Consider the following 114021-nt stretch of genomic DNA (forward strand, 5'->3'; position numbering starts at 1 on the left):
TTCCGCCGGCACACAAGGCGCGCAGTGGATCCACCATCAAAGTTTGTTGGGGTTTGGCCGCCATGCTTCGGGCGCTTCGAGCTTCTCAGCTGAGCGTCCCGGCCGCGGCGACTCACATAACTGTACACACACCCAGCCGGGCGTGCAACCCGGAACGGGTGTGACCTCCTGCACGCACCGGCGCCACCAGCCAAAGCGCCCGTGAAAACGCGGAAGGGCAGGCCATCTCTGGCCTGCCCTTCCAAACATTTGCAGTAAGTCAGCTCCCGGAAACAACCGCGGTTGCCAGGGTCCGCTTGCCGCGCCGCAGCAGCAGGTACTTGCCGTGCAGCAGTTCCTCGGTTCCGATCACGGCGTCGATCTCCGTGACCTTGCGGTTGTTCACGTAGGCACCGCCTTCGGTGATGGTCCGCCGCGCATCAGAGTTGGTCTTGCACAGGCCGGTGGCCACCAGCAGGTCAATGATGCCCAGTCCCGCCGCGTCCACCTCGGCCCGGGGCAGTTCTGAGGTAGCCGCAGTGAGAGTCGCTTCGTCCAGGTCCTCAAGCGAGCCCTGGCCGAACAGAGCAGCCGAGGCGGCAATGACCTTGTCCGTGGCGTCCGTGCCGTGCACCAGCGAGGTGACGTCGTAGGCCAGGGCGCGCTGCGCCTCGCGCTTGTGCGGCGCCTCGGCCACGGCGCGCTCGAGTTCTTCGATTTCCGACTTGGTCCGGAAGGTGAAGACCTTGAGCCGGTCAACCACATCGGCGTCGGCCGTGTTGAGCCAGAACTGGTACATGGCGTACGGGGTGGTCATGCTGGGATCCAGCCAGACGGCGTTACCCTCGCTCTTGCCGAACTTGGTGCCGTCGGAGTTGGTGATCAGCGGCGTGCCCAGTGCGTGCACCGTGGCGCCTTCAACCTTGCGCACCAGCTCGGTGCCGGAGGTCAGGTTGCCCCACTGATCCGACCCGCCGGTCTCCAGGACACAGTCGTAGTCGCGGTAGAGCTGCAGGTAATCCATGCCCTGCAGCACCTGGTAGCTGAATTCCGTGTAGCTGATGCCCTCGTCGGAGTTCAGGCGCGAAGCAACGATCTCCTTCTTCACCATGGTTCCGACCCGGAAGTGCTTACCGATTTCGCGCAGGAAATCCAGCGCGCTCATGGGCGCCGTCCAGTCCAGGTTGTTCACCATGCGGGCAGCGTTCTCGCCCTCGAAGCTCAGGAACCGCTGGACCTGGCCCTGCAGGTAGCCGACCCACTCCGCCACCGTTTCCTTGGTGTTCATGGTGCGTTCCGCCGTCGGGCGCGGGTCTCCCACCAAACCGGTGGAGCCGCCCACCAGGGCCAGCGGCTTGTGGCCGGCCAGCTGGAGCCGGCGCATGGTCAGCAGCTGCACCAGGTTGCCCAGGTGCAAGCTCGGCGCAGTGGGGTCAAAACCGCAGTAATACGTGACCGGGTCTCCGCTGAGTAGCTTTTCAAGCTCCGCCTCGTCGGTGGAGAGCTTAATCAGCCCTCTCCACTTCAGTTCCTGCCAGATGTTGGCAAAGGTCGGATCGTTCTGCTGGGCAACAAGGCCCTCGGAGGTCTGGGTATTCTGTGGCACGCCTCTAAATTATCAGGATTCGCCGTCGGCTATCCCCGCCGGGATCCCGTGCTCCGCAATAAGACGCAGGCGCTGGGTTGGACGGGTCATGGCCACGTACAGATCCCCCACCTTCCCGGCGGCTGCGGTGAGCAGCTCCGAGGGCTCCAGGATCACGACGCCGTCGAACTCCAGTCCCTTGGCTTCGCGCGGAGAGATCACCACGATGTCCTGGCCGAGTCCGCCGGCACCGGTGCCTACCCGCTTTCCGTAGACCCCCCTGACGGCCTGCCGGACTTCGGCCAGCCGGTGGTCCTCGGTGATGACGGCGAGCAGGCCGCCTTCCAGCGCGGCCAGATCGGCGGGAAGCGTCTCCAGCAGCCGGGCGATCAGCCCGCCTTCCTCAACTGTGTCCAGGAACGGCGGCCACTGCCCCTCGCGAACGGCCTTCGGCGCGGAGACCACCAGACCGGCGGCGTTGGCCATCCGGACGGCTGCCTCGGCAATCTGCGCCGGCGTGCGGTAGTTCACCGTCAGTTCCTCCAGCGTCCAGCGCTCCCCCACGAACGGGTCGAGTGCCTGCTGCCAGGAGGTGGCCCCGGCTGCGGAGCTGGTCTGAGCGATGTCTCCCACCACGGTGAAGGACTTCAGCGGGCAGCGGCGCATCAGCAGGCGCCATTGCATGGCGGACAGCTCCTGCGCCTCGTCCACCACCACGTGCCCGAACGCCCAGGTGCGGTCGATGGCGGCACGGTCTGCCGCGGTGAGCCGCTCTTCGGCTTCCATGTTGTGGTTGGCCAGGTCCTCGGCGGAAAGGATGCCGTGGGCACCGGAGTCCTCGAGGAAACCTTCGGTGTTTTCGATCGCACGTTCGGCGTTCGCCAGGTCCCGCTTCCGGGCTTCCTCCAGGGCAGCACTGTCCCGGCCGGCCGAGGGATCGAGGTCTCCCAGCAGTTCCGCGGCCTCATCGAGCAGCGGAATATCCGCTTCGGTCCAGGCCGCGTCCGGGGCGCGCATCAGCAGGGCACGCTCGGCATCGGTGAGGTCCGGGGCGGCTGCTTCCAGGTGTCCGGGTTTGCTGAACAGTTCGCTGATGAGCTTTTCCGGTGTCAGCGGCATCCAGCACAGATTCAGTGCAATGCGCACGTCCCGGGCACTGCGCACGTCCTCGGCCAGATACGCGCGGTCGGTGCTGTTCCCGGCGCCGGCCGATTCTTCGAGGACCTCGGTCAGCTGGTCGGTGAGTTCACGCAGCAGGATCTTCACGAAGGTCACGCGTGCTTCGTTGTGCGGTTTGCCGGTCGCGCGTGCCCGGTCCCGGGCCCGCTGCACCTGCTTGGGCGTCAGCGTGATCATGGTTCCGTCGACGTTCAGCCGGCGCGGTTCGGCCAGAATCCGCTCGCGGTTCGCGACGGCGCGGTTGACGACGTCGGCCATCGACAGCCGGCCCTTGATCTCGGCGGCGGCGGCCGAATCCTCGCCCGTGGCCGTGATGCCCGGCATCAGCTGGCCGAGGCTGGACATCACGACGCCGGTCTCGCCGAGGGAGGGCAGCACCCGTTCGATGTAGTGGATGAAGGCATTCGAGGGCCCCACGAGCAGGACGCCGGCGGACTTCAGGCGCTCCCGGTGGGTGTAGAGCAGGTACGCGGCGCGGTGCAGGGCGACGGCGGTTTTACCCGTGCCCGGGCCACCCTGCACCACCAGGGTTCCGGGCAGCGGTGCACGGATAATCCGGTCCTGCTCCGCCTGGATGGTGCCAACGATGTCCGACATCTGGCCGGTGCGCTTGGAATTCAGGGCGGCCAGCAGGGCACCCTCGCCCTGCAGATTGTCTCCCTCTTCAAGCATGGAGTAATCCAGCACGTCGTCCTCCAGGCCCTGGACGTCCCGGCCCTTGAGGATCAGGTGACGGCGGCGGCGCACGCCCTGGCGCTCGAAAGCGGTGGCCTGGTAGAAGGTACCGGCTTCCGGCGCACGCCAGTCCACCATGAGCCGCTGCAGGTCAGCCGTGGAGAGGCCGATCCGGCCGATGTAGCGGGTCTCCCCGTCGTCGAGGTCGAGCCGGCCGAACACCAGCCGGTCGTCGACGGCGTTCAGCTGCGCGAGGCGGTCCTCGTACATGGTGGCAAAGGCATCGCGTTCGGACCGGTTCTGGTGCGAACCGGCGGAATGTGAGCGGCGGACCTGGGCCAGCTGCTCGCTTTTTTCCTCCCGCAGCTCATCGAGCCGGTGGTACAGGCCGGCCACGTAGCGGCGCTCGTGGTCGAGCTCCGTTTGGACCGAAGACGTTTCAGGCATGTTCGCGTTCCCTCTCGCAAAGGCAGACCGTCTATCTTACCGTGCATCGGCACAATTTCCATGCCCTGTCCATAGTGCGGGTGAACGTTGCGTCCCGCGGCCCGTATTCCGTTTGCGGAGGGCCGGTTTAGTAGGTGATCAGCGACCGCACGTTGTGGCCGGCGAGGGCTTTGCGGCCCCCCAGTTCACCGAGTTCGAGTACGACGCCGAAGCCCGCAACGCTGGAGCCGGCGCTTTCGATCAGGCGGGCGGCAGCTGCAAGCGTTCCGCCGGTGGCCAGGACATCGTCCAGGATCAAGACCCGCGAGCCGGCCGGCACGTCCTCGACGTGCAGCTCGAGGCTGTTCTGCCCGTATTCCATGTCATAGGTTTCGGTGTAGGTTGCCCGCGGCAGTTTTCCGGGTTTGCGGATGGTGATCACGCCGCGTTCGGACGCGTAGGCCGCAGCGGCGGCGAGCAGGAATCCGCGGGCTTCCACGCCGGCCACGAAGTCGAACTGTCCCTCGTATCCGGCCAGCAGTGCGTCCACCATGCCGCGCAGCGCCGGTCCATCTGCGAAGACGGGAGTCAGGTCGCGGAACGTGATGCCCGGCTTGGGGTAATCCTGGACGACGGCGCCGAGGCGGTCGATAATTTCGGCAATCGTTTCGGCGGCCTGAGGGGCCGGGGTTGCGGAAGTGTTGAGCGGGTTCGAAGCTGTGTGTTTCACCCATCTACCTTACCGGTCTGCCGCACCCGAAGCCGTGTCCTGCGGCTGCGCTGCTCCTCACAGCCGGCCGCCGCCCAGGCGTGCGGCAGACCGCACAGGCATCCGGAGGCAACCCGGCCCCGGCCCGTTGGTGGCCGGTCAGCCTACGCGCGCTTCGCCGTCGCCCCCGAAGCGCGTACCCGAGCCCGCTGTACCGCCGGCCGGTATTTGGAGACGCTCGGTTCGCCGGTCAGCCAGAACCGCCAGGGGTAGGCTTCTCCACCGCCTTCCCCGCTGACGCCAACCCGGGGACCGCAGGAAATCGCCTCCGCTGCGGCCGGTTCCGGCGGCAGTTCCAGCCGCAGCGGGGACGTGAAAACATCCGCGCCGTCCAGGCTGCGGTCTATGCCCAGTGCCTGGGTCAGCCGGGCCGGCCCGCGGGCCAGGTCCAGGGGTGATTTGGGCTGCTTGCGGCGCACTCCGGCGACGGCGTGGCCCTCAACGATTTCCCCGGCCCGCAGCAGCAGCCCGGTGGCCTGGCCCGGTTCGCCGCAGACGACGTTGGCGCAGTAGTGCATCCCGTAGGTGAAGTAGACGTAAAGGTGTCCGGCCGGGCCAAACATGGTGGAGTTCCGGGCCGACTGTCCACGGAAGGCATGGGACCCGGGGTCCGCTGCTCCGAGGTACGCTTCCACCTCCGTGATCCGGACCGCCACGTCGCCCTCCTCGGATTCCCTGCGGAGGACGGCACCCAGCAGCCAGGGCGCTGCCTCGGTGGCAGGGATGGTCAGCCGGCTGCGTTGTTCTGCGGGATCCAGGCGTATCTGCTCCATCCTTCGACCGTAGCAAGAGCGGCGGCTGCGTAAAAAACCGGTTTGAGCGGCCGCGGGGTGTGTGCCGGCGTGCTGCGGAAGAGGCTAAGCAGAGGCACTGTAGAGCGCTTCGAGCGCCCGGAGGCGGTGGGAGTTCGGATGCGGGGTCTCCCCCAGCAGCCGGACTGCGGCCGAGTCCAGCGCCAGGTGCCAGGCAGCCATCAGGGCGGCGGTGTCCTGCGGATTACCGCCGTCGATCCGCTGCCGGATCCGCAGTTTGCCCACGCCGTCCGTCTCTTCCACCGAAAAGTCTGCACCCTCGCCGAGGCGGAGGTTTCCGCCGGAACTTTCGACGGCGGCGGTAATGTCCTCAGCCGGGGCGTCGTACCAGCGTTCAAAGACCAGTGTGGTGTCCCCGGGGGTTTCTTCCAGGAAACCCATGGTCGGCGAGACATCGAATTCCTTGGAATAGGCATCGCGCAGCGCCCGCCACTGGGCTGGCTGCTCCATGCCCGGCGGCGGAGTCCCAGCAGCCACCGCAGCGAACGCCAGCAGGATGCCCTGCCAGCCGGCGCTGCCCTCGGCGAGGAAATCCGCGGTGTCGGTGCGGGACCGGAACTGCAGCAGCGCACCGCCGTCGGACTCCAGCACCTGCCACTCCAGCACCGATTCCTCGCCGAGTTCATCATCCCAGGTGATTTGCAGACTGCTGCGGGGCGTGAGCTGCAGAACGGTGCCGGATACGCTGCCTCCGCCCATCTCCACGGTGTATTCCTTACCCAGTTCCCAGTCCGGGGTGACGGATCCCATCCACTGCTCGACTTTGCGCGGATTCGTCAGGACATCCCAGATATGCGCGGCGGGGTAGTCGAACTGTTTGTCGAAGGCCAGCGCCCAGCCGTCGCTCAGCTTTTCGATGCGGCCTGCGGGAACCGAGGGGTCCTCCCACCCGGAACGGCTGGACGATGATGCTTCAGACATGGCGGCCCTTCCGTAGATGCCATCTGCTGCACTACCTACCCTAGGGTGGGCGGGTCCGCTCTGGAAGGCGCGCCAAGTCGAAGCGCGGCCAAAGCTCAGCGCCCGTTTCCGGGCGGCAGCCGGTAGCGGATGTGGTTCCGGTCCGCCCGGGCCTGCCAGAATTCGGTTTCCAGCGGCTGCAGCGCGTAGAGCTGCCACACCGGGTTCGGGCTGCCGTCTGCCCCGGGGCGCTCCTCCCAGTCCGCAGCCGACGCTTCTGCTGACAGCCGCACCACGCTGCCGGCGACGCGGACCTGGCGGCCCAGCGGCTGCCAGAAGAAGTTCATGGCCGCACGCGGGTTGGCCTCCAGCTCCCGGCCCTTGCGGGACGTGCGGGAGGTCGCGAACTGCCAGCCGTCGTCGTCGATGTCCTTCAGGATCAGCATGCGGGCCGAGGGCCGGCCGGCGGGATCGGCCGTGGCCAGCGAGAAGGCATGGGGCTGCGGAATGCCGGCGGCCAGCGCTTCCCCGAGCCAGAGCCGGAACAGCACAGCGGGGTCATCCGCTGCGGTGTCAGGATCAAAGTCCGGGAGGGTGGCCGGGAAGTCGGGCAGTGCGCGCAGCAGGCGCCGGAACTCGGGGTTGGGCATGCTCACCACGGTATCGCCCAGGTCCCCGGAAGGGCAGAAACGGCTGCCGGTGAGTGACCGGGCAACCGTTTCCACCCCTGCGGGGTCAGGGATGCTACTGCGCGAAGGCGCGGGCCGCGGCCAGCTGCTTCTTCAGTTCGGCCAGCTGCGCCTCGACGGCGGAGCGGGCGGTGCCGCCCTGCGCGCTGCGGCTGTCCAGCGAACCCTCGGTGGAGAGCACTGTGCGGACCTCCGGGGTCAGGTGTTCCGAGATCCCGGCGTAGTCCGCATCGGTCAGGTCCCAGAGCTCGACGCCGCGGGATTCGGCCAGCTTCACGGCGGCACCGGAAAGCTCGTGCGCCTCCCGGAACGGAACCCCCTGGCGGACCAGCCATTCGGCGATGTCGGTGGCCAGCGCAAAGCCCTGCGGAGCCAGGGACTCCATACGTTCGGTGTTGAAGACCAGGGTGGCGATCATGCCGGACACAGCCGGGAGCAGCAGCTCCAGGGTGTCCGTGGCGTCAAACACCGGTTCCTTGTCTTCCTGCAGGTCCCGGTTGTACGCCAGCGGCAGGCCCTTCAGGGTGGCCAGCAGCCCGGTCAGGTCGCCGATCAGGCGGCCGGCCTTCCCACGGGCCAGCTCAGCCACGTCCGGGTTCTTCTTCTGCGGCATGATCGAGGAGCCGGTGGAGAACGCGTCGTCGAGCGTGACGAAGGAGAATTCCTTGGTGGCCCAGAGAATGATCTCTTCACTGATCCGGGACAGGTCGACGCCGATCATCGCGGCAACCCAGGCGTACTCGGCGTAGACATCACGCGAAGCGGTGCCGTCGATCGAGTTCCAGGCAGCGGAGTCGAAGCCAAGATCCGCGGCGACGGCGTTGGGATCCAGTCCCAGCGAGGACCCGGCCAAGGCTCCGGAGCCGTACGGGGACACCGCTGCGCGCTTGTCCCAGTCGGCCAGCCGCTGCACGTCGCGCAGCAGCGCCCAGGCGTGGGCCAGCAGGTGATGGCTCAGCAGCACCGGCTGCGCGTGCTGCAGATGGGTGCGGCCGGGCATGGCCACCCCGAGGTGCTTCTCCGCCTGCTCCACGAGCGAGTCGACGGTGGCCAGCACGCCGGCGGCAACGATCCGGGCGTGGTCCCGCAGGTACATCCGGCCCAGGGTGGCGATCTGGTCATTCCGGGACCGGCCGGCGCGGAGCTTGCCGCCCAGCTGCGGGCCGGCGCGTTCGATCAGGCCGCGTTCCAGGGAGCCGTGCACGTCCTCGTCGGACTCGGCCGGGAGGTAGGCGCCGGAGCGCACATCGGCGTCGAGCGCTTCCAGTGCTTCCAGCATGCCGGCCAGCTCAGCGTCGTCGAGCAGTCCGGCTTTGTGCAGCACCCGGGCGTGCGCCCGGGAACCGGCGATGTCATAGCCGGCAAGCCGCCAGTCGAAGTGGGTGGACTTGCTCAGGGCGGCCAGTGCGTCGGCCGGACCGCCGGCGAAACGCCCGCCCCACAAGGCACCCTGGACCGTGGAACCGCCGGAGGTATCCGGCGGCCCGGCAGGTGTATCGATTGACGGCTTGCCGTTATGCATGTGCTTACTTTCCTTCGGCGATACGCAGGTCGCGGGCCGAGGCGACCTTGGAGGACATTCCGAACAGCTCGATGAACCCGCGGGCCATGGACTGGTCGAAGGTGTCGCCGGTGTCGTAGGTGGCCAGGTTGAAGTCGTACAGCGAGGACTCGGAGCGGCGGCCGGTGACGGTGGCGCGGCCGGCGTGCAGGTTCATGCGGATGTCGCCGGAGACGTACTGCTGGGTGTCGGCAATGAAGGCGTCCAGGGAGTTCTTCAGCGGGGAGAACCACTGGCCGTCGTAGACCAGTTCGGTCCAGCGCTGGCCGACCGTCTTCTTGAAGCGGGCCTGCTCGCGCTCAACGGTGACGTTCTCGAGTTCGCGGTGCGCGGCCATCAGAGCCATGGCGCCGGGTGCTTCGTAGATTTCGCGGCTCTTGATGCCGACCAGGCGGTCTTCGACGATGTCGATCCGGCCGATGCCCTGGGCGCCGGCGCGGCGGTTCATCTCTTCGATGGCCTGCAGCGGCGTGACGGGCTTGCCGTCGATGGCCACGGGAACGCCTGCCTTGAAGGTGATGACCACTTCATCGGCGGCAATCCCGGAGTCGGGATCGGCGGTGTATTCGTACACGTCCGGGGTGGGCGCGTTCCAGATGTCTTCCAGGAAGCCGGTTTCCACGGCACGTCCCCAGACGTTGGCGTCGATGGAGAAGGGGTTCTTCTTGGTGGTGACGATCGGCAGGTTCTTTTCTTCGGCGAAGGCAATGGCCTTGTCGCGGGTCAGGGCCAGGTCGCGGACCGGTGCGATGCACTTCAGGTCCGGGCCCAGGGTCTGGATGCCGACTTCGAAGCGGACCTGGTCGTTGCCCTTGCCGGTGCAGCCGTGCGAGACGGTCGTGGCGCCGAATTCGCGGGCAGCGGCCACCAGGTGCTTGACGATCACCGGGCGGGACAGCGCGGAGACCAGCGGGTAGGAATCCATGTACAGGGAGTTGGCCTGCAGGGCCGGCATGCAGTACTCGGCGGCGAACTCGTCGCGGGCGTCCGCAACGTAGGCTTCGACGGCGCCGCAGTCGAGCGCGCGCTGGCGGATGGTCTCCAGGGACTCGCCGCCCTGTCCGACGTCGACCGCCACGGCGATGACTTCGGCGCCGGTTGCCTCGGCGATCCAGCCGATGGCCACTGACGTATCCAGGCCACCTGAGTAGGCCAGAACAATACGTTCGCTCACGAATGTGCTCCTCTTGCGATTGGTGCAGCGTTGGTGCTGCGTTGGGTAGGAAAAGTTTGGGAAGCCTGTGGCCGGGCTCACGCCGCGGGGTCAGCTTCTACAGTATGCGATTGTCCGGAGCCTGCCCGCTGGCGGTCGCCTCATCGGCGATGCTCAGGAAGCGGGCGGCCAGTTCGGCGCCGCCGTCCGGGTCCCGGGTGACCAGCAGGACGGTGTCGTCGCCTGCGAGCGTGCCCAGGATGGACGGCATGATGGAGTGGTCGATCGCCAGCGCCAGGAAATTCGCCGCTCCCGGCGGAGTCCGCAGCACCACAATGTTTCCGGAGGCTTCGGCGGTGACCAGCAGTTCCCCGCAGAGCCGCGCCAGACGCGCATCGAGCACCTCGGGACTGACGCCCGACTGCGGTGTGCGTTCTCCGCCCTCGGACGGAACAGCGTAGACCAGCACCCCGTCCTTGCCGCGCATCCGGACGGCGCCCAGTTCCACCAGGTCACGGGAGAGCGTGGCCTGGTTGACCTGCACCCCGTCGTCGGCGAGCAGTGCGGCGAGCTCCGCCTGCGACCGCACCGACAGGCCGGTCAGCAGCGCCCGGATGCGTGCCTGCCGGGCCGTCTTGGTGGTGGGCATGGTCATGCCGGGCCCTCCGGCACTCCGGTGAGTCCGGACTTGGCCATCAGCCAGAGCATCAGGGCTTTTTGGGCGTGCAGCCGGTTCTCTGCCTCGTCCCAGACCAGGGACTGTGGTCCGTCGATCACGTCGGCGGAGATCTCGTAGCCGCGGTAGGCGGGCAGGCAGTGGAGCACGACGGCGTCGTCCGCGGCCTGCGCCATGGCGTTGCCGTCCACGGCGTACTCACGGAACAGCTCCTGGCGGGCGGCCTTTTCGTCCTCCTGGCCCATGGACACCCAGGTGTCGGTGGCAACCACATCGGCGCCGGCCAGTGCTTCGGCCGCGTCGGTGGTGATGAGCACCGATCCCCCGGTTTCCTCGGCGCGGGCCGCGGCGGCGTCGACCACCAGCGGATCCGGCAGGTAGCCCATCGGCCCGGCGACGCGGACGTGCATCCCCGCGGTGACGCCGGCCAGCAGGTAGGAGTTGGCCATGTTGTTGGCGCAATCCCCCATGTAGGTCAGGGTCAGACCGGCCAGCGTGCCTTTGTGCTCCCGGATGGTCATCAGGTCCGCGAGGAGCTGGCAGGGGTGGTAGTCATCGGAGAGCGCGTTGATCACCGGGACGGAGGAATTGGCGGCCATTTCCTCGAGCCCGGACTGTGCGTAGGTGCGCCAGACAATCGTGGACACCATCCGCTCCAGCACCTTTGCGGTGTCCGCCACGGATTCCTTGTGCCCCAGCTGGGACTCGCCGGCACCGATGATCAGCGGTACACCGCCCAGGTCCGCGATCCCGGCAGCGAAGGAAATCCGGGTGCGGGTGGAGGTCTTGTCGAAGATGACCGCTACGGTCTTGCGGCCGGTGGAGTCCCCGGCATACGGCTGGTATTTGTAGCGGTCCTTCTTCAGGGCGTCGGCCAGGTCCAGGACTTCGGCCTGTTCGGCCTGGGTCAGGTCGGTGTCAACCAGGAAATGGCGGGTCATGACTGTCCAATCGTCGTGGCGGCGGCGGCGGCCTGCAGGATGGCGGGTAGTTCGTCGGTGAAGCTCATGGCCTGCTCGACGCCGAGGATCAGCGGCGGTGCCAGGCGCAGGGTCCGGGGACCGGTGGCGTTGATGATGAAGCCGGCTTCGAGGGCGGCGGTGACGGCGGCCGGAGCTGCTCCCTCCAGATCGGGCTCCAGATCGATGCCGATCAGCAGTCCGCGTCCGCGGACCGAACTGACGCCGTCCACCTTTTCCAGAGCCGCACGCAGCTGTTCCCCGGTGGTGTTCACATTGGCGAGCACGTCCTGGGCTTCGATGGCGGCGAGGGTGGCCAGTGCCGCCGCCGTCGCCACCGGATTGCCGCCAAATGTCGTGCCGTGCTGGCCCGCGGTGAGCAGGGAGGAGACGCTGTCGCCGAAGGTGATGAGCCCGCCGATCGGGAAACCGGCCCCCAGCCCCTTGGCCAGGGTCATGGCATCCGGCAGCACACCCTCGGAGGCAAACCAGGTGCCGGTACGGCCGATGCCGGTCTGCACTTCGTCGAAGATGAGCAGCGCGCCGGCTGCCTCGGTGATTTCCCGGGCGGCCTGCAGGTAGCCCTCGGGCGGCAGGTGCACTCCGGCCTCGCCCTGGATCGGTTCCATAAACACGGCGGCGACGGTCTCGTCGACGGCTGCGCGCAGGGCTTCGACGTCGCCGTAGGGGATGTGCTCGACGCCGGCGGGCAGCGGTTCAAACGGCTCCCGGTAAGCGGCCTTGGCGGTCAGTGCCAGCGCACCCATGGTCCGGCCGTGGAAGGCGTGGTCCATGGCGATGATCCGGCTGCGCTCGGGGGTGGAGTTGCGGCGGGCCAGCTTGAACGCTGCCTCGATGGCCTCGGTGCCCGAGTTGGAGAAGAAGACCTTGGAGCCCTCCGGCGCCTGGGCCAGCTGCAGCAGCTTCTCCGCCAGGGCAATCTGGGGCGGGCTGGTGAAGAAGTTCGAGACGTGGCCCAGCGTATTCAGCTGGCTGGCGATGACCGAGGTAACGAACGGGTGGGCGTGGCCCAGCGCGTTGACGGCGATTCCGCCGAGCAGGTCAAGGTAGGCCTTCCCATCGGCGTCCCAGACGTAGCAGCCGTGCCCTCGGACCAGCACCCGCTGGGGCGTGCCGAAGACACCCATCAGGGACTTGCTGTAGCGGGCCAGCCAGTCGCTGCCGGTGCCGGTCAGCTCGGTCAGCTGGGAGAGTTCGGGGCTGGCGGGAACGATGTCCACGCCCGGTGCCTTCGGGACGCTGTTCATGCTGTTTCTCCGTCCGGAACGATCTGGGTGCCGATGCCGGCGGTGGTGAAAACTTCCAGCAGCATGGAATGTGCCATGCGGCCGTCCACGACGGCGGCGCGGTCCACCCCGCCGTCGACCGCTGCGAGGCAGGCTTCCATCTTGGGAATCATGCCGGATTCCAGGCTGGGGAGCATGCTCCGCAGTTCGCCGGCGGTGAGGGAGGAGATCAGCGAGGACTTGTCCGGCCAGTTGGCGTAAAGGCCTTCGACGTCGGTCAGGACCACCAGGCGGGAGGCGCCCAGGGCCACAGCCAGGGAGGCGGCGGCCGTGTCGGCGTTCACGTTCAGCACCTGTCCGGTGGGTGAGCCGGCGCCGTCGATTTCCGGGGCCACGGTGGAGATGACCGGGATCCGGCCGGCCTCGATGAGGTCCAGGATCGCTCCGGGGTTGACGCCGACAACTTCGCCGACGAGGCCCAGGTCCACTTCTTCGCCGTCCACAACCGTTCCGGTGCGCACGGCCTGCAGCAGCCCGCCGTCTTCCCCGGAGAGGCCGACGGCGTAGGGGCCGTGGGAGTTGATCATGCCGACCAGCTCGCGGCCAACCTGGCCGGTGAGCACCATACGCACCGCGTCCATGGCTTCGGGGGTGGTGACGCGCAGGCCGCCCTTGAACTCGGACTTGATGCCCAGCCGGGCCAGCAGCGCACTGATCTGCGGGCCGCCGCCGTGCACCACCACGGGGTGCACACCCACGTGGTGGAGAAAGACGATGTCTTCGGCGAACGCCTGCCGCAGCTCATCGTTGACCATGGCGTTGCCGCCGTATTTGATCACCATGGTGCTGCCGGCGAACCGCTGGATCCAGGGCAGCGCCTCGATCAGCGTGGCCGCCTTGTCCTGGGCGGCCAGCTGTTCGCGGGCTTCGGTGGGGGTGCTCATAGGATCCTCGATCAGCTGCTGTAGGCGGAGTTTTCGTGGACGTAGTCCGTGGTCAGGTCATTGGTCCAGATAGTCGCGGATTCGGTTCCGGCTGCCAGATCGATTTCGACGCTCACCGCCCGGCCGCTGAGGTCCACGTTTTCGCGCGGATCACCGATGCCACCGCCCCGGCAGACCTGGACACCATTGATCGAGACGTTGAGCTGGTCCGGTTCGAAGGCGGCGTCGGTGGTGCCGACGGCAGAGAGGACCCGGCCCCAGTTCGGGTCGTTGCCGAAGATCGCGGTCTTGAAGAGGTTGGAGCGGGCGACGGCGCGGGACGCCGTTTCGGCGTCAGCCACGGTTGCCGCGTTGAATGTCGTGATGGCGATGTCGTGGCTGGCGCCCTCGGCGTCGGTAATCAGCTGCTGGGCCAGGGAATGGCACACCTCGGTCAGGCCGCGGGTGAACTCTTCGGTATCCGGGGTGGTGCCGGAGGCACCGGAGGCCATGAGGACCACAGTGTCGTTGGTGGACATGCAGCCGTCGGAGTCGGTGCGGTCAAAGGTGACCGCGGTCGCCGTGCGCAGTGCGGCGTCGAGCGCCGGTGCATCGAGGAGAGCGTCGGTGGTGAGGACCACCAGCATGGTGGCCAGTCCGGGTGCCAGCATGCCGGCGCCCTTGGCCATCCCGCCGATCCGGTAGCCGGTGCCGGCGAAGCCGGCCTGCTTGGAGACGGAGTCCGTGGTCATGATGGCCTCGGCAGCCAGCGCGCCGCCGTCGTTGGTCAGGGCCTGCACGGCAGTTTCCGCGCCGGGCAGGAGCTTGTCCATCGGCAGCTGCTCACCGATCAGGCCGGTGGAGCAGACCAGGACGTCGCCGGCGGAAACGCCCAGCAGCTCGGCTACCTTTTCCGCCGTGGCGTGGGTGTTCTGGAAGCCCTGCGGGCCGGTGCACGCGTTGGCTCCGCCGGAGTTCAGGAACACGGCGTCGGCCCGCCCGTCGGAGATGACCTGGCGGGACCAGTCCACCGGGGCGGCTGCCACCCGGTTGCTGGTGAAGACCGCGGCCGCGGCTTTGACGGGGCCGTCATTGACCACCAGGGCGACGTCGCGTCCGCCGGAGGCCTTCAGCCCGGCGGTCACGCCTGCGGCGCGGAAGCCGGCGGGTGCGGTGATGCCGGCGGTCTGGGTGCCGGTATGGGTTTCGGTGCTCATTACGGTGCAACTCCCTGCAGGGTGAGGCCGGCGCCCTCGTCGAGGCCGAGGGCGATGTTCATGGACTGGACGGCGCCGCCGGCGGTGCCCTTGGTGAGGTTGTCGATCACGGCGGAGACAATCACGCGGCCGGCGTGCGGATCGTAGGCGAGCTGCAGTGCGGCGTAGTTGGAGCCGACAACCATCTTGGTGGCCGGCCACTGGCCCTCGGGCAGCACCCGAACGAACGGTTCATCGGCGTAGGCGGTTTCCCAGGCCGCGCGCAGGGCGGCGGCGTCGACGCCGGGGCGGACTTTCGCCGTCGCGGTGGTGAGGATGCCGCGGGCCATCGGCGCGAGCGTCGGGGTGAAGGAAATGGAGACCTGCTCCCCCGCCGCGGCGGAGAGGCCCTGCTCGATTTCGGGGGTGTGCCGGTGTCCGCCGCCCACGCCGTAGGGGCTCATCCCACCCATCACTTCGGAGCCGAGCAGGTGCGGCTTGGCGGCCTTGCCCGCTCCGGAGGTGCCGGACGCGGCCACGATGACGACGTCGTCGGGCTCCAGCAGCCCTGCGGCGAAGCCGGGGGTCAGGGCCAGCAGGGACGACGTCGGGTAGCAGCCGGGGACCGCGATCCGCTTGGCGCCGCGGAGTTTTTCGCGGTGGCCGGGCAGTTCCGGCAGGCCGTAGGGCCAGGAGCCGGCGTGCGGGGAGCCGTAGAACTTTTCCCAGGCGGCGGGATCGGTGAGCCGGTGGTCGGCGCCGGCGTCGATCACCAGGGTGTCAGCACTCAGCTGCGCGGCGATTTCCGCGCTGGCGCCGTGCGGAAGGGCCAGGAAGACGACGTCGTGTCCGGCCAGGTTCTCCACCGTGGTGTCCACCAGGATGCGGTCGGCGAGCGCGTGCAGGTGCGGCTGCAGTCCTCCCAGCCGGGAACCGGCATTGCTGTGGGCGGTGATGGCGCCAATTTCGGCGTCGGGGTGTCCGGCGAGCAGGCGCAGGACCTCTCCCCCGGCATAGCCACTGGCTCCTGATACGGCAACGGAAATCGTCATGTGCACCACACTACAACAACTTTATGCAAGACCCTTCATATTTATGCATTTTGACTGCGGGCAGGTCCGCCGGCGGTGACGGGCCTACGATGGTGTCCACATGCTGCCAGGTAAACACACCCCGAGCTGATTGAGGCAACCCATGCACAAAGCCATTGTCGTCCCCCAGGCCGGCGGACCCGGCGTCCTGCGCTATGAAGAGGTGGACCTGCCGGTTCCCGGGCCGAACGAGCTGCTCGTGAAAGTGGCGGCCGCCGGCGTGAACTTTATCGACACCTACCAGCGCAGCGGTGTCTACAAGATGGACTACCCGTTCATTCCCGGTTCGGAGGCGGCCGGAACGGTGGTGTCCGCGGGCCTGGAGGTCGCCGCTTTCCGGGAAGGCGACCACGTGGCCACCGCCGAGGGAGGCGGCGCCTACTCCGAGTACATGCTGCTGGACGCGGACAAGGCCCTGCCGGTACCGCCGGGTGTGGATATCAAGGTGGCGGCCGCGCTTCCGCTGCAGGGGATTACGGCGCACTACCTGTGCAATTCGACGTACCCGGTGCAGTCCGGAGAAACGGTGCTCACCCATGCCGGGGCCGGCGGCGTCGGCCTGCTGCTGATCCAGCTGCTCAAAGCCAAGGGCGCCACGGTGATCACCACGGTCTCCAGCGATGAAAAGGCCGAGCTGGCGGCCGGAGCGGGCGCGGACCACGTGCTGCGCTATGACGGCTTCGCGGACCGGGTGCGGGAGCTGACCAACGGCCGCGGCGTGGATGTGGTGTTCGACGGCGTGGGCAAGGCAACCTTTGACGGTTCCCTGGCCAGCCTCCACCCGCGCGGCATGATGGTGCTCTTCGGCGGCGCGTCCGGCCAGGTACCCCCGTTCGACATCCAGCGGCTGAACGCCCTGGGCTCGCTCTACCTGACCCGGCCGACCATCCGGGATTACCTGCGCAGTGCCGAGGAACGCCAGTGGCGTGCCCGCGAGCTGTTCGAAATGGTGGAGGCCGGGACCCTGGATGTGCGGATCGGTGCGACCTATACCCTGGCCGAGGCTGCGCAGGCGCAGGAGGATCTGGAGGGCCGGAAGACCACCGGCAAGGTGCTGCTGGTTCCGTAGTCCGGAACCCTGACTTTTCCCCGGCCAGGCCCTAGTGGCGTAGGCCTGGTGGGGATCAGACCTGGTGGGGACGGCGCAGGCCTGGTCGGGAGGGCTCAGATAGCGTCGGCTCCCCGACCCGGCAGAGGGCAGCGGCTTCGTAGCTGGTCTCCTTTTTTCACTCGCCCGGTCTGGGAACCCGGCAACGCTGCGACGGGCGACGGCTCTGGGCCGGCGGGGCTTTTTCGTGGTTTCCCTGCACTCTGGGACATCCCTGCCACATTGGGACACCAGCGGGCAGGGTTTCCCTCCCCTTTGGGACATCCCTGCCACCTCGGGACACCAACGAGCAACCATTCCCTGCACTATGGGACACCCCTGCCACCTCGGGAAACCAGCGGGCAGGGTTTCCCTCCCCTTTGGGACATCCCTGCCACCTCGGGACAACAACGAGCAGGGTTTCCCTGCACTATGGGACATCCCTGCCACATTGGGACAATCCTGCGCGGCGCCACGGCAGGAAAGTCCCAAACGGGGAGGAATGTCCCAAATGGCAGAGTTTCCTGGCGCTGGGGTCCTTCCACCGGCCCTCCACTTTGTGCGCCCCATGCCTCAGGTCATCCAGTTTGCAAGCCAACAAAGATGGACAGGCACTGGGCGCCGGCCGACACGCGTTCCCACTGTTAGTTGTGCGGAGTGACTGGTGTGACCCCATCTGCCACAGGAGGCTACATAGAGTGGGAACGCGTGTCGGGGGCCGGCGGTCGGGGCCGGTGGTCGGGGCCGGTGGTCGGGTCCAGGCTGGACGGAGCCCGGCTGGACGGCGTCAAGCTGGCCCTGCCGGACGGGGTCGGGGCGGTGGGCGGGTTGGACAGCGGGCAGGGCGGGTTGGACAGCGGGCAGGGCGGGCCGGCTTCGGTAGAAGGCCACCGGAAGACCTTGCTCAATCCAGAGCATTGCCTTATCGCTCATCAATAAAACTATGAAGCGATAAGGCGGGAATCGTGGGGAGCAGCAGCACGGCCCAGAGGTCCAAATTGACATCGGCCGCACTGGTTGCCGTGTGGCTGGTCGCAGTAGAGGCAGCTGTTGGCAGCGCACTGGAGGTTTATACGATCATTTCAGGGCGCACACACTCCTAGCTTTCAACGGCGCCGATCCACGACTTTCCCTCAGCATGCTCCCCCAAATCAATCATGCTGAACTTCGGCAGGGAACAGCCGTCTGCCTTGTCGATGCTCCTTTCTGGCTACGCCTGTTGAGCGCAGCGCCTGCTTGCCTTTACTTTGCCTTAGCACTGGTGGCGGCCGTACTGGTGACGCGGGTGGTACATGGGATGACCTTGATTGAACTTTCCCGACTGACCGGGATCGCACTGGCAAACCTATCCACTTTGAAAACGAACAAAGCGAAGGACATTCGCTTCACCACCCTGACCGCGGTCTGCGATGCGCTCCGGACTAGACCGGATGAACTCTTGAGGATCGACCCGCCAGAGGCCCCGTAGCGCTGACCCCGCTGGAATGTGCGAGACTCGGCGCCATGATCAGCGCTAAGGCTCCGGATAGCGTCACGATGCTCGACGCCGCGAGCATCGTCCTCGTCGTTGCCGGCGCTCTGTGCGCCACCCTGATTAGCCTGCCGCCAAGATCCCAGCTGGCTCAGGCCACACCGCTCCTCTTCGGATTCGCTCTCACCGTCCGAGTGATCGTGGACCGCCAGGCCGCCGCCCGGCACGAAACCGTGCGAACCGTCAAACCCAAAGGCAAGCGCCTGGGGTCCGCGGCATTCCTGGGAGCGGTCATCGTTCCGGTTCTTTACTTCAGCGCGGTTCCGGGGCACGGTTGGTTAGCCCTCGGCTATCTTTTTGTAGGTATGGGCATAAGCGCCTCGTCGCTGGTGGAGAGCCGGAAAACGGATCAGGAGGATCCTGTCAACAACGATCCTTAGCAGGAGGCAGCAGGACATGCAGACGGACCCGGCACGAGACGCCCTGGCACAGCGCATCCGGCAGAGCCTTGCGTTCCACCCAGACGTCCGGGAGAAAAACATGTTCGGGGGCGTGGCCTTTATGGTGGACGGCCAACTGGCTGTCTCGGCGGGCCGGGACGGAGACCTGCTGGTGCGGGTGGATCCGTCAGGTTACCGGGACCTGCTCACCGCCGGCGGACAGCCTGCTTATATGGGCACGGGCCGGCCGATGGGTGAAGGGTGGGTAACCGTTCCCATGGAAATCATCGTGGACGATGAAGCCCTGAACTGGTGGATCACCGTCGGCCGCACCTCGCGGAGCGGCTAAGCCGGATCGGCCAGCAGGTCCAGCTCCTGCCTCAGGTCGGTGTCCTCCGTGTGCAGGACTACGCGTATACCGAGTGCCTCTGCCGCTTGGATATTCGCCGGATTATCGTCAATGAACACAACGTTCTCGGGTGCTGCCTGCAAATCGGCCAGGACGTGTTTGAAGATTCTCGGGTCGGGCTTCGCCATGCCCAGCCGGCCACTGAAGTACCGTCTGTAAAAGTACCCCGGCCAGGTCTCCGCCGCCTCAAAACGCCGCGACATACCCGCTGGCATGTTCGACAGCAGCGCCAGCTGTGCGCCCTCATTGCTCAGCGAGTGCAAAACGTCCAAGGTTGCTGGATTCATGCGGGCCCACAGCGCGGCGTCGAGGGACTCCAGCAGCTCCACCTCGTTCTCCGCTGCCGGGTGCCCCAGCACACCGGACCAGTACGCTTCGGGACTCAGATCACCGGCGTCGAACCCATGACGTCCCGCCCAATAGGGGCTCGACGGCGGCTGCAGGTCGAGCCCGGTGGCGCGGCACAGGTCGTCCCAGTCTTCTTGAACCGGCGCCGTCGAGATCACCATGCCGTAGTCGAAGAGGTACCAGGTGCCGGGGCGGGAAAGAGTTCTCACCGGACACAAGCTAGCAAATTGCTGCAGGCCCCGCCGGAAAACCGGCGAGGCCTGCTGAAACAACCAAACTACCGCTGCACGGCACCAAACCGCTCACCAGCCAGCGCGACGGCGGCGGCACGGACTCGGAGGCCTCGTCCGCGGTCAGCGTGCGGTCGGCAGCCCGGAAGCGTAGGGCGAAGGCGAGGGACTTGTGCCCCTCGTCGATGCCCTTGCCGGCGTAGACATCAAACAGTGCGATGTCTTCCAGCAGTTCCCCGGCGCCTTCGCGCAGGGTTTCCCTGCACTATGGGACACCCCTGCCAGATCGAGACAACAACGAGCAGGGTTTCCCTCCCCTTTGGGACATCCCTGCCACATTGGGACACCAACGGGCAACGATTCCTTGCGCTAGGGACTTCCCTGCCACCTCGGGACAATCCTGCGCGGCGCCACGGCAGGAAAGTCCCAAACTGGGAGGAATGTCCCAAAGGGCAGGGTTTCCTGGCACTGGGGACATTCTCCCGGCCCTCCGCTTTGTGCGGCCAATGCCTCTGAGGTCATCCAGTTGGCAGGCCAACAAAGATGGACAGGCATGCCGGGCGCCAGCCGACACGCGTTCCCACTGTTAGTTGTGCGGAGTGACTGGTGTGACCCCATCTGCCACAGGAGGCTACATAGAGTGGGAACGCGTGTCGGGGGCCGGTGGTAGGGGCCCGGATGGACGGCGTCGGGCTGGGCGGGACCGCCGCCGGACCCGACGGGGTGAGGCAGTCCGCTGGTTCAACCCGAATCCCAAACTGCTGGCCGGCAGCGGCCTGGCAATCCTTCTGACCGCGGCCCTTGGCACATACACGGCATCCCGGACCGGGTACGCCGGGATTGGTTTGGGCTTCTTCCTCATCGGCCTCGGCTGGGCGGCCCAGTTCCTCGTCACCTGCCGCAAGCCGTAGAGGGCCGGCACCCCCACGCGAAACACTGCAGGCCGCACAAAACACTGCAGGCCCCGCCGGAAAACCCGGCGGGGCCTGCTAAAACAACAAAACTACCGCTGCACGGCACCAAACCGCTCAGCAGCCAGCGCGACGGCGGCGGCACGGGATTCGGAGGCCTCGTCCGCGGTCAGCGTGCGGTCCGCAGCCCGGAAGCGCAGGGCGAAGGCGAGGGACTTGTGCCCCTCGTCGATGCCCTTGCCGGTGTAGACATCAAACAGGGCGATGTCTTCCAGCAGTTCCCCGGCGCCTTCGCGCAGGGTCTCCAGGACGGCTTCTGCCGGGATCTCCTCCGCAACAATCAAGGCCACATCCTGAGTCGTAGCCGGGTAGGCCGAGATCTCGCGGGAGACGATCACGTCCGGTGCAGCCTCGAAGAGGGCATCGGCGTTGATTTCCAGTGCCACCGTGCGGGCCGGCATGTCCCGGGCCGCGAGCAGCTTCGGGTGGAGTTCGCCGGCGTAGCCCACGGTTTCGCCGCTGCGCAGCGAGATCTTCGCGGTGCGTCCCGGGTGGAAAGCCTGGTGTTCGCCCTGGCTGATCACCAGTTCGACGCCGAGCACGTCGCCCATGAGCCGGGCCGTGTCGACGGCGTCGGCCCAGTCCCAGGCGCGAGGGGTGTGACCGGCGCCGGCGGGAGACTCATGCCCGGTGAACAGCGCACCAATGTGCAGCGGCTGATCCGGAATGCCGTTGTACAGCGCGTCCAGAACCTCTTCCGAGGGCCTGACACCCAGCGGCGGAATGGACTCGGTGCCGGTCTCGTCGCCGGGCAGGAAGACCGCCGCGGACTCAAACAGCGCCAGGTCCCGGAACCCCCGGGACAGGTTCCGCTTGGCGACGTCGAACAGGCCCGGCAGCACCGAGGTGCGCAGGTAGCCGAACTCGGCGCTGAGCGGATTGGCCAGCTTCAGCGCCCGGAGCTGCTCGCCGGCAACCGGCGTGCCGAAGGTGTTGTTGTCCTCTTCCGTCACAAACGGGTAGGAGAGCACTTCGGTGAGACCCGACGCCGCCAGGGACTGGAGCAGGCGGCGGCGCTGCTGCTGGACACGGGTCAGGCCGCGCCCGGGAGGCGCGGTCGGCAGCGTGGAAGGAATCTGGTCGTAACCGACCAGGCGGATGATTTCCTCGGTGAGGTCCTCACGCGTCTCCAGGTCCGGCCGCCAGCTCGGCGGCGACACCCGGTAGCCGCCGTCGGCCTTTTCCACGTCGGCGCCCAGATCGGCCAGCGTCCCGGTGATCTGCTCCTCGGTGAAGTTGTAACCGATCAGCTTGGCCGGGAAGTCCGCGGGCAGGAAGATGCTCCGGGTTTCCGGCGCGGTGCCGGCGTCGGTGATGGACGGATCGGCGGTGCCGCCGGCCAGTTCCACCAGCAGGTCGACTGCACGCTGCGCCGCGATGTCCGCCACGTACCAGTCCACTCCCCGTTCGAAGCGCTTGGACGCTTCGGAGGGCAGCTTATGACGGCGGCGGGAACGGCCGATGCTGACGTCGTCGAAGTGCGCTGCCTCGATCAGGACGTTGCGAGTGGTACCGGAGGCCTCGGTGGTGGCTCCGCCCATCACGCCGGCGATGCCGATGGGGCCGGACTCGTCGGTAATCAGCAGGTCCTCGGGATCGAGGGTGCGGACCTTGTCATCCAGGGTCTTGATGGTCTCTCCCGGGGCGGCACGGCGGACGGTGATTTCGCCGGTGAGCTTGTCCAGGTCGTAGAAGTGCAGCGGCTGTCCGAGCTCGAGCATCACGTAGTTGGAGATGTCCACGATCAGGGAGATCGAGCGCATGCCGGCCAAGCGCAGGCGCGAGGACATCCACGTCGGCGTCGGACGGGTCGGATCAACGCCGCGGACGGTGCGGGCAACGAACCGGTCGCAGCCGGGCTCGCCGTAGATCGGGGCGTCGTCTGCCAGGCGCACCGGGTACCCGGCGCCGTCGGCCTCCGGAACCTCCACCGTGGCGGCGGGATCGGTGAACTTGGTGCCGGTGGCGTGGGCGTACTCCCGGGCGGCGCCGCGGATGGAGAAGACATAGCCGCGGTCCGGGGTGACGTTGATTTCGGCTGCCTGGTCGTAGAGACCGAGCAGTTCCAGCGCGTCAGTGCCGATTTCCGGGTCCAGGCCAAGGGTGGAGAGCACCAGGATGCCGTCGTGGTCCTCGCCGATGCCCAGTTCACGGACCGAGGCGATCATGCCGGCGGAAACGTGGCCATAGGTCTTGCGCGGGCTGATCCGGAAGTCTCCGGGCAGCACGGCGCCGGGCAGGGTGACAACCACCTTGTCCCCGACCTCGAAGTTGTGCGCACCGCAGACGATGCCCTGTACGCCGGACGGATCGATCCCGTCACCGCTCAGCGTCTGCTCGGTACCTTCGGGCACTACGCGGACGGTGCACCAGTTGATGGTTTTGCCGTTCTTCTGCGGTTCGGGCTCTTTGGAGAGCACCTGACCCACAACCACCGGGCCCTGCAGCTCGTCGGTGGGACGGTGGACGTCCTCTTCCTCCAAACCAACCTTGACCAGCTCGGCCATCACGTCTTCGGCGGTTGCGTCCGCCGGAACCTGGGCATACTCGCGCAGCCAGGAAAGTGGGATTCTCACTTAGATCTCCATCCCGAAGTGTTCGCTGAAACGTACGTCGCCTTCGATCATGTCCCGCATATCCGATACTTCGTTGCGGAACATCAGGGCACGTTCAATGCCCATGCCAAAGGCAAAACCTGAATAGACCTCGGGGTCAATGCCCGCTGCGCGCAGCACGTTGGGGTTGACCATGCCGCAGCCGCCCCACTCGATCCAGCGTGGCCCGCCCTTGGCGCCGGGGTGCCAGATGTCCAGCTCGGCGCTGGGTTCGGTGAACGGGAAGTAGTTGGGCCGGAGCCGGACCTTCGCCTCGTCGCCGAAGAGCACGCGGGTGAAGTGTTCCAGGGTGCCGACCAGGTCTGCCATGGTCAGGCCCTTGTCGATGGCCAGGCCTTCGAACTGGTGGAACACCGGGGTGTGGGTCGCATCGAGCTCGTCGGTGCGGAACACCTTCCCGGGGCAGAGCACGTAGATCGGCAGGTCACGCTCGAGCATGGAACGGACCTGGACCGGTGAGGTGTGCGTGCGCATGAGCAGGTGCGCTTCGGGAGGCTCCACGAAGAAGGTGTCCTGCATTTCGCGGGCCGGGTGGTCCGGCTCGAAGTTCAGCGCGTCAAAGTTGAACCACTCGGATTCGACCTCGGGGCCTTCGGCGATTTCCCAGCCCATGCCCACAAAAATGTCACTGACGCGGTCCTGCAGGGTGGACAGCGGGTGGCGTCCGCCGATGCGGCGGCGGCGCGGGGCAGCCGTGACGTCAACGGCTTCCTCGACGAGGATCCGGGCGTCGCGCTCAGCTTCCAGCTCAACGGTGCGGGCGGCGAGCGCCTGGTTGATCCGTCCGCGGGCAGGGCCAACGACCTTGCCGGCCGCTGCTTTCTGCTCCTTGGGGAGTCCGCCGATCTGCCGGTTGGCCAGGGCCAGCGGCGACTTCTCACCGGTAACGGCGATGCGGACGTCCTTGAGGGCGTCCAGGTCGGCCGCGGAGCTGATGGCTGCGAGCGCTGCGTCGACGGCGGCTGTGACCGCTGACTCGTCCAGCGGGTTGGGTGCCGCGGTGTCTGGGGAGTCCATCCCCGGTATGGAATTCGACATGTACCGTTCTTACCTGTTTCCGGCCGTGTTGGTTGGTGTTTCCTAAAAGATGCTCGCAGGCAAAGGTACGAAGCCTGCGGCTACCAGTCTAACCAACGAACACCTGGCGGCCGGGCAGTGTGAAGGCGCACCGCTGCCCTACCATTGGCCCATGACTCCGGCCCAGCGAACAGGCAGCGGCAGCCACCGCCTCCGGCTCCCGCATCGGCTTCGCCGCACGGTGAATCTGCTCAACGGAACGACGGCGGCAGGCCTGGTCATGGGGCGGACCGCAGGGCTGCGGCTGCGGCGCGGGCCGGCGGGGATCCTGCTCGCCGGGGGTTGGACGCACAGGCTCCCGCACGCAGCAGCTTTCACCGTCGGCAACGTCGTGATCTACCGTTCGCGGGTTTCGGCTGCCTTCGAGCCTTCCGCGGCGGGGTCAGCTTCTCCCCTGCTGCGGCACGAGGCAAGGCACACCTCCCAGTACGCCGTGCTTGGCTGGGCCTTCCTGCCGCTGTATTTCGCCGCCGCGGGGATATCCCGGCTGCGTTCCGGCGACCCGGCGTCGGCCAACATCTTCGAAATCCTGGCCGGGCTCGACGACGGCGGCTACCGGAGCGCCGGTGCGGGCGCCCAGCGCCCAGCCGGTCCATGCACGGACAGCGCACAAAGAGGCTGACCCCACCGGGGGAATCATTCGAACATATGTTCTAATGGTGGGATGAGGTGGCAGCAGCAGGAACCCAAGGCCGCACCCGCAGCGGAGGTTTTACTGCCCCTGCAGGGACTTGTCAGGTCGGTTCAGACCCCGGCTTTCGCCGGGGTCACCTTCCACGAAGTTCTGGCCAAGTCGGTGCTGAATAAGGTCCCCGCGTCTTCCTCCATGCCGTTTGGCTGGACGGTGAACCCGTACCGCGGCTGCAGCCACGCCTGCGTCTACTGCTTCGCCCGCAAAACGCACAGCTACCTGGACCTGGACTCCGGGGCGGATTTCGACAGCCAGCTGGTGGTGAAGACCAACACGGGCGAGGTACTCCGCCGGGAGCTGGCCCGGCCCTCCTGGAAGCACGAGCATGTGGCGATGGGAACCAACACCGACCCCTATCAGCGCGCTGAAGGCCGCTACAAGCTCATGCCGGAGATCATCCGCGCCCTGGCGGACAGCGGCACACCGTTCTCCATCCTCACCAAGGGGACCCTGCTGGCACGGGACCTTCCGCTGCTGACCGAGGCCGCCCAGCACACTCCAATCAGCATGGGAATCTCCCTGGCCCTGCTGGATCCGGACCTTGCCAAGCGGGTTGAGCCGGGCACCCCGTCCCCGAAGGCACGACTGGAGCTGATCAGCCGGATCCGGGATGCCGGCATGGAATGCAACGTGATGGCCATGCCGATCCTGCCGTGGCTGACCGACGGAGACGAATCGCTGGACGCACTCTTCTCCGCCCTGGCTGCCGCCGGTGCATCGTCCGTCACCGCCGGCGCACTGCACCTCCGCCCCGGTGCACGCGAGTGGTACCGGCAATGGCTGGGCCGGGACTATCCGCAGCTGAGCGCTAAGTACGATGCTCTATTCACCGGCGGGTCCTATGCCTCCAAGGAATACCGGACCTGGCTGGCCGGGCGCATCCGGTTCTTCAAGGCCCGCCACGGCTTCGACGGCAAAAACCAGTTCCTCGCCACCCGCAGCGCCGGGCAGCGGCCTGGGGACCGGGCAGCCGTCCCGGCGTTGCCCGCCAAGCCGGGTCAGGAGCGGCTTCCGGCTGCGGCTGGAACCCTGTTCTGATTCCGGCTACGGCAGGGTTTGCTGCTGGTGGGACGTCCTAGGATGGCTCCCGCGGTGGTCGTTGCAGCTGGAGGGCAGGATTCTGCACGCCGGCTGCCTGCAGCATCGCCGAGACGATCGGCAGGTCAGCGGGGATCCACGGCAGCTCCGCGAGCTCCAGTGAATCGAGCCGGACCCAGCGCAGTTCGTCATGGTCCTCCAGCGGCTGCGGCTCACCGGCGGTGAGCTGGACCAGCCAGACCCGCATCGCCGCAGACTGGTTCAGCGGCCAGCCCTGCGCCAGGGGCCCGGTAATCTCGGCACCCAGAGCAACCTCCACGCCCAGCTCCTCGGCCAGTTCACGGTGCAGGGCGGCTTCACACGTCTCCCCCGGCTCCACCTTCCCGCCAGGGAACTCCCACATTCCGGCATACTGCTCGGGTGCGGACCGGCGGGCAGCCAGGAGGCTGCGTGGACTGCGCAGGTCATCAACGATCGCGGCACCGACCACCTGCTTCAACTCTGGATTCAACACAGCTCGAGTCTACGGTCCCCGCTGCACTACACTGGACGGCGACGGTTCAACGCCGTCCCCGGCCCGGTTTCTCGCAGCAGAGTTCTCGCTGCGGGGTCCTGCCTCTGGTTATCCAGTGCGGCGGAACCGGCAGCCCCTCTCCCGCAGCCTGGCCATCCATGCGCGTCCGTGTGTCCACGGGCCCGCGGCTCACCGCTGATCCGAAAGCACCACATTTTTATGCCTGCACCGAGTACATCGGCTTCCACAACCCGCAACGCCGCCCTGGCGATCACCGCTCTAGCCGCCGGCGGCTTTGCCATCGGCACCACCGAATTCGCCATCATGGGCCTGCTCCAGGAAATGGTGACCGACCTTGGCATCTCGGTCCCCGCGGGCGGACACGTGATCTCCGCCTACGCCCTGGGCGTCGTCGTCGGAGCTCCGCTGCTCGCGGCGCTCGGAGCCAAGATGCCGCGCAAACGGCTAGCGCTGGGCCTGATGGCGTTCTTCGCCGTCGCCAACCTCTCCTCCTTCATCGCCCCGGACTACGGCTGGCTGCTGGTAACCCGGTTCCTCTCGGGCCTTCCGCACGGAGCGTTCTTCGGCGTTGCCGCCGTCATCGCGGCCTCCCTGGTGGCGCCAACCCGGCGTGGCTGGGCGATATCCATGGTGATGCTTGGCCTGAGCGTCGCCAACGTGATCGGTGTTCCGTTCGCGACCTGGCTGGGCCAGCAGGCAGGCTGGCGCTGGATGTTTGTCCTGGTCGGCGCCATTGCCCTGCTCAGCGTTGCCCTGGTGGCACGGTTCGTGCCGTTCCAGGCAGCACACCCTGACGCCAGTATCCGGCGTGAGCTGAGTGCCCTGCGCCGGATTCAGGTCTGGCTGGCGCTGCTGGTGGGCACGGTCGGATTTGGCGGGTTCTTCGCCGTTTACACCTATATCTCCCCCACCATGACCGAAGTTGCCGGGCTCCCACTCTCCGTTCTGCCCCTGATCGTTGGGCTGTACGGTGTGGGCCAGGTCGTCGGCAACGTCGTCGGCGGACGGATCGCGGACCGCTCTGTCATGGGCAGTATCTACGCAGTGCTGGCCGGTACGGCAGTCATCCTGGCCATCTACGCCTGGGCCGTGCAGTACAAGGCGGGCGCCGTCATCCTGGTATTCCTTGTCGGGGCCATTGGCTCCGCGCTGACTCCGGCCCTGCAGACCCGCCTGCTGGATGTGTCCCCGGGGGCTCCGTCCCTTGCCTCCTCGCTGAACCATGCTGCCCTGAACGTTGCTAACGCGCTCGGTGCCATGGTCGGCGGGCTTGTTATTGCCTGGGGATGGGGGTTCCGTTCTCCCGCCGTCGTGGGAGCTGTTCTGGCCCTGCTGGGCCTGGGCATCGCGCTGCTTAGCGGTGAACTGGACCGCCGGCGCGCGAAGCAGGGTCTGGAAGGTTCCGGACAGCCCGCTTCCGGGGCCGGCCCGGTGCCGGATACATCCAGCTCACGGTAGCCGCAGTCTCAGTACGTCAGCGGTTTTGGGCGCGGGCGGAGGCGTACAGGCATACGGTGGCGGCCGTGCCCACGTTGAGGCTTTCAGCCTGCCCGTACACGGGAACGGCTACGCGGCGGTCGGCGGCGTCGAGTTCGGTCTGTGAGAGGCCCTGAGCCTCGTTGCCGAAGAGCCATGCGGTTGGATCCTCCAGCCGCGGACCGGCGCTGTTCCCGGCATCGGCGGCGGGAGCCAGCCGGCGGAGGGCTGAGGCGTCCTGGAGCTCGTCCAGATCCTGGTCCCCGTAGCCGTCGGCGGCAAGTATGGTGATTCCGGCGTCGTGCAGTGCACTGGCCAGCTCTGCGAAGTCCACGCCGGAAACAACCGGCAGATGAAAGAGCGAGCCGGCGGTGGACCGGACGGCTTTGGGGTTATGAATGTCAACGCTGGAAGCCGTCAGGATCACGGCGTCTGCGCCGGCCGAATCAGCGGCCCGCAGGATAGTTCCCGCGTTTCCCGGATCCCGTACCTCGCACATAACGGCCAGCAGTCTGGGCCTCCGCGCCAGCACGTCTTCAAGAGCCGGTGACTGGATGCGGCAGACAGCAATGATTCCCTGTGGAGACACGGTGTCCGCCATGGCGGCCAGGACGTCGTCGGTGGCCAGCCGCAGGGTCAGCCCCCGGCTAAGGTCGGCCAGTTCCGGCACGCGTTCCAGGCAGGCGGGAGTCGCATAGACCTCATGCACGACGGCGGGACGGCCCGCGTCCGCGGCCCTGCGGTGCGAGAGCAGTGCCTCACGTACGGCCTGCGGCCCTTCGGCCAGGAACCTGCCGGTCTTTAAACGCGCCGAACGCCCCGCCAGCTTCGCCGCTTCCTTCACCCGATCGGCTCGGGGATTGGACATCAGCGGCGCTGGGGAGCGTCCGGCGTCAAACATGTTCAGCAGATACCGAACTTAGCCCTGGAACTTCTGGCGGGCTTCGCCGCCAGCAGGCTCCAGGCCAGCAGCCTTAGCTGCTTCCACGGAGTTGAACCAGTACTCGGCCTCAGTCTGCTCGTACCAGGTGGAACCCGGAACGTGGTACTTGCCGGTGGCGGCACCCTTGATGACAAAGCCCTCGGGAGCTTCGCCTTCAGATGCCTTGAAACCGCCGTCAGCAACGGTGGCGGTTGCGGCCGGGGCAGCCTTCGCAGCCGGAGCGGTCTTAGCAGCCTTGGCCGGGGCCTTCTTGGCAACCGGAGCTGCGGCAGCGGCCGGAGCGGAGGTGTCGGACGGGAGAGCATCCTTGGCAACCTGCACCAGGGTGGCGAACGCGTTGGCGTCGTTCACGGCCAGCTCGGCGAGCATGCGGCGGTCAACCTCGATCTCAGCAGCCTTCAGGCCCTGGATGAGGCGGTTGTAGGTGAGGCCGTTGGCGCGGGAAGCAGCGTTGATGCGCTGGATCCAGAGGCGGCGGAAGTCACCCTTGCGCTTGCGGCGGTCACCGTAGCTGTACACATACGAGTGCAGCAGCTGCTCTTTGGCCTTGCGGACCAGGCGCGAACGCTGTCCGCGGTAGCCCTTGGCGCGCTCGAGGATTACCCGACGCTTCTTATGGGCGTTAATCGCCCGCTTCACACGTGCCACGTGCGTACTCCTTAAAAATTATGTCCCGCGCACTTCTTCTGTGTGCGATGGCCTGCAGGAGGCCACGGGAAAGCTAGATGGTTGGTGGAACAGTCCTTTGGCGGACCGCCCGGTTGGAAGGATCGGCTACTTGCCGAGCATCTTCTTGATGACCTTGGCCTCGCCCGGGGTGACAATCTTGTCACCGGCAAGACGGCGGGTCAGGCGGGAGGACTTGTGCTCCAGGTAGTGGCGGCGATTGGCCTGCTGGCGCTTGAGCTTGCCGGTACCGGTGAGCTTGAAGCGCTTCTTGGCGCCACTGTGGGTCTTCATCTTCGGCATGACTACCGATCTCCTTTTGATTTCCGCGGGACAGGCCCGCGGGGCTATGGGCACCTGTAAAAGGTGTCAGGGTTTCCTAGGGACGCCTGGGCGTTCTAAGCGGTGTTGCGCGTGGACTACTCCGCAGCGCCAGGCTTTTTCTGGCCGGCACCCGGGGCGGGTGCCTTGCCAGCGGGCTTGGGTGCAGCGGCCGGCTTGGGCCGGGCGGCAGGCTTCGGCGCGGCCGGCTTGACGGCTGTCGGCTTCGGCACTGCCATCGGCTTCGGGGCTTCGGCGGGCTTTGCCGGCGCAGGAGCTGTCCGGGTGGCAGGCTTCGCGGCCTGGGCCGGCTTGGCTGCTGCTGCCTTGGCGGCTTCCTCAGCACGGCGGGTCTCGGCTGCTGCCTTGTCCGCAGCGGCCTTGGCTGCCTGCTCTGCCTGCTCCTTCTCAGCCTTTTCCTTCTCAGCGCGGGCCTTATCGGCCTCTGCAGCGGAGGAACCGAGGCGCAGACCGTCCGGCAGGAGGTCTGCCAGGCTCTGCGTCATCGGAGCCTTGTCGGCACTGGTGTCGACCCGTTCCGGTGCGCCGCCGTTCTTGGCGGCTTCATTGGCCGCCTTGGACTCGGCGCGCTGGGATGCACGGCGGGCTTCAGCCTTCGCTTCGGCCTTGTTCTTCACCGGACCAATGACCATGACCATGTTTCGTCCGTCGATGCGGGGGCTGGATTCAACAACACCCACCTCGGAGACATCCTCTGCGAACTTCTGCAGCAGGCGGATACCCATCTCGGGGCGCTGCTGCTCACGTCCACGGAACTGGATCATGGCCTTGACCTTGTCACCCGCGGCGAGGAAGCGGAGGGCATGCCCGCGCTTGGTCTCGTAGTCGTGGGTGTCGATCTTGAGACGGAAACGGATTTCCTTCAGGACCGTGTTGGTCTGGTTCTTGCGTGCCTCGCGGGCCTTGACTGCGGCTTCGTACTTGTACTTGCCGAAGTCCATTAGTTTGCACACCGGCGGCTTGGCCTGCGGTGCTACCTCAACAAGATCCAGGTCGGACTCCGCTGCCAGTCGCAGGGCGTCCTCAATCCGGACCACACCTACCTGTTCCCCAGCCGGTCCTACCAACCGCACCTCAGGGACACGGATCCGATCATTGATTCTTGGCTCGCTAATGTTGCAGCTCCTGTTTGACTAAAAACGGCTACCGCCTGCAAATGAAGAAGGCCTCCAATTGCAAGCGCAATCGAAGGCCTCGAGGGGTCAGCCGGCGCCGTTGAACAGCACACTTTCCGCTGGGCGCCATCCAAAGATGGAGCCCGGGAAGGGCCGACCTGAACCCGGCAACTCTGATCCGGCACTAAGCTGGATTAATCAGGCTGACGCGGGTGGGAGAGTCTCCGCTTGCATACCGGTTGTGCACTCAGGAAAGCAGCTCACTGCAGTGTTTCCACTGATGTTTCAGCTTTGCGGTGAGCTGCCGTAAGTAACGCCAACCGGTCGGTCTGTGACAAGCTTACCAGTATGAGTACCCCACAGAGCAATCCGGCTGGCGATTCTGCCCGCCATTCCTTCCCCGGCACCGCCGAAGAAGGCCATTCCCACACTGAAGCACCCCAGGTTTCGGCCCACGTGCGCGATATCGCAGAAGTTGCCGCCGTCGAGGTCATCACAACTGCGGCCGTCCACCTGATGAGCGCCGCGGCCGTCAAGTGCGGCCTGGCTGAAGGCTCCGACGCCGAAGAGCTGAAGGACCTGGACGAGGCCCGCAAGCTGATCACGGCGCTTGCCGGGTTCGTTACCGCCGCCGCGCCTGAAATCGGCAGCCAGCACGCTGGCCCGTTGCGCGACGGCCTGCGCTCCCTGCAGCTCGCGTTCCGCGAAGCGTCCTTGGTTCCGGATGCACCGGGCCAGGGCCCGGGCGAGAAATTCACCGGTCCGGTCAACTAGCAGGTTTCCCCGCCGGCAAAGCCCGAAGAGTCTGTACTCTTCGGGCTTTTTGCTGCGCTTACTGTCTTTTGTCAGACCCTTATCCGCCGGCGGATAACCATTGCCCGGGTGCCCAGCGTCAGCAGGGCCATCATTGCGGCAGCGGCTCCTGCGAATGCGAAGCCGGACCACGGGCCGATGGTGTCGATGGCTGCGCCCGCCAGCGGGGCACCGATAGCGGTTCCGGTTGTGAGCGCGGACCCGTACCAGCCCATGGCTTCACCGCGCCGTTCCTCCGTCACCAGGTCAGCTACCCGTTCCGATGCCGCCGAAAGCACCGGAGCGCAGAGCAGGCCGCCGGGGATGGAGAGCAGAGCGAGGCTGAGGGTGTCTGTGGCGAAGGACATGGGCAGGGTCAGCACCGCCATGGCCAGCAGCAGCAGCATCGGCGAGATCCGCCTGGTCATAGCGCCGTACAGCAGTCCGCCCACCAGGGACGCAGCGCACCAGACGGCGAACACGATGCCGAGTTTCCCCGGATCCCCGGACGATTCAACCAGGGCAACGATCCCGACGTCGGTGCTGGCCAGCAGCAGCCCGGCCCCGGCAGCAACCACGAAGACGACGGCCACGCTGACGGTCATCCAGGAGAAGCCGGCAGCAGCACGGCGCAGGAGCCCCCCGGAGTTCGCGGGATCCGCGGCATCCGCCGCGGCTCCGGCCGCCTGGGTCAGTTCGGCAGCCGGCTCGCGCAGGTGTGCCGGGGCGGCGGTAACGACGGCGGCTGTGGCCGCCTCAACGTCGTGCGGCGGGACGGCGCCGTCCGCTGCGGAGCGGGTGGGCGGGTTGAACCACATCAGGAACACACCGGCGGCCGCCGTCGAGATTCCCACCAGCGTCAAACCCACCACCGTCGAAATGGAGGTGGCCAGGACAGCGCCCACGGCGGGCCCGCCCATGAACACGATTTCCGTGGCGATGGAGTCCAGGGTGAACGCCGTGCGGCGCTTCTCCCCCGCGGCCAGGACGCCCAGCGACTGGCGGACCACACTGAACACCGGCAGGGTGAAGAGCCCGCCGATCAGCGCCAGCACCAGCAGCCATTCGTAGCTGACGTGCGGTGCAACGGACCAGATGACGGCCTCGGAAATAACGGAGGGGATCAGTGCCTTGCGCAGCCCCACGTTGTCCACCCGCCGCCCCCGCCAGGGTGCACCGACCGCAATACCGATGGTCACCACCGCGGCCACTGCCCCGGCTGCCGCGTACCCCTTGTCGAGGGTGAGCACCACGTGAAGTGTCAGCAGCACACCGGCCGCAGCATGGGGGAAACGGGCAAGCATACCGACCAGGAGCACCCGGCGGACGGGGACGATCGCCAGCAGGTCCCGGTAGAGACGAAAGTTCACTGCACTTCTCTTCTGGCCCGCGGGCCTCTCAGCGCGTGATCTTCAGTTCCAGTGAATCCACACGCTCAACAAATTCGGGGTGGGCGGCCAGGCTGCGCTGCAGGGCCGCCGCAACGGTCTGCACATCCTCCTGGGCGAGGCCTGGGACCAGTTGAAGCGTTACCCGCAGCTCCGGCCCGGCGCCTCCGCCGGAAACCAGCGTACCGTCTGCCGTCCGTGATGCGACGCCGCCCGCGGCGGAGAGCTGGACCTGCCGGACCGCCGGCTGCGCGGCGGCCGCATCGGACACGATTGCGGTGAGGGAACCGTCGGTGTAGGACGGCACCCACTCCCTCTGCTGGGCCAGGGCCCAGGTTGCCGGACGCCGGACCACGAAGGTCATGTCACTGCCTGGGTCGATGACGAGCAGCTGCGCCTCTTCGGCCACCGCCGAGAGGGCAGCACGCGGCGCGTAAACCGCAACCGGGCGTGCCTGCGGATGCCAGCGCGAAAGGGAGTCCACGGAGGAAAACACCGGAAGTGCCTTCCGCCCGTCCGGGGCAGTGAGTGTCACCAGGGCCAGGTCGGCTTCTTTGTCGGCGGTCAGCCCATGCTCTGATTCGGCTTCCTCGCCAAGGGTCGCGATGATGGCAACGTAGACCCGGGCTGTGGCCAGGGAGGCTACAACTTCAGCCTCGGTTCCCTTGCCCGCAACGAGGGCTTCGAGCGCGGCCGTGTACCCGGCGTCGGGCTTTCCGTCGTCCTTATCGAACTGGTGGAGCGGATTGCCGTCCCCCTCCAGGCTGCGTCCGGCCCACGGCTGGCCGGCGGAGTCGGTGGCTCCCCCGGCACCGGCCAGGGCGGCGGCGATGTGCCCGGGCAGTTCGCGTTTAGCCATGGCTGCTAGCGCTCCGGGTGGCCTGCGACGTCGAGGGCCTGGGGCAGCGTGAAGGCTCCGGCATACAGTGCCTTGCCAACGATGGTGCCCTCCAGGCCAAGCGGGACCAGCTCGCGCAGCGCGGCGAGGTCATCGAGGCTGGAGATGCCGCCGGAGGCAACAACGGGGCGGTCGGTGCGGGAGAGCACCTCGCGGAGCAGCTCGACGTTCGGTCCGCGCAGCGTCCCGTCCTTGGTGACGTCAGTAACGACATAGCGGGGGCAGCCGGCCTCTTCGAGGCGGGCAAGGACCTCCCAGAGGTCTCCGCCTTCCTTGGTCCAGCCGCGGGCCGCGAGCGTGGTGCCGCGGACATCCAGTCCGACGGCGATCGCGTCGCCGTAACGGGCGATCGCGCTGGCCGTCCATTCCGGGTTCTCCAGGGCAGCAGTTCCCAGGTTCACACGCCGGGCGCCGAGTTCCAGGGCCTTCTCCAGGGATGCGTCGTCACGGATGCCGCCGGAAAGCTCCACCTTGATATCCAGTGCCTTAACCACGCGCTTGAGCAGCGGGAGGTTGCTGCCGCGCCCGAAAGCGGCGTCCAGGTCCACCAGGTGAACCCACTCGGCGCCGTCGTTCTGCCAGGCCATGGCCGCGTCCAGCGGGTCGCCGTAGCTGGTTTCGCTGCCGGCTTCCCCCTGGACCAGGCGGACGGCCTGGCCGTCGGCCACGTCCACGGCGGGCAGGAGTTCAAGGATGGGAGTATCGGTGAGCGTCATGTTCTGCTTTCAGTGATTCCGGCTCAGAGGCCGTAGGTGAGTAGGTAGGCACCCAGCAGGGACATCCCCGCCAGGACCCAGAAACTGATGCTGATAAATCTGGGCAGGCCCTGCCTGCGGAAGGAGATTGCGCCGCCGGCGAGCAGACCGGCGACTCCCATAAGGACTACGCTCCACATGGCTTATCCCAGTCCCTTGAGCCAGTTTTCGAGCAGGGCAGCGCCGGCGTCGCCCGACTTTTCCGGGTGGAACTGCGTGGCAGACAGCGGACCGTTCTCCACAGCCGCGACAAACGGACCGCCGTGGCGGGCCCAGGTCACCAGGGGCGGATTCATGGCAGGCTGCGTGACGTCGAAGTCCCACTTCTGCACGCCGTAGCTGTGGACGAAGTAGAACCGCTCATCCTCAATACCCTTGAACAGGTTGGAGCCGGCGGGCGCCTCGACGGTATTCCAGCCCATGTGCGGAACCACCTCGGCGTCCAGGCGCTCCACAACGCCGGGCCATTCACCCATTCCCTCGGTCCGCACGCCGTGCTCGACACCTTCCTCGAAAAGGACCTGCAGGCCCACGCAGATCCCCAGGACCGGGCGTCCGCCGGCCACGCGCCGGCCGATCATCCGCAGCGCATCTACGTCCTTGAGCCCCTGCATCACGGCCGCAAAGGCGCCGACGCCCGGTACCAGGAGCCCGTCAGCGTTGAGCACATCCGCTGACTTGGAGCTCAGGGTGACTTCGGCACCCACCCGTTCCAGTGCGCGGACGGCTGAGTGGATGTTGCCGGATCCGTAGTCCAGGACGGTGACGCGGCGATTACTCAAAGTGCTCCCTTGGTGGACGGGATTCCCTCAACACGGGGATCCGGTTCGACGGCGGCGCGCAGTGCGCGGGCAAAGGCCTTGAACTGTGCCTCTACGATGTGGTGCGGATCCCTGCCGCCGAGCACGGTCATGTGCAGGCAGATCTGGGCGTGCAGGGTGATCGCTTCAAAGACATGGCGGGTCAGCGAGCCCGTGAAGTGGCCGCCGATCAGGTGGTATTCCTGGCCGGCCGGTTCGCCCGAATGCACCAGGTACGGGCGCCCGGAAATGTCGACGACCGCGTTGGCCAGGGCTTCATCCAGCGGCACGGTTGCTTCACCGAAGCGGCGGATGCCCGCCTTGTTCCCGAGAGCCGTTTTCAGCGCTTCGCCGATGCTGATCGCAACGTCTTCGACGGTGTGGTGGGCATCGATGTGGGTGTCACCGGTCGCCTTGACCGTGAGATCGATCAGGGAGTGCTTTGCCAGCGCGGTAAGCATGTGGTCATAGAAGGGCACCGAAGTGCTGATATCCGAACGGCCGGTGCCGTCCAGGTCCAGTTCCACAAGCACGGAGGATTCGCTGGTGGTCCGCTCCAGGCGGGCGGTGCGGCCGATGGCGGTTTCCACGGTCATTGAAGGTTCCTTTGAAAGAAGGGGTCTCTGGTACCAGTCTAGTGTTTGAATCCGGCCGGACCCGAAGCGCGGGCCAGCTCCTGCATTAGGCGGCGAGCAGGCTCCGGAGGCCGGTGAGGAAGGCCGTGGTCTCAGCCTCGGTCCCCGCCGTCACCCTCAGATGTCCCGGAATGCCGACGTCACGGATCAGGACGCCCGCGTCGAGCAGTCCCTGCCAGATGCGTTCGGGATCCTCGAGGCCGCCAAAAAAGACGAAGTTGGCGTCCGAAGGAGCAGGCTGCAGGCCCATCTCCCTCAGCTCAGTGACGATGCGGTCGCGCTGGGCCTTAATGTCCTCCACGTTGGCCAGCAGCGCACCGGCATGGGCCAGGGCCGCGTTGGCCGTTGCCTGGGTGACCGCGGACAGGTGGTACGGCAGCCGGACCAGGCGCAGGGCATCCGCGATCTCCGGCGCAGCAGCAAGGTAGCCCAGGCGCGCTCCGGCAAGGGCGAATGCTTTGCTCATGGTCCGCGAGACGATGAGCCGTTCGCGGCCGGGCAGCAGCTCCAGGGCGCTCGGCGTGCCGGCGTGGGAGAACTCCGCGTAGGCCTCGTCCACGATGACGATCGCGTTGGATGCTTTCCCGGCTTCGTAGACGGCCTCGATGACATCCAGTCCCAGGGCGGTCCCGGTGGGGTTGTTCGGCGTGCAGAGGAAGACGATGTTTGGAGCTGCGGCCCGGACCTGGGCAGCTGCGGATTCGGCGGACAGGCTGAAGTCTGCCGCGCGTTCGCCGGTGACGTAACGGGTTCCGGCTCCGCTGGAAAGCAGCGGATACATCGAGTAGGTGGGAGGGAAGCTCATGGCTGTTCGGCCGGGTCCGCCGAAGGCCTGGAGCACCTGCTGCAGCACCTCGTTGGAGCCGTTGCCGGCCCAGATGTTCTCAATCCCCAGGCCGTGGCCAAGGTAGGCAGCCAGCCGTTCGCGGAGTTCGGTGAATTCGCGGTCCGGGTAACGGTTCAGCCCCGAGACCGCCCGCTGAACGGAGGCCGTGATTGCCTCCTGCACCTCCTGCGGCAGGCCATGGGTGTTCTCATTGACGTTCAGCAGGATGGGAACTTCCAGCTGCGGCGCGCCGTAGGGGGTGAGGCCCCGAAGATCGTCGCGCAGGGGAAGTCGGTTGAGTTTTTCCAGCTGTTCAGTCACTAGTCCAGCTTAAGCCGCGCCCTCCCCCGCGCAGAATCCGCGGCTCAAGGTGACGCTGCGTAAAGGATGCGGGTTGGAGGGTCAGCCGGAAGGTCAGCTGGAAACCGGAATGTAGAGCTGGGCGCCGGCGGGTACCACGGCGTCGCTGAGGTTGTTCAGCTCCATGATGTCCGCAATCACTTCGCGCGGGTCCCGGTCCGGGGCGTATTCGGCGGCCAGCCCCCAAAGCGAGTCCCCCGTGGAGACGCTGATCTGCTGGGTCCGGGTCTGTTCGCCGGCACTGCCTGCAGCCAGGGCCGGTGCAGTGAAGAAGCCGACGAAGGTCAGGAGTGCCGCGCCGCCGAGCATAATCGGGGCACCAACGAGCAGGAGGCGTCCGCGGCGGGTGAGGCGGAGCGGGGCAGCGGACGAGACCTGGCTCGATGCCGCAGCACGGGAAGGCTGGGCGGTACGGGAGGCCTGGGCGGTGCTGTAAGTCTTGGCGGTGCGGGCAGGGCGGGCAAAGCTCAGTGATGTGCGGGGTGCCGCAAGCTGAACTGTCATGGCAAAACCTTTCCGGTTCGATCCAGATCCTGAGGCCGTGACTTCACGGTTTCGAAACTGACTTCGAACAGTTGGCAACCTCGAATCGAACATGTATTCGATTCCTGCTGTTCCTTTTCTAGCATCTATCTACGAACGATGTCGAGACTCACTCGAACAAATGTTTGAAAATGACCTTGCTCTCACCTAGCGTTGAGACCAGTGGAGACCGTTCGACATCAGCGAACCATCCGCCACTGACATCGCAGTGACCAGCACCAACCGCCCCGGCCCGGCCGGAACGCTCGAAGGGAAGCCGAAGTGCCCCGTAGGACCAACTCCGAAGGCCGTCCGGCTGCGTCCGTCCAGGCCGGTTCCGCCCGCCCCAAGTCACTGACACCCCGGCAGAAGAAGATCCTCGAAACGATTCAGGCGTCTGTCACCGCCAACGGCTACCCGCCCTCGATGCGGGAGATCGGTGACACGGTGGGGCTGGCGAGCCTGTCCAGCGTGACCCATCAACTCAGCCAGCTGGAGAAAATGGGGTACATCCGCCGCGACCCCAAGCGTCCCCGGGCAATGGAGATCCTTGTCCCCCTGCTGATGCATACCGAGCGGACCGCTTCAGGCACGGCGCCTGGACCCCGGACAGAGTCGGCGGACTCCCCCGCGCAGTCGAACGTCACGGAGCTGACGACAGCGGTGGACACCGCCATGGTTCCCCTGGTTGGCCGGATCGCTGCCGGCGGTCCCATCCTCGCCGAACAGGTCGTGGAGGAGATGATTCCCCTGCCGCGCCAGCTGGTGGGCCATGGCGAACTGTTTATGCTCCGGGTTTCCGGCGATTCAATGGTGGACGCCGCGATCTGCGACGGCGACTGGGTTGTGGTCCGCCGCCAGCCGACCGCCGAAAACGGTGACATTGTGGCAGCGCTCCTGGATGACGAGGCCACGGTCAAGACCTTCCGGCAGCGCAACGGCCACACCTGGCTCCTGCCTCAGAACACCAGGTACGAGCCCATCATGGGCGACCACGCCACCATCATGGGCAAGGTCGTTTCCGTTATGCGTTCCCTCTAACCCGCCGGATCACTCCTACGACGCCGCCCGTTGTGCGGTCTTTTGTGCGGTCTTCCGCGAAGCATTGAGCCGCTCCAGGATTCCCAGGGCCACACTGCGGTCCGTCGTGGACCAGAACGGCGGAAGCGCAGCACGCAGGAATCCACCGTAGCGGGCGTTCGCCAGTCTGGAATCAAGCACGGCCACCATGCCGCGGTCTCCTGATGCCCGGATCAGCCGCCCGGCACCCTGGGCAAGCCGGACAGCCGCGTGCGTGGCAGCCACCGTCATAAATCCATTGCCGCCGGCCTTCGCCACGGCCCGGGTCCGTGCCGTCATCAGCGGGTCATCCGGCCGAGGGAAGGGGATGCGGTCGATGACCACCAGGCGGCAGGCCTCGCCCGGAACATCGACTCCCTGCCACAGCGACATGGTTCCGAACAGGCAGGTGGCATCGTCCTCGGCAAACTGCTTCACCAGGGCGGACATGGAAGACTCACCCTGGCACAGGATGGGGAAATCAACCTTGAGCCGCATCGCCGCGGCCGCATCTTCCGCCGCGCGGCGGGACGAGAAGAGTCCCAGCGCCCCGCCCCCGGAAGCCTTGAGCAGCGCCTCGAGTTCCTCAAGCTGCGCCGCGGAGGTTCCCCGCTCCGGTTTGGGCAGGTCGCGGGCTACATAGAGCACACCCTGCCGCGGATAGTCGAAGGGACTACCGACGTCGGTTCCGGTCCACGCGGGTGCGGCTGCGCCCACCAGGCCAAGGCCGCCGGCCACGGGACCGAATTCGGATCCTACCGCCAGCGTGGCAGAAGTCAGCACTACGGTGTGGCCATCGAAAAGTCCGTCTCTGAGGCGCCCGGCCACGGACAGCGGGGCGACGTTCAGGGTGGCCGGTGAGGACTCGTCCGGAGGCGCATAGCCTTCACCGGGCGCAAAGGTGCTGGGCCTGGAGGCCCAGACAACTTCGCCGGCGTCGGGCGCACTGACCAGCCGTTCACACAGTTCCAGCACGGCCATCAGCCGCGAGCGGGCCATCTGCCGTCCGCCGTCGCCGGCGTCCCCGCCCTCCGGCTTTGAATCGGAGAGCGCGGTGCGGCACGCTTCCCGGACCCGGGCCACGGCCAGTTCCTGTTCCTCATTCAGGCCGGAGGGAAGCAGGCCCGCAGGGATACCTTCCACTGACGCGTCGAAGGCGCGGCCCGCCGCTGCGAGTTCCTCCACCGACGCCGACGTGTGCTTGCGCGCGGCGGTGACGGCTGCGCTGATGACTGTCCCGGAAAGCTGTCCGGTGACGGCACCGGTGACACGGTCCTGGAGTTCATGGGCTTCGTCGATGACCACGACGTCGTAGTCCGGAAGGACAGCCAGTCCTTCGAAAGCGCTGATAGCCAGCATGGCGTGGTTGGTGATGACCAGATCCGCCACCGCAGCCTTGGCGCGGGCCCGTTCGCTGAAACAGTATTCGGCAACCGGGCAGCGCTGGGATCCGAGGCATTCCATCGAAGTGACGGAGACCTGCCGCCAGGCGCGGTCGGTGACTCCGGGAACAAGCTCGTCCCGGTCGCCGGTCTCGGTTTCCTCGGCCCACTCGTGCAGGCGGACAACCTCGCGGCCGAGGGCCGACGTCGGACCCGCAGCGGGAGCCGGATGCGCGACACCGTGGTCGTCTCCCAGCGTGAACAGGGCACCTGGCTCCTCATCCTCCGGGAAGCCGCCGCCGGTTTTGTGCACGCAGACGTAGTTGCTCCGGCCCTTCAGCAGTGCCACGTCAATATCCCGGGGCAGCTTCGGCTGCAGCGCCGTCAGCAGCCGTGGCAGGTCCCGGCCGACAATCTGCGCCTGGAGCGCGAGCGTGGCGGTGGAGACCAGCGCCGGTTTGGAGCTCTCCAGGGCGTGATGGATCAGCGGCACCAGGTAGGCCAGTGACTTACCCGTACCGGTACCGGCCTGCACCAGCAGGTGCCTGCCGGTTTCAATCGATTCAGCGACCTGGCGTGCCATTTCATGCTGCCCGGGACGGTTCTGCCCGCCCATGGCCGCGACGGCGGTGTCCAGAAGATCAAGGACCTCCGCGCCTGCATCCTGCTTAGGCATGGTTGACGAACTGCTCCAGCTCCGGGGCCAGGGCGTCGCGCACCAGCACCCGCAGATGGGTACCGTCTTCCTCGTGCTCCAGTGCCAGGATTTCCGCATCCTGGCTGTGCAGGCGGGACACGACGTCGCCGCGCTGGTAAGGGACAAGCAGGTCCAGTTCCACCCCGGGCCGGGGAATTCCCTCGGAGATGGCCTGAAGCAGTTCATCAATGCCCTCGCCGGTGCGCGCCGAGACCACAACGGTCCTCGGCTCGCGCTGGCGCAGCCGTTCGATCACGAACGGGTCAGCGGCGTCGGCCTTGTTCAGGACGATGATCTCCGGGATCCGGCGGGCATCCACGTCGGCGAGGACGGAACGCACCGCGGCAATCTGCCCTTCGGGATCCGGGTGGGAGGCGTCCACCACGTGCAGGATGAGGTCTGCGTCGGCCACCTCTTCCAGCGTGGAGCGGAAGGCTTCCACCAGCTGTGTCGGCAGGGAGCGGACAAACCCTACGGTGTCGGCCAGCGTGTAGCCGATGCCGTCCGGGGTTTCGGCCCGGCGGATGGTCGGATCAAGGGTGGCGAACAGGGCGTTCTCCACCAGTACACCGGCGTCGGTCAGGCGGTTCAGCAGCGAGGACTTTCCGGCGTTGGTGTACCCGGCGATGGCCACGGAGGGCACCTGGTTGCGCTGGCGGTTTGCGCGCTTGGTTTCCCTTGCAGGCTTCATGCCGGCGATTTCGCGGCGCAGCTTGGCCATGCGGGTGCGGATCTTCCGCCGGTCCAGTTCGATCTTGGTTTCACCGGGTCCGCGGGAGCCCATGCCGGCTCCGGCGCTGCCCACCTGGCCACCGGCCTGCCGGGACATGGATTCGCCCCAACCGCGCAGGCGCGGGAGCAGGTATTCCAGCTGCGCCAGTTCCACCTGCGCCTTGCCTTCACGGGACTTTGCATGCTGGGCAAAAATGTCCAGGATCAGCGCGGTCCGGTCGATGACCTTGACCTTCACGATGTCTTCCAGACCGCGGCGCTGGGACGGCGAAAGCTCGCTGTCCACGATCACCGTGTCCGCGCCGGTGGCCATCACGATGTCCTTGAGCTCCTGTGCCTTGCCGGAGCCAAGGAAGGTGCCGGGATCCGGCTTCATGCGGCGCTGGACAATGCCGTCCAGCACCTCTGACCCGGCGGTCTCCGCCAGGGCAGCCAGTTCCTTCAATGAGTTCTCGGCGTCTGCGGCCGTACCCTCTGTCCATAGCCCGGCCAGGACAACCCGTTCCAGCCGAAGCTGCCGGTATTCGACCTCGGTGACGTCCTCGAGTTCCGTTGACAGGCCGGCAACACGCCGCAGGGCCCGGCGGTCCTGCAGGTCCTGCTGATCCCCGTCGGCATCAGAGTGCCCGGCTGTCTGCGCCGACAGTGCCTGGGCCTGCCCGCGGAGTCCGGATGTGGTTCCGACCGGGACGCTGTGCTTGGCAACCGCGGCGTCTTCCTTGGCCAGAATCCGGTCGATGACTCCCTGGATTTCCTCGGGTTTGAGGTCTGTGGGCGTAGATCCGGCGGCGGGACGGGAATTGTTGATGGTCATAATCTCCTTAGAAGCGGTACTAACCATGGTAGGTCAGGGGACCCACATTGTGTCGGCTGCCCTGCGGGTTGTGCAATACGTGCGCGGGTGTCGGTGACGGCGGCGGGCGGACAGGACCATCCGGTCCCCCGGCCCGTCCCGGAACCACTAATCTGGATAGTTATGGGTTCAGAGCATTACTTCAGTTCACAGCCGTCCTCACCGGAGGTCCGCCGGCCGCTGCGCGTTACCTTGGCCGGCCAGGAGCGGACGCTTACCACTTCCGGCGGCATTTTCAGTCCTGATGGCCTTGATAAGGGAACGCAGATCCTGCTCTCCGGTATTCCCGACCCGGCGCCTGCCGGGAATCTGCTGGACATCGGGTGCGGCTGGGGACCGATTGCGCTGACCATGGCGTTGAAGTCCCCCGGCGCCCAGGTGTACGCCGTGGACGTCAACGAACGGTCCCTGGGCCTGACCCGGGACAACGCTGCTGCTCTGGGCCTGGGCAACGTCCACGCCCTGCTCCCGGACGCCGTCGATCCCCAGCTGGAGTTTGAGACCATCTGGTCCAACCCGCCCATCCGTGTCGGCAAGGAGGAACTGCATGCCCTGCTGCTGCAGTGGCTGCCGCGCCTGGCACCGGGCGGGACCGCCTGGCTGGTGGTCCAGAAGAACCTGGGATCGGATTCCCTGCAGCGCTGGCTCGGCGAGAACCTTGGCACGGACTTTGCGGTCAGCCGTTACAGCACCGCCAAGTCCTTCCGGATCCTGCTGGTCAAGCGCAGCGGCGAACCCGACTAGAGCAGTGTTCCGCGGGCAACGAGGACAGCGGGTCCGCTGAGCTCCACGTGTTCCCGGCCATCCGGTCCGGCAAGGAAGCGGACGCCGAGCTCTCCGCCGGGCACCCGGACGTGCCAGGCGTTTGGGGCGCCTGCTCCGGCCCAGAACCGGGTTGCCACGGCTGCCGCGCAGGCACCGGTGCCGCAGGAGCGGGTTTCCCCGACACCGCGCTCGTGGACGCGCATGGTCAGCTGCCCCACGCCGTCGAGCACCAGGGGCTCGGCGGGCACAACGAACTCGACGTTGGTGCCGTTCACCGGCGCAGGTTCCACGGAGGGGGCCTTGATGAGCTCAGTTGCAGCCAGTTCCGACAGTTCGGCCAGCGCGACGACGGTGTGCGGGTTACCCATGCTGACGGACAGTCCGGGGCGCGGCACCTCCAGGCCCCCGGCATTAACTACGGTGTCCATGGCCTTGGCCGCGGCGTGGTCGGGGAAGATGAACTCCCACGGACCCATGTCCACCGCGTAGCCGGTTTCAGTCCGGGTAACAGTCTTCAGCCCGGCGCGCGTGCCAATTGGCAGCACATCGCCCGGTGCCAGCTGCACCAGGCCTTCTTCGAGCAGGAAGTGCACAAAGACCCGCACGCCGTTGCCGCACATTTCGGAGATGCTGCCGTCACCGTTGCGGTAATCCATAAACCAGAGGGCATCCGGGTTGCTCTGCAGAACGGCCTGGCCTTCGGGCAGGTGTTCGGAACGGACGGCTCGAATGAAGCCGTCGGCCCCGATCCCGCTGTGCCGGTCGCAGACCGCCGCAACGTCGGCGGCGCTCAGGTCCCGCAGCCCGTCGGGGTCTGCCACCAGGACGAAGTCGTTGCCGGTGCCGTGGCCCTTGGCAAAGGACAGGCCGGCAACACCGGAGGGCAGGCCGGATGCGGACAGGGCGGTGGGGGAAGTTGTGCTCACCCTTCAAGAATAGCGGCGGCGGCCTTGTTCACCAGTTCAGCATCATCGAAGTCCAGCCAGGTGACGCGGGGGTCGGCTCGGAACCAGGTGATCTGGCGGCGGGCGAACTGGCGGGTGGCCACCACAGTGTCTTCCACGGCCTGCCTGGTGGTCCACTCGCCGTCGAGCACTTTCAGGAACTGGGCGTAGCCCAGGGCACGGCCGGCGGTTTTGCCGGTCCGCAGTCCGGCCGCGTCCAGCCGCCGGACTTCAGCTTCCAGTCCCTGCTCGACCATGAGCTCAACGCGGCGGGCCAGGCGCTGGTGCAGCAGGCTGCGCTCCACCGTCAATCCCACCTGCACTGCCGGCTGGAAGTAGGTGCGGTCCGGCATAAAGGAGCTGAACGGCCGCCCGGTGAGCTCGTGGACTTCAAGGGCCCGGACAATCCGCCGGGCATCGCCCAGGCGTGCCGCCGATGCGGGATCCACCGCCTGCAGCCGGGAACGCAGGGCTTCAAGACCCTCCTGCGCCAGTTCCGATTCCAGGCGGCGGCGCAGCACGGGGTCCGTTCCGGGGAACTCCAGCACGTCCAGGGCTGCGCGCACGTAGAGTCCGGAGCCGCCGACCAGGATGGGATACCGGCCGCGGGACTGGATCTGTGTGATCAGGGCGCGGGCCTGGGCCTGGAACGCCGAGACGCTCGCTTCCTCCGTCACGTCCATGATGTCGAGCAGGTGGTGCGGAACGCCGCCGCGCTCGGCTTCGGGAAGTTTGGCGGTGCCGATGTCCATGCCGCGGTAGAACTGCATGGAGTCCGCGTTGATGATCTCCCCGCCGAGGCGCTGGGCCAGCGCCACACCAAGGTCCGACTTACCGGAGCCGGTGGGGCCGACGACGGCGACGACGGGAGGGACGCTGCGGGTCACCGGCGCGGGGGCAGGACGGGCATACCCAGCGAAACACCGGCCCGGCCGTCCGCGGGAGCGGGAACACCGCAGGAATCAGCCTGTGCCCGGTCCCAGGCGTCTCCGGCGCGGGAACGGCGCAGCGAGTAGTCAGCGGCCGAGGCCGGATCCGACACCAGGTGGAACGCGGCGGCGGAGGTGATGGGAACGGTCACCAGATCTCCGGGGCGGGGAACCGGAGCTCCCTCGGGAACGGAGAAGTGCACCAGCCGCTGATCGCGCGAGCGGCCGGACAGCCGGCCGGTCTCCTCCGATTTACGTCCCGACGCGGCGGTGACCATCACTTCAACCGTTGTGCCGACCTGCTTGGCGTTCTCCTCGGCCGCAATCCTGTCCTGCAGCGCGGTCAGGCGCTCAAAGCGCTCCTGGACCACGGCCTTGGGCAGCTGGTCCGCAAGCTCGGCCGCCGGAGTGCCCGGGCGCTTCGAGTACTGGAAGGTGAAGGCGGTGGCGAACCGGGCCTGTTCGACGACGTCGAGCGTGGCCTGGAAATCCTCTTCCGTCTCCCCCGGGAAGCCCACGATGATGTCCGTGGATATTGCCGCGTGGGGCATCTGCTGCCGGACCCGGTCCAGGATCCCCAGGAACTTCTTGGACCGGTAGGAACGGCGCATGTCCTTGAGGACCTTGTCCGAGCCGGATTGCAGCGGCATGTGCAGCTGCGGCATCACGTTGGGGGTTTGTGCCATCGCGTCGATGACGTCGTCGGTGAAGGCCGCCGGGTGCGGGCTGGTGAACCGGACGCGTTCGAGTCCTTCGATGGACCCGCAGGCGCGCAGCAGTTTCGCGAAGGCTCCGCGGTCGCCGAATTCCACACCGTAGGAGTTGACGTTCTGGCCCAGCAGCGTGACCTCGATGGCGCCGTCGTCGACCAGCGCCTGCACCTCGGCAAGGATCTCTCCCGGGCGGCGGTCGCGTTCCTTGCCGCGCAGTGACGGGACGATGCAGAACGTGCAGGTGTTGTTGCAGCCAACGGAAATGGAGACCCAGCCGGAGTACACCGAATCGCGCTTGGTGGGCAGCGTGGAAGGAAAGACCTCAAGGGATTCCAGAATTTCCAGCTGCGCGGCGTCGTTGTGGCGGGCACGTTCCAGCAGGGCCGGCAGCGCGCCGATGTTGTGCGTGCCAAAAACAGCGTCCACGAACGGAGCCTTGGCCAGGATGGTGTCCCGGTCCTTCTGCGCCAGGCAGCCGCCGACGGCGATCTGCATGCCGGGACGGGTTTCCTTCACGTGCGCCAGCTGGCCCAGGTTGCCGTACAGCTTGTTGTCCGCATTCTCCCGCACGGCGCAGGTATTAAAGACAACGAGGTCGGCGTCCGCGCCGTCGGCCGGCACATAGCCGGCGCCTTCAAGAAGGCCGGAGATCCGCTCCGAGTCATGCACGTTCATCTGGCAGCCGAAGGTACGTACCTGATAGGTGCGCAGAGGCGCCTGGGCGGGTGCGTCGAAGGTCTCAGCGGGTGCGGGGCGGGATACAGACAGGCTCACCGTACTAGGGTACGCCGCGCGGGAGGCACGGCCCCAATTCTCCGGCTTGCCTGCTGTGGCCGGTCCCGGCCGGTCGGGCGGCCGGTCCTTCGTTTCCGGCAGGTCTTCGCTTCCGGGGGTGAGACGTGGCGCTGCCGGGGGTGAGACGCGGCGCGGTAACCGGCTTAGTACCAGTTGTTCGCGTAGTGGAAGTTAAGGGCCGAGCAGGGGCTCCCGTACCGGGACTCAATGTAGGTCAGGCCCCAGTTGATCTGTGTTTTGTAGTTGGTCTGCCAATCGCCCCCGGCGGTGGCCAGCTTGGTGCCGGGAAGTGCCTGCGGAATGCCGTAGGCGCCGCTGCTGGCATTCGTAGCGCTGGTCAGCCACTCGGATTCCTTGTTCCAGAGGGTATCCAGGCAGGTCATCTCCGCGGCACCCCAGCCGTGACCGGCCAGGGCAGTGGCCGCGTAGGCCTTCGCTCCAGCTGGGTCGTTGACCGGAACTGACGCCGCTGCTGCTGCTTTGGCGGCTTCGGCGGCAGCAGCCTCCGCCGCGTCCGCGGCTGCCTGTTCGGCGGCCAGTTGCGCCGCTGCCTGCTCTGCCGCTGCTGCCGCCTGCGCGGCAGCATCCGGAGTGTTCTGAGCTGTCTCCGGCTCTGGTTCGGAAGATTCGGCCGCCGGTGTCTGGCCGGCTGGGGACGGGGCCACGGTCTCCGCCTGCGCTGACTGGGCCGTCGGCTCAGCCGCGGCATCGGTTTCGTCGAAAATGGGGAGGGTCAGGCTGGCGAGCTGGATTCCGGCGGTGGCACGCAGGTCCTTGTCGCTGCTCGCGGCTGCACCGGCGGTGCCGAGCATGACGGCCCCGCCGAGCGTAGCCGCAACTCCCACCTTGATCCGGTGGCGGCGGCGCTGGATTGCGCGCTGCCGCCTCTCTTCACGCCGTCCCTGAACTGCATTACTCATAAGACCGGGACTGTACACACCGTTCCTGAGACAGATCGCGGATTGATAACGCTCAGGTTGCGCTTCTGTAACGGAGCCGCTTTAATACCAGTTATTTTTCTCCGAGTGAGCCCAGGCAGCGCAGGGTGAGCCATACCTTTGCTGGATGTAAAAAAGTCCCCAGTTGATCTGTGTGCGGTAGTTGGTCCGCCAGTCCTCACCGAAGGCGGCCATCTTGTTTCCGGGAAGGGACTGCGGAATCCCGTAGGCCCCGCTGTAGGGGTTTGCGGCGCTGGTCCGCCAGTTGGACTCGCGGTTCCACAGGTTCACAAGGCAGCGGAACTGGCCGCCGTCCCATCCGTACCCGGGCATGCTGGAGAGTGCATAATTCTGGGCGCCGGCGGGGTCATCCACCGGGGCCGCGGGAGCCGGCGGCACGGTCTCCTGGACAGGCGGTGCGGGTGGTGCGGCCGGAGGCGCGGGAGCCGCGACGGGAGGTGTGGGTGTGGCTGGCGGTGTAGATGGTGAGGGCGCGGCCGAAGCCGGCGGGCTACTGGGGCGTGTGGGATTAATCACCGGTCCAGCCTCCGGCCGGCCGGTTTCGGCGGCCGCTTTTTCCGCGGCTTCTGCCTGTTGCCGGACGGATTCTTCGGCGCGGGCCGCCTGCATGCGGGCCAGCTCGGCTTCAGCCGTTGTCTCCCGAAGATCAGCCAGCTGGGCGATCAGCACAGCCGTCCGTTCCTCCTGGGTGCGCACCGCCTTGTCCGCAGCGGTGGTGGCTGCTTCGGCGTCCTTGTACAACGCGTCGGCTTCCTCCGCCAGCACCTTTCGCGCTTCTCGTTCGGCTGCTTCGGCGTCCTCTAGTGCCGCCGCTGATTTTTCCGCCGCGTCAGCCCGGCCGAAAAGCCTGGAGGTCCGCTCTGTGACCAGCTGCAGGGTGGTCATCCGGTCCAGGTGAGCCACACCTTCCTCGGAGTCCAGGAGGAAGAGGACGGTGCTATCCATACCCCCGGTTTTATAGGTCTGGGCGGCGAGGGCTCCCACCTGGCTGCGGAGTTCCGAGGCTTCAGCCGCTGCGGCCGCACGTTCTTCGGCCAGCTCGGCCACCCGCGCGTCACTGGCCAGGACTTCACCGCGCAGGGCATCGTAGCGGCTGGACGCGTCAACGGCGGCGTTGCCGAGGGCCCCGGCCTCATCCTGCAGCTTGGCGAGGTGTTCCTCCAGCTCGCTGATCTGCGCTTCGCGGGCGGACAGATCGGACTTGGCGGCGGCAATCTGGTCCCAGCTCGGGTAGTCATCGGCCGCGGCGGGCGCAGCGGACAGCAGTGCAGCGGCAAGAACCCCGGCGGCTGCTGCGGCTGTCAAAGACGCGCCACGTAACTTCTGTCCCAGAAACCTCACAGTAAACATAGTGAGGATCAGCATACGATACGCCCGGGGTATCCCCTACCGGCGTCTGTGGCCGCTCCTCCGCGGTGCAGCCGCCCCCGGCCGGACCGTTCGGGGCACCAGCCTCACTACCAGGTCTCGTCGTCGGCCGCTTGGCCTTCCGCGGCCTCCCGGTCTTCCAGCACCTCATTGACTACCGCGAAACCGAGTGAGGGTGAGTAGCCCTTCCGCGCCAGCATGGAGACCAGTCTCCGAACCTGCTTATCCCGTTCCTGCCGGTCCTGGGGCACTGCAGCATTGCGCAGTTTCCGGCGCACAAGCTCCAGTGCTGCCGTCCGTTCGTCATCGCTGCTGAGCTGTTCGAGGGCTTCCTCCGCCAGTTCCGGAGCAATCCCCTTCTCCGTGAGCTCCCTGCGGAGCGCCGACCGGGCCAGGGACCGGGTCTGGGATCTGCTTCGGACCCACATCTGGGCGAACTCGGCGTCGTCAATCAGCCGGACTTCCTCGAAACGGTCCAACACTGCCGCCGCGACCTCCTCCGGGACGCCGCGCTCGGCCAGCTTGTCGGCCAGCTGGCGGCGGCTTTTAGCAGAGCTGGTCAGCTGCCGCAGGACTATCGCCCGGGCAACTGCGTAGGGGTCTGCCTCGGCAACGGAGTCGGCAGCCGAACCGGGCGTGGGGCCGTCCTGGGCTCCCCCGCCCGGTTTCCGGGCACGGCGCTGTTGCATCTTTGAGACTAGGCTTCGGCTGCTGCCGTGTTGTCAGCGGCTGCCTTCTTGCCCTTGGGCGCCTGCTCCTCCGGTTCGGCGTCGACTCCCAGCTTGACGCGCAGACGCCGTTCAATCTCGTCCGCGAGCTCAGGGTTGTCCCGCATGAACCGGCGGGAGTTTTCCTTGCCCTGCCCCAGCTGGTCTCCGTCGTAGGTGAACCAGGCACCGGACTTCTTGACGATTCCGTGCTCCACACCCATGTCGATCAGGCTGCCTTCGCGGGAGATGCCCTGACCGTAAATGATGTCGAACTCCGCCTGCTTGAAGGGCGGGGCCATCTTGTTCTTGACGATCTTGGCACGGGTCCGGTTACCAACCGCGTTAGTGCCTTCCTTCAGCGTCTCGATCCGGCGGACGTCGATACGGACCGAGGCGTAGAACTTCAGCGCCTTGCCGCCGGTGGTTGTTTCGGGGCTGCCGAAGAAGACACCAATCTTCTCTCGCAGCTGGTTGATGAAGATGGCCGTGGTCTTGGTCTGGCTCAGGCGGCCGGTGATCTTTCGCAGGGCCTGGCTCATCAGCCGGGCCTGGAGCCCAACGTGACTGTCTCCCATGTCGCCTTCGATTTCCGCGCGCGGAACCAGCGCAGCGACGGAGTCGATGACGACGATGTCCAGCGAGCCGGAGCCCACCAGCATGTCCATGATCTCCAGTGCCTGCTCGCCGGTATCCGGCTGAGAAACCAGAAGCGCGTCAGTGTCGACGCCGAGCTTCTTGGCGTATTCCGGGTCCAGGGCGTGCTCAGCATCGATGAACGCGGCGATTCCGCCGTTCTTTTGGGCGTTGGCAACCGCGTGGAGTGCAACGGTGGTTTTACCCGAGGATTCCGGGCCGTAGATTTCCACGACTCGGCCGCGGGGCAGGCCCCCTATGCCGAGCGCGATGTCCAGGGCAATGGAGCCCGTGGAAATGGTTTCGACGGGCGCGCGCGTGTCATCGCCCAGCCGCATGATGGAGCCCTTACCGAACTGCTTGTCGATCTGGGCCAGTGCTGCTTCAAGTGCTTTGGCGCGGTCTGGAGCGGCCATTCTTCACCTCTGTTGTTGTGGCTGTTGCTGTTGTTCCTGGCCCGTGGGCCTGCTGTCGGTTCCTTACTGAACCGTATGCGACGGCACTGACACTGCCAGCGAACGCATGCCGGGTGTGGACAGCCGGAGCCGGGCGGGCCAGTTGCTGCCCCTGTGTAGGAGCATATCGGCATCCGAACAAATATTCGAACGGATACCGCAGCGTGTCTAGTCCCGTTTTGGCTGGATATCCCGTCCCAGCCGCCGTTCCGGGGGGACTTCCTGCATGTCGCAGACAGCGAGCCACACCCGTTTGGGCTCCACGCCCTTCTCCAGCGCCTGACTGGCAGTTATTCCTCCGAGACCGGTGAGAACCAGGTCCGAAGCCAGAACCCGGGAATATGCCGGCCCGAACTCATCATCCATGAGACGCCAAAAATCGCTGATACGCATCAATAAATCCTCTCACGCCCACTCACGGGGCCGGGATCCGGGAGGCGGCGGGCCTGTGATGACCTGCACTTTCCCGGCCTAGAATGGCACCATGACGGATTATCCGCCGGCAGCTGCCCCCGCCCCGGCCATCGAAAGCCTCGAACAGGAGCTGAGCGTGTTGTGGCGGCGCGCCCGGGCTGCCTCCGCCCGGGTAGCCAAGGCGGTCCACCCCAATCTGGAACCTGCCGCCTACGGGCTGCTGGTTTTGCTGCAGCGCCGGGGTCCACTGCGGCTCACTGACCTGGCCGCTGCCATCGGCGTCGGAAAGCCCTCGGTGAGCCGGCAGGTCGTGATTCTGGAGACGCTGGGGCTCGTGGAAAAGCAGGCCGATCCGGAGGACAGGCGGGCCCAGGCCATTAGCCTGACGCCGCTGGGGCAGGAGCAGCTGCTGCGGACCCAGCGGGCACGGGAGGAACATTTCCGGCTGCTGCTCTCCTCCTGGGATGAGGCGGAGGTCCGGACCCTGAGCACGCTGCTGCACAAACTCAATGTCTCCGAAGTGCCCGGGCACGCAAGCTGACCTGCCGCCCGGGCAGACGAAAGACCCCGCCGGCGGTGCGCAGCGGGGTCCTTCAAGAGCTCTTGGGCGGGAAGCAGAAGCTCCCCGGGGGTTGTTACGGAGTGCGGGCCAGATCCCGGGCCAGGTCCTCGGGGAACTCACGGGCAAACTCCCGGGAGAATTCCGTCGGAACGGTGTCGGGGATGGTTACGCCTTCGGCGCTGGCCACACGGTCACTGACCTCACGAAGCATCAGGGACAAAGGCACATCAAGGGCACTGCAGATTGAAGACAGGAGTTCAGAAGAAGCTTCCTTCTGGCCCCGTTCAACTTCGCTCAGGTATCCAAGGGACACCCTGGCGCTGTGCGAGACTTCACGCAGGGTACGGCCCTGGCGCTGGCGTACATCGCGGAGTACATCACCAATTTCATGGCGTAGAACTACCATCTTGCGCTCCTTAGGCTCCCTGTGTGCATCTTCCGCCAACCCTACATCCCGCCAGCGAATAACGCCGTTCACGGATACGGGTTGCTTCACCATGTGTATCGTCCTGCTCCCTTATCGGTCCCTCCGCGGCGAATACCGCGGATTGTCTAGATCGTAATCCGGGAACCTTAGCGGTTCCTGATACTAACAACTGACACGGTTTCGGATTTGTTCCCGGCCCCAGCGCCGTTTGTGCCGAGCCTCTAACCCTGGCTCTCCTGCGCCGGTTCCCCGGATAGCAGTTCCAGAGCCAGCAGCTCCAAAGCCGCAGTGCAGGCCTGCCGCCGGATGGCGGCGCGGTCGCCCTCGAACCGGAAACCTTCGGCCCTGACTGCAGACGCCGTCGCGATACCAATAAACACAGTACCCACCGGTTTGCCGTCATGGGGCTCCGGACCCGCCACACCGGTGGTGGAAATCCCAATATCGGCGTTCAGCACCTTCCGGACGCCCCCGGCCATCTGTTCGGCCACCGCCGGGTCAACGGAGCCGGCTTTCCGGAGCAGGTCCTCCGGGACGCCCAGAACCTGTGCCTTGACCGAGTTCTGGTACGCAACAACGCCGCCCTGCAGTACCGCGGAGGCTCCAGGTACGGTGGCCAGTTCCGCAGCGAGCATCCCTGCGGTCAGCGACTCGGCAGCTGCCACACGCAATCCGCGGGCGGCCGCGGCAGCCACAATGTCGGGTGCCCGGCCGGTCATGCGCTTCGGCCGCTCTCGCCGCGGGCACCGGCGCGCAGCCGGATGGCCTGCAGGACGTAGTCGATGCCGGTCACCACGGTGATGACGACGGCGGCTGCCATCACGGTGGCGCTGATCCACCAGGCCCAGTCCCCCAGCCAGGAGGTCAGGGGCAGCAGGAACAGGAAGATTGCCAGAGTCTGGATAACGGTCTTGAGCTTGCCGCCGCGGGAAGCAGCCATCACGCCATACCGGATCACCACGAACCGCATGATGGTGATTCCGATTTCGCGGACCAGGATGACGATCGTGACCCACCACCACAGCTCGCCGAGGATCGAGAGCATCACCAAGGCGGAGCCGATCAGCAGTTTGTCGGCAATGGGATCGGCGATCTTGCCGAAGTCGGTGATCAGCCCGCGGCTGCGCGCCAGATCGCCGTCGAGCTTGTCCGTATAGATGGCGACGGCGAAGGTTGCCACCGCCAGCCACCGGAACAGGCCGTCGCGGCCATCGTCTGCCACGAGGAACCAGATAAACAGCGGCACCATAACGATGCGGATGACGGTCAGGACGTTGGCGATGTTCAGCGTCGGAACCCGCTCGGCTGGGGAGTTGCTCACAGTTCCAGACTAACCGGGTTCAGCGTCCGGTGAGATTCCATGCGTCCTCTGTTCCGTCCTCGTCGCCGCTGGTCCCGTCGGCGCCGTCGTAATATTCCGTGGCCTGCGGGCGGGAGTCGAGGTCCTGGCCCACCAGGTCCACCGGGCCGTCGGGCTCGAAGCCGTGGTTCGCGTTGGCGTTATCCGCCAGTGCGGCAGCTTCCGCGGCGTCCGGACCGCCCAGCGGTTCCCCGCCCTGGATGGCGGCCAGTGTGGCGGCGAGGTCATCGGGTTTGACCAGCACGTCGCGGGCCTTGGAGCCTTCGGACGGGCCAACCACGCCCCGGGATTCGAGCAGGTCCATCAGGCGGCCGGCCTTGGCGAAACCGACCCGGAGCTTGCGCTGGAGCATGGAGGTGGAGCCGAACTGCGTGGTGACCACCAGCTCGGTGGCCTGCAGCAGGACATCGAGGTCGTCTCCGATGTCGTCGTCGATCTGCTTCTTGGGCGCGGTAACGGCCACGTCTTCGCGGTAGACGGCCTGCAGCTGGGTTTTGACGTGCTCCACCACGCGGTGGATTTCAGACTCCGTTACCCAGGCGCCCTGCACACGGATCGGCTTGTTGGAGCCCATCGGCAGGAACAGTGCATCGCCCTGGCCCAGGAGCTTTTCCGCGCCCGGCTGGTCCAGGACCACGCGGGAGTCGGTGACCGAGGAGGTGGCGAAGGCCATGCGGGAGGGAACGTTGGCCTTGATCAGACCGGTGACGACGTCGACAGAGGGGCGCTGGGTGGCCAGCACCAGGTGGATGCCGGCGGCACGGGCCAGCTGGGTGATGCGCACGATCGAGTCTTCGACGTCCCGCGGGGCAACCATCATCAGGTCAGCGAGCTCGTCCACGATCACCAGCAGGTACGGGTAAGCGCGGATAACCCGCTTGGAACCGGCCGGCGGAACTACCTTGCCGTTGCGCACGGCCTTGTTGAAATCGTCGATGTGCTTGAAACCGAAGTTGGCCAGGTCGTCGTAGCGGGTGTCCATTTCCCGGACCACCCACTGCAGCGCCTCGGCGGCCTTCTTGGGGTTGGTGATGATCGGGGTAATCAGGTGCGGCACACCTTCATAAGCGGTGAGTTCCACGCGCTTGGGGTCCACCATGACCATCCGGACCTCATCCGGGGTGGAGCGCATCAGGATCGAGGTGATCATCGAGTTCACAAAGGATGACTTACCGGCACCGGTGGCGCCGGCCACCAGAAGGTGCGGCATCTTGGCCAGGTTGGCGACGACGAAGCCGCCTTCAACATCCTTGCCCACACCCATCACCATGGGGTGCTCGGTCTTGCGCGCGGCGTTGGAGCGCAGCACGTCGCCCAGGGCCACGACTTCCTTGTCCGCGTTCGGAATCTCGATGCCGATAGCGGACTTGCCGGGGATCGGCGAGAGGATGCGCACGTCGGAACTGGCGACGGCGTAGGAGATGTTCTTGGACAGCGCGGTGACCCGCTCCACCTTGGTGCCCTCGCCCAGCTCGATCTCATACCGGGTGACCGTGGGACCGCGGGAGAATCCGGTGACCTTCGCGTCAACGTTGAACTGCTCCAGGGTGTGCGTCAGGGCAGCGACCACCGCGTCGTTGGCCTCTGAGCGTTCCTTGGCCGGCGGACCGGACGGCAGGAAGTCCGACGGCGGGAGGGTGTAGGTGACGTCGCCGGAGAGCTGCAGCTGCTCGGTGCGCTGCGGAATGGGGGCCGACGGCGGCACATTCGCCACCGGGCGCGAGGGCACCGGAGGCACGGGCGGAACCGCGGCAAGGGACGCAGCCGCCTCGGGGACCATGGAGATCGCTTCCGTGGGCGGCTCTGCGTCCTCCTCGAGACCCTGCTGGCGGCGCAGTTTCTGAGTGGCAAGTTCGGCCTTGGTGGGGCGGCGGACTCCCGGCGGGACCGCGGGTTCGGCCAGGGCAGCTTCCTGCCGTTCCTCTTCGTCCCGCAGCAGGGCGGCTTCGAAGGCCTCGTCTCCGGCAAAGCCGTCAGAGTGCTCCGCCTCTTCGTCCTTGCGCGTGCGTGCGAACCGGCTGGGCTTCCGGGCTTTCTTCGGTTTGGCCGGGCGGTCGGAGGCATAGAGGTAGCTCTGGTCGTGAGCCTCGGGATCGTCCGGGCTCAGGTCCTGCCCCATCAGGTGCTCATACAGGGCGCGCAGGCGCAGCGGAATGTGCCGGAACGGCGTGGCCGTGACGATCAGGATGGAGATGAAGACCAGAAGCGAAAGCAGAAGGATGACCGGCCACTTGGTGATGGCGGCGGACAGCGGGCCAGCCACCAGGAAACCGACAATACCGCCGGAGGCCCAGAGCTTATCGAAGCCGTCGGACAGGGCCGGAGCACCGCCGATCAGGTGGGTGATGCCCGCCCCGGAGCAGATCATCAGGGTCAGGCCAATGCTGATCCGGCCGTTGGCGCGGTGCCGTTCCGGATAGCGGAACAGGCGGACCGAGGCGGTCAGGAGCATAAAGGGCAGGACGACGGCCATCCACCCGAAGGTGCCGGCCGCACCGGCGTGAATGACGTCGGCTACCGGACCGCGCAGGGCCCACCATTCAACCATGGCAACCAGCAGGGCGGTGAGAATCAGGAAGAAACCGGTGCCGTCCCGGCGGATCTCGCGGTCCGGAACGACGTCGGTGCCCAGTTTGCGGACACCGGCACCTACGATCCGGGCGACTCCCATCCACGCCCTCTGAATGGCCCGCAGGGGCAGCGGGAGCGTCTCTTCTGGCTGGGCCTTGGACTGCCGGCCGGTGGACTTCCCCCGTGCGCCCGCTTTTCCCCCGGAACTCCCGCCGGCATTGCGGGCAGGTGTCCGGCTGGAGGAACTGCCGCGCGCGGCAGGGGAAGTACGAGTCGCCATATCTGCCACGCTACCGGACGACGGCGGCAAATCACCGAATATACGCGCCAATCCAGGCGCTGTTCCTCCCCGCCGGGAACCCCGGCCGGGGAGGAATCAGAGACCTGCGGACAGGCCGGGCTAGGCTTCCAGGACCACCGGAACGATCATCGGGCGGCGGCGCAGGCGGCGGTTGACCCAGGTGCCGACGACACGGCGGACAACCTGCTGCAGCTGGTAGGCGGTGTGGTCCCGGTTCGACATCACCGCTTCCTCCAGCGCCTTGCTGATCTTGGGCTTGATCTCGTCGAACACGGTGTCGTCTTCGGCGAAGCCGCGGGCATGGATTTCCGGCCCGGACACGATGGTTCCGGTGGTGCGGTTCACCACGGTGATAACGGAGATGAAGCCTTCTTCGCCCAGGATGCGGCGGTCCTTGAGGTCCGTGTCGGTGATTTCCCCGACGCTGGATCCGTCAACGTAGACCAGGCCGCACTCAACATTGCCGACCACGCGGGCCTTGCCGTTGACCAGGTCCACCACGGTGCCGTCGTCGGCCAGGATGATGTTCTCTTCCGGAACACCGGTCTGCGCCGCCAGCTTGCCGTTAGCGATCAGGTGGCGGGTTTCGCCGTGCACGGGCATGGCGTTCTTCGGCTTCAGGATGTTGTACGTGTAGAGCAGCTCTCCGGCCGAGGCGTGTCCGGAGACGTGGATCTTGGCCGTGCCCTTGTGGACGACGTCCGCACCCAGCTTCATGAGCCCGTTGATCACGCGGAAGACGGCGTTCTCGTTGCCCGGGATCAGCGAGGAGGCCAGGATGACCGTGTCACCGCGGCCGACGCTGATCCGGTGGTCGCCGTTGGCCATGCGCGACAGCGCGGCCATGGGCTCGCCCTGCGAACCGGTGGACATCAGCACCAGCTTGTGGTCGGGCATGTTGTCCACGTTCTTCAGGTCCACCAGGATGCCGTCGGGAACGTTCAGGTAGCCCAGCTTCTCCGCGATGGCCATGTTCCGGACCATGGAGCGGCCTACGAAACAGACCTTGCGGCCGTGCGCGGCAGCGGCGTCGAGCACCTGCTGGACACGGTGGATGTGCGAGGAGAAGGACGCGACGATGATCCGCTTCTTGACCTTGCCGAAGAGCTCTTCGAGCACCGGGCCAATGTTGCGTTCCGGTGAGGTGAAGCCGGGGACGTCGGCGTTGGTGGAGTCCGCCATGTAGAGGTCCACGCCCTCTTCACCCAGCCGGGCGAAAGCGCGCAGGTCGGTAATGCGGCCGTCCAGCGGGAGCTGGTCCATCTTGAAGTCGCCGGTGTGCAGGACCGTGCCGGCACGGGTACGGATGAAGACCGCCAGCGCGTCCGGAATGGAGTGGTTGACCGCCACGAACTCGCACTCGAAGGGGCCGAACTGCTCAACCTGGCCCTCCTTCACGGTGAGCGTGAAGGGCTTGATCCGGTGTTCCTGCAGCTTCGCCTCGATCAGTGCCAGCGTCAGCTGGGAGCCGATCAGCGGGATGTCCTTCTTCAGGCGCAGCAGGTACGGCACTGCGCCGATGTGGTCTTCATGTCCGTGGGTGAGTACCACGCCCACCACGTCGTCCAGCCGGTCTTCGATGTAGGAGAAGTCCGGGAGGATCAGGTCAACGCCGGGCTGCGTCTCTTCCGGGAAGAGCACACCGCAGTCCACGATGAGCAGCTTGCCGTCGATTTCGAAGACGGCCATGTTGCGGCCGATTTCTCCGAGCCCGCCCAGGGCCACGATGCGCAGCGTCCCGGGCTTGAGACGGGGAGGGGTCCTCAGTGCGGTATCCGCAGTTTCAATCATGTTGTATTACGCCTTGTCCTGGGAAAAGTCCCATCCTGCTTCGGCCAGGTCCGCCAGGACAGCTTCCATTTCAATGGCGTCGGGAGCCACCAGCGGCAGCCGTACAGCGGCGTTGGGGATCACTCCCTGCATCTTGAGGATCTGCTTGGCGGAAATGGCACCTGGTATGTGTGTCATTACTGCGCGCACTACGGGATCCAGGTCGAAGTGGATCCGGCGCGCCTTATCGAAATCTCCTGCTGCGGCTGCGTCGACCAGGGCCCGGAACTCCCGGGTGGCCACGTGGGCACTGACGCTGACGACGCCGACGGCTCCGGCCACCATCCACGGCAGCGTCAGTCCGTCGTCGCCGGCGTAGACGTCCAGGGTGGTGTTGGCCATGACCCGGGTGACGGCAGCGAAGTCGGCCTTGGCATCCTTGAGGGCCAGGACCTTGGGGTTTTCTGCGAGACGGAACATCGTCTCGGTGGTGATCGGGATCCCGGCGCGGCCCGGGATGTCATAGATCATGATGGGCAGCTCGCTCGCCTGCGAAACGGCGTCGAAGTGTGCCAGCACACCGGCCTGGGTGGGCTTGTTGTAATACGGGGTGACGACCAGCTGGCCGTCGGCTCCGGCGCGCTCGGCCCGCTTGGCCATTTCCACGGAGTGCGAGGTGTGGTTGGTTCCGGTCCCGGCAATGACCTTGGCCCGGCCCCCGACGGTCTCCGCGACGACGCGGAAAAGGTCTTCTTTTTCGCTGTCCTCCAGGGTGGAGGTTTCGCCGGTGGTTCCGGAGATGACAAGACCGTCGCAGCCGTCCTCGACCAGCTTGTTGGCCAGGAACGCGGTGGCCTCAAAGTCCACCTGACCGTCGGCTGTAAACGGGGTGACCATCGCCGTCACCAGGGTTCCAAACGGGCGGGAACGAATATCAGAGTCTGCCATGGGTAAAACGTTACCTGTTGCACCTGCGATTGGGACAACGGAGACGCCCGGTGCGCCCGGGCGCGTCAGGCCCGGGGAACGCCGCACAGGGATGCCAAGGCTGCTGTGAGACGATTCTGGAATGAGCAGAACACGGCTGACGGGCATCGACGCTGCCCGGGGTGTGGCGCTGCTGGGCATGATGTCGACTCACATCTTCCCGCTGTACAACCCTGAGACGGGAGCGCCCACTTTGGTTGCGCTGCTCTTTTCCGGACGTGCTTCCGCCCTTTTCGCCGTGGTGGCGGGCATTGGAATCGCCTTACTGACCGGCGGCGCCGATCCGGGTTCCGCGCGTTCCCCTGCCCGGAACCGGCGTGGCATCGCCGCGCGCGCCGGGGTCATCGCACTGATCGGCCTGCTGCTCGGCGGGCTGGAGACCTCGATTGCCATCATCTTGTTCCATTACGCCGTCCTGTTCCTGATGGTGCTGCCGTTCACGAACATGCGGCTGCCGCGGCTTGCGGTCTGGGCCGGTGCCTGGGTATGCCTCTCCCCCGTCCTGGCCTACCTGATGCGCCCCTGGATCAACGCGAACCTGGTTCCCCCCGGCGTGGACGGCAACATCACCTGGGAGCATTTCCTGGAACCGGTCCCGCTGCTGGCAGATGTCCTGTTCACCGGCGTGTACCCCACAGTGCAGTGGATGAGCTACCTGCTGATTGGCATGGTGATTGGACGGCTGCAGCTGACCAGTCTGCCGGTGCAGGCGGGCCTGGTCTTCGTGGGAATTTTTACAGCTGTGGGTGCAAAGTTCCTCAGCTGGTACCTGCTCATCGATGCCGGCGGTTTCGCCGAACTTCTGAAGACCGAGTCCGGGCAGACGTGGCCGATCGGCCGGATGCTGGAGGTGAACCTCACCGGGGTGGACCAGTCGGGCTCGTGGTGGTGGCTCACGGTCAGTGCGCCGCATTCCGGAACCACCTTCGACCTGCTGCACACCGCCGGGACGGCTGCCGCCGTCGTCGGCATCTGTCTGCTGCTCACCTGGGCGCGGCCCAACCTGCTGCTGCCGCTCTCCGCCGCCGGTGCCATCACGCTGACGCTCTACAGCGTGCACATCTGGGTCATGGCGATGGTGCAGGCGCAGGAACCGGCGCTGGATCCCGGCTGGGTGTTCTGGCCCCAGGCCGCGGCCGCAGTGCTGATCGGCATCGCGTTCGTCCGCCTCGGTTCGCGCGGACCGCTGGAGACCATTGCGTCAGGTGCGTCGCGGCTGGCCCGGGACGGCACCCTGGCAGAAAACCGGCGGTAGGCGCCGCTCCTTCAGGCGTCAGGCAGAGAAGAGCTTGCCGGCTTGCCGCATTGCGGAGCGGGCACGCTTGCGGTCACCGGCGGCGTCGTAAGCGCAGGACAGCCGGAACCAGGCCCGCCACTCCTCCGGGGCGGCTTCAACCTCGGCCTGGTAGGCCGGGAACTGGGCGTCGGCGGCTTCCCGGACGATCCTGCCGCCCGGGGTCCGCGGCAGGTCATCGACCGGCAGTCCGCCCTCATCAGCGAGGATAGTGGCCATTTTCTCGGTCTGCACACCGAACAGCAGCTCGCGCACCAGGGCCCACACACCAACGAGCGGCAGCACGAAGTACGCCAGGCCCATCGCCTTCGCGGTGAGCCCGTCGGAGGTCAGCAGGAGCCAGCCCCGCTGGGCGACAATGACGAGGTAGAAAGCCAGGAGCAGGGTGACCAGGAGGACACCGATTTTCGCCCGGTTATGGAACAGTCCGGAGAAGAAAGTGGACAACGAAGGTTTCCTTAGGCGTTCAGGTTGAGGTAGCCGTCAAGTCCGACGGTCAGGCCCGGGTGCTCCGCGACCTGACGCAGCCCGAGCAGGACTCCGGGCATAAAGGACGCCCGGTCATAGGAATCGTGGCGGATGGTGAGCTGCTCCCCTTCGCCGCCCAGCAGGACCTCCTGGTGGGCCACCAGTCCGCGCAGGCGGACGGAGTGGACGCGGATGCCGTCGACGTCGGCTCCGCGGGCACCCGGGAGTTCCTTGACGGTGGCGTCCGGTGAGGGTGCGGTGCCGGCTTCGGCGCGGGAGGCTGCCATCAGTTCAGCCGTGCGGGCGGCGGTTCCCGAGGGGGCGTCCACCTTTTGCGGATGATGCAGTTCCACGATTTCCACGGATTCGAAGTACGGTGCGGCCTTGGCGGCAAAAGCGGTGGCCAGCACGGACCCGAGGGCGAAGTTCGGGGCAATGAGGACGCCGGTCTCAGGGTGCTCCGCAAGCAGTTCCGTCAGGCGCTCCAGGCGTCCCGCGTCCCAGCCGGTGGTTCCCACCACGGCGTGCATTCCGTGTTCGACGGCGAAGCGGACGTTTGCTTCGGTGCTGTCCGGAACGGTCAGGTCCACCACGTACCGGGCCCCCGCGGACACCAGGGTTTCCAGCGGATCGTTACGGCCCAGGGCGGCCACCAGCTCCATGTCCGGAGCCGCTTCCACGGCTTTGACGGCTTCGGATCCCATGCGTCCGGTGGCTCCGAGCACCGCGACAGGCAGTTTATTCCTCATGGTTTTAGGTTACCGGTCAGGCCGGGGCATCGCTGACGCCGACCCACTCCACGGACCCGTCCGCAAATACCTGCTCTTTCCAGATCGGCACCTGGGCCTTCACCGTGTCCACAAGCTCCGAGCAGGCGGCGAAGGCGGTGCCGCGGTGGGCGGAGGCGACGGCGGCAACCAGTGCCGCGTCCCCGATCTGAAGCGGCCCGGTGCGGTGGCCCACCCAGATGCGGACGCCGTCGTACTTCTCCGCGATGGCCCCGGCAACGTCCGCGATGACCGTCTGCGCGGTGGGGTGCGCACTGTAGCTCAGAGAGGCCACCTCTTGCCCGCCGTCGTGATTACGCACAATGCCGCTGAAGCTCACGACGGCGCCGGCCTGCGGGGTCCACACGGCGGTGCATGCGGATTCAGATTCCAGCACGGTGGTGCCGACCGTGGCAGCCACAACTTCGCTAGTGCTCATTTCTACCTTCCAGCAGGCTGCAGATGTGCCCCACGAGGGGCTCGAGGACGGCGAGTCCGTCCGCGACGGCGGACGGCGAGCCGGGCAGGTTGACGACGAAGGTCCGTCCGGCAGTACCGGCATATCCGCGGCTCAGCGCCGCCATCGGGGTTTTGGCCAGCCCGTCGGCACGCAGTGCTTCCATAATCCCGGGCACCTGGCGCTGAAGCAGCGGGAGGGTCTGCTCCGGCGTGACGTCGGTGGGGCTGATCCCGGTGCCTCCGCTGGTGATAATAAGGGACGGTTCCAGCGCCAGCATACGGGCCAGCGCCTGTCCCACCGGGTCACCGTCCGGCACGACTTCCGCCAGGACGACGTCGTAGCCCAGGGCATAGAACCAGTCCTGCAGCAGCGGCCCGGTTTCATCCTCGTACACCCCGGCCGCTGCCCGGGTGGAGGCAACCAGGATCGCCGCGGTGCGGCGGGCGGGTGCCGTTGGGCCGGTGCTCACAGTGTCCAGTCTCCGCTTTTGCCGCCCGATTTGGCCAGCACCATAATGTCCGAGACCACCGCGTGCTTATCCACGGCCTTGATCATGTCGTAGAGCGTCAGCGCGGTGACGGAGACGGCGGTCAGCGCTTCCATTTCGACGCCGGTGAGCGCCTTGGTCTTGACGGTGGCCCGCATGACAACCGTGTCCTCCCGGGGCTCGAAGTCCACGGTGACCTTGGTCAGCGGCAGGGGGTGGCAGAGCGGAATCAGGTTGGAGGTCTGTTTGGCAGCCATGATTCCGGCGACGCGGGAGACGGCGAACGCATCACCCTTGGGCAGCCCGCCCTCGGTGAGCAGCCGGATAACGTCGGCCGTGGTTTTCAGGACAGCCTGGGCCGTGGCTTCACGGGCGGTCTCGGGCTTGGCGGAGACATCGACCATATGGGCGGTGCCGTCTGCGCGGACATGGGTAAGCGCCGGTGCGGCCTGCTCTTCTCCGGTGGTGCCTGATCGGGGCTGGTCTGAGGGCATCGGCGGGTCCTTTCGGTGGTGCTGTGCTGCACGCTGGGTTAGTCCAACAGCCATACTGTCACTTCCGACCCGGCAGCCGCGTGTTCAGTGTCTTCCGGCAGCTCGACAAGGGCGTTGGATGAGGCCAGGGCGTGGATCAGGTGGGACCCCGGTCCCCCAATGAGCTCCACCTGCCCGTCCTTCCAGCGTCCCCTGCGGAGCTGCAGTTTGCCCGGCGGGCTGGCCGCGGCCTCGGTGAGCCGCGCCTGGACTTTCCGGCGCGGGACGGGCAGCCCGGTCAGCGCGGTCAGTGCCGGGCGCAGGAACATTTCAAAAGACACCAGACAGCTCACCGGATTCCCTGGAAAGGCGAGGAACGGAATCCCGTCCACTGTGCCGATTCCCTGGGGGCCGCCGGGCTGCATTGCCACCGAAAGGAACTGGACGCCGCCGGCGCCCAGTGCCTGCCGGACCACTTCGTAGGCGCCCTTGCTGATGCCGCCTGAGGTCAGGACCAGGTCAGCGGGATGACGCCGGAGATCGTGCCGGAGCTGTTCCAGGAAACCCTCCGGACGGTCCGCGGCAATCCGGGAATGAGCCACCTCGGCACCGGCTTCACGCAGGCTGACCGCCAGCAGTGTGGTGTTGGCGTCGTGAATCTGTCCCGGCGCGAGCGGCTGACCGGGTTCCACCACCTCATCTCCCGTGCTCAGCAGCAGGACCGGGAAGCGTGCCCGGACCGTCACGGAATCCACCCCCAGGCCCGCCAGCAGCCCCAGCTGGGCAGCACCGAGCCGGGTTCCGGCAGCCAGTGCGGCTGTTCCCTCGGCGATGTCGCTGCCGGCCGAACGGACGAACTGTCCGGCCGGAACTCCGCTGGGAAGGCCAACAGTGGCACCCTCGGGTTCCGTCGCCGGATAGAAGGAGTCCGGCACGGCCCGCTCAATGGGAACGACGGCGTCTGCCCCGGCGGGCAGCATGGCACCGGTCATGATCGGGGCCGCGGTTCCGGGGGCCAGCGCTGGGGCCGCCGTGCCGGCGGGGATGGGTGCCGCAACCCGCAGCTGGACGGTGCTGGACGGGGTTGCCGCTGGCTGGGATGTGGCCGGTGGAGCTGCGGCGAGGTCCGACGCGCGGACCGCATAACCGTCCATCTGCGAGTTAGCGAACGGCGGCAGACTGCGCGGAGCCGCGACGTTCCCGGCGAGGACACGCCCGGCTGCCTGTTCCAGTCCCAGGCGCTCGGTGCGGGCCGCATGCCCGTGCAGCCGCCCGGCCAGCAGGGCCTGCACCTGCTGCTGATGCTCGCCCACCGTCCGGGTGCGGGTCTGTGTGCTGCTCACGTTCCTCCTCGGCCGGGTGCGCCTTCCGCGGGCACACTGCAACGAATTGTATGCACTACTGCGGCTGAGAGTCCGTCCGCACACTGCCGGGCGGCCTAGTGCGGGTCAGGGTCCTGTCCGCGCAGCCGCTGCTGCAGCTGTTTTAGTTCCGTTGCGGACAGGCCTGCGGCCCGGAGGTAGCCCGCTGCCCCGCCGTGGTTCGCCGTGACCCAGTCGAGGGCAGTGACGATGGCATCGGCGGGCGAACGCGTGACCAGCGTAATGACCGCTTCGGTGAGGGGCACCCCCATCCCCGCGATCATCCCCAGCATCCGGTCCGACCATTCCCCTGCCAGGTTGCGTTCGCTGAGCTGGTAGTCGGCAACCACCGCGTTCCGTTCCACCCCCGCCGCTTCGAGCAGGAGCGCGGCGGCAACCCCGGTGCGGTCTTTACCTGCCGTGCAGTGCAGCACTGCCGCGGAACCGTTGCCCGCGGCGACCGTCCGGGCCGCCGCAGCGAACACCGGTGCACCGTCCTCCAGCATTCCGGTGTAGAGCTCTCCCAGGGTCGGCAGCTGGGCGATCGCTGCCTGTATCGCGCGGGCCGCCGACGCCGGATCACCGGCAAGGTTCGCACGCTGCATTTCCGCCTGCGCGGCGCCGGTGAACGCACCTTCGAAAAGCGGCAGCTCGAGGATGCGCAGCGGACGGCCGGCGGGGAGCCGGTTCGGGGCCATCTGCCGTTCGGCTGGAGTGCGGAAGTCGGCAAGGACGTCGACGCCGGAGCCGGCGAGGGTTTCCAGTCCGCGGGGTGTCAGGGAGCTGAGCGCATCGGAGCGGTACAGGACACCGGAAGCCACACTGCCGCCTCCCGCCAGCGGCAGTCCGCCGACATCCCGGAAGTTTACTGTGCCTTCAAGAGTGGTGATCTTCACCCATCGACCCTAGCCTATCCACCGGATCTGCTCCCGCGGCGAATGAGCCCGGCACCGGCTCGGCCGCAGCTCACTTGGCGTTGACGGTAACCGAGTGCAGCCCGGTTGCTCCGTCCGGAACGACCGGACGCTTTGTCTCATCCTGCAGGTTTCCGTTGGCGTCGACGGCCCGCACCGTGATCGTGTGCTCCCCGGGTGAAAGCTCCACCTGTGCGGAATACTGCCGCCAGGTGTCCGCCGAGATTCCGGCCGCCAGCGTGGCGTCCTGCCAGCCGCCGTCGTCGACCATCACCTGCACCGCGCTGATGCCGGTGTGCTGCGCCCACGCGACGCCGGCGACTGTGACCATGCCCGCTGGGACGGCAGCGTTCCGGGACGGCGTGTCGATCCGGGAAGAGAGCTTGATGGGCCCGCGTTCGGACCAGCCGCGGTTGGTCCAGTAGGCGGCCTCGTCCTGGAACCGCGAGACCTTCAGTTCGGTCACCCATTTGGTCGCGGAGACGTAACCATAGAGTCCGGGGACAACCAGACGTACCGGGAATCCGTGCTCGGGCGGCAGCGGTTCGCCGTTCATCCCAACGGCAAGGAGCGCATCCCGGGCATCGGTGAGCGCTTCCAGCGGGGTGGTCGCCGTCCACCCGTCCTCGCTGGTGGACAGAACCGTATCGGCGCCTTCCTGGATTCCTGCGGCGGCCAGGAGGTGCCGCACCGGCCAGCCGAGCCAGCGGGCGTTGCCGATCAGGGATCCGCCGACCTCATTGGAGACGCATGCGAGCGTTATCCAGCTTTCCTGCAGCGGCTTAGCCAGCAGCTCGGCGTAGCTGATCTCGATTTCCTTCTCCACCATGCCCGTTACCCGCAGCCGCCAGGAACGCGGATCTACCAGCGGGACCCGCAGGGCGGTGTCGATCCGGTAGAAGTCGGTATTCGGGGTTATCAGCGGATCCACTCCGGAAACCCCAAGGTCCGCTCCGGCCGGGATCTCCATGGCAGGCTGAACCGGCGCGGGCAGCTGCACGCCTGTCCGCAGGTCCTCCACCGCCACCTGGGAACTCCGGGACATCCCGGCAAGCCCGCCGGCAACCGCGGCTACCGCAGCCCCGCCGCCGACGCCCACGAGCACCTCGCGGCGCCGTGCGCCCGTTTCCCCGGCGGGGGCCGCGCCGTAGCTGCGGATCCGGACGGCCAGCGCCCGCAGGACCATTACTCCCAGGACACCGGCGAGCAGCGGTGAAACCAGCGCCAGCGGCGAAAACTGCGCCCGCGTGAGCGTGGCAGCCACTCCCGCTGCTCCGAAGGCACCGATGACCCATGAGCCCAAGGGCGGCCGCTTCGTTTCCAGCACACCGCAAACCGCTCCAACCGCGGCGATAATCAGGATCATTCCAGCCAGCAGGGCGAGCTTGTCCCCGGTGCCGAACGAGGCAATGGCCCAGTCCTTCACGGGAGCCGGAACGGCGTCCACCACGACGGAGCCAACGGCCGTCAGCGGCGACAGGGACGGGCTGAGCACGGCCGCAGCCAGTTCCCCGCCAGCTACGGCGATACCTGCGGCGACTACGCCCGCTGCTGCGGCCCACGGCCACGTTCTTGACATCACAGGGTTTCCTTCGGCTGCAACGGGTATCCGCACGGCTCCGGGGAGTTCCGGGGGTTTCATGGCGAAAAGACCCCTTCAAGTATGACAGCCGGGCTGCGGCCCGGTCCTGGGCACCGGTTCCTAGAGCCTGGTTGTGAAACGGCCTACACTCGAGGCATGGGAATTTCGCTGGGTATGCCCGCCGTTTCGCCGCCGCGGCCGCTCCCGGGGAGCCCGGATACAGCGGCTCCCGCTGCAGCAGCCCCGGAAAACCTGAACGGGCTGGTGGACCGCTTTGGCCGCCGGGCCACGGACATGCGGCTCTCGCTGACGGATAAATGCAACCTCCGCTGCACGTACTGCATGCCGGCATCCGGACTGGACTGGCTGCCCAAGGACAAGGTCCTCACGGCCGCCGAGATCGTCCGCCTGGTGGGCATTGGTGTGAACGGCCTGGGTGTCCGCGAGCTCCGTCTCACCGGCGGCGAGCCGCTGGTGCGGGCCGACCTGGTGGAGATTGTGGCGGGGATCCGTACCAATCATCCGGACCTTCCGGTCTCGCTGACCACCAACGGACTGGGCCTGGATAAAAAAGCCCAGCGGTTGAAGGACGCCGGGCTTACCCGGATCAACGTCTCCCTGGATTCGCTGCACCCCGGTACGTTTGCACAGCTCACCCGCCGTCCCTTCCTGGACCGGGTGCTGGCAGGTGTGGAGGAAGCCGCCCGCGTAGGCCTCGGGCTCATTAAGATCAATGCCGTGCTGATGCGCGGGGTCAACGACGCCGAGGCGCCCCGCCTGCTCGGGTGGGCGGTGGAGCGCGGCTTCGAACTGCGTTTTATTGAACAAATGCCCCTCGACGCCGACCACGGCTGGACCCGGGACGGGATGATCACCGCTGCCGAGATCCGCACGCTGCTCGAGGAATCGTTTGTCCTGACCCCCGATCCCCGCAACCGCGACGGCGCCCCGGCAGAGCGCTGGGAAGTTCGGCACCGCAGCAGTCCCGGCGAGGTGGCCGGCGTCGTCGGCATCATTGCCTCCGTCACCGAACCATTCTGTGCTGACTGCCGCCGCACCCGGATCACCGCCGAAGGGAAGGTGCGCAGCTGCCTGTTCTCCCACGAGGAGACCGACCTGCTGGAGCTGCTGCGCAGCAGCACCGATGACGCCGTTGTTGCCCGCCGCTGGCAGGAAGCCATGTGGGGCAAACCCAAGGCCCACGGAATGGACCACGCCGGGCTCGGCGCTCCGGACTATGTGCAGCCCGACAGAACTATGAGTGCGATAGGTGGCTAAGTGCTGATCCGCTATTTTGGCGCCGCGAAAGCGGCAGCCGGGATTGAAGAGGAATCCCTGGACCTGGGGCCGCTGGAGCTCGGTGAGCTGCTGGAGAAGCTTGCTGCCAGGCATCCGGATGCCCCCGAGGGCACGCCGGTGCTGCAAACCGTGATCGGGCGCAGCACGTTCCTGGTCAATGAGATCGCGGCACGCAGCCGCTCGGCGCTGCTGGAACCCGGCGACACCGTGGACATCCTGCCGCCCTTCGCCGGCGGCTAAGGACGCTCAGGCGCCCGGGACTTCCGCCGCCTGTCCGGGCACAGCCAAGGGGCGGCCTTCCCCGAAGGAAAGGCCGCCCCTTGGCGTTTTGCGGTGGTACCTGGAATTCGTCTTGTACCTGGAATCCGCGTTGTGTCTAGAAACCAAGCTCCGCAGCCGACTCAAACGGGCCGACGACGGTGATGGTCCGCGGCGCTGCTGCCAGTTCGACGGCGAGGGCCTGGACCTCCTCCGCGGTCACCGACCGGATCCGGGCCAGGGATTCCTCAATATCGATGAACTCGCCGCTGACCAGTTCGGCGCGGCCGAGCCGGGACATGCGTGAACCGGAGTCCTCCATGCCCAGCACCATGCCGCCGGAGATCTGGCCCTTGGCCCGCTCCAGCTCCCCGGGCTCCAGTCCGGCGGATGCCAGGCGGTCCAGCTCTGACTCCAGCAGGTCAATGACCTGCCGTGTCTTGGCCGGTGAGCATCCGGCGTACATCCCGAAGTACCCGGCATCGGCGTAGGAGGCCGAGAACGAGTAGGTGGAGTACACCAGCCCGCGCTTTTCGCGGATTTCCTGGAACAGCCGGGAGGACATGCCCCCGCCCAGGACCGTGTTGAGCACGCTCATCGCGAAGCGGCGGCTGTCCGTGGCAACCAGCGACGGGCAGCCCATCACAATGTTGGCCTGCTCCACCGGACGGTTGTACACGTGGACGCCTCCGGTGCCGGTAATGGCCGCTGGGGTGGTGTCCCGGCGCTGAACCGGTTCGGCGGCCTCGTCCAGCTCCCAGCCGGCGCGCTTGAGCGCCTCCAGGACCAGCGAGACCACAATCTCGTGCTCCAGTCCGCCGGCGGCCGTGACCACGAGCGTCTCGGGACGGTAATGGCGCCGGTAGTGCTCCAGCACAGCCTCGCGGGGTACGGCCTTGATGGCTTCCGGGGTGCCTCCGATCGGACGGCCCAGCGGATGGTCGCCCAGGACCGCTTCGGCGAACTTCTCGTGGCACAGGTCCGCGGGATCGTCCGCGTCCATCGCGATTTCCTCGAGGATGACGTCGCGTTCCTGCTCGAGTTCCTCGGGATCCAGAACGGCGGATGTCACCATGTCAGCAATTACGTCAATGGCCATCGGCAGGTCAGTGTCCAGCACGCGTGCGTAGTAGCAGGTGCTTTCCTTCGCCGTCGCAGCATTGGATTCGCCGCCAACTTCGTCAAAAGCCGAGGCAATGTCCATGGCGCTGCGGCGTTCCGTGCCTTTGAACAGCAGGTGCTCCAGGAAGTGCGTTGACCCGTGCTGGCCTTCGGCCTCGTCACGGGAGCCGACGCCGACCCAGAAACCGATGGTGGTGCTGCGCTGGCCGGGCATCGCCTCAGTCAGCACCCGGACGCCGCCGGGCAGGACGGAGCGCCGCACGATGGCACCGGCCGGGTCGCCGATCTCAATGGCCGGATCGCCCGGCCGGGTTGTCAGGGGAAACGGGACAACCGTCCCGGTGCCGGCAAAGCCGGCGCCGGAACGGTTGTCCTTGGTGTTTTCAGGCATCTACTCTGCTGTCGCCGCTTCGTCTTCAGCGTCGTCGTCAGCAACAACCGGCGAAAGCGACAGCTTGCCGCGGTCGTCAATCTTGGTGATTTCAACCTGGATCTTCTGGCCGACGGAAACAACGTCATCAACGTTGTCCACGCGCTTGCCGCCCGAGAGCTTGCGCAGCTCGGAGATGTGCAGCAGGCCGTCCTTGCCCGGGGTCAGCGAGATGAAGGCACCAAAGGTGGTGGTCTTCACAACGGTGCCCAGGTAACGCTCGCCCAGTTCGGGAACCATCGGGTTGGCGATCGCGTTGACCGCAGCCCGGGCAGCCTCGGCGGACGTGCCGTCCGTGGCGCCGATCAGGACCGTGCCGTCATCTTCGATGGAGATGTCAGCGCCGGTGTCTTCCTGGATCTGGTTGATCATCTTGCCCTTCGGGCCAATGACCTCGCCGATCTTGTCCACGGGGATCTTCACCGAGATGATCCGCGGAGCGAACTCGGAGAGCTCATCCGGGGTATCGATCGCAGCGTCCATCACACCGAGGATGTGCAGGCGGGCTTCGCGGGCCTGCTTCAGGGCGGCGGCCAGGACCGAGGCGGGGATGCCGTCGAGCTTGGTGTCCAGCTGGATCGCCGTGACGAACTCGGAGGTACCGGCAACCTTGAAGTCCATGTCGCCGAAGGCATCTTCGGCGCCGAGGATATCGGTCAAGGCAGCGTACCGGGTTTCGCCGTCGACCTGGTCGGAAACCAGGCCCATGGCGATACCGGCAACCGGAGCCTTCAGCGGCACACCGGCGTTGAGCATGGACAGCGTCGAGGCGCAGACCGAACCCATGGAGGTGGAGCCGTTGGAGCTCAGGGCTTCGGAGACCTGGCGGATGGCGTACGGGAATTCTTCACGCGAGGGCAGCACCGGCACGAGCGCGCGCTCTGCCAGGGCGCCGTGGCCGATTTCGCGGCGCTTGGGCGAACCCACGCGGCCGGTTTCACCGGTGGAGTACGGCGGGAAGTTGTAGTTGTGCATGTAACGCTTGCGCGTGACCGGGGACAGCGAGTCAATCTGCTGTTCCATCTTCAGCATGTTCAGCGTGGTAACACCCAGGATCTGGGTCTCGCCGCGCTCGAAGATGGCCGAACCGTGCACGCGGGGCAGAACCTCGACCTCGGCGGTGAGCTGACGGATGTCCGTCAGGCCGCGGCCGTCGATGCGGACCTGCTCCTTGAGGATGCGCTGGCGCACAACCTGCTTGGTGACTGCGCGGAAAGCTGCGGAGATTTCGTTCTCGCGGCCTTCGAAGCGGCCGGCCAGTTCAGCCTTGACTTCGTCCTTCAGTGCGTCCGAAGCGGCGTCGCGCTCCTGCTTGTCAGCGATGGAGAAGATCTGGGCCAGCTTGTCCGCTGCTGCGGCTTCCACTGCCTCGTAGGCGTCGTCCTGGTAATCCAGGAAGACCGGGAACTCAACGGTCGGCTTGGCAGCGCGGGCTGCCAGGTCGGCCTGGGCGTCACACAGCGCCTTGATAAACGGCTTGGAAGCTTCCAGGCCCTCGGCTACAACCTCTTCGGTCGGGGCGGTGGCGCCCTCTTCCTTGATCAGGTTCCAGGCGTTGTCGGTGGCTTCGGCTTCAACCATCATGATGGCGACGTCGTCACCGGCGATACGGCCGGCAACCACCATGGAGAAGACTGCGCGCTCCAGCTCGGAGTGCTTCGGGAAGGCAACCCACTGGTTGTCGACCAGGGCAACGCGGACGCCGCCGATCGGGCCGGAGAACGGCAGGCCGGAGAGCTGCGTGGACATGGAGGAGGCGTTGATGGCCACCACGTCGTAGAGCACGTCGGGGTTGATCGCCAGGACGGTGACCACGATCTGGACTTCGTTGCGCAGGCCCTTGACGAAGGCGGGGCGCAGCGGGCGGTCCATCAGGCGGCAGGCCAGGATGGCTTCGGTGGACGGACGGCCTTCGCGGCGGAAGAACGAACCCGGGATGCGGCCGGCAGCGTACATACGCTCTTCGACGTCCACGGTCAGCGGGAAGAAGTCGAAACCTTCACGCGGGGACTTGCCGGCGCTGGTTGCCGAGAGCAGCGCGGTGTCTTCGTCGATGTAGACCATCGCTGCGCCGGCGGCCTGGGCGGCCAGGCGGCCGGTTTCGAAGCGGATGACCCGCTTGCCGAATGCGCCGTTGTCAATAATGGCTTCTGAATACTGAATTTCGGGACCCTCCATAGAGAGCCACCTCCGTTTCTTCGTGTTCGGAGGCACCCAGCATCGTCCCATGATTCCTCCGCGCCCCTGAGGTGCGGGAGGTTCAACACCCGGTCTTCGATCGAGGTCCACGGGCACATTCTCCCGTAGGCCACTACCGAGGACCGCGAATGCTGCGATGCTGGCTGACTCCTGTATTTGTCTTGTTTACTGCTGTACTGCTGTTTCTGCGTCAGTTCCTCTGCTGCTGTGCTGCGGGTGGCAGGTGCGCTTCCGGGGGAAATTCCCGGTGTCCATGTCTGCCGGTACTGCCGTACTGCCAAGGGCGGCCCTGCCCGTGGGCAGGTGCCGCCCTCAAAACAGAACTATCGACGCAGGCCGAGACGCTCGATGAGCGCACGGTAGCGGGTGATGTCGGTCTCGCGCAGGTAACCCAGCATGCGGCGACGGCGACCAACCAGGGCCATCAGGCCGCGGCGGGTGTGGTGGTCGTGCTTGTGGGTCTTCAGGTGCTCGGTCAGGTCCGAAATACGACGGGACAGAACGGCAACCTGGACCTCGGGGGAACCGGTGTCACCTTCTGCGAGTGCGAATTCCTTGATGATCGCCTGCTTGACGGCGGGATCGAGTGCCACTGTAACTCCTAGAGTTGTGCCGTGAGGCCCGAGTCAGCACTTCGCTGCCGGGAACCCTGCACCCCGCGCGGTGAACCACGCCGGGCACAAAGAAATTCAGCCGCCACGGACCGCAGCCGAATTTTCTTCAGTTTACCCGGCGGCGGGGCTTTCTGTCGAAAGGACGTCCCTGGTCCGGGCCACGTCAAGACGCATCTGCTCAATCAGGGCCTCGGGTCCGGTGTACGCCACCATGCCGCGCAGCCGCTCCACGAATTCCACTCCAACGCACTGTCCGTAGAGATCGAAGTCCTCCACGGCCTCCGCCGGACGGTCGATGACGTGGGCTTCCACCTGACGGCTCACCCCAATGAAGGTGGGGTTGGAACCCACGGAGATGGCAGCGGGCCAGCGTGTCCCATCCGCTCCCACCAGCCAGCCGGCATACACGCCGTCGGCCGGAATCAGCCCCGTTGACTCGGGTGCCAGGTTCGCCGTCGGGAACCCCAGCTCACGGCCGCGGGCCGCACCGTGGACCACAACACCGCGCATGCGGTGCGTCCGTCCGAGCAGCCTCGCCGCGGTGCGCACATCCCCGGCAGCAAGTGCCTCTCGGATCCAGGTGGAGGAGCAGCGGCGCCCGCGGCTGTCCTCGGGGCCTTCAGGGAGCGCATCGAAGTCGTCCACGGCAATAACCTCGAAGCCGAGTGCGGCGCCGAGTTCGCGCATAGTGTCGAGGTCGCCGGTGTTCCCGCGCCCAAAGCGGGCGTCATGCCCCAGCACCACAGCCACGGCATGCAGCCCGTCCGTGAGGTATTTCCGGACGAATTCCTCCGCGGAGAGGGAGGCCAGTTCCAGGTCATAGTGCACCATCAGCAGGCCGTCGAGGCCGGTCGCAGCGAGGGCTTCAGTGCGGTCCGCCGGTCCCATGATCATCACCGGGGCATTCCCGGGCCGGTGCACCGCTGCCGGATGCGGGTCAAAGGACACGGCCACGGCTGCGGCGTCGTGCTCCCGTGCCGCTTTCACCAACCGGGAAAGCACGTGCTGGTGGCCGAGGTGAACGCCGTCGAAATTGCCGATCGTGACTACTGTCGGACCAATGTCGGACGGCACCTCCGCAAGGTCATTCCAGTAATACACCCGAGCTCCTTACCAGCGGAAAGTCCATCCATGAATTTGCCCGCGTCACAGCGCCGGCTGCGAGCAATGGCATTTATCCATTATGGCGGAAATGAAAAGTCCTTACGCACCGTTCGCTGCCGGGGTATCCCCGCTGCCGCTCCCGTGGTGGATTTCGCGCCGCAGTTCGCTGGTTTTCAGAATGAAGCGGTGCCAGACCAGCAGGGCCGGCGGGAAGGCCAGCTCCAGGATCATCAGGATAATCAGGGTGAAGTGCGGCGTGCCGGAAAAAGCCCAGGACAGCACCCGGCCGATTCCGCCCAGGAACACCATCAGGCACACCAGCCAGAGCATGTTCGCCCACTGGAATTTGACGGCGATGGCTACGAAGGCGGCCCCCACGCCCACCATCATTGCGGAGAAGAACCTGAACTGGCTCTCCAGCGAGGCGTTGACTGCTCCGCCGCTGGTCTGTGCCACTCCCCCTGTACCCGTCACCAGGTAATAGATGCCGATGCCGGCGATTAGGACACCGACGGCGATGACGACCGTCCGGAACACTCCCCAGTCATCCGTGCTCTTGAAGGGCTTCGCACCGGTGGTCCCGCGGGACTGTTCGGCCACGGCGCTGCGGCCGCGCTGGCGGCGGGCGGCCCTGCCGATGCGTGCTTCGGAGTTCCCGGCGGGCGGAAGCTGTTCAGTCTCGTGTGCTTTGTCCGCCGCTCCCGGCGATGGAATGGTCATGGTGTCTGCCCCCTGATGGGATTCGTGGACCTTTTCCACATCGTCTCACGGTGCGGACGGGACCAGAACCCGCCGCCGCGGCTGGATGGACAGCTAAGCGGACTGGCTGTCCCGGTGCCGGTAAAGCCACCACAGCCCGATCATCGGCAGCAGCAGCGGAACAAAACCATACCCCTGGCCGAAGTTCGACCAGACGGTGTCATCGGGCAGCGCAGCGGGGTCCAGCAGGCCAAAGAGGCCGACGGCGAGCACCCCTGCCATCTCAACACTTACGGCCGCCACGGAGACCTTGTAGGAAGTCCTGCCGGAACGGGCCAGGGAAACAGTCGCCACGATGTAGACGACGGCGGCGAAGGCCGAGAGCAGGTAGGCCAGCGGCGCTTCCTCGAACTTAGTCGCGATCTGGAAGGCAGCCCGCGCTGATGCCGCCAGGGCAAAAACGCCGTAGACGGCCACGATCAGCCTGCCGGGACCGGCGTTGCGTGCTCCCGGAGCCGCGGCCTCGGCGGCAGGTTTCGGTTTGATCAGTTTCTTCATGCCAGCGGCACTCCGTCCCAAATCTGTTCCATCCGGAACAGCATGACAAATACGGTGACCCCGACTGCGCCGAGAACCAGGTTGCTCCACCGCGAGCGGTCCATCAGGGACCACCAAACAGCTCCGATGGGAATAACGACGGCGGTCAGCAGGTAGCCCCAGAACTCCCAGGCCGGACCGTGAAGGCTCTCGCCGCCGGACTGGCGGATAATGGCCGCCACGGCGTAGACGAGGAGAAACAACTCGACGGCCGCAGCCGAAAGAATGGTCAGGTCGTTAGGTCCGTGCTTCCGGATCGCTGCACCCACGCAGAGCACAGTGGAGACCAGGCAGACGATGGTGCCAACGACGTACAGCGGGTCGACGACCACTTAGGCCCTTTCGTTTCCGGGTGCGAAGACCAGCAGGGCCCGGGCGGTGTCCGCCTTGTCGGCCAGCAGCCCGATGAGTTCACCGTCCGGCGCGAAGGCAGCAACCGGTACCGGCTCACCGTCCGCGGAGGGAACGCCGGAGGCGCTGATCCGGCGGCCGTGGGAAATGTTCTCCGCCTCTTCTTCACTCAGTTCCCGCACCGGGAAGAGTGCCCTGGCGGCATCGTTGAGTTCCAGCAGGGCAAGGTCTTCGGCCAGCTGCTCCAGGGTGGAGGCCTGCTCCACCGCGTAGGGGCCCACCGAGGTGCGGCGCAGGGCGGTCAGGTGGCCGCCGACGCCGAGTGCAGCTCCAAGGTCCCGGGCCAGCGCCCGGATGTAGGTTCCGGACGAGCACTCAACGGTCACATCGACGTCGCGCAGTTTGCCGCCGTGTTCCCGGCGGATGTCATGGATTTCGAAGCGGGAGACGGTGACGGGGCGGGCGGGCAGGTTGACTTCCCCTCCGGCCCGCACCCGGGCATAGGAACGTTCACCGGCCACCTTGATGGCGCTGACGCTGCTGGGCACCTGGAGGATATCGCCGGTGAGGGCCGCCACCGCGGTTCTGATCTCTTCATCTGTGACCGCAGCGGCGATGGTTTCCGACGTCACGTCGCCTTCGGCGTCGTCCGTGATCGTGGACTGTCCCAGGCGGATCGTGGCGTCATAGGTTTTGGACGTGCCCACAATGTAGGTCAGCAACCGGGTGGCCTTATTGATGCCCACCACCAGGACACCGGTGGCCATGGGGTCAAGGGTGCCGGCATGGCCGACTTTTCGGGTGCCAGCCAGCTTGCGCAGGCGGCCCACCACATCGTGGCTGGTCCAGCCCTGCGGTTTGTCCACAATTATCAGTCCTGAACGGACCTGCCCGGAATTCACGCCTTTCAGTATATCCGCCGGTCAGGTGCCGTTCGTGCCGCGGCCCTGGAGCGGGGGAACGCTCCGGCGGTGTCTGGAGCCGGGACCGGGCATACCGCCGGTAGCATGCGGGTATGCCCAGCCTTGCCGCTCACGTACGCACCGTTGACCCTAATCAGATCCGCGAAATCACCCAGGCTGCCTGGGCCGTGCCCAACGCGGTGGTCCTCAGCATCGGGGAACCGGGCTTCCCAACGCCCGCCCATATTCTCGCGGCCGCGGAGGCGACACTGGCACGGGACGAGACCGGGTACACACCGAACGCCGGCATCGCTCCCCTGCGCGGGGCGTTTGCCGAGCGGGTGTCACGGCTCAGCGGCAACCCCGTTGATCCGTCCCGCGTTTTTGTCACCGCCGGAGCCCAGCAGGGCCTGCACCTGGCCATGAGCCTGCTGCTCGATGCCGGCAATGAGATTCTGGTGCCGAACCCGGGATATCCCACCTTCGCCATGACCGCCCGGCTGCTGCACGCTGTGCCGGTGGACTACCCGCTGCACCCCGCGAATGGTTTCCAGCCCCGGATCGAGGACATTGACGCCAGGATCACGGGCCGCACCCGGGTCCTGCTGCTGAACTCCCCGTCCAATCCCCTCGGATCCGTCTTCAGCGCCGACCTCACCCGCGGACTCGTCGAACTGGCCCGGCGCCGGGGTCTGTGGATCCTTTCCGACGAGTGCTATGAGGCGTTTACCTATGATGTGCCGCATGTGAGTCCGCTGGAGTTCGACGGCGCCGGGGAGCTGGTGGTGGCTTCCCATACCCTGTCCAAGACCTACGGCCTGACCGGGCTGCGGATCGGCGCCCTGGTCACTCCCCCGGGGATGGAGGCGCGCATGAGCACGATAATGGAGTCGATTGTCTCCTGTGTGGCTTCGCCGTCGCAGTATGCGGCACTGGCGGCGCTTACCGGGCCGCAGGACTACGTGCAGACGGCAGCTGCGCATTACCGCGCCAACCGGGATGCGGCTTCCGCAGTGCTGGCGGAGAAAGGACTTCCGTTCCTGGCTGCACAGGGCGCCTTCTATCTGTGGGCGGACCTCTCCTCAGTTTCCGGCGGCAACATCCGCGAGTGGACCCGGCGGTTCCTCGCGGAGTCCCAGGTGGCCCTGGCGCCCGGGACTGCCTTTGGATCCATTGGAGAAGGCTGGGTCCGCATCGCCCTGTGCGGCGGGAGGGAAGAGCTGGTGGAAGGGCTCAGCCGGCTGCCGGCCCAAGTATAGAAACCCCGGGGATGTTTGAGCTGCGCCGCCGAAAGTAAGCGGTTCACAGGTGATTCACGGGGCCGCCCCAGATTCTTCCCAACTTCGCGTTTACACGCCGCTTGCGCCTGCCTAGTCTGTGGACTGCTTTCGGCATCGGGGGAACCGGTTGGGGTTCCGGGCCGGCAGAGTCTCGCATTGCGCCAGTTCCAATGCCAAGGAGACGCTTCGTGAAACGACCAGCACCCCCGCCAGCAGGCCTGACGGCCCTCTTCCACAAAAACGGCAGGCGGACGGATTCCGCCGAAAATTCACGGCCCAAGACACCAGGAACATCACCGCGACGGCGGCCACGCGCCCGGATCGTCGCAGCCGTGGTCTGCGCCTTGGCTTTGGTGGCCCCCACCACCGCCAGCGCCCACCGCAACAATCAGCCACAGCCGCAGGTTTCCTACTGGGATACCGACCAGTCAGCCACAGCGCGGGCCACTGCGCTTCTGGAGCAAATGACGCTCGATGAGAAAGTGGACATGCTCCACGGCGAGCTCAACAATGACTACGGCTTCTACAATGCGCCGATCGAACGGCTGGGCATACCCGCCCTGACCATGACGGACGGCCGCAACGGCGTGCGGCTGGGCTCACCTCAATTCAACGGCGGACGCTCAACCCTGCTGCCCTCGGCGATCAGCGCGGCAGCCTCCTGGGACGCAGATGTGGCGGACCTCCACGCTGGGATCACCGCCGACGAGGCCTTCCGGACCGGAATGAACACCGTCCTCTCCCCCTCGATCAACATTGCCCGCGTTCCGCAGAACGGCCGCAACTTCGAGTCCTTTGGCGAAGACCCGCTGCTGATGTCCGCGATGGGAAATGCCTGGAACGGTACGGTCCAGGAGTACGGCGGGCTGCTGGGCAACATCCAGGACTGGGCGGTGTACACCCAGGAATACAACCGGCTGCAGGACATCAACATGGTGGTTGATGAACGGACCCTGCAGGAAATCTACAACCGGCCCTTTGCCGAGGTGGTCAACGGAACCCACCCGGGATCCGTTATGTGCGGCTTCAACAAGGTCAACGGCGAGTATTCCTGCGGTAACGACTACCTGATCAACCAGGTGCTGAAGGAGCAGTACGGTTTCCAGGGATTCGTGGTGAGCGACTACAACGCCGCGCATGAGACCCAGGACATCAATGCGGGCCTGGACCAGGACCAGCCGGGCAACTACACGCCGGGCCAAGTGGGTAACTGCCTGTTCTGCCAGCCGCTGATTGATGCGGTCAATGCCGGAACGGTGTCGATCGAGCGGATTGATGACGCCGTGCTGCGCATCCTGCGCCCCATGATCGGGCTGGGACTCTTCGACCGGAACCTTGATCAGCTGCCCATTGATGAAGCACTGCACAACACGCAGTCCGCCGAAGCGGCAGCCCAGGGCATGGTGCTGCTGAAAAATGACGATGTCCTTCCGCTGTCCGAGGATCTCGGTTCGATAGCGGTGATCGGGACGGATGCCGACGAAGTGGTTCAGGGCGGCGGAAGCTCCCACATCGCCAACCCCACGTCTGCAACCTCGCCGCTGGCGGGCATCCAGGAGAGGCTGGCCGGCACCGGCACGGAAGTCACCTATGTGCCGGGCACCGACCCTGTGACCTCCGCCGCCCTGCTGCCCGGCGCCGCGCCCATTCCATCCTCCTTTATGACCCCCGCCGGAGGCGGTGGAGGCACCGGACTCTCGGCTCAGTATTACCTGAACCAGGATTTCTCCGGCGATCCGTACCTGGACCGGGTTGAACCGTATGTCGGCCTGAATACCGGTTTCTACGCCTTCTCCGGCCTGAACGCCAACTCCCCCCATTTCCCGGACATCCCCCAGGATCTGAACGCCAACATCTCAGCACGGTGGAGCGCCACCCTCACCGCGCCGGTAACGGGAACCTATGAGCTTCAGGTCGTCACCAACGGCAAGACGACTCTGACGGTCGACGGCACCGAGGTAGTCAACGTTGCCGACTTCTTCACACCGACGGCGGCCCAGCAGAACCAGATCGTCTCCGTTCCGCTGGACTTCACCGCGGGTTCGACCCACTCGGTGGAGCTGACCTACGTCTACGACACCAGCTCTGCATGGAACCAGGTTGAGTCGCAGCTCAAGCTCGGCTGGGTGCCGCCGGAAGGCGTCGTCCTGCCGCAGGCTGCCAGCGCAGCCGAACAGGCCGCGGGTTCCGATGCCGCCGTCGTACTGGTTCGGGACTACTCCACCGAAGGCGGGGACCTCAGCACCCTTGAGCTGCCGAACTGGCAGGCGGACCTTATCCGCACCGTCGGCGCTGCCAATCCGAACACCGTGGTGGTTATGACGGTGGGCGGTGTGGTTGAGGTGGTTGATTGGCAGGACGCCGTTGGGGGCGTCATCCACGGCTGGTACCCCGGCCAGAACCAGGGAACGGCGATCGCCAATGTGCTGTTCGGCGATGTTAACCCTTCCGGAAAACTGCCGGTAACACTGCCGGTCAGCGCGGAACAGACCCCGGTCAGCACCCCGGCACAGTACCCGGGCGTGGATGGGCTCAATGCCGAATACGCCGAAGGGATCTTTGTCGGTTACCGCGGCTACCAGCAGTTCGGCATCGAACCGGCCTACCCCTTCGGTTACGGACTCTCCTACACCAGCTTCGACTACTCGGACCTGCGCATCACCTGCAAGGTTTACAACACCGGCGGGAAGAGCGGCACGTTCGACGCCTTGGAGGGTGAAGCGGAAACTCCGGGGGCCGACGCTGATCCCGGCGACAGCAGCACCGGAACCCCGCTGCACGGAGGCAACCGGGGCTGGGACAAGGGCAACGGCCACCACCACGGCTGGGACAAAGGCAAGTCCTGCAGGAACAAGCCCCTGCAGGCCTCGGTGCGGATCACCAACACCGGCGACACCGCCGGCAGCGAAGTGGTCCAGGCCTACGCCACTGCTAACCCGAATGCCCCCGTCCAGATGGCACCGAAGTCCCTCGCCGGCTGGAACAAGGTGGATCTCGAGCCAGGCGAGAGCACCCGGGTCCGGATCCCGCTGGATATTGAGGCTTTCTCCTACTGGGACGTCGACACCGACCGCTGGGTCACCCCAGCCGGAACAGTTCAGGTCCAGGTTGGCCCCAACTCGGCGGATACTCCGCTGACCGCTGACCTGCGGATCCGCTCACACCGCTGATCCGCAGCAAAACCGAAGGCGGGGGATGCGGACTGTTCCCCCACGGTCCCCGCTCCCCCGCCTTCGGCACCAACTTTCGTCGTCATCCCCTCCTATCCGACCCACCTTCCAGGAGAACATCATGAAAAAACGCGCATCATCCCTGCTGCCGCTGGCAGCAGCCGGAGCCCTGATAGCAGGGCTTGCGGGTGCGCCGCCGGCGGCAGCGCACAACCGGCACCACCCACACCAGCCCAAACCGCTGCCGGTGGCAGGTGAAGTAACCACGCTGGCAACCGGTCTGGTTACCCCGCTGCGGATTGCCCTTGGCAGCTACCGGTCCGTCGACGTCGCTCAGACGTTTGCCGGCACTGTGAACCGCATCGGCAACGATGGCGCCCTGACCACGTTGGATCCCGGGATTCCCGGTTACATTTCCGACGCCGTGTCCAGAGTTGGCGGCACCACGTACTACTCCCTGACAACCGGTGAGGGTCTGGGGGTTCCGGAGAACAACGTCGCGCTGCTGCGGTCAGTGGACCGGCGCGGCAGCATCCGCACCATCACGGATCTGGCTGTCTATGAAAGGAGCGCAAATCCGGACCAGGTCAACACCTACGGATTCCGGGACCTGGACGCGGCGTGCCTCAGCCAGCTCCCGCCGGAGATTCCTGCCAGCTACACCGGCATGATGGACTCGCATCCCTACGACACCATGCGGGTCAGGGGCAGCATCCTGGTTGCCGATGCCGGCGCGAACGCCATCCTTCGGGTGTCGGAGCGCACCGGGGAGACCTCCACGGTTGCCGTGCTGCCGCCGGTGCCGACTGCCATTACCCCCGAATCCGCCCAGGAACTCATGCTGCCCGCCTGCACCGTGGGTCACGACTACTACTCTGAGCCGGTTCCCACGGATATGGCCATGGGACGCGACGGCCAGCTGTACGTCACCTCGCTCCCCGGCGGCGCTCCGGGCGGGGTCGGGTCGGTCTTCCGGATCAACCCCCGCAGCGGATCCGTGGAACAGGTGGCTACCGGACTCGTCACGCCCACCGGCATTGCGGTCAGCAGCCGCGGAGACATCTTCGTCGCCGAGCTGTTCGCGAACCGGATCTCGGTGATTCCGCGCGGAACGTCAACCCCGCAGCCGTGGTACGAGGTCACCGGGCCGGCAGACGTGGAGCTCCGCGGCTCCGGGCTTTATGCCAGCGTTGACGCGCTCCCGCCGGGCGGTATACCCGAACCCGGTGCCCCGGTTGATCCGAACGCTCCGCCGCCGGTCTTCGACGGTAAGGTCATCCGGATCCAGCTCAACGCAGGCGGGGATCCACACGGACTCGCCCAGCCGGACGGTGAACCTGCCGAACCAAACAACGACTGACCGGTGCCCTTCCGGGCCACCCCAGACTCCCGTACCTGCGGTTTGGATTCCGGAGCGTTGCTGAATCCCGCCCCGTTGGCAGCTGGGCGGCTTGCAGTACCGGCACCATAAGTCACGCCCTGCGCCCGGTTGGAGTTTCCAGCCGGGCGTTTGGTGTGGTCACCGGTATGCCGCCCGCGGGTGCGTTTCAGTGATTCGGTCCCTTGGGCGGAGGGTCTCTGACTGCTGGGACGTGGGGCGGTTTGCCTTGGCGCCGGGGCTACGCCCTGCTGGTGTTCCTGGTGGGACACTGTGCCGCCCGGCTACCCTTCGCTTTGGGACATCCCTGCCAGTTTGGGACACCGCGCCGCCCGGCTCCCCTCCGTTTGGGGACATTCCTGCCAGTCTGGGACACATCGCCGCCCGGATACCCTCCGGTCTGGGACATCCCCTCCAGTCTGGGACATCGGGGAGCCCGGTTTCCCTCCGCTTTGGGGCTTTCCTGCCAGTTAGGGACACCGCACGGCCCGGCTTCCCTCCGATTTGGGACATCCCTGCCAGTTAGGGCCCCAGCGAGCCCGGCTATCCTCCGGTCTGGGACTTTCCTGCCAGTTAGGGACTTTCCTGCGCGGCGCCACGGCAGGAATGTCTCCCGGCGGTCGATTTGTCCCAAAACGGAGCCAAACCCACAAACAAACAGCCCGGCACCAGGCGGCCGCTGGAATGGGACATCCACTGGGACATCCCTGCCACTTTGGGACACCGCGGAGCCCGGCTACCCTCCGGTCTGGGACATCCCTGCCAGTCTGGGACACATCGCCGCCCGGATACCCTCCGGTCTGGGACATCCCCTCCAGTCTGGGACATCGGGGAGCCCGGCTACCGTCCGCTCTGGGACATTCCTGCCAGTTAGGGACACCGCGCCGCCCGGCTATCCTCCGCTTTGGGACATCCCTGCCAGTTAGGGACTTTCCTGCGCGGCGCCACGGCAGGAATGTCCCCCGGCGGTCGATTTGTCCCAAAACGGAGCCAAACCCACAAACAAACAGCCCGGCACCAGGCGGCATCCAGGCACGGGACGGCATCCCGCCCCAGGGACGAACCACGGGGGCGGGACACTCCCCGAGAACCGGACCCTGGAACCTACCCCCGCCAGCCGCTTGTCTTCCGTGCCCATTGCACCACGGTGCTTAAACGCGAAAAGGCCGTTGCCCACCCAAAAGTCTGGGTGGGCAACGGCCGCGAACGCAGCGATTACGGCGCAGCGGGTTCACGCTGCCAGCAGGCTGTCGAGCCTGCCAGCGGCAGGATTAGCTGCGGGCGTCCGAATCTTCAGCCGGAGCGTCCTGCAGGTCCTCTTCGTCGTCTTCTTCGTCCCGGCGGTACGGGTCAGCGTCGCCGGCGTAGGCAGCACCCTGCTTCAGTGCCGCCAGTTCCTCGTCACGCTTCTTGGCTTCCCGGATAAGTTCTTCCAGGTGGCTGGCGTTGACCGGGATTTCGTCTGCAACGAACTCCAGGGTGGGAGTAAGCCGGACGGTGATGTTCTTCCCGACCTCGGAGCGCAGGATCCCGCGGGCGGAATCCAGGGCTGCCTTGGTGTCGGCCTGCTGCGCCTCATCACCGAAGACGGTGTAGTAAACGGTGGCATGCTGCAGGTCATTCGTGACGCGGGCGTCAGTGATAGTCACAAACCCCAGCCGCGGATCCTTGATCCGGCGTTCGAGTGCCTGGGCAACCACTACCTTGATACGGTCAGCGAGTTTCGCAGCGCGTGCTGGATCTGCCATTGCCTCTCCTTCAATAAAGTCTGGGGTGCCGCTACGACGGCGGCCGGGCTGGCCGGCGGCGCCGTCGTGCGTTGGGGGCTGCCTGGGCAGCCGGAGCGGGGCTGCCGGAAGTCCGGCAGCCCCAGCCGGGAATTAGACCCGCGGCTTCTCGCGCATCTCGAAGGTCTCGATGATGTCGCCTTCCTTGACGTCGTTGAACGAGCCCAGGCCGATACCACATTCGAAGTCCGTGCGGACCTCGGTGGCGTCGTCCTTGAACCGCTTGAGCGAGTCGACGGTGAGGTTGTCACCGATGATCTTGCCGTCGCGGGTGACCCGTGCCTTGGCGTTTCGGCGGATAACACCGGAGCGCACGATCGAGCCGGCAATGTTGCCGAACTTGGAGGAGCGGAAGACTTCGCGGACCTCGGCGGTGCCGAGCTGCACTTCCTCGTACTCCGGCTTGAGCATGCCCTTGAGGGCCAGCTCAATGTCATCAATTGCTGCGTAGATGACGGAGTAGAAGCGCATGTCCACGCCTTCGCGCTCGGCCAGGTCGGCCACACGCTCGGCAGGCTTGACGTTGAAGCCGATGATGATCGCGTTGTCCACGGTCGCTAGGTTGACGTCGTTCTGCGTGATGGCACCAACGCCGCGGTGGATAACGCGCAGCTGCACGCCGTCCCCGACGTCGATCTTGAGCAGGGAGTCTTCCAGGGCTTCCACGGCACCGGACACGTCACCCTTGAGGATGAGGTTGAGGGTGTCAACCTTGCCATCGGCCACAGCCTGGTCGAAGTCCTCCAGGCTGATGCGCTTGCGGCGCTTGGCCAGGGCGGCGTTGCGGTCCGCAGCTTCACGCTTCTCAGCGATCTGGCGGGCGGTGCGCTCGTCGTCGGTCACGAAGAAGGTGTCGCCTGCACGCGGAACGTTGGACAGGCCCAGTACCTGGACCGGACGCGACGGTCCGGCTTCGGTCAGGTTGTCGCCGTTCTCGTCGAACATGGCGCGGACGCGGCCGTGGGCCGTTCCAGCCACGATCGTGTCGCCGACCTTCAGCGTTCCGGACTGGACCAGGACGGTCGCGACGGCGCCGCGGCCCTTGTCCAGGTTGGCTTCGATCGCGATGCCGCGAGCGTCCTTGTCCGGGTTGGCACGCATGTCCAGGGCAGCATCCGCGGTGAGCAGGACTGCCTCGAGCAGGGCGTCGATGTTCAGGTGCTGGCGGGCCGAGACCTCAACGAACATGGTGTCGCCACCGTATTCTTCGGGAACCAGGCCATATTCGGTCAGCTGGCCGCGGACCTTGTCCGGGTTGGCGCTTTCCTTATCGATCTTGTTCACGGCGACCACGATCGGCACGTTGGCTGCCTGTGCGTGGTTGAGCGCTTCAACGGTCTGCGGCATAACGCCGTCGTCCGCTGCGACAACCAGGACCGCGATGTCGGTGACCTTGGCACCACGGGCACGCATGGCGGTGAACGCCTCGTGGCCCGGGGTATCGATGAACGTGATGGCACGGTCGGTGCCTTCATGCTCGAATTCGATCTGGTAGGCACCGATGTGCTGGGTAATGCCGCCGGCTTCGCCTTCAACAACCTTGGTGTTGCGGATGGCGTCGAGCAGGCGGGTCTTACCGTGGTCAACGTGACCCATAACGGTGACTACCGGAGGACGTGCTTCCAGCTCGTCGTCGCCTTCGGCTTCCAGCTCGGCCTCGAAGTCGATGTCGAAGCTGGAAAGCAGCTCGCGCTCTTCGTCTTCCGGCGAGACGACCTGGATCTTGTAGCCCAGTTCCTCACCGAGAACGCCGAACGTTTCTTCATCGAGCGACTGCGTGGCAGTTGCCATTTCGCCGAGGTGGAACAGCACGGTGACCAGTGCTGCCGGGTTTGCCTCAATCTTGTCAGCGAAGTCCGTGATGGACGCGCCGCGCCGCAGTCGGACAACGGTGTTGCCGTCGCCGCGGGGCACCGAAACGCCGCCCAGCGACGGAGCTGACATCTGCTCCAGTTCCTGCCGCTTTGCCCGCTTCGACTTGCGCTGCTTGCCGCGTCCTGCGCCGCCCTTGCCGAAGGCACCGGCTGTGCCGCCGCGTCCGCGGCCGCCCTTGCCGAAGCCGCCGCCAACGGGAGCGCCGCCGCCGGTGCCGGGGGCACCGCCGGGACCGCGGCGGGGTCCGCCTGCGCCCGGACGTGCCGGAGCTGCGGGCCGCTCAGTGCGGTTGGGCATCATGCCCGGCGTGGGCCGGGGTCCGGAGGTACCGCCGGGGCGGGGTGCGCCGGGACGGGGAGCTCCGGGTCGCGGTGCGCCGGGACGCGGGGCGCCTGGACGGGGACCGCCTGCACCGGGTGCCGGACGCGGGCCTGCGGCACCGGGTGTGCCGGTCCGCTCGGTCTCGTCACGGCGCTGGCCCGGGCGGGGCATGCCCTGCGAGGTTGCGAAGGGGTTGTTGCCGGGACGGGGACCGCCCTGGCCACGATCGCCTTCGCCGCGTCCGCGGGGACGCGGCATGCCCTGTGAGGTTGCGAAGGGGTTGTTGCCGGGGCGCGGGCCGGAGGCTCCGGGCCGCGGCGCACCCGGACGGGGTGCAGAGGATTCCGCCGCAGGAGCAGCGGGCTTCTCGGCGGGTGCCGGAGCTGCCGGCTTGGAAGCTGCCGGGGCAGCTTCAGCAGGCTTCGGGGCTGCAGGCGCGGCCGGAGCGGGTGCTGCCGGTGCGGGTGCAGCGGGAGCCGGTGCTGCCGGAGCAGCGGGAGCCGGAGCTGCGGGCTTGGTGGCTGCCGGAGCAGCTTCCGCAGCGGGCTTTGCCGGTGCCGCCGGAGCGGGTGCTGCCGGACGCGGTGCGGACTTCTCTGCGCCGGAGTTACCGGCTGCAGGCTTGCCTGCAGCGTCGGGGAATGCCCCGCGAAGTTTCTTGACTACGGGTGCTTCGATTGTCGAGGATGCCGACCGGACGAATTCGCCCAGTTCCTGCAGTTTTGCAACCGCATCCTTCGAAGTGATGCCGAGCTCTTTGGCGAGCTCGTGTACGCGGACCTTGGCCACATTTCTCCTGTCTCAGTCCGCACCGAGCCAGGCACGAACCGTCTATTTACTGCGGGCTTCCGCTGCAGGTGCAGGGTTGCCCTTCACAGAGCACAACAAAGTACTCATCGTCGGGTACTCATCGCTGGGTACTCATCGGGTTTCCATCAGATTTCAGACCCGCTTTCAGGTTGGACGGTTTCGAGGTGGTCCCGGGCGGGACCCGCCTCTTGAGCTTCGAACCACCGATCCACCGCCGAGGAATCGACCTGCGCCCGGAAGGCACGGCCGAAAGCCCGGCGTTTCACAGCGGTTGCGAGGCATGCTGCCTCGGGGTGCAACCAGGCACCCCGGCCAGACATGCGGCGGTTTTCATCGACGAGGACCGCTTGGGAGCCGTCCCTCGAATCCAGCGCGAGCCGCATCAGAGCAGCCTGGTCATCCTTCTTCCTGCAGCCAATGCACGTCCGTTGCGGAACGTGCCTGGTTCCTGCCGCAGGCCGCACCGATTCCACGGGCTCCTGCGGTTGCTGGAAGGCGGACGGTGACCCGGCCATGAACATTCTACCGCTTTTCTTTTCTCTTGCCCTCATCCGGCCTTCCGGAAGGGGAACCTAGGCCGACTTCGCGTCGGAAACGATGTCAATCCGCCACCCGGTCAGCTTCGCGGCCAGACGGGCGTTCTGCCCTTCCTTGCCGATCGCCAGGGAAAGCTGGTAATCCGGCACCACCACGCGGGCGGAGCGGGCGTCCTCATCGGTGATGGTGACGGAGTTGACGCGCGACGGCGAGAGGGCGTTGGCGATGAACGTCGCCGGGTCCTCGCTGAAGTCCACGATGTCGATCTTCTCATCATGCAGCTCAGTCATCACCGCGCGGACACGGGAACCCATTTCACCGATGCAGGCACCCTTGGCATTGATGCCGGGGGTATTTGCCTTTACCGCAATTTTAGTCCGGTGGCCTGCCTCGCGGGCAAGTGCCACAATCTCCACCGAACCGTCGGCGATCTCAGGGACCTCCAGTTCGAAAAGCTTGCGCACCAGTCCCGGGTGGGAGCGGGAGAGCGTGATGGACGGGCCCTTGAAGCCGCGTCGGACGTCGACGACGAAGGCACGCACACGGGAACCGTGGAGGTACTTCTCCCCCGGAACCTGCTCGGTCGGCGGCAGCAGTGCTTCGACGGACCCCAGGTTCACCTGGATCATGTGCGGGTTGTTGCCCTGCTGGATCTGCCCGGAGACGAGTTCGCCCTCACGGCCCTTGAACTCACCGATGATGTTGTCATCCTCGACGTCGCGCAGACGCTGCAGGATAATCTGCCGGGCGGTGCTGGCAGCAATGCGGCCGAAGCCGGCGGGGGTGTCGTCGAACTCGCCGACGGCCTCGCCGTCGTCGTCGAGCTCTGTTGCCCAGATCGTAACGTGGCCGCTCTTGCGGTCCAGTTCGGCGCGGGCCTTATCCTGCGAGCCGGTGGTTTTGTGGTAGGCAACCAGCAGCGCCTGTTCGATCGTGGGGATCAGCTTGTCCAGCGGGATTTCCCGCTCCGCCTCAAGCAGCCGCAGCGCACTCATATCAATATCCATTTAGGCCTCCTCGGCTGTGCTTTCAAATCCGTTGGCGTCCTCGCCTGCCGGGTCGTCCTCAAGATGGGCGAATTCAACTTCCACGCGGCCCTTGGCGATACCGTCAAAGGGCAGGTGGATTTTCTCGCCTTGTTTGGGCTTCATGCCTTTTTTGACGGGCAGTTCGGGAACCAGGGTGATTCCCTCTGCGTCCGCGTCAATCAGGCGCCCGGTGACCGCATCACCGCTCACCGGTGTTACCAACACCATCCGGCCGATGTTCCTGCGCCAGTGGCGGGGCTCGGTCAGCGGCCGCGACACGCCGGGGGACGAGACCTCCAGGCTGTAGGGACGTCCGTCGTCGTGCGGGTCCTGATCCATCGCGTCCGAGAGGACACGGGAAATGTCCGCTATCCGGTCAAGGCTGACGCCGCCGGTTTCGGTTTCGGGAAGGTCCACGGTGACGTGGACGGTGCGGTGAACGCCCGCCGTCCGGATTTCAAGGTCCTCCAGAAAGAGGCCTTCCCCGGCGACAGTGGGGGCAAGATAGTCTTTCAGCCGCTGCGTCTGTGCCGCGGTCTCGGCTCGCTGCGCGTTCTTGCGGTAGTCCGACGAAGTGTCTTTTTTGGGGCTGGGCCGAACCGCCATTATTGCCTCCCACTAGATGATGTTGTACCTCCTAGCCTACCGACTTTCCGGGGTGCCCGGGTCACGGCCCGAACCGGAGCGGCGTTCGTGACATCATCGAGTGTTGTGAACACGCGCCCCTCCCCTCCGAAGCCTCCTGCCGCGCGCCCGTCCCGGGCTGCTGCTGCAGCCGGCGTTCTGCGGCGTACCCTGGCGCTGGGGGTCCTGGCGTGCGTCATCGCCAGCTTTGGGCTTACGGTGGGCACCCGCACGGAGGCTGACCCGCCGCGGACATTCTCGGAAAAAGCACTGAATGAGGCGTTCGCCACTGTTCGGATCCTGGTTGCGGATGCTGATGCCCTGGCAGCTTCCGGAACCGGTGCTGCCGCCGGTGAACTGCAGCTCCAATCCGAGGTGCTGAAAGAGCAGGCATTGCTCTTGACCAGCCCCGGAGGTGCAGCCGCATTCGAGGCCGCCCTGCAGGCTCCCGGCAGCCGGGAAGACTCCTATCCGGCAGCGGTGGAGAGTGCGGCGCGTGCCAATCTTGAAGCCGCCGGCCGCGCCGACTACGGCACTGCACGTCTGCTGGCCTCGGTGGGGACCGCTCAGCTGCTGCTGGCCGAGCGGGCCGGGAAAGCTCTGGGAGTTCCGGTGGAGACTGCCGGAGAGACAGGCTGGACACCGGTTCTGGACGAGGACGCCACGGCCCGCTGCAGCGAGGACAGTGATGCTGCCGCCGGCCCGGATGCCGGCAGCGGTTCCGGTGCCGCCGAATCCCTTCAGTCAGCACTGGATGGGGAGTATGGGGCCGTCTACGCGTATGAAGTGGCGCAGGCCCAATCCAGCGGCTGGGAAACGGTGCTGGGGCTGGGACTCGCCGAGCGCCGGAACGCGCATCTGGAGGCGGGCCGTGACGGGGTCGCGCTCCTGCCGGCCGTGTGCCTCCCGCCGGTCAGCCCTGTCCCGGCGTATTCCCTGTCGACAGGCTTCTTCGCGGATCCCGCGGCGGCATTGACTGAAATGGAAGCCGCGTTCCCGGGCGTGTACGCCGATCTGGTGGGATCCAGCGACGGCGCCGTGCGCTCCTGGGCGATCAGCCGGCTCGTGGAGTCATCCCGCCTGCTCTACACCGGAGCAGCTTCTGTCCCTGCCTCACCCGGTCTTGATGCCGAACCCGCCGCCTTGCCGTGGGCCGACAACTAACGCGGGTATCTGAAGACGGCCGGGTATCGCAGGACAACTGGTGCTGGCAGGTCAGCCGGTGCGCAGGTACCCGTCCGCCGCACTGGCTGGACCGCTTCTGCCCCCTTTAGGCTGGTCAGGTGATCCAAGCGGGCCCACCCGCTCGACCAGCCGTCCGGGTGGCCGATCCGCATCCCGTCCCTCTCCCGCCTTCACGGGCAGGGAACCCGTCCAGGAGGAACCACATGACTCCCGCCGTCGTCGTACCCGAGGCGCTGCGCCAGCGCTATCTGCGGACGAGGGACGGCCGGGCCTGGCTGGAGGGCCTGCCGGCTCTGGTGCAGGAGAGTCTTCAGCAGTTCCGGATGCGCCCGGATCCGGCGGCTGGGGCCGCGGCCTGGCACGGGTACGGCGCCCTGGTGCTGCCGGTCCTCGCAGCCGGCGGAAGCACGCCGGCGGTGCTGAAGTTCCCGTATCCGCACCCTGAGGCGGTGACGGAGCCGGCGGCACTGCAGCTGTGGGACGGCAGCGGGGCTGTGCGCCTGCTCGGGCGGAACGCCACCGGGTCTGCCCTGCTGCTGGAGCGGCTGGACCCGGGCAGCACGCTGCTGGACGTTCCACTGCGCGACGCCGTCGAGGTGTGGGGCGGGCTGGTCCGCCGGCTGGCCGTGAAGGAAACCGATGATCCGCTGTGGGCGGCCATCCCGTCCGTCGCTGAGCGGGCCGAACAGTTCTCCGACGAGCTGCCGGCCGATTGGGAGGCATTGGGCCAGCCCTTCGAGCGCTGGCTGCTGGAGGCCGCGTTGGAAGTCTGCCAGACGCGCGGAGCAGTAGGGCGCCGGTCCAGCCGGGATGTCCTGGTCCACGCGGACCTGCACTACGGCAATATTCTCCGCCGGTTGGACGGTTCCGGAGAATACGCCGCCATCGATCCGCAGGCAGTGTACGGAGAAGCTGAGTACGCCGTCGCCCCCATGCTCTGGAACCGGCTGGACGATCTGGCGACGACGGCGCCGCACCAGTCGCTGGAAGCCCGTTTGTCGGCGCTTTGCACTGCCGCGGGCCTTGATCTGCAGGCAGCGCGTGAATGGAGCATCCTGCGTGAAGTGGAGAATGCCCTGGACTATCTTCGGGACGGGCTGCGCGGAGATGCCCAGCGTTCGGTGTGGGTTGCTGCGGCGCTGGCCGGGCGCAGCCACCCCGGACTTCCGCCGGTGCGGGATCTGCCGGCCGCGTAGGCAGGTTTCAACGCCCGGGTGCCGGCGTTAGAAATTCTCCATCCAGACATCGGTTCCCAGTTTGATGATCAGCGCACCGACCACCACCAGGAACACGATCCGGATGAACTTGCTGCCCTGTTTGACAGCCATCCGCGCCCCGATATAACCGCCGGCCATGTTGGCGATGCCCAGGATCAGGCCTACACCCCACAGCAGGGAGCCATGCGGCAGGAAGAACGCCAGGGCGCCGATGTTGGTGGCCATGTTGACGATCTTGGCCTTGGCGCTGGCGGCCAGGAAGTTGTAGCCAAGCAGGGTCACCATCGCGATGATCAGGAAGGAACCGGTGCCAGGACCGATCAGCCCGTCGTAAAAACCAATGGCGGCGCCGATCGCCCCGGCGGTCCAGTAGTGCCGGGTGCCGGTGTAACGCAGCCTGGTCAGTTCACCCACGGTGGGTTTGGTGGCGGTAAAGACCGCGACGACGATCAGGGCCACCACAATGATCGGCTTAAAGACAGACGCCGGCAGCGACGCCGCGAGGACCGCTCCGCCAAAGCTGGCGGCCAGCGCAACCCCGGCCATCGGCAGGGCCGTTTTCAGGTCCGGATGGGCGCGGCGGTAGTAGGTGACGGCGCTGGTGGTGGTTCCGAAGATCGAGCCCATCTTGTTGGTGGCCAGGGCTTCGACAGGCGCAATTCCGGGCACGAGGAGAAGCGCCGGCAACTGAAGCAGGCCGCCGCCGCCAACAACGGCGTCGACCCAGCCGGCCGCCAGCCCTGCCACCACAATCAAGGCGATGGTGGCGAACGTTATCTCCTCGAGCCCGGAAACCACCTAGCGGCTCAGGCCCGGGCGGCGCGGAGGACGTACTCCACGGCCTCGGCAACCGGCACGTTCTCGGCCTCGCCCGTGGCGCGGTCCTTGATTTCGACGACGCCGTCGGCGAGCCCGCGCCCGACCACCAGGATGGTGGGAACGCCGATCAGCTCCGCGTCTCCGAACTTCACGCCCGGGGACACCTTGGGGCGGTCATCGTAAATGACTTCCAGTCCGGCGGCCTCGAGCTCTTCGGAGAGCGCGGCAGCGGCTTCGAAGATTTCCTCGCCGCGGCCGGTGGCCACCACGTGCACATCCGCCGGCGCAACCGAGCGCGGCCAGATAATGCCCTTGTCATCACGGTTGGATTCAGCCAGGGCCGCAACCGCGCGGGTGACACCCACGCCGTAGGAACCCATGGTGACCGTGGCCAGTTTGCCGTTCTTATCCAGGACCTTCAGGCCCAGGGCTTCGGCGTATTTGCGGCCGAGCTGGAAGATGTGGCCCATTTCGATGCCGCGGGCCGCTTCGAGGGGCCCGGATCCGTCCGGAGCCTCATCGCCTTCGCGGACCTCAACGGCCTCGATGACGCCGTCCCAGGTGAAGTCGCGGCCGGCAACCAGACCGATCACGTGCTTGCCCGGCGCGTTGGCACCAGTGATCCAGCTGGTGCCGGAGACCACGCGCGGGTCCACCAGGTACAGCAGGCCGGTGGCGGCTTCGCTGCCGAGCACGGCGTCGTCCAGGCTCAGGCCCGGGCCGATGTAGCCCTTGACCAGCCCGGTGTGCTTCTTCAGGTCATCCTCGGTGGCGGCTTCGACGCCCAGTTCGCCGGAGATTTCCAGGTGCGAACCGATGTTGGCTTCGATGCGCTTGAGGTCCACCGCCCGGTCCCCCGGAACGCCGACGACGACGATCTGCCGCTCACCGGTGGGCAGCGTCACGGCGAGGACCACGTTCTTGAGCGTGTCAGCGGCAGTCCACTCCCCGGAGTCCTTGGGGAAGCGGGCGTTGACGTCGGCCACCAGGGTCTCGATGGTGGGCGTATCCGGGGTGTCCACCACCTGGGCTGCCGGGGCGTTGGAGAAGTCGACCGGGGCAGGCGGAACACTGGTGACCGCCTCGACATTGGCCGCGTACCCGCCGGCGGAGCGAACGAACGTGTCCTCGCCGACCGGGGTCGGGTGCAGGAACTCCTCGCTCTTGGACCCGCCCATGGCGCCGGAGACTGCTGAGACCACAACGACGTCGAGCCCCAGGCGCTCGAAGATGCGCAGGTAGGCGCCGCGGTGTGCCTGGTAGCTGGCTTCCAGGCCTTCGTCGTCGATGTCGAAGGAGTAGGAATCCTTCATGATGAACTCGCGGCCGCGGAGGAGGCCGGCACGCGGGCGGGCTTCATCGCGGTACTTGTTCTGGATCTGGAAGAGCGAAACCGGCAGGTCCTTGTAGGAGCTGTAGAGGTCCTTGACCAGAAGGGTGAACATTTCCTCGTGGGTCGGGGCGAGCAGGTAGTCGGCGCCCTTGCGGTCCTGGAGGCGGAAGAGGTTATCTCCGTACTCGGTCCAGCGGTTGGAGGCTTCGTACGGTTCGCGCGGCAGCAGGGCCGGGAAGTGGACCTCCTGGGCGCCGATTGCGGCCATTTCCTCGCGGATGATGGTCTCTACCTTGCCCAGCACGCGCAGGCCCAGCGGAAGCCAGGAGTAAATGCCCGGAGCCGCGCGGCGGATGTAGCCGGCACGGACCAGCAAACGGTGGCTGGCGACGTCGGCGTCGGCCGGATCTTCGCGCAGAGTGCGCAGGAAAAGTGTGGAAAGTCGAAGGACCACGCGTCGAATCCGTTTCTGCAGCGGTGCTGCACGCTAAGGAAGTAATTTCTCCCTACTAATCTAGCCGCTTGCTCAGGGGTTCCCGGACACGGCCTGCGTGTGGCGGATTCGGCGGTACTCGGGTCGGTGGCTGTGCAGGTATGGCGGCTTTTTTCGCGGCAGGCCGCCATACCTGCACATCGGGCATCGGGTGAGCGCCGGAAAGCCGCCCCTTCTGCCGGTGGAGCTGGACTGGCCTAGGAGTCGCCCATGAGATCGCCGCGGGCATGGAGATCGGCGGCAGCGCCGTCATGATCCCGGATCGCCTCCACGATGCCCTCGTGGGGCCGGCGGGTTCCGGGCCGCATGGCGCCGATGCGCCTGCGCAGGATGCCGCGCCAGACTTCGTCGAGATCCGCGTACAGACTGATCAGCGAGGCGTTGTGACTCGCCGCAACCACCGCCCGGTGGAATTGTGCGTCGGCTTCCAGATAGTGCTCCAGATCGCCCTCTTCCCAGGCGCGGTCCCGCTGTTCCAGCAGCACGCCGAGGCGCTCCAGGTCGGCGCCGGTGCGGCGCTGTGCGGCCAGCCGGGCGCCGCTCGCGGCAAGCTCACGCAGCAGTTCGGTGACATCCGCCGTTGAATCCTGCGCAAAACGCCGCTGCATTACGCCCGCCAATTCGCTGGTGGCAATGACATAGGTTCCGGAGCCCTGGCGGATATCCAGCAGTCCGTTGTTCGCCAGCGCACGCACCGCCTCCCGCACGGTGTTTCTGGCGACCCCGAGCTGATCCACGAGGGCTTGTTCGGTGGGTATCCGCAGTCCCACGGGCCAGTCACCCTGGGTGATCCGGCTGCGGAACTGCTCTATGACCTGTTCAACCAAGGACTCCCGCCGCGGCTGCGGCAGCGGACCGGGCGAATCTGGGGAGGGATTCATCCCATCATTATATGATCAGTTGAATGCGCAAGAATCTTAGTCCGGCTCCATGGCTGCCAGCTGTCCTGTTGACGGGAATCCTGCTGGCATCGTTGAACCTGAGGCCGGCAATTTCGTCCCTGGGTCCCTTGCTGGACAGCGTCATTGAGGATTTGCAGCTGGGCGGGCTGGTCGCAGGCCTGCTGACTGCCGCCCCGGCCGTTTGTTTTGCCGTGTTCGGTTCCCTGGCACCGAAGCTTGCGGTGAAACGCGGCCCCGAAGTCATAGTGCTCGGAGCAATGGCGGCCATCGGCCTGGGACTTCTCCTGCGTGCCGCAGCACCGAATACATCCTTCTTCCTGTTCTTCAGCGCCGTGGCACTGAGCGGAATTGCTGTGGGTAACGTGCTGATGCCGGTACTGGTCAAGCAGTGGTTTCCGGACCGCATTGGCAGGGTCACCGGACTCTATACGACGACCCTGTCCCTGGGGACAGCGGTTGTTGCGGCGGTGGCCGTTCCGGTCAATGAGGCGTTCGGCGGCAACTGGCGGTTCGGACTTGGAGTCTGGGCCGTTCCGGCCCTGGTGGCGTTCGGTGTCTGGGTGACCGTCTCCGTGGGCGTGCACCGGCAGCAGCGCTCCGCCCGCCCGGCCCGGCCGCCACTCCCGGCACCCCAGGAACGCTCCGCGCGCCCGGCAGAAACAACGGCCCGCACAGCAGCCGCCGTCAATCCCTGGCGAAGTCCGACGTCGTGGTGGCTGGCGGTGTTCTTTGGCCTGCAGGCCAGTGCTGCCTATATCTGCATGGGCTGGCTGGCAAAGATCTTCAGTGACAATGGGCTCAGCGAAGCGACGGCCGGTCTGCTCCTGGCCATCGTTATGGGGGTTTCCATCCCACTGGCCTTTGTTATCCCTAACCTGGCAGCGCGCCGTCCGAACCAAGGCCCCATCGTCATTGTGCTGGGCTTTTGTGGCTTGCTGGGCCACGTCGGACTGTGGTTTTCACCGGCCTCGGGGTCTTTTGTGTGGGCGGTGCTGTTGGGAATTTCGTCCTGCACGTTCTCCCTGGCGCTGACCATGATCGGGATCAAGTCGCGCAGCAGCGACGGCGTCATCAAGCTTTCGGCATTCACGCAAAGCATCGGATACCTGATCTCCATTCCCGGCCCTCTGATCGTTGGCATCCTGCATGAAGTCACCGGAGGGTGGCAGGCCTCGATCGGCTTTATGACGGCACAGCTGCTGGTGCAGATTTTCGCGGGATACATGGCTGGGCGCTCCGGGCCGATCGAGGGCCCGGCTCCCGAGCCGCAGGCCAAACCTGTTCCACAGCGGCTGCAGGGCACCTAGAGCAGCTTATTCCCTGACCCGGCGTCGCCAATGCCCGGCGGGCAACGATACCGGGGCCGGCCCTGCCGGTGCAGGTCCGGCCCCGCCCGTGACTGTCAGGGCTTACTTTTTCGCGAGTTCGGCCAGTGCGACGTTGATTGTTTCCTCGGCAACATCAACGGCGGCCGCCGCATCTTCCGGATCGAACATGCTGACACTCAGGCTCACGGTGCCGGAGTACGCCTGGACCTGAACGATTTCGGCTTTCCCTCCGGGTTGGGTGATCGTGGTCCGGTACGCCTGTGTGTTCGGCGCTTCTGTGGAGACTTCAAGGGCTTCCACCGCACCGGAAATGGTCATTCCTTTGTTTTCCAGCTCGAATTCTGCACAATCACTGGCCAGCTGCTCACCGATCTCGGCCCGCTCATCCGGAACACTGGCGTCCTCGTAGCTCACCAGCAACAGTGCGTCCGTGCCTTCCATTTCCATGGCCGCCGAATTTCCCGTGGTGATGGTCTTATCAAACAGGGACGAGCCCAGAGTGGCGCACTGCGCGGGTGTGGCCGTGACCGACAAAAAACCAGCCATTTCGAGCATGGCCCGCACGGAGGCGTCGTTATCGACAATCCCGCTGAATCCCATGGCTTGCTGGGCTGCGGTGAGCGCCGCTTCGAGCTCTTCAGCGGTGTATTGGTCCTGACCAACCGCCAGGGCAGCCGTGGGCGAGGACTCCCCCGAACCGGAATCCGCGGCCTCACTCGAGCTGCCGCATCCCGAGAGTGCAAAGACTCCGGCAACGAGCAGTGCACCGGTTTTTATGGACTTGTTCATAGTTCTTCCCCCATTGAATCGACTGCGCGGGCCAGGCCCGGCAGCAGTGAAAAAGCTGAGACCGCCGCGGCTACTTCTTCAGTTCCGCCAGCAGCGCGTTGATGAGGTCCTCGGCAGTGGCGAGGGCGCCCTGCGCATCGGCCGGATTAGTCATACTGGCCGTGATGTTCGTGGTGCCGGAGAAGGCACTGACCTGGACCGTCGTCGCCTCCTGCCCGGCCGCGGCCACCGTGACCCGGTACGCCTGGGTGGTCACGGCGTCGGTGGAGGCGCTGACCTCTTCCGCGGCGGCGGAAATGATCTGACCGGAGACCTCCATCTGGAACTCGGTGCAGTCCACCATCTGCTGCGCATTGGTTTCAACCTGCCGGTCGATGAAGGACGCATCGTCGTAACTGAAAACCGTCAGGGTGTCCGTTGCGTTGAACTGCATGATGGCGACATTAGCGCTGTCAATCTTCTCGGCAATGTTGTCCGAGGCCAGGTCACTGCACACTTCGGGTGTGATCGTGAGGTCTTCGAGGGTACTTTCGACCTGTGCCAGCCCGGGACGCAGAGTCGCATCGTTGATGATCTGCCCCGTCGTGCCCTCAGCGTCGCGAACGGCGGTGAGTGCGGCCTCCAGCTCATCCGCCGTGTACTGGTCCTGGCCAACTGCCAGGCTGGGCGAGGGTGCCGGCGTGCCCGCGGCAGATTCGAGCCGCCCTGACTCCGGGGCACTGTCCGCCACGTCTGCACTGTCCGCCCCCGCGCAGCCCGAGAGAGCAAAAACGCCGGCCACCAGAAGTGCACCGGCCTTCATGGACTTCTTCATTGGTCATCCCCCAGTTGTGTTCTTCCCCGGTAGTGCCGGGTCAGCTGATGCTGATGTGTCGCTTGTCATAAACAAGCACACTGAGCATCCTAGGAGGTGAGAAGGAGCATGCGGAAATCAGAAGAGGATCGTGGCGAACGTTCCAACCTGGGTGAAGCCCACGCTCTCGTACGTTGCCCGCGCCGGAGCGTTGTAGTGGTTCACGTACAGGCTTGTTACGGGCGCCAGTTTCTGGGCGAAGTCCACCACGGCAGACATGTAGGCGGCGGAGAGGCCGCGGCCGCGGTAGGCAGGGTTCATCCACACACCCTGTACTTGGACGGCGCTGGAGGAGACAGTTCCCAGCTCGGCCTTGAAGATCACCTGGCCGGCGTCATCGAATTCAACCAGCGAGTGGCCGTTTTTGATCAGAGACAACACCCGCTGACGGTAGTGCCTGCTCCCCCCGGACACCGGCGAGTAACCGACTTCTTCCTCGAACATGGCCGTGCAGGCCGGCAGCAGGCGATCAAGGTCCTCCGGACGGGATCTGCGCAGGCCTGGGGCCGCAGGCACGGCGGAAGGTCCGGTAATTTCCAGCAGCGGCTGATCGCTGCGGATGTCGAAGGGACGGGGCGAGGAGTGCCGGAGTTCGGACCACAGGGAGAGGACAGCCTCGGCAGGACCGAACAGGGAGGAGAACCTGCGCCCGGTCCGGGCCAGATACGCACCGATCTCCGGTCCGGTATCCGCGTTCACGCCGGTGGGCACCACGTTAACGCCGGCCCAGCAGGCAGCCAGCAGATTCTCGCCGTCGAAAACCCCCAGAATCTGGCCTCCGGCAGCTGTTGGTGCGGCCGTGCCCGTGATTTCCAGGTGGGAGAGCAGGAAGGTGTTCGCCACGGGATCCGACGCCGCGAGTTGCGTTAAGGCGGCGGTGTCCGCGGCACCCAGAATCCGCAGCGTGCCCGATGCATGCCCGCTGCGGATTTCCGGGCCGGCCTTAGCCGACTGTAACCATGGGGCCACCCGTGCCAGCATTCTCGCCATCGGTCTCCCCCATATCTTCCGCGATCCTCATCGCTTCTTCGATAAGGGTTTCCACAATCTGGTCTTCGGGAACAGTCTTAATGACTTCCCCCTTGACAAAAATCTGGCCTTTGCCGTTACCGGAGGCTACACCCAGATCGGCTTCCCGTGCTTCGCCGGGGCCGTTGACGACGCAGCCCATCACGGCGACGCGCAGCGGAACCTCCATGCCTTCGAGTCCGGCGGTGACCTGCTCGGCCAGCGTGTAGACGTCCACCTGGGCGCGGCCGCAGGAGGGGCAGGAAACAATCTCCAGCTTGCGTGGGCGCAGATTCAGTGACTGCAGAATCTGGTTGCCCACCTTGATTTCCTCCACCGGCGGAGCGGAGAGCGAAACCCGGATGGTGTCGCCGATGCCCTTGGAGAGCAGCGCTCCGAAGGCGGTGGCGGACTTGATCGTCCCCTGGAAGGCAGGTCCGGCTTCGGTGACGCCCAGGTGCAGGGGCCAGTCGCCGCGTTCGGCCAGAAGCTCGTAGGCCCGGACCATCACCACCGGGTCATTGTGCTTGACGGAGATCTTGAAGTCGTGGAAATCATGCTCTTCGAACAAAGAGGCTTCCCACACGGCGGATTCCACCAGGGCTTCCGGCGTGGCTTTGCCGTACTTCGCCATCAGGCGCGGATCCAGGGATCCGGCGTTGACGCCGATGCGGATGGAAACGCCCGCGGCCTTGGCTTCGTTGGCGATCTGCTTGACCTGGTCATCAAACTTGCGGATGTTTCCAGGGTTTACCCGCACTGCGGCACAGCCGGCCTCGATCGCAGCGTAAACATACTTGGGCTGGAAGTGAATGTCGGCGATCACCGGGATCTGCGACTTCTTCGCGATGATCGGCAGCGCCGCGGCGTCGTCTGCGCTGGGGCACGCCACGCGGACAATGTCACAGCCCGACGCCGTCAGCTCGGCGATCTGCTGCAGGGTCGCGTTGATGTCGGTGGTCGGCGTGGTGGTCATCGACTGAACGCTGATCGGGAAGTCCGACCCGACGCCGACGGAGCCCACCTTGATCTGGCGGGTCTTTCGCCTCGGAGCGAGGACGGGCGGCGGTGCTGCTGGCATTCCAAGGTTGACCGAGGTCAAAACTTCCTCCATGTGCCCGGGGGCAAATATGTGGTCTGTGAACGGCGCGGGTTAGCGCGCCGTTCCTATTATCCACCCCGGGCACACACCGTGCGTTGCCCGGAGACGGAATATCACTCTGGGCTTAGGCGGCCAGATGCGCGAAAGCGCCGGTGACAGGCTTCCACTCGGTGGTCTTCAGTCCGGAGATTCCGCCGCCCACGGCGAGGGGATCCTGCTTGAGCAGGTTGTTCAGCTCTTCTTCGTCCTCGGCCGTGAAGATGAGCAGGGCGCCGGCACCATCGCTGAACGGTCCGCTGGCCAGGACCCGGCCGTCCTCAACCAGTGCGGCGAGCCACTCGCGGTGGGCGGGGCGGTGCTGGTCCCGCAGGTCGGCTGATTCGGCGTCGTACACGTATTCAACGGCAAAGATACTCATGGCTTCCACCCTAAGGTATTTCAGCCCTGCAGCAGCGCTGCCCGTACCGCCACCGCGGCGCCCACGGCCCACAGCATGGACGTGAGGGTGCCGATAATGAACCTCTCGGCCGCTGCCGGGGTTTCCTTGAGCTCGGCGTACCGGCCCAGCCCTTTGATGGCCACCACGTAGGCGATCGCCACGGGTTCATCGGCCAGGACGGCGGTGGCGACGGCCAGGCGCTCCAGGAACCCGATGACCAGCCCGCCGCGCAGGATCACCGGCGGGGCCGGCGCCGGCGGCCGGGCGGGCAGGGGCGGCACCGCAGGCTGCTGCTGCCCCACAACACCGGTCAGCTCGTGCACCTGATCGGCGGCGGGATCGTACCGGGGGTCCCTGCCGGGACGGGCGGCCTCCACTGCGCGCGCCACTTTGAGGACGGCCGCGGTCACCGGCCAGCCGCCGACGGCAGCTACGGCGAGCCCGAGCACAATCCACAAAACGTCCATAAGCCGCTCTCCCCTTCTTTCCCCCAGCACCGCCGGGACCACCGGATCCGGCAGACCGGACCGGAACGCAGGCCTAGTGCTCCTGCCCGGCCAGCACCCGCTCCACCCGCTCCAGCAGGGCCGCTGCCGCAGGCCGGGCCGCCCATTCCTCGTTCCAGCCGGCGCGCTGGACGGCGCTGCTGACTGCCTGGGAACTGATCCCGAGCTTACGTGCTGCCGCTGTCTGCGCTCCCCATTTGAGGGGTTCGACGTGTTCCAGAATGCGCCACTCGGCTTCCGTGCGGTCACGGACCAGCCGGGCGATCAGCACCAGGACCGCCTCGGCATCGGCGGCCGCCGCGGCTGCCCCGGCCCCCGGGGACGGGTCCGCCACGGCAACGGCAAGCGGCGGCCGGTCTCCGGTTTTCTTGGCGCGTTCGACGGCGGTGCGCGCGGCAATGAACGCCTCTCCCCCGGCTTCCCTGGAGGAGGCAGGCAGGGGCAGGTCCACGGTTCCGGCACCGATCCCAACCGACCAGCCCCCGAGGCGCAGGACGTGCAGGACGGTATGGACCACCACCGCGGCAGAGGAGGCCGCGGCCTGCACCTCATCCCCCACCGTCCGTTCGAACGGCAGCTCAAGGTCCAGGCCGCGAAGCTCCCGGAGGAGCCCGGGCACCCGGTCCGCGGTTTTGCGGCTGCCCTTCTGGTCAATCGTCAGCACGAACATAGTGAAACCATATTCAGTTGCAAATTAAATTACAACCTTAATAGGCTTCAAGCTGATTTGAAACCGGTTAGAACAGGCTGACCGGCTTCACGATGTCGGCATAGATCAGCAGAGCGCTCATACCCATCAGCAGCACGGCTACGGCGTAGGTCACCGGCAGCAGTTTGGCCATATCGAAGGGCCCGGGATCCGGCCGCTTGAACAGCTTGGCGATCCGGCGCCGCAGGCCTTCCCACAGCGCCCCGGCCACATGACCGCCGTCGAGCGGCAGCAGCGGAATCAGGTTGAAGACGAACAACGCCAGGTTCACGCTGCCCACCAGGCCGATTAGCGTGGCGATCCGGTTCTGGACCGGAGCTTCCTCCATCGAGGAGATCTCGCCGGCGATCCGGCCCACCCCCACCACGCTCATGGGACCGTTCGGGTCGCGCTCCTCGGTCGAGAACGCGGCCTGCGCCACATCCACCAGCCGCTGGGGCAGATTGATAACGACGCCGGCAATCCCCTGCAGGTTCTCCCCCACCATGGGCAGGACTTCGCTGGCGGGCTGACGGACCAGGGCGGTCTGCGAGCCGACGCCGATGAAGCCGACTTCCTGCGTGACCGGATTGCCGTTCTGATCCAGCACCACTGTGCCGTCGTCGGTGGTCACAGGACGCTCGGTGAGCAGCGGGGTAATGGTGGCTTCAGCCTCCACACCGCCGCGCTCATAGGTCACGGTCACGCTGCGGCCAGCCGCCTCGCGGATCTGCTCCGACAGGTCAGCCCACCCTGTGACCGGCTTCGCGTCGAAACCCGTAATCGTGTCGCCGGGCAGCAGCCCGGCTTCGTGTGCCGGAGCCGCCGGATCGGAGTCCGTGCACTCCGCCTGTCCCGCTGCTGCCTGGCTGCCGGTGACCACGCATTCGCTGACCGAGGCCAGGGTGGTGGTGCTTTGGGCCGTACCGAAGCCCATCAGCAGGACGGCAAAAAGGACGACGCCGATCAGCAGGTTCATCAACGGGCCGCCGAGCATGATGATGATCCGCTTCCACACCGGCAGCTTGTAGAAAACGCGGTCCTCATCCCCGGGCTCGAGCCGGTCGGTTTCCGCCTGCCGGGCGTCGAGGGCCAGCTGCTGGAACATGCCTGTACTGGAGCGGCGGACACCGCCGTCGGCCGTCTCCTGGTTGGGCGGGAACATTCCAACCATCGAAACGTAGCCGCCCAGCGGCAGTGCCTTGAAACCGTACTCCGTCTCACCGCGGCGCCGGGAGAAGACCGTGGGGCCGAACCCGATCATGTACTGGGTGACGCGCACCTTGAAGGCCTTCGCTGGGACAAGGTGGCCTACCTCGTGCAGCGCGATCGAGACCGCAATGCCAGCGGCCACGAACAGCACACCCAGAATAAAGAGTAAAACGCTCAACGGACTTCCTTTGGATCAGAGCGGACTTCGCTTACCTGCCGCAACGGGCGCGGGCGGCGGAGCGTGCCCATTTTTCGGCCGCCAGCACCGATTCCAGGGTCAGCGGACCGGAATCGGTGTGCTCTGACAATACGGCCGAGATGGTATCAACTATGTCTGTGAATCCGATGAGACCGTCGTGGAAGGCATCCACGGCTTCCTCGTTGGCAGCGTTGTAGACGGCCATCCCGGTTCCGCCGGAGGCTGCTGCCTGCTTAGCCAGCTGCACTGCCGGGAAGGCGTCCTCGTCAAGGGGTTCAAACGTCCATTCCGCGGCCTTGGTCCAGTCACAGGGCGTTGCGGCGCCCGGAACCCGGTGCGGCCAGCCCATTCCCAGGGCGATGGGCAGCCGCATGTCCGGGGGCGAGGCCTGGGCGATGGTGGAGCCGTCAATGAACTGCACCATGGAGTGCACCACGGACTGGGGGTGGACCACAACGTCGATCTTCTCCAGCGGCACATCGAACAGCAGGTGCGCCTCGATCACCTCGAGGGCTTTGTTGACCATGCTCGCCGAGTTGGTGGTGACCATCCGGCCCATCTTCCAGGTGGGGTGGGCCAGCGCCTGTTCGGGAGTGACGTCCGCCAGTTCGCTGCGCGCCCGGCCGCGGAACGGTCCGCCGGAGGCCGTGACCACCAGCCGATCCACCTCCTCCGGGGTCCCGGAGCGCAGTGCCTGGGCCAGGGCGGAGTGTTCGGAGTCCACCGGGACCAGCTGGCCGGGCTGCGCAGCCTGCTTGACCAGTGCGCCGCCCACGATCAGGGATTCCTTGTTTGCCAGGGCCAGCAGGTGTCCGGCGGCCAGTGCCGCGAGGGTCGGCTCCAGGCCGATCGATCCGGTCATGCCGTTGAGCACAACGTCGGCCTCGGGCCAGGCGGCGACGGCGGTGGCGGCACCGGCGCCCACGAACAGTTCAGGATCATAGCCAGTAACGGATGCCTCGGCCGCGGCCCGGGCAATCGCTGCCTTCAGGGTGGGAAGGTCAACCGCGGCGCACCCCACGGCGTCCGCCCGGGTGTGGACTGCCTGCCGGGCCAGCAGCTCCAGGTTGCCGCCTCCCGCGGCAACAGCCACGATGTCGAAGCGGTCCGGAGCGCCGTCGGCGACGTCGATGGCCTGGGTACCGATCGAACCGGTGGATCCGAGCAGAACCACGCGGCGCGGCGCAGTCTCGGGTCCGCCGTCGCCCGCACCCCAGATCGGGGATGCCGCGGGAACACCGCTGCGGCGGGCAGTGGCGCTGGAGGTTTCTGCACGGGACAGGGAGGCATCGGAATTCTGCATGGTCCAAGTATCCCGCACGCGGTCCGGCACTACGCCTGGAGGTGCGGCTTACAACGCAACCGGCAGTGACGCAACGGCATCGGGAATAGACTCCGTGCCGGTCACCAGCTCCAGCACCTGCCCGCCGCCGCGCCTGCTGCTGATCAGCTCCGCCAGCACCGCCGCCACGTCACGCCGGGGAATGGTGTTCTGCGGGACATCAACCGCCAGCTCCACCAGGCCCACGGGGTCGCCGTTGGTGAGCATTCCGGGCCGCACGATGGTCCAGTCCAGGGCGGCACGTGCCTCAAGGTCCTCCTCCGCTGCCAGTTTTGCCACCAGATAGGCGTACATGGCGTCGGCGAGCCCCTCCGGACGCTGCCCGCCGCGGACTGTGTCCGTTCCCATGGAGGAAATCTGGATCAGCCGCCCCACCCCCGCCTGCTCCGCTGCCTCGGCGAACAGGACGGCTCCCGCGCGGTCCACGCTGTCCTTGCGCGCCACGCTGCTGCCCGGGCCGGCGCCGGCGGCAAAGACGGCCAGGTCCGCTCCGGTGAGGACCTGGGTGACGTCCTCCGTGGTGCTGTTCTCCAGATCCAGGACCACCGGGGCCACTGAGTCCATCTCCAGGTCCGGTGCCTGATCGGGGTTGCGGATCAGGCCGGCTACATCATTGTCCGCGGCCACCAGGAGGCGGCCGAGTTCGCGTGCAATCTGCCCGTGGGCTCCAGCTATCACTATGCGCATAACGTATGTAACGGACGTCACACAGTGAAGATTCCCGGTTTTGAAACCCTGCTGAAGGGCCTTAGCTCACGATGCCGGCCCGGCGCAGGGTCTGTTCTGCCTGGCGGAGGAGCGGGCCGTCGATCATTTCGCCGCGGAAGCTGAAGACCCCGCCCTGCCCCCGGGCCGCGGCAAGCAGGTCGCGGGCATACGCCTTCTCCTCCTCCGAGGGAGCGAAGGCGGCACGGACGGCGGCAACCTGACCCGGGTGGATACAGGCCTTCGCAGCGAAACCCGATGCGGCGCCGTCGCGCGCTTCCGCTTCCAAGCCGGCGGTGTCCGCGATGTTCCCGTAGATGGCGTCGATGGCGCCCTTGCCGTAAGCACCCGCTGCCAGCAGCACCGTGGAACGGGCGTGGACGGCGACCCCGCGGTAACTGCCCTGCGTAGTCCGGCTGGATTCACCGCCCAGGGAAGCCAGCAGGTCTTCGGCACCCCACATCAGTGCCGCAACGTTCTTGGCCTGGGCGATTTCCGGGGCGCGGATCACGCCGAGCGCGGTTTCCAGCAGTGCAATGACCTGGTAGTGACGCAGAGCGTGGGCAATTTCCCCGGGGTCCTCGGCTTTGGCCGCCATCACGTGGCGGTATCCGGTGACTGCGAGCGCTTCCAGATCGGCCCGGAAGGAGGTGCTGTGCACCGGGTTGACACGGACGATGGTGCGCTCCGGATCAAGGTCGGACGCGGCCAGGTTTTCGCGGGCCTTTTCCTTGTCCTCCGGCGCGACGGCGTCTTCCAGGTCCAGGATCACGGCATCGGCCCGCTCGGCGGCCTTGGCAAACCGGTCCGGCCGGTCCGCAGGGCAGAACAGCAGGGCGGGTCCCATGGGGAAGGTGGTCATTTCGGGGTGCTCCTTACGCGGCTTCGACTTCCAAGGCTTCTCCAACTTACCGGTGCCTGCACCAGGGAAGTTAGCGGTGGATCCGGTTCAGCGTGTGTTCCGGGATTGTTGGCCGCCGGATTCCGTCCACATCAGCGCTGTCCGGGTAAAGGTGGCCACCACCGTTCCATCCTGGTTGTGCCCGGTGTGCTCCAGGGTCACAATCCCCTGTCCCGGGCGGGAGCCGGACATCCGTTTGGCGGCCACCCGGGTCTGCGAGTACAGGGTGTCCCCGTGGAAGAGCGGGTGGGGAAAGACGACGTCCGTCAGTCCCAGCTGGGCCACGAGGGTGCCCTGGGTGAGCTGCCCCACGGATTGGCCGACCATCACGGCGAGAGTGAGCATCGAGTTCACCAGGCGCTGGCCGAAGGGCTGCCCGGCACTGTAGGCCGCGTCCAGGTGCAGGGGCTGGGAATTCATGGTCAGGGTGCTGAACAGGACGTTGTCCGCTTCGGTGAGGGTCCGGCCGGGCCGGTGCGCGTACACCGTTCCGGTTTCGAGTTCCTCGTACCAGAGGCCGCGCTGGAGAACCACGCGCTCCTCCCCTTCGGGCTGGGCTGCCGGACCGGGATCCCCTGCCTGCCGCGCCGGCTCAGACACCGAGAGCCACTTCCAGGGGCGCCCCGGTGGCGGCCACCACGTCCTCCACGGTGACTCCGGGTGCGGTTTCCAGCAGCACCAGCGACTCCGGTCCCACTTCAAGCACGGCAAGGTCGGTGATGATCAGGTCCACGCAGCCCCGGCCGGTCAGCGGCAGGGAGCATTCGGAGACGATTTTCGGGGCGCCGCTGCGGTCCACGTGCTCCATCATGACGATCACGCGTTTGGCGCCAAAGACCAGGTCCATGGCCCCGCCCATCCCCTTGACCATTTTTCCCGGGACCATCCAGTTGGCGAGGTCCCCGTTGGCAGCAACCTCCATCGCGCCGAGCACGGCGACGTCCACGTGCCCGCCGCGGATCATGCCGAAGGACGCCGCGGAATCGAAGAAGGCCGCGCCCCGGTTGACGGTCACCGTTTCCTTTCCGGCGTTAATCAGGTCCGGGTCCAGTGCGGACTCCTCCGGATACGGGCCGACGCCAAGAATCCCGTTTTCGGAATGCAGCACCACTTCCACCCCCTCGGGGATGTAGTTGGGAATCAGCGTGGGCATGCCGATGCCCAGGTTCACGTACTGCCCGTTCCGAAGTTCCTGTGCCACCCGGGCTGCGAGTTCGTTGCGTGTCAGTGCCATTACAGGCCTTTCCCGGCCGCGCCGCGTGAAGTGTCTGCTGTACGGGGTGCCGAAACCGTCTTCTTCTCGACCCGTTTCTCCCCCGGTCCCGTGTGGACCACGCGCTGGACGAAGATGCCCGGCACGTGGATCTCTCCGGGATCCAGCTCGCCTGCTTCGACCAGTTCCTCCACCTCGGCGATCGTGACTTTGCCGGCCATCGCACAGAGCGGGTTGAAGTTCATGGCAGAGGCATGGAACACCAGGTTTCCGTGCCGGTCACCCTTCCAGGCATGTACCAGGGCAAAGTCCGGGGTCAGGGACTCTTCCAGCACGTAGTCCCGGCCGTGGAAGGCGCGGACCTCCTTGGGTTCCGAGGCCAGCGCTACCCCGCCCTCGGCGTCGTACTTCTGCGGCAGTCCGCCTTCACTGACCTGGGTCCCGACGCCGGCGCTCGTGTAGAACGCCGGAATCCCGGCACCGCCGGCCCGCAGTTTCTCGGCCAGGGTCCCCTGCGGGGTGAGGACCACCTCCAGTTCGCCGGCCAGGTACTGCCGGGCGAATTCCTTGTTCTCACCCACGTAGGAGCTGACCGTGCGGCGGATCCGGTGATCGGCCAGCAGCAGGCCGAGCCCCCAGTCGTCCACGCCGCAGTTGTTGGACACCGTTTCCAGCCGGTCCGCGCCCTGGTCGTACAGGGCCTCAATCAGGGCCGCGGGAATGCCGCAGAGCCCGAATCCCCCCACGGCCAGGGACACGCCGCTGGGAATGTCGGCTACGGCCTCCGCCGGCGTCGCCACTGTCTTGTCAATCATGGAACCGTCCGTTCGTTAATCGCCGTTGACCAACTTCTCCGCTTCAGAGCCCCAACTCGCGGGCAATAAGCATCAACTGAACCTCGGAAGTGCCTTCGCCGATCTCGAGGATCTTCGAGTCGCGGTAATGCCGTGCCACCGGGAACTCGTTGATGAAACCGTAGCCGCCAAAGACCTGGGTGGCATCCCGTGCGTTGTCCATCGCAGCCTCTCCCGCGACCAGCTTAGCCATGGCCGCCTGCGACTTAAACGGTTTGCCGGCCAGCATCCGGGCCGCGGCGTCGTAGTAGGCAAGCCGGGCAGTGTGGGCCCGGGTCTGCATCCGCGCGATCTTGAAGGCGATCGACTGATTGCTCCCGATGGGTGCGCCGAAAGCGTGGCGTTCCGACGCGTAGCGCAGCGCCTCGTCCACGCAGCCCTGTGCGGCACCGGTGGCCAGCGCCGCGATTGCGATCCGGCCCTCGTCCAGGATCTGCAGGAAGTTGGCGAATCCGCGGCCCTCGGCTCCCAGCAGGTTCTCCTGCGGCACCCGCACATTCTCGAGGGTGAGGGGATGCGTGTCCGAGGCGTTCCAGCCCACCTTGTTGTACGCCTTCTCCACCGTGAAGCCGGGAGTTCCGGACGGGACGATGATCGTGGAGATCTGCTTGCGCACGGTTCCGTCCGGCCCTTCGGAGGTTCCGGTGACGGCGGTGACGGTGACCAGGGAGGTGATGTCCGTGCCGGAGTTGGTGATGAACTCCTTGCTGCCGTTGATCACCCACTCCCCGTCCTCGAGGCGGGCCGTGGTCTTGGTGCCGCCGGCGTCGGAGCCTGCCTCCCGTTCGGTGAGTCCGAAGCCTGCGAGCGCGGTGCCCTCAGCCAGCGCCGGCAGCCACTGCTGCTTTTGCTCCTCGGTGCCAAAGCGGTAGATCGGCATGGCGCCGAGGGAGACACCGGCTTCCAGGGTGATGGCCACGGACTGGTCCACCCGGGCCAGCTGTTCCAGGGCCAGGGCCAGGGCAAAGTAGTCGCCGCCCATACCGCCGTATTCTTCGGGGAACGGGAGGCCGAACAGGCCCATCTCCCCCATCTGCGCCACCACCTTGTAGGGGAAGCTGTGTTCCTCGTCGTGCCTGGCGGAAACCGGGGCAACCACCTCGTCGGCAAATTCCCGGACCGTGTCCGATAGAGCCTGGTGTTCCTCACTGAGTTCAAAGTCCGGCATGCCCTGCTCCTTCGGTTAGGTGTGCGGTTCCGCGGCCGGGTCCAGGCCCACCGGGGCTGGGGGCTGGGGTGGTGCAGCAGCGGGGGAAACCGTGGCCAGTACCTGCCCGGCTTTGACCAGGTCCCCGGGACGCAGGGTCATGGCCACGGTGCCGGCCACAGGCGCGGTGAGCTGATGTTCCATCTTCATGGCTTCCACGCTGAGCAGCGCCTGGCCTGCCTCAACGGTGTCCCCGTTCCCGACGGCGACGCTCACAACGGTGCCGGGCATCGGCGAGCGCAGGACGGGATCAGCGGCTCCTGCGGCCCGTTCGGCCGAAGCCAGGGACGCGCGCAGGCGTTCCCTGCGGTCCGGCAGCTCCAGGACCGCGGTAAAGCCGTTCCTGGAGGTCCAGAGCGCCTGACCGGGCCCGGACTGCGGGCCCGAGCCGGGGTTCGCTGCGGCACTGAACCGGAGGGAATGGACGACGCCGTCCAGCACCAGCCGTGCCCGGCTCCCGTCCACGTGCAGGGCGGCGCCGCGTGCCCCTGTCCCGTCGATGCGCACTTCCGCTGCGTCAGGGGTGCCGGTGAGCTCCACCGTGTGCAGGGTGCCGCCCGCGGTCACGGCGACAGTCAGCGGCCGTGCTCCGCCGATGCGCCAGCCATCGGCCCGCTGCCACGGAGAACCGGCTGGCTGCCCGTGGTTCTGCAGCGCAGCGAGCCGGAACAGGGCGGCGGCAGCCAGTTCGACGTCGTCCGGTGCCTGGAAGTGCAGGTCCGGAAGCCGGCGCTCGATCAGCGTGGTGTCCAGGTTCCCCGCTTGGACATCCGGATCGGCGAGCAGCAGCCGCAGGTATTCGATGTTGGTGCCGATGCCCAGGATCACCGTTTCGGCGAGCGCCGCGTCCAGCCGGGCCAGCGCCTGCCGCCGGTCCGGCCCCCAGGCGATGACCTTGGCCAGCATCGGGTCGTAGCTGGCGGACACCCGCTGGCCTTCGATCAGCCCGGAGTCGGTGCGCACCCCGTCCCCGGCAGCTTCGTGCAGGAGCTGCACCGTCCCGGCGGTGGGGAGGAATCCCTGGGCCGGGTCTTCGGCATACACGCGGGCTTCCACGGCGTGGCCGGTCAGCCGGACATCCTCCTGGGTCAAACCGAGCTGCTCTCCGGCGGCGATGCGGACCTGCCATTCGACCAGGTCGATACCGGTGACCATTTCGGTGACCGGGTGTTCCACCTGCAGCCGGGTGTTCATCTCCATAAAGAAGAACTCATCCGGGGTCTCTCCGGAGACCAGGAACTCCACGGTGCCAGCCCCGGTGTATTCCACCGAGCGGGCAGCCTCGCAGGCGGCCGCTCCGATCCGGCCGCGGGTGGCCTCATCGAGCAGGACCGACGGTGCTTCCTCAATGACCTTCTGGTGCCGCCGCTGCAGCGAACACTCGCGTTCGCCCAGATGGATCACGTTGCCGTGGGTGTCCGCGAGGACCTGCACCTCGATGTGGCGCGGGGTGGGCACCAGCCGTTCCAGGAAGAGGGTGTCATCGCCGAAGGCCGAGGCTGCTATCCGGCGGGCGGAGGCCAGGGCAGCCGGGAGCCCGCCGGGTGTGTTCACCGCCTGCATGCCCTTCCCGCCGCCGCCGGCCGAAGGTTTGATCAGCAGCGGATAGCCGACCCGCCCGGCGGCCGCGGTCAGGTCCGCGTCGGTGAGTCCGGGTTCGGCAATCCCGGGGATCACCGGGACACCGTAGCCGGCGACGTGGTTCTTGGACCGGATCTTGTCCCCCATCAGCTCCAGTGCTTTCACGCCTGGTCCGATGAAGGTGATGCCGTTCTCCTGCAGCAGGCGGGCAAAAGCGGCGTTTTCGCTCAGGAAGCCGTAGCCCGGGTGCACGGCCTCCGCGCCGGAGAGCCGGCAGGCGGCCAGCACGGCGCCGGCGTCAAGGTAGCTCCGCCGCGGATCGGCCGGACCCAGCCGGATGGCTGTGTCAGCTTCGCGCACGTGCCGGGCATCGGCGTCGTCGTCGCTGTAGACGGCAACGGTCCGCAGCCCCAGCCGCTTCAGCGTGCGGAGAATGCGGCAGGCGATTTCGCCGCGGTTGGCCACCAGTACGGTTTCGAAAGTCATGGGGTCACATCCGGAAGAGGCCGAAGGAGGTTGCGGGCAGCGGAGCATTGGCGCAGACATCCAGGGCCAGGCCTAGGACGGTGCGGGTGTCCTGCGGGTCGATGATCCCGTCGTCCCAGAGCCGTGCCGTGGAGTAGTAGGGGCTGCCCTGGGCCTCATAGTCCTGCCGGATCGGTTCGCGGAAGGCTTCCTCCTCCTCCGCGCTCCATTCTCCGCCCCGGGATTCCACCGAGTCCCGGCGCACCGTCGCCAGCACGGCGGAGGCCTGGTTTCCGCCCATCACGGAGATCCGGGCGGCCGGCCACATCCACAGGAACCGCGGTGAATAGGCCCGCCCGCACATCGAATAGTTCCCCGCACCGAAGGACCCGCCGACAACCACCGTGAGTTTGGGAACCCGGCAGGTAGCGACGGCGGTGACCATCTTGGCGCCGTGGCGGGCGATTCCCCCGGCCTCGTAGTCCCGGCCGACCATAAAGCCGGAAATGTTCTGCAGGAAGATCAGCGGGATGCCGCGCTGGTCGCAGAGCTCGATGAAGTGCGCGCCTTTCTGCGCGGATTCACTGAACAGGACACCGTTGTTGGCGACGATTCCCACCCGGTGCCCGTGCAGCCGGGCGAAGCCAGTCACCAGGGTAGTGCCGTATTCCTTTTTGAACTCGTGGAATTCGCTCCCGTCCGTGAGGCGGGCAATGATCTCCCGCACGTCGTAGGGAGTCTGCAGGTCAGCGGGCACGGCGCCGTAGAGGCCTGTCGGGTCGACGGCGGGTTCCACCGCGGACTCCGGGTTCCACGCCCGCTCCGGGGCCGGGAAGGTCTCGGCGATGTCCCGGACGATTTCCAAGGCGTGGGCGTCGCTTTCGGCCAGGTGGTCGGTGACGCCGGAAACCCGGGAATGCAGTTCCCCGCCGCCGAGCTCCTCCGCGGTGACAACTTCCCCGATCGCGGCCTTCACCAGCGGCGGGCCGCCCAGGAAAATGGTGCCCTGGTTCCGGACGATGACCGTCTCGTCGCTCATCGCCGGCACGTAGGCTCCGCCGGCGGTGCAGGAGCCCAGCACGGCGGCAATCTGCGGGATCTTCGCAGCGGACATCCGGGCCTGGTTGTAGAAAATCCGGCCGAAGTGCTCCCGGTCCGGGAACACCTCATCCTGCAGCGGCAGGAAGGCGCCGCCGGAATCCACCAGGTAAATACACGGCAGCCGGTTCTCCAGGGCGATCTCCTGGGCCCGGAGGTGCTTCTTCACCGTCATCGGGTAGTACGTGCCACCCTTGACCGTCGCATCGTTGGACAGGACCATCACGTGTCTGCCGTGGATCAGGCCGATTCCGGCGATCAGCCCAGCGCCCGGGCATTCGTCCCCGTACATGCCGTTGGCTGCCAGCGGTGCGATCTCCAGGAACGGGCTGCCGTCGTCGAGCAGTTGCTCCACCCGGTCCCGGGGAAGCAGCTTCCCGCGCTGAAGGTGACGCTCGCGGGACGGGACGGGACCGCCCTGGGCGGTTTCGGCGAGGCGTTTGCGCAGTTCCCCGGCGAGGACCCGCTGGGCCGCATCATTGGCTGCGTAGGACGCCGAGGCGGCATCCACACCGGTAACAAGGGTCTCCATCGACTTCCTCAGGTTTCACCGCGTGGGACCTGCGCCGGTACCGGCGCCGGTTAATGACCACTAACCCAAATCAGGTTAGTGGCTATTAACTGACCTGTCCACCACAATGGAAGAGTTGCCCATACAGGACCGCGGAAAGGCAGGCATGGAAGTCACCAAGAGCACCCCGCGCAGCACAACAGGCCGCAGCGAGGCCAAGGCGTCGCGCCGTGCCGCCATGCTC

At 66.5% G+C, this 114021-nt stretch carries 108 protein-coding genes and 1 pseudogene (1 of these 109 only partly in view); 21 read left to right on the plus strand and 88 right to left on the minus strand.

Features of this window, described 5'->3' with window-relative positions; translation table 11 throughout:
- Positions 1-259: 259 nt before the first annotated feature.
- The 14 genes from tyrS to argC form a co-directional block, all read right to left on the minus strand.
- On the minus strand, positions 260-1585 hold the full coding sequence (tyrS, locus tag H9639_RS11130; protein ID WP_191808158.1) for a tyrosine--tRNA ligase: 1326 nt from the start codon (positions 1583-1585) through the stop codon (positions 260-262).
- Between the two features lie 12 nt (positions 1586-1597).
- On the minus strand, positions 1598-3865 hold the full coding sequence (locus H9639_RS11135; RefSeq protein ID WP_191808159.1) for a HelD family protein: 2268 nt from the start codon (positions 3863-3865) through the stop codon (positions 1598-1600).
- Positions 3866-3992: 127 nt separating this feature from the next.
- Positions 3993-4499, minus strand: coding sequence for an adenine phosphoribosyltransferase (locus tag H9639_RS11140; protein ID WP_191808409.1), 507 nt, complete (start codon positions 4497-4499; stop codon positions 3993-3995).
- Positions 4500-4717: 218 nt separating this feature from the next.
- A complete protein-coding gene (locus tag H9639_RS11145; RefSeq protein WP_191808160.1) occupies positions 4718-5386 on the minus strand; it encodes a DNA-3-methyladenine glycosylase in 669 nt (222 codons plus the stop codon).
- Between the two features lie 84 nt (positions 5387-5470).
- Positions 5471-6346: an SRPBCC domain-containing protein gene (locus H9639_RS11150; protein ID WP_191808161.1), complete on the minus strand. Its 876-nt coding sequence runs from the start codon at positions 6344-6346 to the stop codon at positions 5471-5473.
- Positions 6347-6441: 95 nt separating this feature from the next.
- Positions 6442-6975: a pyridoxine/pyridoxamine 5'-phosphate oxidase gene (locus H9639_RS11155; protein WP_191808162.1), complete on the minus strand. Its 534-nt coding sequence runs from the start codon at positions 6973-6975 to the stop codon at positions 6442-6444.
- Between the two features lie 94 nt (positions 6976-7069).
- Positions 7070-8536: an argininosuccinate lyase gene (argH, locus tag H9639_RS11160; RefSeq protein ID WP_191808163.1), complete on the minus strand. Its 1467-nt coding sequence runs from the start codon at positions 8534-8536 to the stop codon at positions 7070-7072.
- A 4-nt stretch (positions 8537-8540) separates the two neighbouring features.
- A complete protein-coding gene (locus H9639_RS11165; protein WP_191808164.1) occupies positions 8541-9749 on the minus strand; it encodes an argininosuccinate synthase in 1209 nt (402 codons plus the stop codon).
- Positions 9750-9846: 97 nt separating this feature from the next.
- Complete coding sequence (locus H9639_RS11170) at positions 9847-10383, minus strand: arginine repressor (protein WP_191745829.1); 537 nt, start codon at positions 10381-10383, stop codon at positions 9847-9849.
- Positions 10380-11345, minus strand: a complete 966-nt coding sequence (argF, locus tag H9639_RS11175; RefSeq protein ID WP_191808165.1) for an ornithine carbamoyltransferase — start codon at positions 11343-11345, stop codon at positions 10380-10382. The genes H9639_RS11170 and argF overlap by 4 nt, the downstream gene beginning before the upstream one ends.
- Entirely contained in the window at positions 11342-12631 is a 1290-nt protein-coding gene (locus H9639_RS11180) for an acetylornithine transaminase (RefSeq protein ID WP_191808166.1), read from the minus strand. The genes argF and H9639_RS11180 overlap by 4 nt, the downstream gene beginning before the upstream one ends.
- The gene (gene argB, locus H9639_RS11185) at positions 12628-13554 is read right to left on the minus strand and encodes an acetylglutamate kinase (RefSeq protein WP_191808167.1); all 927 of its coding nucleotides are present in this window, start codon (positions 13552-13554) and stop codon (positions 12628-12630) included. The genes H9639_RS11180 and argB overlap by 4 nt, the downstream gene beginning before the upstream one ends.
- 11 nt (positions 13555-13565) lie before the next feature.
- The gene (gene argJ / locus H9639_RS11190; protein ID WP_191808168.1) at positions 13566-14750 is read right to left on the minus strand and encodes a bifunctional glutamate N-acetyltransferase/amino-acid acetyltransferase ArgJ; all 1185 of its coding nucleotides are present in this window, start codon (positions 14748-14750) and stop codon (positions 13566-13568) included.
- Positions 14750-15781: an N-acetyl-gamma-glutamyl-phosphate reductase gene (argC, locus tag H9639_RS11195; protein ID WP_191808169.1), complete on the minus strand. Its 1032-nt coding sequence runs from the start codon at positions 15779-15781 to the stop codon at positions 14750-14752. Before argC ends, argJ begins: the two co-directional genes overlap by 1 nt.
- Positions 15782-15923: 142 nt before the next feature.
- On the opposite strand from argC, the gene H9639_RS11200 reads away from it, so the two are divergent.
- The 4 genes from H9639_RS11200 (at position 15924) to H9639_RS11215 (ending at position 19167) form a co-directional block, all read left to right on the plus strand.
- Positions 15924-16889: a quinone oxidoreductase family protein gene (locus H9639_RS11200; protein WP_191808170.1), complete on the plus strand. Its 966-nt coding sequence runs from the start codon at positions 15924-15926 to the stop codon at positions 16887-16889.
- Between the two features lie 1315 nt (positions 16890-18204).
- Positions 18205-18375 (plus strand): helix-turn-helix domain-containing protein, encoded by a 171-nt coding sequence (locus H9639_RS16875; RefSeq protein ID WP_225219527.1) that lies wholly within the window; start codon positions 18205-18207, stop codon positions 18373-18375.
- A 35-nt stretch (positions 18376-18410) separates the two neighbouring features.
- Positions 18411-18818 (plus strand): hypothetical protein, encoded by a 408-nt coding sequence (locus tag H9639_RS11210; protein ID WP_191808172.1) that lies wholly within the window; start codon positions 18411-18413, stop codon positions 18816-18818.
- A 16-nt stretch (positions 18819-18834) separates the two neighbouring features.
- A complete protein-coding gene (locus tag H9639_RS11215; RefSeq protein ID WP_191808173.1) occupies positions 18835-19167 on the plus strand; it encodes a TfoX/Sxy family protein in 333 nt (110 codons plus the stop codon).
- On the opposite strand, the gene H9639_RS11220 is transcribed toward H9639_RS11215, so the two are convergent.
- The 4 genes and pseudogenes from H9639_RS11220 to pheS form a co-directional block, all read right to left on the minus strand.
- On the minus strand, positions 19164-19784 hold the full coding sequence (locus tag H9639_RS11220) for an HAD family hydrolase (protein WP_318242064.1): 621 nt from the start codon (positions 19782-19784) through the stop codon (positions 19164-19166). The two genes, H9639_RS11215 and H9639_RS11220, sit on opposite strands and share 4 nt — an antisense overlap.
- 68 nt (positions 19785-19852) lie before the next feature.
- Positions 19853-20058: pseudogene (locus tag H9639_RS17285) on the minus strand (phenylalanine--tRNA ligase subunit beta-related protein); the annotation flags it as partial.
- 750 nt (positions 20059-20808) lie between these two features.
- Entirely contained in the window at positions 20809-23352 is a 2544-nt protein-coding gene (gene pheT / locus H9639_RS11230; RefSeq protein WP_191808174.1) for a phenylalanine--tRNA ligase subunit beta, read from the minus strand.
- On the minus strand, positions 23353-24429 hold the full coding sequence (gene pheS / locus H9639_RS11235) for a phenylalanine--tRNA ligase subunit alpha (RefSeq protein WP_191808175.1): 1077 nt from the start codon (positions 24427-24429) through the stop codon (positions 23353-23355).
- A 151-nt stretch (positions 24430-24580) separates the two neighbouring features.
- On the opposite strand from pheS, the gene H9639_RS11240 reads away from it, so the two are divergent.
- The gene (locus H9639_RS11240; protein WP_191808176.1) at positions 24581-25090 is read left to right on the plus strand and encodes a hypothetical protein; all 510 of its coding nucleotides are present in this window, start codon (positions 24581-24583) and stop codon (positions 25088-25090) included.
- A 42-nt stretch (positions 25091-25132) separates the two neighbouring features.
- Positions 25133-26197 carry an Rv2578c family radical SAM protein gene (locus H9639_RS11245; protein WP_191808177.1) on the plus strand — a complete coding sequence of 355 codons (1065 nt, stop codon included), beginning with the start codon at positions 25133-25135 and terminating at the stop codon, positions 26195-26197.
- A gap of 37 nt (positions 26198-26234) precedes the next feature.
- On the opposite strand, the gene H9639_RS11250 is transcribed toward H9639_RS11245, so the two are convergent.
- Positions 26235-26708: a (deoxy)nucleoside triphosphate pyrophosphohydrolase gene (locus H9639_RS11250; protein ID WP_191808412.1), complete on the minus strand. Its 474-nt coding sequence runs from the start codon at positions 26706-26708 to the stop codon at positions 26235-26237.
- 222 nt (positions 26709-26930) lie between these two features.
- Between H9639_RS11250 and H9639_RS11255 the strand changes: the two genes are divergently transcribed.
- Positions 26931-28190 carry an MFS transporter gene (locus H9639_RS11255; protein ID WP_191808178.1) on the plus strand — a complete coding sequence of 420 codons (1260 nt, stop codon included), beginning with the start codon at positions 26931-26933 and terminating at the stop codon, positions 28188-28190.
- Positions 28191-28206: 16 nt separating this feature from the next.
- Here the strand turns inward: H9639_RS11255 and H9639_RS11260 are convergent, their stop codons facing one another.
- The 4 genes from H9639_RS11260 to infC all read right to left on the minus strand — a co-directional run bounded on the left by H9639_RS11260 (position 28207) and on the right by infC (position 31232).
- Positions 28207-29109, minus strand: a complete 903-nt coding sequence (locus H9639_RS11260) for a TrmH family RNA methyltransferase (protein ID WP_191808179.1) — start codon at positions 29107-29109, stop codon at positions 28207-28209.
- Positions 29110-29127: 18 nt separating this feature from the next.
- Positions 29128-29799, minus strand: a complete 672-nt coding sequence (gene rplT / locus H9639_RS11265) for a 50S ribosomal protein L20, sunset domain variant (RefSeq protein WP_191808180.1) — start codon at positions 29797-29799, stop codon at positions 29128-29130.
- A 126-nt stretch (positions 29800-29925) separates the two neighbouring features.
- Positions 29926-30120, minus strand: coding sequence for a 50S ribosomal protein L35 (rpmI, locus tag H9639_RS11270; RefSeq protein ID WP_055240480.1), 195 nt, complete (start codon positions 30118-30120; stop codon positions 29926-29928).
- 116 nt (positions 30121-30236) lie between these two features.
- Positions 30237-31232 (minus strand): translation initiation factor IF-3, encoded by a 996-nt coding sequence (gene infC, locus H9639_RS11275; RefSeq protein WP_404799752.1) that lies wholly within the window; start codon positions 31230-31232, stop codon positions 30237-30239.
- A 390-nt stretch (positions 31233-31622) separates the two neighbouring features.
- Here infC and H9639_RS11280 point away from each other — a divergent pair, with 390 nt between their 5' ends.
- Positions 31623-32048, plus strand: coding sequence for a DUF1844 domain-containing protein (locus tag H9639_RS11280; RefSeq protein ID WP_191808181.1), 426 nt, complete (start codon positions 31623-31625; stop codon positions 32046-32048).
- 71 nt (positions 32049-32119) lie between these two features.
- On the opposite strand, the gene H9639_RS11285 is transcribed toward H9639_RS11280, so the two are convergent.
- The 8 genes from H9639_RS11285 to H9639_RS11320 form a co-directional block, all read right to left on the minus strand.
- Complete coding sequence (locus tag H9639_RS11285) at positions 32120-33436, minus strand: MFS transporter (RefSeq protein ID WP_191808182.1); 1317 nt, start codon at positions 33434-33436, stop codon at positions 32120-32122.
- 28 nt (positions 33437-33464) lie between these two features.
- Complete coding sequence (locus H9639_RS11290) at positions 33465-34313, minus strand: SseB family protein (RefSeq protein WP_191808183.1); 849 nt, start codon at positions 34311-34313, stop codon at positions 33465-33467.
- A 5-nt stretch (positions 34314-34318) separates the two neighbouring features.
- On the minus strand, positions 34319-35068 hold the full coding sequence (priA, locus tag H9639_RS11295; RefSeq protein WP_191808184.1) for a bifunctional 1-(5-phosphoribosyl)-5-((5-phosphoribosylamino)methylideneamino)imidazole-4-carboxamide isomerase/phosphoribosylanthranilate isomerase PriA: 750 nt from the start codon (positions 35066-35068) through the stop codon (positions 34319-34321).
- A 23-nt stretch (positions 35069-35091) separates the two neighbouring features.
- The gene (locus H9639_RS11300) at positions 35092-35247 is read right to left on the minus strand and encodes a hypothetical protein (protein ID WP_191808185.1); all 156 of its coding nucleotides are present in this window, start codon (positions 35245-35247) and stop codon (positions 35092-35094) included.
- A gap of 3 nt (positions 35248-35250) precedes the next feature.
- The gene (gene hisH, locus H9639_RS11305; protein ID WP_191808186.1) at positions 35251-35889 is read right to left on the minus strand and encodes an imidazole glycerol phosphate synthase subunit HisH; all 639 of its coding nucleotides are present in this window, start codon (positions 35887-35889) and stop codon (positions 35251-35253) included.
- Entirely contained in the window at positions 35886-36503 is a 618-nt protein-coding gene (hisB, locus tag H9639_RS11310; RefSeq protein ID WP_066302893.1) for an imidazoleglycerol-phosphate dehydratase HisB, read from the minus strand. Before hisB ends, hisH begins: the two co-directional genes overlap by 4 nt.
- 85 nt (positions 36504-36588) lie before the next feature.
- Positions 36589-37689: a histidinol-phosphate transaminase gene (locus H9639_RS11315; RefSeq protein WP_191808187.1), complete on the minus strand. Its 1101-nt coding sequence runs from the start codon at positions 37687-37689 to the stop codon at positions 36589-36591.
- A gap of 93 nt (positions 37690-37782) precedes the next feature.
- Positions 37783-38232, minus strand: coding sequence for a LysM peptidoglycan-binding domain-containing protein (locus H9639_RS11320; protein ID WP_191808188.1), 450 nt, complete (start codon positions 38230-38232; stop codon positions 37783-37785).
- Positions 38233-38604: 372 nt separating this feature from the next.
- Between H9639_RS11320 and lexA the strand changes: the two genes are divergently transcribed.
- On the plus strand, positions 38605-39291 hold the full coding sequence (gene lexA, locus H9639_RS11325) for a transcriptional repressor LexA (RefSeq protein WP_225219531.1): 687 nt from the start codon (positions 38605-38607) through the stop codon (positions 39289-39291).
- A gap of 15 nt (positions 39292-39306) precedes the next feature.
- On the opposite strand, the gene H9639_RS11330 is transcribed toward lexA, so the two are convergent.
- Positions 39307-41367: an ATP-dependent DNA helicase gene (locus H9639_RS11330; protein ID WP_191808190.1), complete on the minus strand. Its 2061-nt coding sequence runs from the start codon at positions 41365-41367 to the stop codon at positions 39307-39309.
- On the minus strand, positions 41360-42934 hold the full coding sequence (gene hflX / locus H9639_RS11335; protein ID WP_191808191.1) for a GTPase HflX: 1575 nt from the start codon (positions 42932-42934) through the stop codon (positions 41360-41362). The genes H9639_RS11330 and hflX overlap by 8 nt, the downstream gene beginning before the upstream one ends.
- Before the next feature lie 162 nt (positions 42935-43096).
- Here hflX and H9639_RS11340 point away from each other — a divergent pair, with 162 nt between their 5' ends.
- Complete coding sequence (locus H9639_RS11340) at positions 43097-43717, plus strand: class I SAM-dependent methyltransferase (protein ID WP_191808192.1); 621 nt, start codon at positions 43097-43099, stop codon at positions 43715-43717.
- Here H9639_RS11340 and dapF read toward each other — a convergent pair.
- From dapF to H9639_RS11380, 8 genes are all read right to left on the minus strand, one after another.
- Positions 43714-44664, minus strand: coding sequence for a diaminopimelate epimerase (dapF, locus tag H9639_RS11345; RefSeq protein ID WP_191808193.1), 951 nt, complete (start codon positions 44662-44664; stop codon positions 43714-43716). The genes H9639_RS11340 and dapF overlap by 4 nt on opposite strands.
- A complete protein-coding gene (gene miaA / locus H9639_RS11350) occupies positions 44661-45569 on the minus strand; it encodes a tRNA (adenosine(37)-N6)-dimethylallyltransferase MiaA (RefSeq protein ID WP_191808194.1) in 909 nt (302 codons plus the stop codon). The genes dapF and miaA overlap by 4 nt, the downstream gene beginning before the upstream one ends.
- Entirely contained in the window at positions 45566-47092 is a 1527-nt protein-coding gene (miaB, locus tag H9639_RS11355; RefSeq protein ID WP_225219534.1) for a tRNA (N6-isopentenyl adenosine(37)-C2)-methylthiotransferase MiaB, read from the minus strand. The genes miaA and miaB overlap by 4 nt, the downstream gene beginning before the upstream one ends.
- A 170-nt stretch (positions 47093-47262) precedes the next feature.
- Positions 47263-48039 carry an aggregation-promoting factor C-terminal-like domain-containing protein gene (locus H9639_RS11360; RefSeq protein WP_191808196.1) on the minus strand — a complete coding sequence of 259 codons (777 nt, stop codon included), beginning with the start codon at positions 48037-48039 and terminating at the stop codon, positions 47263-47265.
- Between the two features lie 81 nt (positions 48040-48120).
- A complete protein-coding gene (locus H9639_RS11365) occupies positions 48121-49383 on the minus strand; it encodes a coiled-coil domain-containing protein (protein ID WP_191808197.1) in 1263 nt (420 codons plus the stop codon).
- A gap of 152 nt (positions 49384-49535) precedes the next feature.
- Positions 49536-50135 carry a regulatory protein RecX gene (locus H9639_RS11370; RefSeq protein ID WP_191808198.1) on the minus strand — a complete coding sequence of 200 codons (600 nt, stop codon included), beginning with the start codon at positions 50133-50135 and terminating at the stop codon, positions 49536-49538.
- Positions 50136-50143: 8 nt separating this feature from the next.
- On the minus strand, positions 50144-51205 hold the full coding sequence (recA, locus tag H9639_RS11375; protein ID WP_191808199.1) for a recombinase RecA: 1062 nt from the start codon (positions 51203-51205) through the stop codon (positions 50144-50146).
- 207 nt (positions 51206-51412) lie between these two features.
- Positions 51413-51637, minus strand: a complete 225-nt coding sequence (locus tag H9639_RS11380) for a DUF3046 domain-containing protein (protein WP_191808200.1) — start codon at positions 51635-51637, stop codon at positions 51413-51415.
- A gap of 91 nt (positions 51638-51728) precedes the next feature.
- On the opposite strand from H9639_RS11380, the gene H9639_RS11385 reads away from it, so the two are divergent.
- On the plus strand, positions 51729-52199 hold the full coding sequence (locus H9639_RS11385; protein WP_191808201.1) for a MarR family winged helix-turn-helix transcriptional regulator: 471 nt from the start codon (positions 51729-51731) through the stop codon (positions 52197-52199).
- A gap of 94 nt (positions 52200-52293) precedes the next feature.
- On the opposite strand, the gene H9639_RS11390 is transcribed toward H9639_RS11385, so the two are convergent.
- The 6 genes from H9639_RS11390 to dapA all read right to left on the minus strand — a co-directional run bounded on the left by H9639_RS11390 (position 52294) and on the right by dapA (position 59597).
- Positions 52294-52719, minus strand: coding sequence for a helix-turn-helix domain-containing protein (locus tag H9639_RS11390; protein WP_066302864.1), 426 nt, complete (start codon positions 52717-52719; stop codon positions 52294-52296).
- Between the two features lie 149 nt (positions 52720-52868).
- Positions 52869-53366: a CinA family protein gene (locus tag H9639_RS11395; protein WP_191808202.1), complete on the minus strand. Its 498-nt coding sequence runs from the start codon at positions 53364-53366 to the stop codon at positions 52869-52871.
- Positions 53363-53968 (minus strand): CDP-diacylglycerol--glycerol-3-phosphate 3-phosphatidyltransferase, encoded by a 606-nt coding sequence (gene pgsA / locus H9639_RS11400; RefSeq protein WP_191808203.1) that lies wholly within the window; start codon positions 53966-53968, stop codon positions 53363-53365. Before pgsA ends, H9639_RS11395 begins: the two co-directional genes overlap by 4 nt.
- 19 nt (positions 53969-53987) lie before the next feature.
- A complete protein-coding gene (locus H9639_RS11405; protein ID WP_191808204.1) occupies positions 53988-56858 on the minus strand; it encodes an FtsK/SpoIIIE family DNA translocase in 2871 nt (956 codons plus the stop codon).
- A 120-nt stretch (positions 56859-56978) separates the two neighbouring features.
- On the minus strand, positions 56979-58670 hold the full coding sequence (locus H9639_RS11410; protein WP_191808205.1) for a ribonuclease J: 1692 nt from the start codon (positions 58668-58670) through the stop codon (positions 56979-56981).
- Positions 58671-58676: 6 nt separating this feature from the next.
- Complete coding sequence (gene dapA, locus H9639_RS11415) at positions 58677-59597, minus strand: 4-hydroxy-tetrahydrodipicolinate synthase (RefSeq protein WP_191808206.1); 921 nt, start codon at positions 59595-59597, stop codon at positions 58677-58679.
- Positions 59598-59718: 121 nt separating this feature from the next.
- On the opposite strand from dapA, the gene H9639_RS11420 reads away from it, so the two are divergent.
- Positions 59719-60891, plus strand: coding sequence for a heparan-alpha-glucosaminide N-acetyltransferase domain-containing protein (locus tag H9639_RS11420; RefSeq protein ID WP_191808207.1), 1173 nt, complete (start codon positions 59719-59721; stop codon positions 60889-60891).
- Between the two features lie 18 nt (positions 60892-60909).
- On the opposite strand, the gene H9639_RS11425 is transcribed toward H9639_RS11420, so the two are convergent.
- From H9639_RS11425 to H9639_RS11460, 8 genes are all read right to left on the minus strand, one after another.
- Positions 60910-61377: a hypothetical protein gene (locus H9639_RS11425; protein ID WP_191808208.1), complete on the minus strand. Its 468-nt coding sequence runs from the start codon at positions 61375-61377 to the stop codon at positions 60910-60912.
- An 11-nt stretch (positions 61378-61388) separates the two neighbouring features.
- Positions 61389-62147, minus strand: a complete 759-nt coding sequence (gene dapB, locus H9639_RS11430; protein WP_191808209.1) for a 4-hydroxy-tetrahydrodipicolinate reductase — start codon at positions 62145-62147, stop codon at positions 61389-61391.
- 16 nt (positions 62148-62163) lie between these two features.
- A complete protein-coding gene (locus H9639_RS11435) occupies positions 62164-62604 on the minus strand; it encodes a molybdenum cofactor biosynthesis protein MoaE (protein ID WP_191808210.1) in 441 nt (146 codons plus the stop codon).
- Entirely contained in the window at positions 62594-63094 is a 501-nt protein-coding gene (locus H9639_RS11440) for a MogA/MoaB family molybdenum cofactor biosynthesis protein (RefSeq protein ID WP_191808211.1), read from the minus strand. The genes H9639_RS11435 and H9639_RS11440 overlap by 11 nt, the downstream gene beginning before the upstream one ends.
- Entirely contained in the window at positions 63091-63606 is a 516-nt protein-coding gene (gene moaC, locus H9639_RS11445) for a cyclic pyranopterin monophosphate synthase MoaC (RefSeq protein ID WP_191808212.1), read from the minus strand. Before moaC ends, H9639_RS11440 begins: the two co-directional genes overlap by 4 nt.
- A gap of 38 nt (positions 63607-63644) precedes the next feature.
- The gene (locus H9639_RS11450; protein WP_191808213.1) at positions 63645-64928 is read right to left on the minus strand and encodes a molybdopterin molybdotransferase MoeA; all 1284 of its coding nucleotides are present in this window, start codon (positions 64926-64928) and stop codon (positions 63645-63647) included.
- A gap of 95 nt (positions 64929-65023) precedes the next feature.
- Complete coding sequence (locus H9639_RS11455; protein ID WP_191808214.1) at positions 65024-65842, minus strand: tyrosine-protein phosphatase; 819 nt, start codon at positions 65840-65842, stop codon at positions 65024-65026.
- A 70-nt stretch (positions 65843-65912) separates the two neighbouring features.
- The gene (locus H9639_RS11460) at positions 65913-67439 is read right to left on the minus strand and encodes a molybdopterin-dependent oxidoreductase (protein ID WP_191808215.1); all 1527 of its coding nucleotides are present in this window, start codon (positions 67437-67439) and stop codon (positions 65913-65915) included.
- A gap of 159 nt (positions 67440-67598) precedes the next feature.
- Between H9639_RS11460 and moaA the strand changes: the two genes are divergently transcribed.
- A complete protein-coding gene (gene moaA, locus H9639_RS11465; RefSeq protein ID WP_191808216.1) occupies positions 67599-68720 on the plus strand; it encodes a GTP 3',8-cyclase MoaA in 1122 nt (373 codons plus the stop codon).
- The gene (locus H9639_RS11470) at positions 68721-68981 is read left to right on the plus strand and encodes a MoaD/ThiS family protein (protein WP_191808217.1); all 261 of its coding nucleotides are present in this window, start codon (positions 68721-68723) and stop codon (positions 68979-68981) included.
- Between the two features lie 136 nt (positions 68982-69117).
- On the opposite strand, the gene H9639_RS11475 is transcribed toward H9639_RS11470, so the two are convergent.
- From H9639_RS11475 to truB, 8 genes are all read right to left on the minus strand, one after another.
- Positions 69118-70512 carry a M16 family metallopeptidase gene (locus H9639_RS11475; protein ID WP_191808218.1) on the minus strand — a complete coding sequence of 465 codons (1395 nt, stop codon included), beginning with the start codon at positions 70510-70512 and terminating at the stop codon, positions 69118-69120.
- Complete coding sequence (locus tag H9639_RS11480; RefSeq protein WP_191808219.1) at positions 70513-72729, minus strand: polyribonucleotide nucleotidyltransferase; 2217 nt, start codon at positions 72727-72729, stop codon at positions 70513-70515.
- 344 nt (positions 72730-73073) lie between these two features.
- Entirely contained in the window at positions 73074-73343 is a 270-nt protein-coding gene (gene rpsO, locus H9639_RS11485; protein WP_066302831.1) for a 30S ribosomal protein S15, read from the minus strand.
- A gap of 132 nt (positions 73344-73475) precedes the next feature.
- Positions 73476-74465 (minus strand): bifunctional riboflavin kinase/FAD synthetase, encoded by a 990-nt coding sequence (locus tag H9639_RS11490; RefSeq protein ID WP_191808220.1) that lies wholly within the window; start codon positions 74463-74465, stop codon positions 73476-73478.
- 102 nt (positions 74466-74567) lie between these two features.
- The gene (locus tag H9639_RS11495) at positions 74568-75188 is read right to left on the minus strand and encodes a DUF4345 domain-containing protein (protein ID WP_191808221.1); all 621 of its coding nucleotides are present in this window, start codon (positions 75186-75188) and stop codon (positions 74568-74570) included.
- 93 nt (positions 75189-75281) lie between these two features.
- Complete coding sequence (locus H9639_RS11500; RefSeq protein WP_191808222.1) at positions 75282-75725, minus strand: hypothetical protein; 444 nt, start codon at positions 75723-75725, stop codon at positions 75282-75284.
- A complete protein-coding gene (locus tag H9639_RS11505; RefSeq protein WP_191808223.1) occupies positions 75722-76096 on the minus strand; it encodes a hypothetical protein in 375 nt (124 codons plus the stop codon). The genes H9639_RS11500 and H9639_RS11505 overlap by 4 nt, the downstream gene beginning before the upstream one ends.
- Positions 76097-77017, minus strand: coding sequence for a tRNA pseudouridine(55) synthase TruB (truB, locus tag H9639_RS11510; protein ID WP_318242065.1), 921 nt, complete (start codon positions 77015-77017; stop codon positions 76097-76099).
- 113 nt (positions 77018-77130) lie between these two features.
- Here truB and H9639_RS11515 point away from each other — a divergent pair, with 113 nt between their 5' ends.
- From H9639_RS11515 to H9639_RS11525, 3 genes are all read left to right on the plus strand, one after another.
- A complete protein-coding gene (locus H9639_RS11515) occupies positions 77131-78276 on the plus strand; it encodes a pyridoxal phosphate-dependent aminotransferase (RefSeq protein ID WP_191808224.1) in 1146 nt (381 codons plus the stop codon).
- 209 nt (positions 78277-78485) lie between these two features.
- Positions 78486-81467, plus strand: coding sequence for a glycoside hydrolase family 3 C-terminal domain-containing protein (locus tag H9639_RS11520; RefSeq protein ID WP_191808225.1), 2982 nt, complete (start codon positions 78486-78488; stop codon positions 81465-81467).
- Between the two features lie 121 nt (positions 81468-81588).
- Positions 81589-82827 carry a ScyD/ScyE family protein gene (locus H9639_RS11525; RefSeq protein ID WP_191808226.1) on the plus strand — a complete coding sequence of 413 codons (1239 nt, stop codon included), beginning with the start codon at positions 81589-81591 and terminating at the stop codon, positions 82825-82827.
- A 1289-nt stretch (positions 82828-84116) separates the two neighbouring features.
- Here H9639_RS11525 and rbfA read toward each other — a convergent pair.
- The 5 genes from rbfA to H9639_RS11550 form a co-directional block, all read right to left on the minus strand.
- Positions 84117-84593 (minus strand): 30S ribosome-binding factor RbfA, encoded by a 477-nt coding sequence (rbfA, locus tag H9639_RS11530; protein ID WP_191808227.1) that lies wholly within the window; start codon positions 84591-84593, stop codon positions 84117-84119.
- Between the two features lie 132 nt (positions 84594-84725).
- Positions 84726-87617 carry a translation initiation factor IF-2 gene (gene infB / locus H9639_RS11535; RefSeq protein ID WP_191808228.1) on the minus strand — a complete coding sequence of 964 codons (2892 nt, stop codon included), beginning with the start codon at positions 87615-87617 and terminating at the stop codon, positions 84726-84728.
- Positions 87618-87763: 146 nt separating this feature from the next.
- The gene (locus H9639_RS11540; protein ID WP_318242066.1) at positions 87764-88189 is read right to left on the minus strand and encodes a YlxR family protein; all 426 of its coding nucleotides are present in this window, start codon (positions 88187-88189) and stop codon (positions 87764-87766) included.
- Positions 88190-88210: 21 nt separating this feature from the next.
- Complete coding sequence (nusA, locus tag H9639_RS11545; RefSeq protein WP_191808230.1) at positions 88211-89182, minus strand: transcription termination factor NusA; 972 nt, start codon at positions 89180-89182, stop codon at positions 88211-88213.
- Positions 89183-89809, minus strand: coding sequence for a ribosome maturation factor RimP (locus H9639_RS11550; protein ID WP_191808231.1), 627 nt, complete (start codon positions 89807-89809; stop codon positions 89183-89185).
- A gap of 105 nt (positions 89810-89914) precedes the next feature.
- Between H9639_RS11550 and H9639_RS11555 the strand changes: the two genes are divergently transcribed.
- Together H9639_RS11555 and H9639_RS11560 are read left to right on the plus strand one after the other, a co-directional pair.
- Complete coding sequence (locus H9639_RS11555) at positions 89915-90991, plus strand: DUF4439 domain-containing protein (protein ID WP_191808232.1); 1077 nt, start codon at positions 89915-89917, stop codon at positions 90989-90991.
- Between the two features lie 224 nt (positions 90992-91215).
- Positions 91216-92208, plus strand: a complete 993-nt coding sequence (locus tag H9639_RS11560; RefSeq protein ID WP_191808233.1) for an aminoglycoside phosphotransferase family protein — start codon at positions 91216-91218, stop codon at positions 92206-92208.
- A 27-nt stretch (positions 92209-92235) separates the two neighbouring features.
- Here H9639_RS11560 and H9639_RS11565 read toward each other — a convergent pair whose 3' ends face one another.
- From H9639_RS11565 to H9639_RS11575, 3 genes are all read right to left on the minus strand, one after another.
- Positions 92236-93027 (minus strand): sulfite exporter TauE/SafE family protein, encoded by a 792-nt coding sequence (locus H9639_RS11565; protein ID WP_191808234.1) that lies wholly within the window; start codon positions 93025-93027, stop codon positions 92236-92238.
- Between the two features lie 8 nt (positions 93028-93035).
- Positions 93036-94835 carry a proline--tRNA ligase gene (locus tag H9639_RS11570; RefSeq protein ID WP_191808235.1) on the minus strand — a complete coding sequence of 600 codons (1800 nt, stop codon included), beginning with the start codon at positions 94833-94835 and terminating at the stop codon, positions 93036-93038.
- Positions 94836-95071: 236 nt separating this feature from the next.
- Positions 95072-95755 (minus strand): FadR/GntR family transcriptional regulator, encoded by a 684-nt coding sequence (locus H9639_RS11575; protein ID WP_191808236.1) that lies wholly within the window; start codon positions 95753-95755, stop codon positions 95072-95074.
- Between the two features lie 23 nt (positions 95756-95778).
- On the opposite strand from H9639_RS11575, the gene H9639_RS11580 reads away from it, so the two are divergent.
- Positions 95779-97083: a CynX/NimT family MFS transporter gene (locus H9639_RS11580; RefSeq protein ID WP_191808237.1), complete on the plus strand. Its 1305-nt coding sequence runs from the start codon at positions 95779-95781 to the stop codon at positions 97081-97083.
- A gap of 102 nt (positions 97084-97185) precedes the next feature.
- Here H9639_RS11580 and H9639_RS11585 read toward each other — a convergent pair whose 3' ends face one another.
- The 17 genes from H9639_RS11585 to H9639_RS11665 form a co-directional block, all read right to left on the minus strand.
- On the minus strand, positions 97186-97893 hold the full coding sequence (locus tag H9639_RS11585; protein WP_191808238.1) for a hypothetical protein: 708 nt from the start codon (positions 97891-97893) through the stop codon (positions 97186-97188).
- A 70-nt stretch (positions 97894-97963) separates the two neighbouring features.
- Positions 97964-98707: a hypothetical protein gene (locus tag H9639_RS11590; protein ID WP_191808239.1), complete on the minus strand. Its 744-nt coding sequence runs from the start codon at positions 98705-98707 to the stop codon at positions 97964-97966.
- A gap of 117 nt (positions 98708-98824) precedes the next feature.
- Positions 98825-99727, minus strand: coding sequence for a GNAT family N-acetyltransferase (locus H9639_RS11595; protein ID WP_191808415.1), 903 nt, complete (start codon positions 99725-99727; stop codon positions 98825-98827).
- Positions 99690-100856, minus strand: a complete 1167-nt coding sequence (ispG, locus tag H9639_RS11600) for a flavodoxin-dependent (E)-4-hydroxy-3-methylbut-2-enyl-diphosphate synthase (protein WP_191808240.1) — start codon at positions 100854-100856, stop codon at positions 99690-99692. Before ispG ends, H9639_RS11595 begins: the two co-directional genes overlap by 38 nt.
- A 124-nt stretch (positions 100857-100980) precedes the next feature.
- Positions 100981-101274: a YciI family protein gene (locus H9639_RS11605; protein ID WP_191808241.1), complete on the minus strand. Its 294-nt coding sequence runs from the start codon at positions 101272-101274 to the stop codon at positions 100981-100983.
- Positions 101275-101294: 20 nt separating this feature from the next.
- On the minus strand, positions 101295-101762 hold the full coding sequence (locus H9639_RS11610) for a hypothetical protein (RefSeq protein ID WP_191808242.1): 468 nt from the start codon (positions 101760-101762) through the stop codon (positions 101295-101297).
- A gap of 73 nt (positions 101763-101835) precedes the next feature.
- Positions 101836-102471, minus strand: a complete 636-nt coding sequence (locus H9639_RS11615) for a MarR family transcriptional regulator (RefSeq protein ID WP_191808243.1) — start codon at positions 102469-102471, stop codon at positions 101836-101838.
- Positions 102472-102538: 67 nt separating this feature from the next.
- Entirely contained in the window at positions 102539-103879 is a 1341-nt protein-coding gene (locus H9639_RS11620) for a M50 family metallopeptidase (RefSeq protein WP_191808244.1), read from the minus strand.
- A 31-nt stretch (positions 103880-103910) separates the two neighbouring features.
- Positions 103911-105203 carry a 1-deoxy-D-xylulose-5-phosphate reductoisomerase gene (dxr, locus tag H9639_RS11625; protein ID WP_191808245.1) on the minus strand — a complete coding sequence of 431 codons (1293 nt, stop codon included), beginning with the start codon at positions 105201-105203 and terminating at the stop codon, positions 103911-103913.
- A gap of 48 nt (positions 105204-105251) precedes the next feature.
- Positions 105252-105950 (minus strand): NAD(P)-binding oxidoreductase, encoded by a 699-nt coding sequence (locus H9639_RS11630; protein ID WP_318242067.1) that lies wholly within the window; start codon positions 105948-105950, stop codon positions 105252-105254.
- Between the two features lie 40 nt (positions 105951-105990).
- Positions 105991-106809 carry an HpcH/HpaI aldolase/citrate lyase family protein gene (locus tag H9639_RS11635; protein ID WP_191808246.1) on the minus strand — a complete coding sequence of 273 codons (819 nt, stop codon included), beginning with the start codon at positions 106807-106809 and terminating at the stop codon, positions 105991-105993.
- A gap of 87 nt (positions 106810-106896) precedes the next feature.
- A complete protein-coding gene (locus tag H9639_RS11640; protein ID WP_191808247.1) occupies positions 106897-107448 on the minus strand; it encodes a MaoC family dehydratase in 552 nt (183 codons plus the stop codon).
- Positions 107441-108082 (minus strand): CoA transferase subunit B, encoded by a 642-nt coding sequence (locus H9639_RS11645; protein WP_191808248.1) that lies wholly within the window; start codon positions 108080-108082, stop codon positions 107441-107443. Before H9639_RS11645 ends, H9639_RS11640 begins: the two co-directional genes overlap by 8 nt.
- Entirely contained in the window at positions 108082-108876 is a 795-nt protein-coding gene (locus H9639_RS11650) for a CoA transferase subunit A (protein ID WP_191808249.1), read from the minus strand. The genes H9639_RS11645 and H9639_RS11650 overlap by 1 nt, the downstream gene beginning before the upstream one ends.
- 43 nt (positions 108877-108919) lie before the next feature.
- Positions 108920-110083 carry an acyl-CoA dehydrogenase family protein gene (locus tag H9639_RS11655; protein ID WP_191745913.1) on the minus strand — a complete coding sequence of 388 codons (1164 nt, stop codon included), beginning with the start codon at positions 110081-110083 and terminating at the stop codon, positions 108920-108922.
- Between the two features lie 15 nt (positions 110084-110098).
- On the minus strand, positions 110099-112189 hold the full coding sequence (locus tag H9639_RS11660; RefSeq protein WP_191808250.1) for an acetyl/propionyl/methylcrotonyl-CoA carboxylase subunit alpha: 2091 nt from the start codon (positions 112187-112189) through the stop codon (positions 110099-110101).
- Positions 112190-112193: 4 nt separating this feature from the next.
- Entirely contained in the window at positions 112194-113798 is a 1605-nt protein-coding gene (locus H9639_RS11665; RefSeq protein WP_191808251.1) for a carboxyl transferase domain-containing protein, read from the minus strand.
- A 145-nt stretch (positions 113799-113943) separates the two neighbouring features.
- Between H9639_RS11665 and H9639_RS11670 the strand changes: the two genes are divergently transcribed.
- On the plus strand, positions 113944-114021 hold the start of the coding sequence (locus H9639_RS11670) for a TetR/AcrR family transcriptional regulator (protein WP_191808417.1). Its footprint extends 537 nt past the window's final position; only the first 78 of its 615 coding nucleotides appear in the window; its start codon is at positions 113944-113946; the stop codon falls past the right edge of the window.

Source organism: Arthrobacter gallicola (assembly GCF_014836775.1).
Classification (GTDB): domain Bacteria; phylum Actinomycetota; class Actinomycetes; order Actinomycetales; family Micrococcaceae; genus Arthrobacter_B; species Arthrobacter_B gallicola.

Excerpts from the sequence above, each read along its gene's own strand:
- H9639_RS11135 (WP_191808159.1), bottom strand. The coding sequence starts at position 3,865 with ATGCCTGAAACGTCTTCGGTCCAAACGGAGCTCGACCACGAGCGCCGC.
- H9639_RS11145 (WP_191808160.1), bottom strand. The coding sequence starts at position 5,386 with ATGGAGCAGATACGCCTGGATCCCGCAGAACAACGCAGCCGGCTGACC.
- H9639_RS11150 (WP_191808161.1), bottom strand. The coding sequence starts at position 6,346 with ATGTCTGAAGCATCATCGTCCAGCCGTTCCGGGTGGGAGGACCCCTCG.
- H9639_RS11155 (WP_191808162.1), bottom strand. The coding sequence starts at position 6,975 with ATGCCCAACCCCGAGTTCCGGCGCCTGCTGCGCGCACTGCCCGACTTC.
- argH (WP_191808163.1), bottom strand. The coding sequence starts at position 8,536 with ATGCATAACGGCAAGCCGTCAATCGATACACCTGCCGGGCCGCCGGAT.
- H9639_RS11170 (WP_191745829.1), bottom strand. The coding sequence starts at position 10,383 with ATGACCATGCCCACCACCAAGACGGCCCGGCAGGCACGCATCCGGGCG.
- argF (WP_191808165.1), bottom strand. The coding sequence starts at position 11,345 with ATGACCCGCCATTTCCTGGTTGACACCGACCTGACCCAGGCCGAACAG.
- H9639_RS11180 (WP_191808166.1), bottom strand. The coding sequence starts at position 12,631 with ATGAACAGCGTCCCGAAGGCACCGGGCGTGGACATCGTTCCCGCCAGC.
- argB (WP_191808167.1), bottom strand. The coding sequence starts at position 13,554 with ATGAGCACCCCCACCGAAGCCCGCGAACAGCTGGCCGCCCAGGACAAG.
- argJ (WP_191808168.1), bottom strand. The coding sequence starts at position 14,750 with ATGAGCACCGAAACCCATACCGGCACCCAGACCGCCGGCATCACCGCA.
- argC (WP_191808169.1), bottom strand. The coding sequence starts at position 15,781 with ATGACGATTTCCGTTGCCGTATCAGGAGCCAGTGGCTATGCCGGGGGA.
- H9639_RS11200 (WP_191808170.1), top strand. The coding sequence starts at position 15,924 with ATGCACAAAGCCATTGTCGTCCCCCAGGCCGGCGGACCCGGCGTCCTG.
- H9639_RS16875 (WP_225219527.1), top strand. The coding sequence starts at position 18,205 with ATGACCTTGATTGAACTTTCCCGACTGACCGGGATCGCACTGGCAAAC.
- H9639_RS11210 (WP_191808172.1), top strand. The coding sequence starts at position 18,411 with ATGATCAGCGCTAAGGCTCCGGATAGCGTCACGATGCTCGACGCCGCG.
- H9639_RS11215 (WP_191808173.1), top strand. The coding sequence starts at position 18,835 with ATGCAGACGGACCCGGCACGAGACGCCCTGGCACAGCGCATCCGGCAG.
- pheS (WP_191808175.1), bottom strand. The coding sequence starts at position 24,429 with ATGTCGAATTCCATACCGGGGATGGACTCCCCAGACACCGCGGCACCC.
- H9639_RS11240 (WP_191808176.1), top strand. The coding sequence starts at position 24,581 with ATGACTCCGGCCCAGCGAACAGGCAGCGGCAGCCACCGCCTCCGGCTC.
- H9639_RS11245 (WP_191808177.1), top strand. The coding sequence starts at position 25,133 with ATGAGGTGGCAGCAGCAGGAACCCAAGGCCGCACCCGCAGCGGAGGTT.
- H9639_RS11255 (WP_191808178.1), top strand. The coding sequence starts at position 26,931 with ATGCCTGCACCGAGTACATCGGCTTCCACAACCCGCAACGCCGCCCTG.
- H9639_RS11260 (WP_191808179.1), bottom strand. The coding sequence starts at position 29,109 with ATGTTTGACGCCGGACGCTCCCCAGCGCCGCTGATGTCCAATCCCCGA.
- rpmI (WP_055240480.1), bottom strand. The coding sequence starts at position 30,120 with ATGCCGAAGATGAAGACCCACAGTGGCGCCAAGAAGCGCTTCAAGCTC.
- H9639_RS11280 (WP_191808181.1), top strand. The coding sequence starts at position 31,623 with ATGAGTACCCCACAGAGCAATCCGGCTGGCGATTCTGCCCGCCATTCC.
- H9639_RS11290 (WP_191808183.1), bottom strand. The coding sequence starts at position 34,313 with ATGGCTAAACGCGAACTGCCCGGGCACATCGCCGCCGCCCTGGCCGGT.
- priA (WP_191808184.1), bottom strand. The coding sequence starts at position 35,068 with ATGACGCTCACCGATACTCCCATCCTTGAACTCCTGCCCGCCGTGGAC.
- H9639_RS11300 (WP_191808185.1), bottom strand. The coding sequence starts at position 35,247 with ATGTGGAGCGTAGTCCTTATGGGAGTCGCCGGTCTGCTCGCCGGCGGC.
- hisB (WP_066302893.1), bottom strand. The coding sequence starts at position 36,503 with ATGACCGTGGAAACCGCCATCGGCCGCACCGCCCGCCTGGAGCGGACC.
- H9639_RS11320 (WP_191808188.1), bottom strand. The coding sequence starts at position 38,232 with ATGACAGTTCAGCTTGCGGCACCCCGCACATCACTGAGCTTTGCCCGC.
- H9639_RS11330 (WP_191808190.1), bottom strand. The coding sequence starts at position 41,367 with ATGCCTAAGCAGGATGCAGGCGCGGAGGTCCTTGATCTTCTGGACACC.
- hflX (WP_191808191.1), bottom strand. The coding sequence starts at position 42,934 with ATGACCATCAACAATTCCCGTCCCGCCGCCGGATCTACGCCCACAGAC.
- H9639_RS11340 (WP_191808192.1), top strand. The coding sequence starts at position 43,097 with ATGGGTTCAGAGCATTACTTCAGTTCACAGCCGTCCTCACCGGAGGTC.
- H9639_RS11360 (WP_191808196.1), bottom strand. The coding sequence starts at position 48,039 with ATGAGTAATGCAGTTCAGGGACGGCGTGAAGAGAGGCGGCAGCGCGCA.
- H9639_RS11370 (WP_191808198.1), bottom strand. The coding sequence starts at position 50,135 with ATGCAACAGCGCCGTGCCCGGAAACCGGGCGGGGGAGCCCAGGACGGC.
- recA (WP_191808199.1), bottom strand. The coding sequence starts at position 51,205 with ATGGCCGCTCCAGACCGCGCCAAAGCACTTGAAGCAGCACTGGCCCAG.
- H9639_RS11380 (WP_191808200.1), bottom strand. The coding sequence starts at position 51,637 with ATGCGTATCAGCGATTTTTGGCGTCTCATGGATGATGAGTTCGGGCCG.
- H9639_RS11385 (WP_191808201.1), top strand. The coding sequence starts at position 51,729 with ATGACGGATTATCCGCCGGCAGCTGCCCCCGCCCCGGCCATCGAAAGC.
- H9639_RS11390 (WP_066302864.1), bottom strand. The coding sequence starts at position 52,719 with ATGGTGAAGCAACCCGTATCCGTGAACGGCGTTATTCGCTGGCGGGAT.
- H9639_RS11395 (WP_191808202.1), bottom strand. The coding sequence starts at position 53,366 with ATGACCGGCCGGGCACCCGACATTGTGGCTGCCGCGGCCGCCCGCGGA.
- H9639_RS11405 (WP_191808204.1), bottom strand. The coding sequence starts at position 56,858 with ATGGCGACTCGTACTTCCCCTGCCGCGCGCGGCAGTTCCTCCAGCCGG.
- H9639_RS11410 (WP_191808205.1), bottom strand. The coding sequence starts at position 58,670 with ATGATTGAAACTGCGGATACCGCACTGAGGACCCCTCCCCGTCTCAAG.
- dapA (WP_191808206.1), bottom strand. The coding sequence starts at position 59,597 with ATGGCAGACTCTGATATTCGTTCCCGCCCGTTTGGAACCCTGGTGACG.
- H9639_RS11420 (WP_191808207.1), top strand. The coding sequence starts at position 59,719 with ATGAGCAGAACACGGCTGACGGGCATCGACGCTGCCCGGGGTGTGGCG.
- dapB (WP_191808209.1), bottom strand. The coding sequence starts at position 62,147 with ATGAGGAATAAACTGCCTGTCGCGGTGCTCGGAGCCACCGGACGCATG.
- H9639_RS11435 (WP_191808210.1), bottom strand. The coding sequence starts at position 62,604 with ATGAGCACTAGCGAAGTTGTGGCTGCCACGGTCGGCACCACCGTGCTG.
- moaC (WP_191808212.1), bottom strand. The coding sequence starts at position 63,606 with ATGCCCTCAGACCAGCCCCGATCAGGCACCACCGGAGAAGAGCAGGCC.
- H9639_RS11460 (WP_191808215.1), bottom strand. The coding sequence starts at position 67,439 with ATGTCAAGAACGTGGCCGTGGGCCGCAGCAGCGGGCGTAGTCGCCGCA.
- moaA (WP_191808216.1), top strand. The coding sequence starts at position 67,599 with ATGGGAATTTCGCTGGGTATGCCCGCCGTTTCGCCGCCGCGGCCGCTC.
- H9639_RS11475 (WP_191808218.1), bottom strand. The coding sequence starts at position 70,512 with ATGCCTGAAAACACCAAGGACAACCGTTCCGGCGCCGGCTTTGCCGGC.
- H9639_RS11480 (WP_191808219.1), bottom strand. The coding sequence starts at position 72,729 with ATGGAGGGTCCCGAAATTCAGTATTCAGAAGCCATTATTGACAACGGC.
- H9639_RS11495 (WP_191808221.1), bottom strand. The coding sequence starts at position 75,188 with ATGACCATTCCATCGCCGGGAGCGGCGGACAAAGCACACGAGACTGAA.
- H9639_RS11500 (WP_191808222.1), bottom strand. The coding sequence starts at position 75,725 with ATGAAGAAACTGATCAAACCGAAACCTGCCGCCGAGGCCGCGGCTCCG.
- H9639_RS11515 (WP_191808224.1), top strand. The coding sequence starts at position 77,131 with ATGCCCAGCCTTGCCGCTCACGTACGCACCGTTGACCCTAATCAGATC.
- H9639_RS11525 (WP_191808226.1), top strand. The coding sequence starts at position 81,589 with ATGAAAAAACGCGCATCATCCCTGCTGCCGCTGGCAGCAGCCGGAGCC.
- rbfA (WP_191808227.1), bottom strand. The coding sequence starts at position 84,593 with ATGGCAGATCCAGCACGCGCTGCGAAACTCGCTGACCGTATCAAGGTA.
- H9639_RS11540 (WP_318242066.1), bottom strand. The coding sequence starts at position 88,189 with ATGAGGGCAAGAGAAAAGAAAAGCGGTAGAATGTTCATGGCCGGGTCA.
- nusA (WP_191808230.1), bottom strand. The coding sequence starts at position 89,182 with ATGGATATTGATATGAGTGCGCTGCGGCTGCTTGAGGCGGAGCGGGAA.
- H9639_RS11550 (WP_191808231.1), bottom strand. The coding sequence starts at position 89,809 with ATGGCGGTTCGGCCCAGCCCCAAAAAAGACACTTCGTCGGACTACCGC.
- H9639_RS11560 (WP_191808233.1), top strand. The coding sequence starts at position 91,216 with ATGACTCCCGCCGTCGTCGTACCCGAGGCGCTGCGCCAGCGCTATCTG.
- H9639_RS11575 (WP_191808236.1), bottom strand. The coding sequence starts at position 95,755 with ATGAATCCCTCCCCAGATTCGCCCGGTCCGCTGCCGCAGCCGCGGCGG.
- H9639_RS11580 (WP_191808237.1), top strand. The coding sequence starts at position 95,779 with ATGCGCAAGAATCTTAGTCCGGCTCCATGGCTGCCAGCTGTCCTGTTG.
- H9639_RS11585 (WP_191808238.1), bottom strand. The coding sequence starts at position 97,893 with ATGAACAAGTCCATAAAAACCGGTGCACTGCTCGTTGCCGGAGTCTTT.
- H9639_RS11590 (WP_191808239.1), bottom strand. The coding sequence starts at position 98,707 with ATGAAGAAGTCCATGAAGGCCGGTGCACTTCTGGTGGCCGGCGTTTTT.
- H9639_RS11595 (WP_191808415.1), bottom strand. The coding sequence starts at position 99,727 with ATGCTGGCACGGGTGGCCCCATGGTTACAGTCGGCTAAGGCCGGCCCG.
- H9639_RS11605 (WP_191808241.1), bottom strand. The coding sequence starts at position 101,274 with ATGAGTATCTTTGCCGTTGAATACGTGTACGACGCCGAATCAGCCGAC.
- H9639_RS11610 (WP_191808242.1), bottom strand. The coding sequence starts at position 101,762 with ATGGACGTTTTGTGGATTGTGCTCGGGCTCGCCGTAGCTGCCGTCGGC.
- H9639_RS11615 (WP_191808243.1), bottom strand. The coding sequence starts at position 102,471 with ATGTTCGTGCTGACGATTGACCAGAAGGGCAGCCGCAAAACCGCGGAC.
- dxr (WP_191808245.1), bottom strand. The coding sequence starts at position 105,203 with ATGCAGAATTCCGATGCCTCCCTGTCCCGTGCAGAAACCTCCAGCGCC.
- H9639_RS11635 (WP_191808246.1), bottom strand. The coding sequence starts at position 106,809 with ATGACCACCTTCCCCATGGGACCCGCCCTGCTGTTCTGCCCTGCGGAC.
- H9639_RS11645 (WP_191808248.1), bottom strand. The coding sequence starts at position 108,082 with ATGGCACTGACACGCAACGAACTCGCAGCCCGGGTGGCACAGGAACTT.
- H9639_RS11650 (WP_191808249.1), bottom strand. The coding sequence starts at position 108,876 with ATGATTGACAAGACAGTGGCGACGCCGGCGGAGGCCGTAGCCGACATT.
- H9639_RS11655 (WP_191745913.1), bottom strand. The coding sequence starts at position 110,083 with ATGCCGGACTTTGAACTCAGTGAGGAACACCAGGCTCTATCGGACACG.
- H9639_RS11660 (WP_191808250.1), bottom strand. The coding sequence starts at position 112,189 with ATGACTTTCGAAACCGTACTGGTGGCCAACCGCGGCGAAATCGCCTGC.
- H9639_RS11665 (WP_191808251.1), bottom strand. The coding sequence starts at position 113,798 with ATGGAGACCCTTGTTACCGGTGTGGATGCCGCCTCGGCGTCCTACGCA.